The sequence below is a fragment of the Sphingobacterium sp. 2149 genome (genome assembly GCF_031455655.1).
Classification (GTDB): domain Bacteria; phylum Bacteroidota; class Bacteroidia; order Sphingobacteriales; family Sphingobacteriaceae; genus Sphingobacterium.
Map to the genome: position 1 here is coordinate 339,528 of NZ_JAVDTD010000003.1, position 93,532 is coordinate 433,059.

General features: G+C 43.9%; 61 protein-coding genes (1 of these 61 running past the window's edge). 23 read left to right on the top strand and 38 right to left on the bottom strand.

The window, feature by feature from the left end; translation table 11 throughout:
• Nucleotides 1–1,713 carry the start of a response regulator gene (locus J2X77_RS06195; RefSeq protein ID WP_310079682.1) on the bottom strand. Its footprint begins 1,908 nt before the window's first position, so only the first 1,713 of its 3,621 coding nucleotides appear in the window; the start codon lies at nt 1,711–1,713; the stop codon falls past the left edge of the window.
• 138 nt (nt 1,714–1,851) lie between these two features.
• Nucleotides 1,852–3,567 (bottom strand): FAD/NAD(P)-binding protein, encoded by a 1,716-nt coding sequence (locus tag J2X77_RS06200; RefSeq protein WP_209575029.1) that lies wholly within the window; start codon nt 3,565–3,567, stop codon nt 1,852–1,854.
• A gap of 208 nt (nt 3,568–3,775) precedes the next feature.
• Between J2X77_RS06200 and J2X77_RS06205 the strand changes: the two genes are divergently transcribed.
• On the top strand, nt 3,776–4,243 hold the full coding sequence (locus J2X77_RS06205; RefSeq protein ID WP_209575031.1) for a PA2169 family four-helix-bundle protein: 468 nt from the start codon (nt 3,776–3,778) through the stop codon (nt 4,241–4,243).
• Here the strand turns inward: J2X77_RS06205 and J2X77_RS06210 are convergent.
• From J2X77_RS06210 to J2X77_RS06240, 7 genes are read right to left on the bottom strand one after another with little or no spacing between them, the layout of a single operon-like run.
• Nucleotides 4,240–4,557 carry a hypothetical protein gene (locus J2X77_RS06210; RefSeq protein ID WP_209575033.1) on the bottom strand — a complete coding sequence of 106 codons (318 nt, stop codon included), beginning with the start codon at nt 4,555–4,557 and terminating at the stop codon, nt 4,240–4,242. The two genes, J2X77_RS06205 and J2X77_RS06210, sit on opposite strands and share 4 nt — an antisense overlap.
• A 1-nt stretch (nt 4,558) precedes the next feature.
• Complete coding sequence (locus J2X77_RS06215) at nt 4,559–5,635, bottom strand: alpha/beta fold hydrolase (protein ID WP_310079686.1); 1,077 nt, start codon at nt 5,633–5,635, stop codon at nt 4,559–4,561.
• A gap of 4 nt (nt 5,636–5,639) precedes the next feature.
• Nucleotides 5,640–7,595, bottom strand: a complete 1,956-nt coding sequence (locus tag J2X77_RS06220) for a peroxiredoxin (protein ID WP_209575035.1) — start codon at nt 7,593–7,595, stop codon at nt 5,640–5,642.
• 48 nt (nt 7,596–7,643) lie between these two features.
• Complete coding sequence (locus J2X77_RS06225) at nt 7,644–9,080, bottom strand: RagB/SusD family nutrient uptake outer membrane protein (protein ID WP_310079690.1); 1,437 nt, start codon at nt 9,078–9,080, stop codon at nt 7,644–7,646.
• Between the two features lie 8 nt (nt 9,081–9,088).
• The gene (locus J2X77_RS06230) at nt 9,089–11,083 is read right to left on the bottom strand and encodes a TonB-dependent receptor domain-containing protein (protein ID WP_310079692.1); all 1,995 of its coding nucleotides are present in this window, start codon (nt 11,081–11,083) and stop codon (nt 9,089–9,091) included.
• A gap of 38 nt (nt 11,084–11,121) precedes the next feature.
• On the bottom strand, nt 11,122–12,708 hold the full coding sequence (locus J2X77_RS06235; RefSeq protein ID WP_310079694.1) for a TonB-dependent receptor plug domain-containing protein: 1,587 nt from the start codon (nt 12,706–12,708) through the stop codon (nt 11,122–11,124).
• Nucleotides 12,709–12,741: 33 nt separating this feature from the next.
• The gene (locus J2X77_RS06240) at nt 12,742–13,776 is read right to left on the bottom strand and encodes a FecR domain-containing protein (protein WP_209575039.1); all 1,035 of its coding nucleotides are present in this window, start codon (nt 13,774–13,776) and stop codon (nt 12,742–12,744) included.
• A 272-nt stretch (nt 13,777–14,048) separates the two neighbouring features.
• Here J2X77_RS06240 and J2X77_RS06245 point away from each other — a divergent pair, with 272 nt between their 5' ends.
• On the top strand, nt 14,049–14,639 hold the full coding sequence (locus J2X77_RS06245) for an RNA polymerase sigma factor (RefSeq protein ID WP_209575041.1): 591 nt from the start codon (nt 14,049–14,051) through the stop codon (nt 14,637–14,639).
• A 218-nt stretch (nt 14,640–14,857) separates the two neighbouring features.
• On the opposite strand, the gene J2X77_RS06250 is transcribed toward J2X77_RS06245, so the two are convergent.
• The 7 genes from J2X77_RS06250 to J2X77_RS06280 all read right to left on the bottom strand — a co-directional run bounded on the left by J2X77_RS06250 (nt 14,858) and on the right by J2X77_RS06280 (nt 30,934).
• On the bottom strand, nt 14,858–17,323 hold the full coding sequence (locus J2X77_RS06250) for a glycoside hydrolase family 2 TIM barrel-domain containing protein (protein WP_209575043.1): 2,466 nt from the start codon (nt 17,321–17,323) through the stop codon (nt 14,858–14,860).
• A 64-nt stretch (nt 17,324–17,387) separates the two neighbouring features.
• Nucleotides 17,388–18,419 (bottom strand): glycosyl hydrolase 53 family protein, encoded by a 1,032-nt coding sequence (locus tag J2X77_RS06255; protein ID WP_310079698.1) that lies wholly within the window; start codon nt 18,417–18,419, stop codon nt 17,388–17,390.
• A gap of 36 nt (nt 18,420–18,455) precedes the next feature.
• Nucleotides 18,456–19,508: a DUF5111 domain-containing protein gene (locus J2X77_RS06260; RefSeq protein ID WP_310079701.1), complete on the bottom strand. Its 1,053-nt coding sequence runs from the start codon at nt 19,506–19,508 to the stop codon at nt 18,456–18,458.
• Nucleotides 19,509–19,615: 107 nt separating this feature from the next.
• Complete coding sequence (locus tag J2X77_RS06265) at nt 19,616–21,181, bottom strand: RagB/SusD family nutrient uptake outer membrane protein (protein ID WP_209575048.1); 1,566 nt, start codon at nt 21,179–21,181, stop codon at nt 19,616–19,618.
• A gap of 32 nt (nt 21,182–21,213) precedes the next feature.
• Nucleotides 21,214–24,195, bottom strand: coding sequence for a SusC/RagA family TonB-linked outer membrane protein (locus J2X77_RS06270; protein ID WP_310079703.1), 2,982 nt, complete (start codon nt 24,193–24,195; stop codon nt 21,214–21,216).
• Between the two features lie 110 nt (nt 24,196–24,305).
• Nucleotides 24,306–26,882, bottom strand: a complete 2,577-nt coding sequence (locus tag J2X77_RS06275; RefSeq protein ID WP_310079704.1) for a hypothetical protein — start codon at nt 26,880–26,882, stop codon at nt 24,306–24,308.
• 149 nt (nt 26,883–27,031) lie between these two features.
• On the bottom strand, nt 27,032–30,934 hold the full coding sequence (locus J2X77_RS06280; RefSeq protein WP_310079707.1) for a two-component regulator propeller domain-containing protein: 3,903 nt from the start codon (nt 30,932–30,934) through the stop codon (nt 27,032–27,034).
• 704 nt (nt 30,935–31,638) lie between these two features.
• Here J2X77_RS06280 and J2X77_RS06285 point away from each other — a divergent pair.
• The 5 genes from J2X77_RS06285 (at nt 31,639) to J2X77_RS06305 (ending at nt 40,684) form a co-directional block, all read left to right on the top strand.
• Nucleotides 31,639–31,821, top strand: coding sequence for a hypothetical protein (locus J2X77_RS06285; RefSeq protein WP_209575058.1), 183 nt, complete (start codon nt 31,639–31,641; stop codon nt 31,819–31,821).
• A gap of 39 nt (nt 31,822–31,860) precedes the next feature.
• Nucleotides 31,861–32,589, top strand: a complete 729-nt coding sequence (locus tag J2X77_RS06290) for a PRC-barrel domain-containing protein (RefSeq protein ID WP_310079709.1) — start codon at nt 31,861–31,863, stop codon at nt 32,587–32,589.
• 227 nt (nt 32,590–32,816) lie between these two features.
• The gene (locus J2X77_RS06295; RefSeq protein ID WP_209575061.1) at nt 32,817–32,975 is read left to right on the top strand and encodes a hypothetical protein; all 159 of its coding nucleotides are present in this window, start codon (nt 32,817–32,819) and stop codon (nt 32,973–32,975) included.
• A gap of 91 nt (nt 32,976–33,066) precedes the next feature.
• The gene (locus J2X77_RS06300) at nt 33,067–38,388 is read left to right on the top strand and encodes a translocation/assembly module TamB domain-containing protein (RefSeq protein ID WP_310079712.1); all 5,322 of its coding nucleotides are present in this window, start codon (nt 33,067–33,069) and stop codon (nt 38,386–38,388) included.
• Nucleotides 38,354–40,684 carry a BamA/TamA family outer membrane protein gene (locus J2X77_RS06305; protein ID WP_209575063.1) on the top strand — a complete coding sequence of 777 codons (2,331 nt, stop codon included), beginning with the start codon at nt 38,354–38,356 and terminating at the stop codon, nt 40,682–40,684. Before J2X77_RS06300 ends, J2X77_RS06305 begins: the two co-directional genes overlap by 35 nt.
• A 273-nt stretch (nt 40,685–40,957) precedes the next feature.
• On the opposite strand, the gene J2X77_RS06310 is transcribed toward J2X77_RS06305, so the two are convergent.
• Together J2X77_RS06310 and J2X77_RS06315 are read right to left on the bottom strand one after the other, a co-directional pair.
• The gene (locus J2X77_RS06310; protein ID WP_046675215.1) at nt 40,958–41,143 is read right to left on the bottom strand and encodes a CsbD family protein; all 186 of its coding nucleotides are present in this window, start codon (nt 41,141–41,143) and stop codon (nt 40,958–40,960) included.
• A 94-nt stretch (nt 41,144–41,237) separates the two neighbouring features.
• Complete coding sequence (locus J2X77_RS06315; RefSeq protein ID WP_209575065.1) at nt 41,238–42,221, bottom strand: YihY/virulence factor BrkB family protein; 984 nt, start codon at nt 42,219–42,221, stop codon at nt 41,238–41,240.
• Between the two features lie 359 nt (nt 42,222–42,580).
• On the opposite strand from J2X77_RS06315, the gene J2X77_RS06320 reads away from it, so the two are divergent.
• Nucleotides 42,581–43,036 (top strand): PA2169 family four-helix-bundle protein, encoded by a 456-nt coding sequence (locus J2X77_RS06320; RefSeq protein ID WP_209575067.1) that lies wholly within the window; start codon nt 42,581–42,583, stop codon nt 43,034–43,036.
• Nucleotides 43,037–43,191: 155 nt separating this feature from the next.
• Here the strand turns inward: J2X77_RS06320 and J2X77_RS06325 are convergent, their stop codons facing one another.
• From J2X77_RS06325 to J2X77_RS06355, 7 genes are all read right to left on the bottom strand, one after another.
• Nucleotides 43,192–45,072 carry a sialate O-acetylesterase gene (locus J2X77_RS06325; RefSeq protein WP_310079721.1) on the bottom strand — a complete coding sequence of 627 codons (1,881 nt, stop codon included), beginning with the start codon at nt 45,070–45,072 and terminating at the stop codon, nt 43,192–43,194.
• A 71-nt stretch (nt 45,073–45,143) separates the two neighbouring features.
• Nucleotides 45,144–47,105: a RagB/SusD family nutrient uptake outer membrane protein gene (locus J2X77_RS06330; RefSeq protein WP_310079723.1), complete on the bottom strand. Its 1,962-nt coding sequence runs from the start codon at nt 47,103–47,105 to the stop codon at nt 45,144–45,146.
• Between the two features lie 11 nt (nt 47,106–47,116).
• Entirely contained in the window at nt 47,117–50,200 is a 3,084-nt protein-coding gene (locus J2X77_RS06335; protein WP_310079725.1) for a TonB-dependent receptor, read from the bottom strand.
• A gap of 80 nt (nt 50,201–50,280) precedes the next feature.
• Nucleotides 50,281–52,020: a glycoside hydrolase family 43 protein gene (locus J2X77_RS06340; RefSeq protein WP_310079727.1), complete on the bottom strand. Its 1,740-nt coding sequence runs from the start codon at nt 52,018–52,020 to the stop codon at nt 50,281–50,283.
• 182 nt (nt 52,021–52,202) lie between these two features.
• Nucleotides 52,203–54,251 carry an alpha-glucuronidase gene (locus J2X77_RS06345; protein WP_310079729.1) on the bottom strand — a complete coding sequence of 683 codons (2,049 nt, stop codon included), beginning with the start codon at nt 54,249–54,251 and terminating at the stop codon, nt 52,203–52,205.
• Nucleotides 54,251–54,385, bottom strand: a complete 135-nt coding sequence (locus J2X77_RS06350) for a hypothetical protein (RefSeq protein WP_310079730.1) — start codon at nt 54,383–54,385, stop codon at nt 54,251–54,253. The genes J2X77_RS06345 and J2X77_RS06350 overlap by 1 nt, the downstream gene beginning before the upstream one ends.
• 27 nt (nt 54,386–54,412) lie before the next feature.
• On the bottom strand, nt 54,413–56,980 hold the full coding sequence (locus tag J2X77_RS06355) for a glycosyl hydrolase 115 family protein (RefSeq protein ID WP_310079732.1): 2,568 nt from the start codon (nt 56,978–56,980) through the stop codon (nt 54,413–54,415).
• A 313-nt stretch (nt 56,981–57,293) separates the two neighbouring features.
• On the opposite strand from J2X77_RS06355, the gene J2X77_RS06360 reads away from it, so the two are divergent.
• The 7 genes from J2X77_RS06360 (at nt 57,294) to J2X77_RS06390 (ending at nt 71,866) form a co-directional block, all read left to right on the top strand.
• Nucleotides 57,294–61,298: a two-component regulator propeller domain-containing protein gene (locus J2X77_RS06360; protein ID WP_310079734.1), complete on the top strand. Its 4,005-nt coding sequence runs from the start codon at nt 57,294–57,296 to the stop codon at nt 61,296–61,298.
• 127 nt (nt 61,299–61,425) lie between these two features.
• Nucleotides 61,426–62,016 carry an RNA polymerase sigma factor gene (locus J2X77_RS06365; RefSeq protein ID WP_209575077.1) on the top strand — a complete coding sequence of 197 codons (591 nt, stop codon included), beginning with the start codon at nt 61,426–61,428 and terminating at the stop codon, nt 62,014–62,016.
• Between the two features lie 73 nt (nt 62,017–62,089).
• Nucleotides 62,090–63,187 (top strand): FecR family protein, encoded by a 1,098-nt coding sequence (locus J2X77_RS06370; RefSeq protein ID WP_293884928.1) that lies wholly within the window; start codon nt 62,090–62,092, stop codon nt 63,185–63,187.
• Nucleotides 63,188–63,240: 53 nt separating this feature from the next.
• A complete protein-coding gene (locus J2X77_RS06375) occupies nt 63,241–66,450 on the top strand; it encodes a SusC/RagA family TonB-linked outer membrane protein (protein ID WP_310079736.1) in 3,210 nt (1,069 codons plus the stop codon).
• 18 nt (nt 66,451–66,468) lie between these two features.
• A complete protein-coding gene (locus J2X77_RS06380; protein ID WP_310079738.1) occupies nt 66,469–67,848 on the top strand; it encodes a RagB/SusD family nutrient uptake outer membrane protein in 1,380 nt (459 codons plus the stop codon).
• 12 nt (nt 67,849–67,860) lie between these two features.
• Nucleotides 67,861–68,994: a TlpA disulfide reductase family protein gene (locus J2X77_RS06385; protein WP_310079740.1), complete on the top strand. Its 1,134-nt coding sequence runs from the start codon at nt 67,861–67,863 to the stop codon at nt 68,992–68,994.
• A 25-nt stretch (nt 68,995–69,019) separates the two neighbouring features.
• Nucleotides 69,020–71,866, top strand: coding sequence for an insulinase family protein (locus J2X77_RS06390; RefSeq protein ID WP_310079742.1), 2,847 nt, complete (start codon nt 69,020–69,022; stop codon nt 71,864–71,866).
• Nucleotides 71,867–71,877: 11 nt separating this feature from the next.
• On the opposite strand, the gene J2X77_RS06395 is transcribed toward J2X77_RS06390, so the two are convergent.
• Entirely contained in the window at nt 71,878–72,030 is a 153-nt protein-coding gene (locus J2X77_RS06395; RefSeq protein WP_310079744.1) for a hypothetical protein, read from the bottom strand.
• Nucleotides 72,031–72,059: 29 nt separating this feature from the next.
• Nucleotides 72,060–72,863 carry a hypothetical protein gene (locus tag J2X77_RS06400; RefSeq protein ID WP_310079746.1) on the bottom strand — a complete coding sequence of 268 codons (804 nt, stop codon included), beginning with the start codon at nt 72,861–72,863 and terminating at the stop codon, nt 72,060–72,062.
• Between the two features lie 208 nt (nt 72,864–73,071).
• Here J2X77_RS06400 and J2X77_RS06405 point away from each other — a divergent pair, with 208 nt between their 5' ends.
• Nucleotides 73,072–75,519, top strand: a complete 2,448-nt coding sequence (locus tag J2X77_RS06405; protein WP_310079747.1) for a mechanosensitive ion channel domain-containing protein — start codon at nt 73,072–73,074, stop codon at nt 75,517–75,519.
• 80 nt (nt 75,520–75,599) lie between these two features.
• Here J2X77_RS06405 and J2X77_RS06410 read toward each other — a convergent pair whose 3' ends face one another.
• The 6 genes from J2X77_RS06410 to J2X77_RS06435 all read right to left on the bottom strand — a co-directional run bounded on the left by J2X77_RS06410 (nt 75,600) and on the right by J2X77_RS06435 (nt 79,391).
• A complete protein-coding gene (locus tag J2X77_RS06410; protein WP_310079749.1) occupies nt 75,600–76,055 on the bottom strand; it encodes a hypothetical protein in 456 nt (151 codons plus the stop codon).
• Nucleotides 76,056–76,066: 11 nt separating this feature from the next.
• Nucleotides 76,067–76,681, bottom strand: a complete 615-nt coding sequence (locus J2X77_RS06415; RefSeq protein WP_310079751.1) for a CHAP domain-containing protein — start codon at nt 76,679–76,681, stop codon at nt 76,067–76,069.
• Nucleotides 76,600–76,986 (bottom strand): hypothetical protein, encoded by a 387-nt coding sequence (locus J2X77_RS06420; protein ID WP_310079752.1) that lies wholly within the window; start codon nt 76,984–76,986, stop codon nt 76,600–76,602. Before J2X77_RS06420 ends, J2X77_RS06415 begins: the two co-directional genes overlap by 82 nt.
• 91 nt (nt 76,987–77,077) lie before the next feature.
• Nucleotides 77,078–77,719: a DUF6266 family protein gene (locus J2X77_RS06425; protein ID WP_310079754.1), complete on the bottom strand. Its 642-nt coding sequence runs from the start codon at nt 77,717–77,719 to the stop codon at nt 77,078–77,080.
• A 591-nt stretch (nt 77,720–78,310) separates the two neighbouring features.
• Nucleotides 78,311–78,598 (bottom strand): helix-turn-helix domain-containing protein, encoded by a 288-nt coding sequence (locus J2X77_RS06430; RefSeq protein ID WP_310079756.1) that lies wholly within the window; start codon nt 78,596–78,598, stop codon nt 78,311–78,313.
• A gap of 49 nt (nt 78,599–78,647) precedes the next feature.
• Complete coding sequence (locus J2X77_RS06435; RefSeq protein ID WP_310079757.1) at nt 78,648–79,391, bottom strand: LytTR family DNA-binding domain-containing protein; 744 nt, start codon at nt 79,389–79,391, stop codon at nt 78,648–78,650.
• A 428-nt stretch (nt 79,392–79,819) separates the two neighbouring features.
• On the opposite strand from J2X77_RS06435, the gene J2X77_RS06440 reads away from it, so the two are divergent.
• The 5 genes from J2X77_RS06440 (at nt 79,820) to J2X77_RS06460 (ending at nt 83,097) form a co-directional block, all read left to right on the top strand.
• Nucleotides 79,820–80,008 carry a hypothetical protein gene (locus J2X77_RS06440; protein WP_310079759.1) on the top strand — a complete coding sequence of 63 codons (189 nt, stop codon included), beginning with the start codon at nt 79,820–79,822 and terminating at the stop codon, nt 80,006–80,008.
• An 11-nt stretch (nt 80,009–80,019) separates the two neighbouring features.
• Nucleotides 80,020–81,021: a helix-turn-helix domain-containing protein gene (locus J2X77_RS06445; RefSeq protein WP_310079761.1), complete on the top strand. Its 1,002-nt coding sequence runs from the start codon at nt 80,020–80,022 to the stop codon at nt 81,019–81,021.
• A gap of 12 nt (nt 81,022–81,033) precedes the next feature.
• A complete protein-coding gene (locus tag J2X77_RS06450) occupies nt 81,034–81,909 on the top strand; it encodes a hypothetical protein (RefSeq protein ID WP_310079763.1) in 876 nt (291 codons plus the stop codon).
• Between the two features lie 113 nt (nt 81,910–82,022).
• Nucleotides 82,023–82,595 carry a MauE/DoxX family redox-associated membrane protein gene (locus tag J2X77_RS06455; protein WP_310079765.1) on the top strand — a complete coding sequence of 191 codons (573 nt, stop codon included), beginning with the start codon at nt 82,023–82,025 and terminating at the stop codon, nt 82,593–82,595.
• A 160-nt stretch (nt 82,596–82,755) separates the two neighbouring features.
• A complete protein-coding gene (locus J2X77_RS06460; protein ID WP_310079767.1) occupies nt 82,756–83,097 on the top strand; it encodes a hypothetical protein in 342 nt (113 codons plus the stop codon).
• A 68-nt stretch (nt 83,098–83,165) separates the two neighbouring features.
• Here J2X77_RS06460 and J2X77_RS06465 read toward each other — a convergent pair whose 3' ends face one another.
• The 4 genes from J2X77_RS06465 to J2X77_RS06480 are packed head-to-tail and all read right to left on the bottom strand — an operon-like array spanning nt 83,166 to nt 89,541.
• Nucleotides 83,166–84,518, bottom strand: a complete 1,353-nt coding sequence (locus J2X77_RS06465) for a RagB/SusD family nutrient uptake outer membrane protein (protein WP_310079768.1) — start codon at nt 84,516–84,518, stop codon at nt 83,166–83,168.
• 3 nt (nt 84,519–84,521) lie between these two features.
• Nucleotides 84,522–87,698: a SusC/RagA family TonB-linked outer membrane protein gene (locus tag J2X77_RS06470; RefSeq protein WP_310079770.1), complete on the bottom strand. Its 3,177-nt coding sequence runs from the start codon at nt 87,696–87,698 to the stop codon at nt 84,522–84,524.
• A 12-nt stretch (nt 87,699–87,710) separates the two neighbouring features.
• Nucleotides 87,711–89,168 carry a hypothetical protein gene (locus tag J2X77_RS06475; RefSeq protein ID WP_310079772.1) on the bottom strand — a complete coding sequence of 486 codons (1,458 nt, stop codon included), beginning with the start codon at nt 89,166–89,168 and terminating at the stop codon, nt 87,711–87,713.
• Nucleotides 89,169–89,172: 4 nt separating this feature from the next.
• A complete protein-coding gene (locus J2X77_RS06480; RefSeq protein WP_310079774.1) occupies nt 89,173–89,541 on the bottom strand; it encodes a hypothetical protein in 369 nt (122 codons plus the stop codon).
• A 598-nt stretch (nt 89,542–90,139) separates the two neighbouring features.
• Between J2X77_RS06480 and J2X77_RS06485 the strand changes: the two genes are divergently transcribed.
• Nucleotides 90,140–90,502 (top strand): hypothetical protein, encoded by a 363-nt coding sequence (locus tag J2X77_RS06485; protein WP_310079775.1) that lies wholly within the window; start codon nt 90,140–90,142, stop codon nt 90,500–90,502.
• Nucleotides 90,503–90,854: 352 nt separating this feature from the next.
• Nucleotides 90,855–92,933, top strand: a complete 2,079-nt coding sequence (locus J2X77_RS06490; RefSeq protein WP_310079777.1) for an ATP-binding protein — start codon at nt 90,855–90,857, stop codon at nt 92,931–92,933.
• A 129-nt stretch (nt 92,934–93,062) separates the two neighbouring features.
• On the opposite strand, the gene J2X77_RS06495 is transcribed toward J2X77_RS06490, so the two are convergent.
• Nucleotides 93,063–93,323: an NARF domain-containing protein gene (locus J2X77_RS06495; RefSeq protein ID WP_310079782.1), complete on the bottom strand. Its 261-nt coding sequence runs from the start codon at nt 93,321–93,323 to the stop codon at nt 93,063–93,065.
• Nucleotides 93,324–93,532: the final 209 nt, after the last annotated feature.

The following is a 93,532-nucleotide window of genomic DNA, read 5'->3' on the forward strand; positions in this document are numbered from 1 at the left end:
CTGGATCACGGCTGCCGATTCCATCTGTTCGTCATTGAGGTTACCGTCCGTATTTTCGGCCATCAGACGAGAAAGCAGCAAAATTGAATTAAGCGGAGTACGCAGTTCATGCGACATATTAGCTAAAAATTCAGATTTATAGCGTGTACTCTGTGCCAGCTCTGCCGCTTTCTTCTGAATTTCTTGGTTACGTTCAGCTATTTCCAAATTTTTATCTTCCAACAGCCTGGAACGCTCTTCCAGCTCACGGTTAGACTGCACCAACTCTTCCTGCTGAACACGAAGTTCTTCCTCAGAAGCCTGCAATTTATAGGTATGCATTTCTAGACTAGAATTCAGTGATTCCAGCTCAGTATGTTGTGCCTGCAGCTCTTCAGTCTGCGCCTGCGTCTCTTCCAATAAATTCTGTACAACCAATCGAGCTTGCGATGCAGCGAGTGTAGCACCCACTTTTTGAACAGCATCTCTAAAAAACGCCAGCTGTATCGAAGAAAAGGGCTGCAATGAACCAAGTTCCATTACACCGATACATTCACTTCCATCAAAAATAGGAAGGATAAAAAGGTTGTTTACCTGTACTTTTCCAGTAGCGAAGCTGATGACATAATGCGTATCTTCGAGATTTTCAAATAATTTCTCCTGGCCATCTTTAAATACCTGCCCTACCATGCCATCCCCTGCAGCAAAGCGTTTATGCTCCGGATCTTCAAGGCCATAAGATCCTCTTAACATCAACTGATCCTGCTCCATGAGATAAATGGCCCCATTAACACAACTGCCATACGTCGTTAGATGTCGTAACGTGACGGCCGTGAGCTCTTCTTGGAGTTTATTGCCCATTAAAAGATTGCTCAGCTGCGTTAATCCAGCTTGATGCCAATTATTGTTATTGAGTTCATCAAAAGAAATTTTCAGTGACCTAGCCATTTCATTGAGCGATCCCGTCAAGCTTCCCAAGTCGTCCTGTTCAGCATCCTGTATCTGCATATCATAATTTCCCGCTGCGATTTCACGGGCAATGCGCTGGGTAATGCTGAGTCTCCGCTGGATCTCCTCATCTTTACGTTTCAGATCATGTTGTAACTGTTCTCGCTTAAAGAAATCATCCCGCAAACGGAAGTAAAAAAAGACAGTGATCAGCAAAGAAACTACTGCGGCCAGCAAAACGAAAATCGATGTGTAGCCAGAAGATCGTCCAAGTTCATTCGAACGCTTGTTCAACAAAGATTCTTCTTTATCTATAATCTGGCTGATTAAAATTCGACAGCTATCCATATAGGCTTTCCCCTCTTCGAGTTGGGAGACCGTCACCATTCCGCCCCGCCTTTTGATAGTAACCAGATTTTCAAGTTTGGTCAGTCTAGACCTTACCAGCGTGGACAGGGTATCGATTACCCGCTGTTGATCGGGGTTATCAGCTGTCAAATCGTGCGCACGGCTTAGCGATTGAGGCAGCGACTCAAGACCAGTTTGATAAGGATTTAAAAACTTATCCAGCCCAGTCAGTAAATAACCTCGCTGACCCGTCTCGGCATTCTGCAGATCCTGTAGAATTTTATTAACACGGCTCATCACCCGACGGCTATGGTCCACCATCTCACTATTATGAATCTGCTTACGAATACTGACATAAGAAGCCGTTGAACTTGCTAAGAGCAACAGTAGCGATATTCCAAAACCTATCTGCAGGTTTTTTAAAATAGTTTTAGGCATGCTTTTTCATCCATTGAGTTAAGACTATGCCAACTGATGGTCTAGATGGCCGCCAAATATAGCAATAGGGGGCCTAAAATGAATATCGCCTAAGCAAGCACGGAGGATGATACCGTATTTTAACAAAAATTTACGTATTTATCCCCCTTCAGCAATCCTTTGGGCAATAATTTCCGAAGTCGCTGCACAAAAATCAAGCCCTGAATAGTCAGGATTATAACCGCCGATATAAGGTACAGCCATCATAAAAATACGTTGGTTGGAGCGTCCGCTGTGATCAACAAGCTGAAAGCTATCGTCTATCTTTATCCCCGGCACCCGCAAAAAGATAGCCCCATCCGGTGCCACAAACATATGATCATTACCCGCCAATAACTGTTCCTTGGCATGCTCAACAGAGCGGAACCTCAAATAAGCGGGACTAATATTACCGTTGTCGATCAAACTCTTAAAAGGGAAATCTTCAAAATTCAACGGCTGCTGACCTACGCAATCGACAAATGTCTTATAATATGTTTTACTTTCTATACCTTGCTCATTTGTATAAAAGTAATTGGCTCCACAGTCCTTTGCAGGTTCAACACGGCTTTCGGTACCAACGTTTACCACCTCGAGACGACCGGCATCGTGCAATGCGAGCAACTCGCGGCTAGAGCCCTGCGGTACGAAAGCAATCACAATAGAAATCAGGGGCATTAACACCTTCTTTAAACGAAGCATATCTTCTGCAGACATGTATTTTGCTGGATAATTCAATGTAAAGCTCAGCGCAGAAAGCACTTCCTTCCAATAAATTGATTCGTGCCTTTTGATGGACTTTAGCGCTTGGGCGTGTTCCTGACGAAAACCTTCGAAGGCATCTTTCTGCTCCCGCAAGGCAAGTACCGCTTCCACAAAGTCTTCGAGACTGAGCTTTTCTACCATGTCGTAGAAGGCGGGATCTTTCTCCTTAAACTGGGCTTTAAAATTTCGCTCAAATAAAAAATCAAGCGATACAAATCCTTCATTTTCGAGCCTATTAAGCATAAGTTCCTCTTCTGAAATCAAGAGATTGTTGGCTAAGAACGGGTCTTCCTGATGAAAGCGGATCGCAGGGAGAAGCCCACTGCGTGTATGCATCACTATTTTAAAATTTTCGCTTCCCGGATCAATTTGATATTTTATCTCCCCTGTTTCGAGCACGTCAAAAGAGCCATTGTGCCGAGCCAGTGTACGTACGGCATCTATCGCGGTAAGCGAAGCTCCACGTATCCCAACGGCATGATCAGTCTTTAAGGCGAGTTTAGATGGTGGATAAGGCGATTCAAAGTAGTGTTCGACATTACCCTCATGTTTAGTTGGCCATTTGTGTCCAGTGCAAATAATGGCCTTATCAACGATATACGTGTCCGTGCTTCCAACCATTATTTTTACCTGCGCTTGGCTTTCTAGGTCGATGATATCGCTTACCTGGCTAGCTAGGTACACCTGGGTTTCAATACCTTTGGCATCTGCCATACGCTTTAATAGCGTAAACTGTTCCGATAAATAGCGGCCGAACAGCAACCGCGGCACTACTTTATAACGATTAAAATCGTCCACATCAATTCCATAGGTACGAAGTGTAGTTGCCGACAGCGATTTGACATACTCTTCAATGGTGGTCACCAGTGCCGGGATTTCATGATCCGAGACGTTGGTCAAGTGCTCCGGTGTAGCACCTTCATAGCTGTAAGGCATCCCTGCACCTAATTGTTTTCTCGACTCAAAAATAGATATTTTGAGCTCCCCCATATTCTTTTCAATCAATCTTTTGTACATAAACAGGCCACTGGGTCCGCCCCCGATGATGGCTACATGGATGTGTTGTTGCATAGTTTTCATTGCGCTGCCTGAATGGCAGTTTTCGGTGATAAGAACAACAATAAATTACATAAAGTTTTAAATTGCATTTATTACGCTGCAATAAAAAGTGCGATAAATACGGGTTGCGATTTAAATACCTGAATCTGCGATTCTGCAAACGAAGGGTGTGTGGGTGCTGTTTTCCGAATAAACAAAAATGATAACAAATAATAATATTATGGAAAACAACATCAACAATCCAGAGATCATCAACGACATCATTAAAATCAACAATGACCGTATTGAAGGTTATAAAAAAGCAATTGATCTGGCAACAAGTCACGGACTAGATAAACTGATTCCCACCTTTCAAAAATATATCGGACAATCGGAAGAATTTATTGCCGAGTTAACTCCATATGTTGAGCTTGAGGGCAAAGAGGCAACGGATAGCACCATGCTGAGCGGCAAGCTATTCCGCGCCTGGATGGGAATCAAAGTAAATATCACAGGCGACGATGAAAGAAGTTTACTGGAAACCTGCGAACAGGGCGAAGACGCGTTTAAATCGACGTACCAAACAGCGTTGGCAGATGGATCCGATGAACTCTCGCAAAATGTGCATAGTTTGATCAATACCCAACTTAGCAAACAGCTTGAAGCACACAATATTATTAAAATGTTGCGCGATAGCAAAACAATTTAATCTTTTACTATAGATCTTCTTACAAAATAGAAGTCCTTCTCACAAAAAATACCGAAGCCTAAATTGCTTCGGTATTTTTCTTTTAAAAACACGATCTCCAATGTGAAGATTCTTCGTACGGTAGCTTTGTTATGCATTTTGGACAGATTACCGATTGTCGCACTATCTGCCATCATACCTAACAACGCAGTAGCATCTTTCTTATTCATGGCCGCAATAATCCGATCAATCGACTTACTATTATCGGACTGCTGGGCGACTGCTAAATTTCCTGTCACTGACAAAGCCAGTAACATATACAAGATCCTTTTCATTTTACTTTACGTTTTCTTTCAGCCATTTTGCAATTGAGCCTAACGTACTATCGGGTATTTCACCAAGTTTTGCGTATTCCGCAGGGAGGCAGGTTTGACAAGGTTGCAGCAAGTGATTTACATTTGGTAGCAGGATGGTTGTTACTTTTCCGTGCTGGCCGGCACGACTGTACTTTTTCCAGTAGGTCAAATTGATGGGATCCACAAAAACATCCTTACTGCCATTGATCGCCAAGATGGGCACGTCCACTTTGCTTAAGAAGATCTGCGGATCATAGGAGATAAAATAGCGGTACCAAGGTCCGATAGCCTGCCTCACATAGGAATAGATTGGAAAACGAAAATGATCGTATTCAATACCTAGAGATTTGAAATACAGATCATCCTTTTGCTTCCAATAACTATAAACTGTATTAAGCTTACTTTCCATACTATCCGACTTGGCATATTGGAAGGCTGTCGCAAACATCAACCGGTTGATCTCATTGGATCTTTTTTTATCCTCCACAGTTAGCGGAGAAGTGTTGACTAGGTTTTCATTCTGTATTAAAAGTGATTCTAAGCCGTTTGAAGCTAATCCCGACAAGCTGATCAAAAAAGCAACATCTTTGCTTTGCGAAGCTGCTATCGAAATGACTGCCCCTCCTTCGCTATGTCCCAATAGGCCGATATGCCTTAAGTCAACATTTTTTTGAGTCTTCAAAAATTGCAGCGCGCCTAAAACGTCAAGTGCAAAATCAGCTGTTGTCGCATATCGGTATTCGCCTGTTGTTTTACCGACACCCCGATCATCCATACGCAAGACCACATACCCCTTGGGTGTCAATAAATTAGCAATACGCGAAAACATCTTTGTCCCGGCCATTGTACCATCCCGATCCTGTGGTCCGGTACCTGAAACGATAATAACGGCCGGATATTTCCCCGCCTTGACAGGCGAGGAAATGGTGGCACCAATGGTAATACTATCTGCTTTTGATTTAAAGACAACATTTTTTTCGTTGATAGCCTGTGCTGAGGCATTTCCATAAAAAAACAATGAAAGCGCAGCAATGAATATTGATCTGATTGTTTTCATGATCTTATTTCCCAGCTTTTAAAACGTTGACCATTTCGATGATTTCATCTGCCAGCTCCGAAGTGCTTCCCATATAGCCCACTTCAGAAAAGCGAAGTTTGCCATCCGATCCCACGACCATTTTGTGTGGTATCGGCCCCACACCTGCATCCTTCGAAGCTTTGCTATCCACATCCAACAAGACCGTAAATGGATAACTATTTTCTTTCATGTAATTGATCACATAATCTTTCATGTCTGGCTTACGTTCCTGTGTATTGATAAAGTAAAAGACAACATTCGGATCATCTTTGAAATGATCTACCGCCAGTTTCATCCCCGGAAATGCGCCCTTGCAAGGGGCACACCATGACGCCCAGAAATCCAATACAACAATTTTTCCTTTCTGGGAAGAGAGACGTACTTTTTTTCCATGTTGATCCAACAGCTCAAAATCCGGAATACCCTTGTTAATTAAGAGTTTCTGGACCTTTTCTTTTAGCTCCTTTCCCTTGTCGACATTTTTGAGACTAGCCAAATACTGTTCGTAGCCTATGTCTGATTTGTTTTTTGCGCTGTAATTTTTTTTCATCAGCTCAAGCATATAGGTCGAACTCTGATTCATTGCGTAACTTTTCTCCAGTGCCATCTGCAGTTCTTTAGCTTTCCCCTGCCCTTCAAGAACACGCACATAGGTATCATTCAGATTCGCATTTTTATAGCTCGCGGTACTCTGTGCAGCGGCAGCATAGGCAAAAGCTTCGTCGTAAAGTTTATTGTCGACCAATATCTTGGCAAATAAAGGCGCATTTGAATAATACAAAGTCGCATATTTATCCCCCTGAAAGTTATCCTTGTAGTAATTCAAACGTTCCATAATAACACGGGCATAGGGCAATATTTCGGCAGCTCCTATGCTTTTTTGCGAAAGATAAGGCACGTCCAAGGAACGGTAGATCACATTCGAAAGTGCTTCGTAAGGTGCTATCTTGGACATATATTTACTATAGTTGGGCAGATCTTTGTTCATGCTGGTGTACACCGAAATAATCCAGTAAGCGCTGATATAGCTGATTCGATTCGCATCGTTAAAAGCAACTTCAGCTTCCTGGTAAGGATGTTTGTCAATAAAATCCATTGCAGCTTTCAAACGTTCATCGTCCGTCTTCGCTTGTTGAATTAGCTTAAAATCCACCAGACGCTGTTGATCCTTTACATATTGCCCCTTTGGAAACTGGGAAACAATCCTTTGCTGCAATGCCTCCGCTTTAGCAGTATCCTTCAGAATCTCCCGATAGACGCGATGGATTTCTAATAAGTCTTGTTCGCTAATATCGGGTATCTGCTCCAAAGTAATCAGTTCTTTACTTAATTTAGCCAGGGATTCTGGCGTATTCATATGTTTCAAAGCGCTTGCTGCGGCGTAAAGCACCCGAAATCGATTTTCAGGATGATATTTCAATTCATATTTAACCCACATCAGTAAGACCTCATCTGATTTGTAAGCCGCCGAATCAACTACATAGGGTACACCATCAACAATATTTGGTGTTCGCAACAGGCCCCATCCTAACAACCCACCCGACATCTGGCGCCCATCACTGGCCGAAAGGATATAGGAGTAGGTCTTCTCTCCCCCCTTGTCTTCCAAGGTGTCCGATTTAAAGACGAGGTTCATCAATCCCAGATTCGGTGGCAGCATGTATTTTGCCGTCCAAACCGAATCATTTTTTGCAAACTTGATATCCGTGGTGGTCCATTTAAAGTCAGTATACCCCGTTAACTGCGCCGAAATATCGTTGGCGTCCTTCAACACAGTAGTGCGTGCATCATATACGAGCTCAACCGTATCCTGCTCCTTTGGAAACTCCGGTATCACCTTAAAAACCTGCGGTTGTTTCTGTTGTTGCGCTAAAGCAACGGAGCAACTCATCAGTGCCCAGGCCAATACCGATGTAGTTTTTATTACACAATTTTTCATATCTCTCATTCTTCCTTTTTCAAATAAATGTCCATTTCGATCCGTTCTTTATGGATTTTGCGCTATTTCGGGACTCAAATTAATTTCATATTGAGCAATCCGAAACACATAACGGTCGCTATTCGGAGCCAAGGTGAAGGTATTCCCGCCGAATGTACGCGTGTAGGTTTTCTGGAATCGCGTATCGTCTTTGAGACGGCGCATATCCCACCAGCGCAACATGCGGAACATAAACTCGCGACGACGTTCCTGTATAACTTTCTCCAGAGCGTCACTAGCGTCTGACGCAGTCAGATTGACCGTAGATCCGGGTAATATCCTGCTGGCCCGTAAATGATTGACCAGTGTCATGGCTGTAGCCGTCTGATTGTCCCGGGCAGCAGCCTCGGCCTTGATCAATAGCATTTCAGGAACTGAAGGGCCGACATTCCGACCTTCATCTTTTATATAATCAAGATAATAATATCTGCCTTCATATACCTCCCACGCAGATATTTTCGATCCTGGAACCGTAAATAAATTATAGCGCTGGTCGCTCTCATCAAACAACGTCAATAAATCTTTGCTTAGTCGAAATGCTGTTGGCACATAAGCTGTAATCCCATTTACTGGTACTTTAGATAATAAGATCTCCGGATTATTTATACGGCGCGGATAACTAATCATGGTCGTTGTTGTCAGCTTGGTTAAATCATTAAGTTTATCGTTCAAAGCCAACGCTTGATCGGCTGCTTTTGCCGCATCCGCGTAGCGGTTCATATAAAAATACGTACGAGCCAACAAACCATAGGCTGAGACCTTGGAAGGTAAGGTTGTAAACTGCTGCTGTGCAGGCAACCCAGGCAATGCTGCTTCAATATCGGCTAAAATCGCATCATATAACTGTTGTAATGTACCTCTATTGAGCGACTGCTCGGTGGTAGGCTGCAGGATCAACGGGACACCGAGCTCGGTATTGGCACTTTCCCGCAGATAAGGCTTCGCATAGGTATTGGCTAACATCAAGTAAGCCGAAGCGCGGTGGATCTTTGCCTCCGCAACCAATTGGCTAATTTCAGCAGGCGTACCATCAGAAACCTTCGGTACCTCGGCAATGACCGTATTCGCATAGGCTATCGCATTATATAATCTGGACCAGTTGTCATCTTTAAAATTCTGATTACCGATAGGATAAATATCATCTGCCCATTGGTACGACCGACAATAATAGCCATAAGAATCACTACCAGAAAGCGATTTTTGTTGTGCAGAACCATCAATGATTTCAAGGTCATCGGCGGCCATGTCCGACAGTGCGGGCGCAGCTTCAAATGTAGTCGTATTGTTTAAGAGGTAGCGATAGTTTTCTATCGTCCCAGGTGTCAACTGTCCCTGTGTTTTTATATCCACATATTTTTCACAGCCAGCGATGACGCCTCCAAGTGTTAAAACCGCCATTGCAAGACCTATTCTACGGCTGTAATCTTTTATAATTATTTTCATCATTTTAGCAATTAAAAGTTAACGTTGATAGAAAAGTTATACGAAGGAACAGGACGCAGGTTGGTCGTGTTACCCACATAATTGGCAAAATCCGGATCAATACCTTCTTTATTCGCGGTCCAGATCAGTCCAACATTACGGACAGAGCCAGTGAGATTAACCTGTTCGATCTTCATGTTTTTCAGTAGCCTCTTGGGCAGTGCATAACTTAAGGAAATTTCACGCAGTCTAACATAATCCCCTTTTAGCACGTTAATATCCGAGTAAGTATAGCGATATAGACTATATTGCCCATAGATATCTGCTGTTACTGCTGGAACATTGGTTATGGCCTCATCCCCTGCCTGACGCCAGCGATTGGCAATATCTGCGCTGAGATCAAATTTTGGTGAAGTTAATCCACGACTGGGGGTCATGTAAGATTCAATACTAGGTTTTATAAAGACATTTCCAAATTGGTAGGTGACCAACGCAAATAACGACCATTGTCCGTAGCGCAGGTTCGTTTTTAAGCTACCAAAATAAGGTGCTGTTGTGCGCCCCATATATTTAAGATCATCGACTCCCTTCAAGGTCTGTTTAACGGAAACAACCTCTCCCTCTTTGTTGTACACCTGGGTCAATCCATTTGCATCAAGGCCGGCATGTCGAAATGCGAGCAGCTTATCGCTAGCATATCCTTCTAAATAACCAATACCAACAGGTGTATAGGAGTAAGTGAAATTAGCGATATCACTGGCTTTGAAACGATTATCGGTAATTTTATTGGTATTGTAAGAAAAGTTTGCCCCGATATCTAAATGCCAATCCATCTTGTTGAGGAGTATCGCATTTAAACCGAGATCAACACCTTTTCCACTCATACTTGCCGTATTTCTTTTCAAGTTCCCATTGTTTATTGTTCCTACGTAAGGAGCAGCAATTGGAAAACCATACAATAGATCACGACCCTTTTTGACATAATAATCAAAAGTACCCGTCATACGGTTATTGAATAAACCGAAATCGAGCCCAAAGTTTGTGACATATGTTTTCTCCCAACGAAGCTGCGGATTAGCGATTGCAATAATGCTTGCGGAAGGCTCACCAGTAGGATTACGTGCAACATCATCAAGTGATATATAGGTAAACGGACGTACATCTTGCGTGATGTTACCGTTCACCCCATAGGTTGCCCTAACTCCCAATTGACTTAGCCATTGCACCCTGTTCATAAAGGATTCTTTAAGCACATTCCATTTCAGACCGCTTGACCATAACGGCGTCGCCCGAAAACTTCGGTCCAGCCCAAAATTGTTGTAATCATCATACCGCACACTTCCCGAAAGGGTATATTTTCTATCATAGGTATAGGCAGCATTTGAAAAATACGACAGAAAGCGTCTTCTCTTATCGGCCTGCTGAGGTGCTCCAGACAAACTTTCATTAAATCCTTGGATACTAGGGTATGCAGACTGTAGGTAACTTACAGCGGTATTAAATCCAGTCTGCATATTATACCCATATAAGGTACTGCTTCCCTGTCCAGCCTCCGTCTGCCTGATCTCCGAGCCTGCAATAGCAGAAATATCATGTTTCTGCGCGAGTAAAGCATCGTAATTGAGCTGTCCGCGCAAGGTATAATTATTCACTTCGGTATTTCCGATGTTATAGATTCCCCCTTTGTTGATGCCCAGGCTATTTTTCGTCTGGCCTACTGGTGTAAATCTATTCAGCAAGGAACGGTTCGCAAAAGATTCTTCCGCGCTGAACATACGGTTGCTCGCAAATGAACGCTCATTGGCATACATAACCGTTCCTTTGATTCCTTTATAGATCGGAACAGAAAGATTGATCACAGCCGAAAAGCTATTATTCTTGAGCGTACGGTCCAATTGCTCTAATTCCTGCAAGTAGTTGTAGCGCCAATCTTTGTATGCTGCTCCCAGTCCATTAACAAATCCAGGTGTCAATCGGTCGTATGCAATACCCTTTCCATTCGCATCGGCCAGCAATTGATAAGGCAAAAGTGTCGATGCTCCGGTATCGTAAAACTGCGAGATTCCTATCCCATTCTGTTTTTGGTTAAGAAATGTACCCGCAAACTCGTTGATAACGTTGCAATCTTGAAAAGCCTCCAGTTATTATTAACGTTCAAAGTCAGACGTTTACCATTTTCACCTCTAGTATATGGGTTTTCGTTGGCGTATGAGGCCGAATAGAAATAATTGTTATTTTCCGTACCGTTACTGATGGATAGGTTATACTGCTGGCTACTCATAGGTCCCAATAGATACTGTTGAATCTGATCCTTATTATCTATGCCTTTTAGTGGGGTGACTAAAGCATCATAATCAGTCTGCGTGATCTGCCCATTTTTCAGCCTGATCGCTGCCGCTGCAACTTCACCCGGATAGTAGGTCGCATAAGAATAAAGGTTGGTTGCAATATTATTGCCGTTCAATATATTTTTGGCTACCAGTTCCTCTTGATAATCGATCATTTGGCCACTATTCATGGTACGCAAGTATCCTAAATCAGGTTTTCCAGAAAACACAGTATTGGCAGAGACGCTTATTCTTGGCACCCCAGTAACGGACCCTTTTTTTGTTGTGACAACGATAACTCCGTTTGCTGCCCTAACACCATAGATCGAAGCTGCCGCGGCGTCTTTCAATACAGTAATGTTTTCCACATCGTTTGGATTCAGTGTAGCAAGGTCCATCGTGGAAATCGCTCCGTCTACGACAATCAATGGTGATTTTTCGGTTTCAGTATCTATAGAACCTATGCCCCGTACGTTAAAATTATAATCATTCTGACCAATGGTACGTGTGCTTGAATTAATACTCAGTTGATTATTGTTGTAAGTAAAAGTACGATCGCCGGTTCCGATGGAAACCTGGAGTCCGGGTACCTGACCTTCTAAACGCTGAATAATATTGGCCGAAGGAATCTTCTCCAACTCTTTGGCCGTAATGAGCGAGACCGAACCCGTAGCCCTTTCCTTTGAAATTTTTTGATACCCAGTGGAGATCACGGCTTCCTCCAGCACGTTATTTTTTTCCTGCATGTTAAATGTAATCTGATTCCGATTTCCAGGAGTTAGCATACTATTTTCATAACCTACTGCCGTGATTACAATAATATCCGTTGGTTTAATATCATAAATCAGAAAACGGCCGTTTTCGTCGGTTTTCGCACCCTTGCGGGTATCTTTTACCCATACGCTCGCCAGCGGGATAGGTTTTCCACTGGAAGAAAGCACCGTTCCAGCGACCCGATCCATCAATTCTTGACCCGCACTGTTTTTCACCGGGCTTCCCTCACGACCTTCCGCAGAACGGCGCACAATGGAATAGGATCTGTCATCCACATAGAGAAATACCAATTGATTGGGATAAAGTACTTTTTTAAGTACTTCTTCCAGTTTATTTCCCTTGAGCGATTCGGTATCGACAAATTTTCCGTTCAGCAGGTTGTGCTCATAACTCAAATTCGCGTTGAAACGCTGTTCAATCTGTTTTACGGCTTGATTAAGTGGCAACCTTTGCTGCGCATAGGCATGCTGTCCGACGGTAAATAGCAGCGAAGTGACCGGAACCATCAACAAGCAACGTAGTGGTTGCCACCTGTTTTCTGTGATTTTCATTTTTGTTAGGTTAGATGTTACTATTGTATTAGATTAATATTGTTTTTCTTCTTTTGGATCGAGGTAGATGGTATCTTTTTCCATTCGGATATTCGCGTGTAAGATATTCGCGATCGAATAAATGATACTTTCCTGCGAACCTAGCGATATGCGACCGTCGATTTTTCGATTCAAAAGTGTGGGATCGCTTATGATAATTTCTTTGCCATATACATAGCGAAATTCATTCGTTAGATCAGCGACTGTTAAGTTTTCGCCAGTTAGCGTTTTCTGGGTCCATGCTACCGCCTGCTGGGCCGCTTTTTTGCCTGTGCTCAAATGACGGAAGCCGTCAATACCGTCCTCAACGATATCACCGGGTGCGAGGATTTTGGTTTCACCAACATGTTTTTTATTGCGCAGGGCAATACGTCCTTCCAATAGTGATACTGTTATTTTGTTATCCCTATTTTTTAGGTTAAACTTTGTTCCGAGTACCTCCACCGCGACATCGCCGGTATAGGCTGTAAACCGTTCGTCTTCCCGAATAGCTGACATATCTCTGTTAAGATGCTTAACTTCGAGTAGTGTCTCTCCGGTCGTAAATACTTCTCGCTTGGACAGCCAATTCCAGGCGCGGCGGTAGGCGATAGAAGAATTGGCATTGAGTTGTACTGTACTGCTATCGGGCAATAACACAGTCTGAAATTCACCGCTTCCAGTTTCAATAACGATCATCGAGCGGTAATACCAAGATAAAGTTATAAAAATTGCTACAGCTGCTGCTCCTGTGGCTGCTGCCCAAAAACGGATGATTTGATGTCTTCTTTTCTTCCTATTTCCAGTTATACCTCGTTCAATATCCTGAAAAAGATCATCCGCAAATTCCTGATTAGGTCTAATCCGGGCAATGCCATACAAAGCATGCAGATAAGCAAGCGCATCGTCATATGAAGCAGCATTTATAGGATTTCCAGCACGCCATGCCTTCCAATTGATAACATCATCCCTTTCCGGCTGTTTGACGAAGCGAACAAAATCCAGGTCATCCAAAAAATCTTGAGTACGGTAACTCGTATATTTCTCCATTATTACGTCTCTATTAAATTCAAGACAAATAACATTTGGATTTTACCCCATGGAATCTATTTTTTTTTAAAAAATTTTAAAAGCTATGTATTTCACTTACCAAATTCATAATTTAGTCGCCAAATTAATGTGCAAAATCCTATTTTGAGCTATCAAAAAAGCATATATATGATTGAACTGTATTTAAAATAGGTGTTTTATTATTGTTATTAAATCTTTACTATTTTTGGTAAAGCGAATGATCTATTTCATTTAATGCTATAAATTCGGAGATGAACAACCCCATAGATCGGTACTGGAATGATTTTATTGATGGCGACAAATACGCGTTCGAGCAGATCTATCGTGCATTATTACCGACCTTATATGAGTATGGTATGCGTCGTGTAAACGATGAGGATTATGTTAGAGACTCCATTCAAGATGTATTTATTAAGTTTTGGGAAAACCGAAGCAAGCTACAGAGCATTTCCAATCCAAAACATTATTTGCTTGTCGCTTTGAAAAATAGCTTACTGAACACGCAATTGCGAGATGGCAAACTTTCTTCATTTGGTGAAAAAGATGATTTCCAACTCACCTATGATGTTGAATCCACTTATATCGCAATGGAAGAAAAGCAACAAAAAGCGCTAAAGCTCATTCAGGCATTAGAACAATTAACAGCTAAACAAAAAGAGGTAATTTTTCTTCGCTATTTCGAAGAATTAAGTTATGAAGAGATCAGTGTACTGACCAACATATCGGTTAAGAGTCTGTACAAATTAAATAATCGAGCCATGGAAGCCCTAAAAGATATTATGGGTATGCCAAAACAGCCGCTGATCGTGCTGCTTTGTACCATCAAATTTTTATACTTATAAAGCCAATAAAAGGTTTCAGCCTAGTATTTCTAAAGCATCCAACACTCCGTTATTACCAATTGATTACGAAGATCATAAACTACACCAAACAGGAAATTTTTATTCATCAAGATGCTATAGCTGATCCACCAATAAGCAATCAGCTACAGTATCTTCGAATCGGTATGGACAGCACAATTTTTTCAAAACAGCATCTTCACCGTCGATCAGCTAAGAGGTCAATATGACTGCACAATAAATAAATCCTCTTTCAGTCCTGTACTCTTTGCCTTTATCTTGATACTTCCCGATTTTTCGCCTGCCTGAACAATCAGCGTAAGCTGCCCATTGAACAGGTGCATCTGTGGTTTTTCAAAAGACTCCAAGTTCGTAGGATCTCCATTAGCCAAAGCTTTAAACGCACCAGCTCCCCCGACTTCAAATCGCACTAATCCATTGGCATGCGGGCAGAGATTCCCTTGTTTATCCACTGCTTTGACACGGATGTAAGCCAACGAACGTCCATCAGCAGCAATGGAATCATGCACCGTTTCCATTTTAATCCGGAACGGGCTTCCCGCTGTTCGTACGCTCTTTTCAGCTACCGGCTCTCCCGATTCATCATAAGCAACAACCTTGATTTCTCCGGGTTCATATCGTGTTTCCATCCACATCAGGCGATAACGCTCCTGTAAAGAATGCTTATTTTTACTTCGTTTCCCCTGACTCTTGCCGTTGATAAAAAGTTCTGCACTTGGATAGTCCGTATAAACGAACACAGGTGTCTGCTGGCCCACCCGATCTGGCCATGTCCAATGTGGAAGAATGTGCAAGGTATGTTCATTTTTATTCCACAAACTTCTGTAGAGGTAATAACGGTCCTTGGGAATACTTGCCAGGTCAATAATGCCAAACATGGAACTGTGGTTGGGCCATGCATCTGTATCGTATGGAGACGGCTCACCGAGGTAATCGAATCCAGTCCATACGAATTGCCCCATCGTCCAATGATGGTCTTCTGCCAAGGCAAAATCCTCATCCGGTAGATTGGACCAGGAACAATATTCCATATCGTAAGACGATGACTGATGATCAGGATATAGCATGTCGCCCTTTTTGACCACAGGAAATTTATATACTCCTCTGGAGCTTACTGTGGATGCCGTTTCAGAACCCAGTACTATATTTTGTGGCAATTTTGAATAAGCCTCTTCATAACGGTGCGTACGATAGTTGAGTCCCGGAACATCCAGTAAACTGGCAAAACCATTTTCCAGCACACAACTAACCTGGTCCATACCACAGGTCACCGGTCGAGAGGGGTCTTCCCGATGGCAGATAGCCTGTAAAAATGAAGCCACTTTATATCCGTCGGCACTGCATTGTGTCGGCACCTCATTCCCGATACTCCACATCACCACGGAGGGGTTATTTCTAAAATGATGAATCATATTGACCATATCCCGCTCTGCCCAATCCGCAAAAAAACGATGGTATCCATTTTTACATTTGGCAATGTCCCATTCGTCAAAAGGCTCGATCATCATCATCAATCCCAATTCATCGCATAGCGAAACCAGCTCCGGCGCGGGCATATTGTGAGCGGTGCGCACTGCATCACAACCCATATCTTTGAGCAACTGTAATTGATAGCGTAAAGCCGACACATTTATTGCCGCACCCAATGGACCGAGGTCATGATGATTACATACACCTTGAAACTTTCGAATCTTTCCATTTAACATAAATCCCCGATCGGCAATGATACGCACCTCACGAATACCAAAACGAGTCTCAAAACTATCCATTAGCTTACCATCGACATAAACTTGCGTAGAAGCTCGGTATAAATTAGGCTGTTCGGGGCTCCATAGAGCAGGTTTTGGAACTTCAAAATTTTGTACAAAGGCCTTACCATAATTTATTTTTTGCTCATTTTCTTTTTGCGTCACGACACGGCCTTCTGCATTCAAAATTGCAGTTACCATGCGCACCGATTTACCATCAGCATGCTCCAAAGTGGTCTCCAACTTTACTGAAGCCAGGCTGTCTGAGACAAATGGCGTTGTGATATGGGCTCCCCAAACAGGCATGTGAATCTTCTCGGTAACGATTACATGCACATTCCGATAGAGTCCTGCACCGGGATACCAACGCGAAGATTGCGCTTTATTTTCCAGTCGAACGGCAATTGTATTGTTCCTGCCATCCCGATGCAGCAGTTCGGTCACATCAAAGTGAAATGCATTATAACCATACGGCCAGAAGCAAGCTTCCTTCCCATTGACATAGACCCGGGCTTCACTCATTGCACCATCAAATTTAAGCACCACGCGTTTGCTGCTCTGGTCAAACTGAGGCACATCGAACTTGGTACGATACCAGCCTACACCAACATAAGGTAGGCCTCCGGTTCGGCCGGTTTTTACAGTCGCTTTTTTCTCTCCATTTTGTGTCACAGCAACATCTTGTAAGTCGTGTGCACGGTCAAAAGGTCCGGCAATAGCCCAATCGTGCGGTACAGTCACATTCTTCCAATTCTTGTCGTCCAAGGTCGTCCGTTCGCCCTGGGCAACTTCACCCTGAAAAAAGCGCCAGTTTTTCTCCAATAAGAAAGACTGACGTACCGACTGTCCATGCAATGCTATTGGCACGACTAAAAACAAAAAGAATAATACGAAAGCGATATGCAATAATCTCATCATCAAATTATGGGTTTAGGGTCTAAAGTTGAATTTCATTAGCATCATTCAGCGTTGTAAATATAGTCTATTTAAAAGCGTTCAAGGCCTTTGTGGGACGTCCATTGTTATCAAATGCGCCTAACGTGTAGCCATTCCAACCGCCATAAGCCAAAGGTTCCCAATAAAATATTCCCAAAACCTTGTGATCTGGCACGGTATTAACCGAGCTAAAAAGATCTTTGAGCCATATTTCTGCAGTATCCGCGGCATCCCAGCTCATGCCCACTTCGCAGATCATCACCTCTGAATTGTATCGCGCAATCATATCTTTAATGTTACTGACGCAGGCTGTATTCCGTTCCTTCCAATTTTCTGGGGTCGGGTAAAGTGACATGCCGATTACATCCCATTTTCCACCGTTTTTCTTCAGACCATCGAACATCCAACGGAACAAATTATTATCAAATCCATTGTGGAGATGGATGATCACTTTTGCTGCCGGAAAAATCGCTTTTACCGCATCATAGCCTGCGTTATTCAATACGGCATAATTAGCCATGCTCTCCGAGGCCTTACCCTCATTCCACAGCATGCCATTCCCGGTTTCATTCCCTACCTGCACCCATTCCGGTGTAATATCGTTCTCTTTCAGTAATTGTAGCACCTCATTTGTATGGTCACTTACAGCTTTCTTTAAGTCATCAAATGCCAAACTCTTCCATGCTGCCGGCTTTGTCTGCTGTCCAGGATCTGCCCAGGTATCACTATAATGAAAATCCACCATGATGCGCATTCCCAAATGATGTGCGCGACGTGCTTTAACCAACACGTCGTTCTTATTGCACCAACCGCGTTCGGGATCTACCCAAACGCGTAGGCGTACAGCATCCATCCCCAATCCACGCAATAATTTCAGTCCATCTACTGCATTTCCTCCAGCATTGAAAAATTGTACACCCGAAGCCTCCATTTCCGTAATCCAGCTGACATCAGCCCCTTTTGCCAAATGCGATGCGGTTGCAGCGGGCTCGAAGCTATCTTTTTTGCTGCAGCTAGACAGCACCAAACAAAAGCCTATCGCTGCGGCAAATACCTTTCCTATTGTTAATTTTTTCATTCGATTCAATTATTTAAGGAGTTATCTTATTGATGTTTACTCCACATGATACTTAAACTGTTTTGGATCGCTCAGGTCGAGGATCAAGGTATGTGTGCCCACCTTGTCATAAGCAAATCCACTGCCATCTGCTGTATACAGTGCACAGTTGCCATCCCCTTCCGCAGCTCCAAAAAACCAAGTCCAACTGCCATTGATCAACACTTTTATGCCCCACTGTTCAGCTGCTGTTGTCGTGATTGTTGCCTTCCAAACTTTCGCCGTTTGGTCATAGATCATCGGCGTGGCCGTTGCGCTCCAACCGTTAAAATCGCCCGTTACCGTCATCGATTCCACAGCAGTTTCTTTCCAGGCCAACTTATTAACATCGGCGGTCAGGTACAGATATCCGCCTTTGCTTGTCCAGCAGTTCCAGCGATCTGCCCCGCTATATAAAATATATTGGCTACCATCCAATGGATAAGAACCATAGATCAGTGATGCACTGGCACTTTCTGCATTGGCTAAATAAAAGTTGTACCATTGGTCGAGACGGACAAAACCATCGTAGAAACCATCTTCTTTTCTCGAACACAGTTTCCATGGGAATTGTGTCATCTCTTTGTTCGAAAGATAAAGGTATGCCGCCTCATCGACCGGTTGGTAAGACGTGATAGTCAAGGCGATCACGTTACTATAGAGCCATTCTGTATTAGCACCCAATCGAGAAGCAATACGGACATAGCATGTTTTCTTTTGATCGGGTACAAATCCCATACCCGTGACGAGATTATTCAATTGTTCATGCGTATAACTGATGGAACTTGCCACCTGCTCGACGCTTTTGGCAATGACAGTAAAAGCGGGATCTGCCGCTATTTCTATCTTATTTTTTAAGGCCGACTGCGCCATCGGTTCTTCGCTGGTCAAGATCGCCTCGTCCCAAACAAGCTGCAGTGCCACAGCTTTGCGATCTGTAGATTTTAAAACCAATTCCGATGTACTGCTATGCAACACTGCAGGTTTTATTCCCCCGACAGCTGGTGTCCCGCCCTCCTTTTTGCAGGCAGCGAAAAGCAATACCAAAATATAAAGTGTTAATTGTTTCATAAGTCATCATTATCTTTAAAAACCCCTATGGAAATACCCGATTATGCGCTTCAGCTCCACTGCATGGTCGCAAAACTATCCCATCGGTTTATCAATACCATACTAGGCTAATAGCCTGCATTTTGAATTAAATTTGGATTAGCGCTCATATCTGTAGTTGGAATCGGATAAAGATTGAACTTTGCATCCACAGAACGGCCATTCATATCCCCTCCTTTCCATTGCCAGAGGTAAGCGCTTCCGGTAAATTTCCCAAATCGAATGAGGTCTGTGCGGCGCGTACATTCCCAAAACAGTTCACGTCCGCGCTCCGCAAGGATAAAATCCAGCGTGAGCTGCGCCTGCTCGATTGTGCCAGCGGAACTTCCATATCCCCTTTGTCTGATCGCGTTGACCAGAGTAAGGGCTTCCTGTACACTACCGCCGCCACCGCGCAGTACGGCCTCGGCATACATGAGATACACATCGGCCAGGCGGATCATCGGAAAATCCGTGCTTACCAAACCTTCGTCTGTCGTATAGCTGCCATCATCTTTCAAATTTGTAAACTTCACCAATCCATAACCCTGGCTTGATGCGGCTGGATCTTCTACGTCCAAAGACTGCCCATTTTTCCAAAAATCACCTCTCTTATCTTCCGCTTGAAAAATGCCGACAAATTCGCGAAGTGTACGAAAACTATTCCAGCCAGAAAGTACACCATAGTCTGACGATTTCATGCTCCCCACAATAGGGCCATTCACCAGATAAGTTGTCGCACCCCAGGTCGTCGTGTGTGCCACATCGGCTTCTATCGGGAAGATAATTTCATTGGTACGCTTATCGTTATCGGCATTAAATACCTGCTTATAATTCGCATTTAAAGTATATCCGGCATCAATCACTTTTTTTGCATAGTTCAGACAGTCTGTGTTCCTTGCTGTACCCGTATACACCTGAGCATTCAGATAATTCTTGGCCAATAACGACCATGCGGCAGCACGGCTCACTCGTCCATATTCATTTCGACGCGCTTCTGGCAAGATTGCTGCGACCTCAAGAAGTTCCTTTTCAATGAATTTGAAAAGATCCCCCCTCGTCATCCGTGGTGGAAAAAATGCAGCTACAGGATCGTTCTCAGTCACAAACGGGACGTTTCCGTACAAGTCCATCGCATGACTATAGGCTAGTGCACGCAGAAAACGAGCTTCAGCCGCAAATGTCAGAATCTGCGTCTGCTCGGTCGAACTAAATGTTGCCAGTTTCTCTGTAGTGGCGTTCCGTAGAAATTCGTTGCAGATAGCGACCGTATAATAAATCCGGTAATACATGGCATTGACCCATGTATCGGAAGCTCCCCAGGTCATATACTGAATATCGGTCATGTTATCACCACCCGCCCAGGTATAGATCACCTCATCTGTAGGTACTTCCTGCAGATTAAAATACACCCGAAGGTAGCCCCAAGAGGCTGTGCTACCCGCCATGTCCGAATCGGCATCACCACGGCCATTGCCTGCAACGGCAAATGAGGCATACAGTTTAGCAAGGACCGAACGGTACCCCTCTACCGAAGTATAGACCGACTCCGATGTAGTTTCCACAGTTGGATATTGGTTTAAGTCCTTGGTGCAGGCGTGTAGCAACAAGATTATACTAAACAATCCAAAACAAAATCTTTTTATATTTTTCATCGTTATATAAGTTTTCTTTTTTGAGGTAGCCATTAAAAATCCATATTGAGACTTAAGGAGAACGTTCTGGAGCGCGGGTAGAACGAACTGTCAAACCCACTCGGCACCTCGGGGTCCATCCCACTATATTGGCTCACAATAAAAACATTCTGTGCTACTGCACCCACGCGTAAATTGGAAATCTTGCCCAATTTGCCAAAATTATAGTTCACGGAAAGATTTTCCATTCGAAGGAAGGAAGCATTTTCAACGTAGTAATCTGAATAATACTGTCTAGTTTGAAATCCCGTATGCAAGTAATCCCGATGAAGGTTATTGATTGACGGATCCACATATTGAACGGTTTCCCACGCACTGAGGTTCATTTTTGTATTATTGAAGACGTAGTTCCCCAAATTTGCGCGTAACGTAGTAGCTGCTGTCCATTTTTTGTACGTTAGCTGTGTATTGAAACCGAACAGCCATTTTGCGGCCGGGGATTGATAGCGATACAGGTCTTTTTCATTGATCGCACCATCACCATTCAGATCAGCGTACACGCCTTCCAACGGTTTTCCTGCCTCGTTGTACAATTGCTTGTACACATAAAACATGTAAGGTTGATATCCTGTTGTCAGGATCTGTATGCCACGGCCACTGACATTCGGGCCGACGTACGTTCCAACAGCATTCGCATCCTGTACCAAGGCTATATTGGTTACTTTCGTGTGTTGATTGGTTGCATTGATATTAACTTCCCAGCGCAGGTTATCTTTTTGAATAGGGACGGTATTCAATTGAAATTCGAAACCACTACTTTCAACATTTCCGACGTTAATGGTTGCGTTCTGGTCAAAGTTTGTTCCTGCAGCCACCGGCACATTGGCCAGTAGATCATGTGTTTTTCTTGTATAATATTCAATTGCACCAGATACCCTATTCTTCCATAGTCCAAAATCCAGACCATAGTTAAATGCTTTGGTTGTCTCCCAGCGTAAATCCCTGTTGTAGACCGATGGCCGATACACCAGATGATACTGATCGCCAAACTGATATTGGGCATAAGCGGTTCCCAAATTATAAACCGGCAAATACTCATAATTGCCGATACCTTCCTGCTGTCCTGTTATTCCATAACTTGCACGGAGCTTCAAATCGTCCAAAAACGAGATGCCTTTCATGAAAGATTCCTGTGAAAGGCGCCATGCCAAGGCGACAGAAGGAAATGTTCCCCAGCGATTTTCTGGACTGAATCGTGATGTACCGTCCTTCCGGACCGTTGCTGTCAGTAAATAACGGCTGTCGTAATTGTAGTTGATGCGACCATACCAAGAGATCAGCGTATGGCGCTCGTCTGATGCGATAGCGGTAGAACGTATATCGCCTGCTTCATTATAGTACACGATCGGTGGGCGCCCTGCACTCCAATATTGATAATCGTGGCCAGCAGTAATGTCAACCGTGCTTTTTAAGTCTGCAAAAAACTTGTTATAGTTTAGATAACCTGTGAATAGTTTATTTTTAAGGGTCTGTTCATAACGGTCAAAAGCGCCTCCAATCGTAAAATTATTGGCTGCACTTGCAGGAATTAGATTTGACCCATTCCCTTTCGCATAGTCGTATCCGACCGTTACGTGAGCTTTTAATTCGGGTAGCATATAAAACTTATAATCAAGATCAAGATTACCTACAGCTCGATTGACTGTACTAAGGTGCTTCTCCTGACGAAGCAGGCCCAGTGGATTGAGATTTGCACCTGTTGCTGGGAGACCGGCATTGTCGAGACTCTCATAATAACCCCCATAAGCAGCTACCCCAGAGTAAACGGGCTGCGTGGGATTGAACGCCACAGCAGACCATATCGCTTCGGTATTGGCAAAACTGTTGTTATTTCGGGCTCCTTTAACATTCAGGTTTACCGCGAGGTGTTTGTTAAAAAATGTCGGATTTAGCACAAACGCCCCCGTCATACGTTCCGTCTTGTCGGTGCGCAAGGTTCCCTGCTGATTGTAATAGCCAGCAGAAGCTCGAAAGGGCAACGTCTTACCGATCTTTCCCTGCAAACTTAAATTATTGTCCGTTCCTATGGCATCCTGAAAAACCTCAGAAAGCCAATCTGTCGAGGCATTACCCAATAGCGCTTTTTGCGCAGAAGTTCCCTTGCTATTGATCAGGTTAGCAAATTCATCGCGCGACATCATATCAGCCACACCCATCGCCTGTTGCATGGACACAATGGAGGAAAAAGAAAGCCGTAATGTATCCCCTTTTCCTTTCTTAGTCGTAATCAACAATACCCCATTTGATGCACGAGATCCATAAATCGCTGTGGAGGATGCATCTTTGAGCACGGTCATGCTTTCAATATCATTGGGATTGATCAGACTGAGAAAATTGCCACTGTTGCCGCTGATGCCGCCAGTTTCCAAAGGTACCCCATCCAACACGATCAGTGGATCGTTGCTGGCACTCAAAGAAGCCCCACCACGAATACGAATGGTACTTCCCGAGGAAGGCGAACCACTGTTGGACATCACCTGTACGCCAGCCGTTTTCCCATTGATCAGCTGTTCGGGAGAACCGACCAATCCCGTATTAAAATCTTTGCTACCTACCGTGTTGACGGCACCCGTTAGATCCTTTTTTGTACTACTGCCATAACCTACGATGACCAGCTCTTCCAAAACATTTCCCGCCGATACCATCTTAATATCTAAAGATGTTCCCGATACCGATAATGTTTGACTGGTATACCCCACTATCGAGAATGATAGTTGCGATTTGCCCTTCGGCAATGAAATACGATAGGTACCATCGTTGGCCGTAGAAGTCCCCACGGTGGTTCCAGTCACCAACACCGTAACACCGGCCATCGGTTGCCCCTGTTCATTGCGGACTACCCCCCGGACATCCTGTTGTTGCATCAACCTGATCCATTTACTCTCCCCTTTTGTTGCCGCATAGAGCTGCGTTTCCCCAAGGCAGGATAGCAATGACAAGCCTAATAAACTTGTTTTAAATGCAAAACCTTTCATTTTTTTTAATTTATGTGTTTATAATTGTTTCTTTCCTTTGCTGCAATTCCTTCGCTACACTCACCTTAGCGCTCGATACGGCCAATTTGCCAAACTACTGTTTTTATACACTACTCCAGCCAGACCGCGGCTACAGACAGCACAACGCCCGCCATATTTTCGCCTGAGATAATGAGCTTTTCGATCGCTTTTTTATCAAAGTGATCAGAAACTACCGGTTTAAAAAACCGTTCAAGAAAAACGGGATAAGGGGCAGGCAGCAAAGCCGTTGGTACCAGCTGTAAATCTGTTAAATCCAGGCAAACCAACGTTTCAGTAGCTGAAACTGCATCTATTTTTTTGACGTAGGTGTACCCTTTCTTTGTGACAAAACCTGCTTTTAGCGTCGGATTGCCACCGGTATGTTTTAAAAGTATACAAAGTTTTTTAACATGTTCGAGCCCCACCGGCCGATCAAGAATTTTTGTTCTTATATCTTTAAGCCAGAAATACTGGGCACTCGAATCCTTTCCGTGAAAGCTATACGCCCAGAAAGGCAGCTTCCCTAAATGTTGCTGTTGCCATTCTGCAGTCATATAAGCGGTTTCCGGAATGGCGAAGGTCTCGAAAGTAGCGACCTTGGACAATGATTCAAACAGCGAAATTGGTGCATGCTGGTCATATAATCCGACCGTCCAATAGCTATTGACGCGATAGTCCCAGTCGAGCGGAGCTCCGGCCTGACTGTCAGGATAAGTAAACTGCTTACCACCAACGAACACTGTGGCCGTATATTTTAACGCATTGCCCTTTAGCAATGCTGCCGGAATATCCGCCTCATACTTATAACTATCTTTCGGAATCAGCTTGATGTAAGGATTATGGTCGTTCCAAAATGAGACCTGATCCGTCTGTAAAATAATCGAATCGGGCTGCTGTTCAAAGATGTAGCGGAACTCCAATTTGGCGCTGCGCCCTTTCTCCAGTGCCTCGGGCTGCTGGTGTATTAACAAAGCTTGTTTCAGCGGCGCAGCTGCTGGCGCATAATATTCACCCAAACTACCATTTTTCCAGGATGAAGACGCTGTCCAGCTATTTTTTAGCTGCACATGCTTTCGCTTAAGCAGGTAAACTCCTGGTTCAACGCTGAAGCTGGTTTTTGGTACTATAAGATCTCCAACCACCCCAGTTTTATGTGAAAGTTGTTGCACGGTGAACATCTCGCCAAGGTCAGGAATTTGAATATCGATCGCCTGAGATCGGTACAAGATATGTACCACCTCGCGGCTTGGCGACGGCTTGGCAAAAGGATCGGCGATTTTTTCTGCATCCGGCATCACTTCCAAACGCCATAAGCCTTCTTCCAAACGATCCAAAAAATACGCACCAGATCCGCCATAATCCACCACAGGCGAAGAACCATGGCCGGCAATATGCATCAATTTCTCTGGCTTTACAGGTTTGACTGCTGTATTATTCGTATAAAAATATTTATCCGGCGCATTCATCATGGCGAGATCCTGATCATAGCTCACCTCAAAATCACCAAAAGAAGTATTCTGCGGGTATGGATTAAATTTTTTATTCCTGGGGATCGTATAGGCCACCTCGGCAGCAATTAACGTACTCAATGCTTTCGCCGGTGTGTAGGCTAAATTGAGATAATGGGTCTGATATTCGGTATTGTAGGCGGCGATATCCATCGGATCGTAAGCAAATTGCGTGATCCACTGAAATCCAGCCGAACGAAATGTACGACTCATCGCGGGATGCAGGTAGCTGTAGAGATTGTCTGCAGGATCATACTCGTATACTGCCTTTGCTTTATTGGCAAACCCTTTCAAGTTTGCAAAGGGAATGTGGTATTGATCGATGTAAGGAAGAAAATTCCCCAGACGTTCTCTTCCTGCAACCAGTCCCACAGGATACCATTGATAGGTGGTTCCTTGGATATCAGCGTTGAAATAAGCCTGCACATGATCCATATTATGGCTGACATTATAGAAAACCGGCTTTTTATTACCACTTTTTTTCATGGCCTTAACCATCCGTGCAATATAGTCCGAAGTCGTTTGAACTGCACCCGTATGGCACGGCTCGTTATTAATTTCAAATCCAATAACGTAAGGATCTTCCTGATAAGCGTAGCCTGTATAAGGATTGACATGGCGAAGCAACTGGCTGATATACTTTTCCTGTGCTGCGATTGCTTGTGGATTGGCATGGATCTGACACTTATCATAATGGTAGGTAAAGGCACCCGTATTTTCATTTTTTTCGGGATAGCCATTTCCAAAATTCGTCATGCCGGTAATTAAAATCCGGATGCCACGCTCCTGCAGTTTGAAAAAGAGGTAGTCCAATAGATCCAGGTGTTCATTGCTCATCAAGTTTCCATTTCGGTCCGAGATCTCCACATCCCAGATATGGATACGATAAGCATTATACCCCAAACGGGCAAAGTGGTAAACGTCCCGATCAATGGCCTGCTTACGGTCGATTCCTCTAGCCTGAAGTGCCCGAAAGGCATGGGCAAAAGGAACGGTATAGTTGACCCCATAAAATGAAGCCTCAGCTCTGGTGTCGGACCAGCGCATCACACCTTCGTGATCAACAAAGACCGTAGGAACATCTGTATTGGCCTTAACCTGTGCATAGGTATTGGCGTACCCCAAAAGAGCAAGGCAGCATAAAATAATTACACGCATGGATTGTATCGATTTATAATTTTTTGGTTATTACGATTACAAACCTATCAAACCGCATTATTTTTTAAGGCCACATATCGGACAAAGAACAACACAAATTGGACATCTCCACATCTCCCAACCATTAGACAATACTGACGAACAACACTTTACGAATAAGACTCCATATAAACCTTTGGTGACATACCAAATTCCGACTGAAAACATTTTGAGAAATACGACGAATTGGAGAATCCGACCATATACATCACTTCGGCTACAGTAAACTTCTTTTGCTGTAGCAACAGTGCGGCTTTTTTGATGCGGATACTGCGAATATATTCCACAGGAGTATACCCCGTGAGCTGCTTCATTTTTCGGTAGAGTTGCCTTGCCGCTACATCAGTGAGTTCGCTGAGCCGCTGTACGGAAAATTCCGAATCGTCCATATTTTCTTCAATCAACTGCGTTACTTTTGCTAGGAATTTTTCATCTGGCGAATGTACCGCAACCGGTTCTGCTGGTTGACTGATTTGATCGATACGCACTTGAGCGACAATCTTATTTTTCCTTTCCAGGAGCTGCTGTAGCTGCATTTGCAGCAAATCCAGATCGAAAGGCTTAGCCATATAAGCATCTATGCCAACAGCTACCCACTCACGTCTGATGAGCTCATCGCTTTGCGCAGTTAACAAAATGATGGGTATTATCGCTGTCAATGTATTTTGGCGCAGCTTTTTGACCATTTCAATGCCTCCCATATTGGGCATCATGGCATCTGTAATGATAATATCCGGCACAAAGCTATGCCCATCGATCAAACGTAATGCCTCACTTCCGTCACCAACGATACTGCAATCGTAATTTGTTTGAAGGGTATTTCTTAAAAAATCAGCAAGCTCGGCATTATCTTCGACGATCAACAGTTTTTTTTTGCTTGAGGTGTTGGTGTCAGCGGCAGGATTCTTGCTGTTTATACGATCCTGCTTCCAGTAAAGCGTTGCAGTTGTGCCATTTTGATCGCTCGTTATCGCAATGTCCCACCCTAATTGTTCACAATAACTTTTGACTAAGTAAAGGCCTACTCCCGTTCCCTGTACCTCATTGACCTCTCTTAAAGAAGAGCGATAAAATTTACTGAATATATAAGGGAAATCGTCGGAAGCTATGCCAATTCCGGTATCCCGAACGATCAGCTTAACGTCGTCACCATTTACTTCCAGCCGCAGGTTCACGCTACCCTCCGGTCGATTATACTTACAGGCGTTGGAGATAAGGTTGTTGACGATTGATCCTAATTTGGCAACATCCGTCTGTATAAAGACGCTCTCTACAGTCGTGGAAAATCCAATATGGATATTGCTGTATTCAGGCACTTGCTGCCATTCAGCTATAAGCTGTGCGCAATAATCGACCAGATCAATTTGAGAATTCAGCAATCCCTGTAAAGGCATTTGCTGCTGCTCCACCTGGTCAAAAGTCATCAATTCCTGAATAAGCTGACTGATTTTTAAGGCATTTCGATGTACGCCATCCAACTGCTTCTTTTTATCGCTGTTCTTGGTCTGCCGCATCATTTGGCTCACGGGAGCCAAGATCAGACTCAAGGGTGTTTTCAGCTCATGCGATACAGCAGTTAGAAAATCCATTTTCATCTTTGTGAGCTCCTGAACCTTACGGCGCTCACGTCTCTCCCATTTCAGCGTACTGCGTACCCTGAAAAAGTTGACTATCCAGAGGATCAGGAAACCAGCAATGAGTATATAAAGACTTTTGGCCCAATAGGTCGCATACCAAGGGTAGCGTATTGTAATTGAATAGGTATAGATTTCAGAAACTACATGTCCAGCAATATCCACCCGCGCCAACTGAAGATCATAGCTTCCGGAATTTAAGTTGGACAGTAACACCTTATTATCCCCACGTTCCATTGGAATCCAGGTTTCATTTTTGCCTTTAAACGAATAGGCAAGTCGATAGCCGAGATGATTTCCATAATCCAGGTCGGAAAACTCCAGCCGAAGGTTGTTCTGATCATGCGCTAAGGTGATCTCGTTTCGGTAGCGCAAACCATAATCATAACTACCAAACCTTTCATTATTGACATACATTGCGGTGAGTACAATCTTTTTCGAGCGGTCTACATCCGCTTCCTCCTTTTGTGCAGGCAACAAAACTACTTCATCAACCCCTCCCAGGATTACTTCCTCTCGCTCCGTATCGTAGTACATAGAAGATACACGCTGTCCATACCGCAATAATTCAGCTTTTAGACTTTGCTTATTAATCTGCCAGACTCCAGCACTCGTTGCTACCCAGATATAGGCATTGACTTCGGCCATAGCGGTCACTTCACCCTTGCCAACAGGATCAAAACGAATCAACGTGTTTTTTCCATCCGCTGCAATTCGTCGCAACTCGCCGTGTTCCCCTACCCACACCGTGTGCTGTTTATCCTTGAGCATAAAGGTCGCGCGATCTAACGGGTGCCCCGCACTATCCGTCAGATCCCTGATCTTCCCAGTAGCCACATCAATGCTGCTGATTCCTTTGTTAAAGAAAAGTGCCAAGATCTCTCCCCTTCCATTGTCGACAATCTGATTGGCAAAATCTTCTAAGAGGCCATCCTCTTTGCTGAAATTTCGGTTTGCAACGACCGGCCCCGTAGCTTCCAAGAGTCTATTTCTGTTGACCACAAATATGCCCCCCATATAGGTGGCTATCCACAGATTACCTTGTCCATCTTCCAGCATATTATAGGACCATTTCGCATTCCGTTTGCCGGTAGCATCAATAATCGTCAGGTTTTTAAACTGCTTGGTCTGCGCGTCGAACACATCGACTCCACCATCGGAAGCAATCCAGACCAATCCCGCACGATCCTGATAGATATCGCGGATACGGTTATGGGTCAGCCGATAGGTTCCAGCATCCATCCGATACCAATTGCTTTCAGCATTTCTATCGCCCAGTCCATGTACCCGAATCAAACCATTGTCGCCACCCAGCCAATACCAACCGTTACGGTCCTTCGCAATTTTGTAAAAACGGTTACCGTCGTTACTTGCTGTCAATTGGTATATTGGAAGTGTTTTTTCTACCTTGCGATTAGACCACAATGAAAAGCCAAAATCCGTACCTAACCAGATATTTCCCGCTCGGTCTTTAAATATACTCCATATAATATTATTGGCCAGCGAGTTTCTATTACGGGAATCATGTTTGATCCGCTTCACGAGCTGCTGATTCAGCTGATAAGTAAAAAGACCGTCATCTGTTCCGACCAATAAAGTGTTGGAATCTTTCGACGCCATCGCCTTGATCGGATGGTTCTGTAGCACAGGAGTCTTACGAAGCATATGTTTTTTAGCATCATACAAGTATAGCCCATATTCTGTCCCGATAAATGTTTTGCTTAACTCCGGAATAGAAAATATGGAATTTACAAATTGGTTGCTCCCTTTTTTATAATCGGGCAATGTTAAGGCAACAATCTCTTTATGAGCTGCATCTAACTCAAAAAGTCCATTGTACGTGCCTATTAAGATGCTATCGTCGATCTTATCAAGTGCATAAACGGCAGGTCTGCCTTTATTAGTGGGAAATGACTTGGTGTAGTCGATAAGTTTATGCGTCTTTATATCATAGCAGTACAAACCAGCAATGGAGCCTATCCATAATGTATTGCCCACGACCAGTAGTGACCTGACATCAGAAGGGCCTCCTGAAGGGAAAGAATCGAAACGGTCTAACTGGTAATTATAGAGTAGCACGCCTTGTCCGGTACCCAACGCAAAATGCTTATCATCGACCATTTCAATACAATATACAAAGGTCTGAAAAGGATATTTAGTTCCCGTAAGCGGCTGCAGCGCATAGCCATCATAATTAAATAGGCCATTGTTACTTCCTAGCCATAGCATTCCCAAACTATCCTGCGCAAATGAGTGTACGGTATTTGCGTTCGTACCCAAAGAAATATTCCGGAAAGACGGATAATCCAGCGATTGTCCAACAACCGAAGTACTGATTAAGGAACAAAAAAATAAACAATAGAAATAAAAAGATTGCATTTCTCAAAAGCGCTATGCTACAAACTTAGTTAATTCTTATGGAATACATCATATGCCTAATGGAATACATTATAAGCGATTTGGCACTGATATACGCCCCTTTTAATGACAAAGCCTGCCCGATGATAAATAATTAAATCAAACATTAAAACTTATACAACTTAACATCAATTTATGGCTAACACCAATTTTTAATCAATTTTTAGACAGTAATTCGTCATTGATTATTCAGTCCACATTAAGCAACCACTGAACAAGCACTGAACGAGCACTGAACAAGCACTGAACAAGCAGTGCAAAATAGGGCAATTTGGTTACCAGTTGATTCTCATTTGCTGCCCCTAAAAAATAAGAGAGAAAAAAAAGTTAGCAATCGTTTGTACAAAAAAAGGCTAGGTCAACCACGAACCTAGCCTCTACAAAAAACAATCCTTTAACCTGCGTTTATTTAACTAATTAATACATTTCCGATCAAATAACAGTGTCCACGGCAAATCGTTTAAATTATTTTTATTTTTTTGATAGTGTCCCATCAAAAGCTATACAACACGCAAACTTCAAAGTTAGGGTCATATGTGATCAGCCAGCTATATCGTTCATACCAATCTTGCGGTATAGCTAACAAAATATAATAGCCAGACCTATACATAAAAAATTTTTTCAAACGAAGCCTGTGAAGTGTTGTTCTTTTAAAAAAAGTATATATGGCACATTTAGAAGTAAAACCTAAAAATGGAGCTCCTTGGTGGCTATGGCTCCTGCTATCACTCCTTGCATTGGGATTGGTCCTTTATTTTGTAAACCGCTACAACAGCGGCGGAAGGATAAATGAAGCTGCTCCAGATACAAGTGTAAATACCACAGCGCCACTAACGGATACCCTTTAGAACCTCGTAAAAAAATTGAATAACTCAAAAACTAAAGACATGGCATTAGAAGACAAAAACTATAATCATTTAATTGAACTCGGGGGAAGCGATTATGAAATAGTCGATGGAGAACCTGATATCCGCGGATGGAAAGTAAAAAATGAGGCTGGTCAATTGATCGGACAGGTAACCGATCTGCTGTTTGATCCGCAGAGCCAACAGGTTCGCTATCTCATCATCGACCTGAATGATGCTGAATTTGTTGTGGAGGAAGATAAGAAAATACTCGTACCCATAGGTCTTGCCTCGCTTTATGACGGCACGAAAATTCAGGCGAGTAATGATACCACCTACCCAACTCCTCCCGTTGAGCCGGTTAATCCTAGCGTGATCTTTACTGTCGACGAGATTCCGACAGAAGAGCCTGCAACGGATTATCTATACAATCCTGCTGATGACGGAGAGGTGGTCGTCCTATCCATCACGGAAGATAAGGTCATTCGGCTGCCTGCTTACCAAGAGCATCATGTCGATCCGGAAACGGAATTATCCACCCGTCACATCTTTGAAGGCACCGGCGATGTTGGATTTGTCGTAAGCAACAATAGTTATGATCCATCCACATTCTATACGCATTATCACTTTAGTGAAGACACTTTTTATAGCGACGGAAAACAGATGGATACACTTCCTTCTGATCAAGCTCAACGGACTAGAAGAGTGGCTGCTCGACACGACTATGGGACAGCACATGAGCCTGGTACACGCAACAACAACGAACTATAAACAAACTATATTACGCTAATTACAGCTTCGATATGCTATTCGCGAAGCCGTAATTAGCGTATAGAGGCATCATTACCTTTGGTGTAAACTCAAGTACAGCGTTTAAATACGCCTTTACAGTGTATTTTATAACCTAAACCACCACATCAACTACCTAAATTCCCTGCTAATTCGCCAAAATTGCATCATAATTGCATACTGTTAAAAGACATCAATATAAATCGGTTATGAAAACATATTATAAAATTGTCAGCGAGAAAAACAGGAAAACGATTAGCAGATATTACGAAAAATATAGCTGGTATAAGTTGGATCGTGAGGAACTTGCGCAAGAATTGCTTATCCGGGGCGGCTTTTTGATCATACTGACGTATATGCTATGGTAAAAAAATGACGTTATAGCGATATCTATTTATAAAATCCAAACCATTTGCATGGTTGTGTTGTCTTATGTGTAAACTTAAATCAGACAACACATTGAACAGATTTACCCGAATTGCTTTAAAAACGCTATTGTGGATTATTGGCGGAATCATTGGACTCTTCATTCTAATTATCTTTTTGCTGCGCCTTCCCTCGATACAGAATTATATTGCCGGAAAAGTAACCCATTATGTTGAAGGCAAAATTGGCACCCCCGTTAGAATTGGCTATATCAATATTGATTTTCCCAAAAAACTGGTCTTGGAAAACATCTATCTCGAAGATCAGAGTAAGGACACTTTAGTTGCTGGAAAGAGCATTTCGGTGGATATCAATATGCTAAAACTACTGAAAAATACGGTAGAAATCCAAAGTCTAGAAGCTAAGGGTATTACGGCCAAAATCCAACGTACTTTACCCGACAGCGCCTTTAATTTCGATTATATCGTTAAGGCTTTTGCGTCTGAAAAAGAAAGTCAACCAACTGCTGATACCACGTCTGCCCTGTTGTTTAACCTCGATAAAATTAAATTTTCAAAAATACATGTGGTCTATACCGACGAAGTAATCGGTACCGGAGCTGACGTCTATCTAGGCAGTTTAAACACCAATATAAAGAAGTTTGACCTCACGAACAACATGGCCTTTGAGCTGCCAAAAATTCATATCGACGGATTAAATGCCACTGTTAGGCAATGGAAACCCGCCGTAGATGGCTCGGGCCCTTCTGTTGAAGACTTTGGGATCAGCGATAAAACTGCGCAGACGACGTCCCTCCTCCCCGATGTCGGCATCCAAGTGGCAGACCTCAAAAATATTCTGGTCCGATATGAAGATCAGGCCAGCGCACTTAAATCCGAATTTAAGATAAAAAGCTTCCATGCCGACCTCAATAAAATTGATCTGAACAAACAGTTTGTGGATATTCAAAAGCTTGATCTAGACGGGTCGGACAACAATGTCCTGCTGGGAAAAATTCAAAAAGCGTTGTCCGAAGAAGGAAAAGCTAATCCGACAAAAGCCGATGCTGCGCAAACAGATTCAAGTGCGGCTGGAAAAATGAATTGGGTAGTCTCGGCCAAAGACATCCGCATCAATAACACCAATATTCGTTTCAAAGATGACAACCAGCCCCGCATGAAGGGTTTCGATTATTTTAACATCCACATGCCGGGTCTTAAAACGCAACTGACTGATCTATACTATAGCGCCGATTCAATCAGCGGATCATTGAAAGAGCTCGTGGCTTCTGACCATTCTGGCTTCGTTATCAAGCAGCTGAAAGCCGATTTCAACTATACCAATACCGGTGCCGAAATCAAAAACCTATATGCAGAAACGCCGCGGACACTCATACGGGACTACCTCAAACTCAGTTACCCTTCACTAGATCTGATTGCCAAAAAACCAGAACTGATCACGGTGAATGCCAATATCAGCAAAAGCCATATCGATATGCGGGATATCCGGTTTTTCGCACCCTTTCTCGATACCATGCAGGTGATGAAGCCGCTGCTCGACAAGAAATTTTATATCGACACCCGCGTTATTGGCCGTGTAGATGATCTTCATATCCCTACAATCGATTTTCAAACGTTATCAAATACGCGTCTGATCGCCAGCCTCCATCTAAAGGGGCTACCCGACATGAACAAATTGTCGGTAGACCTCAATTTGAAAAAACTGACGACAGGCCGTTCGGATATTGAAAAACTGGTTGCTAAGTCCATGCTGCCGAGTGGTATCGAACTACCCAACACCATCGGCCTAAACGGCACATTTAAGGGCGGAATGAATGCCTTTAACACCAAACTTTCATTGGTAACCGAAAAAGGAACTGCCAAACTCGATGGAAAGGTCCATATGGCTAAACAAGATACCAGCTACGATGCAGCAATCAGCGTCCGCGACTTCAACATCGGTCAGATCATGCAGATGGACAGTACCTTGGGCATTCTCTCGTTTGAAGGAAAAATCAAAGGAAGGGGAACCGACCCCAAAAGACTTATGGCAAACTTTGACGGTAAAGTAAACCGGCTCGATGCCATGGGTTACCGCTATCACGATATCGGCATGAATCTTTCCGCAGATAAAGGTGCTATCAAAGCATCCGTTTTAAGTCCCGACCCAAATATCAAACTGAAACTGAATGCTACGGCGAATACAAGGGCTAAGTATCCCAAAGTGGCCTTTGAACTACTGGTCGATAGCATCAATCTGCAAAAGTTAAATTTAATGCCGGATGCTATCAGCTACCGGGGTAAGCTAAGCGGTAATTTTGCCACTGCTGATCCAAACTTCCTCAACGGTGAAGCACATATTACCAATTCGCTGATCCGATACAACAACGATCGTTATGCGCTGGACTCTGTATCGTTACTCGCCAAGGCCGATACGAGCCGCAACCAGCTGATCTTAAAATCTGATTTTTTGAATGCCCACCTGGTTGGCAAATACAAAATTCTGGAACTGCAAAGTGCCGTACAGGATCTTCTGCAGGTCTATTATAAACCAGAAAAACCCGTTTCGATTCCCCCCTACTCGCCGCAGCTCATCGAATTTTCGGCGCAGCTGACCCGAAATAGACTGATTCAGGATTTTCTTCCAGAACTCACTGAAATGAAAGCTATCAGTTTGGACGGCCTGTTTAACAGTGCGTCTAAAAACCTGTCAGCCAAGTTGGATGCACCGCGCATCGTTTATGGCGGTACAGAAATAAACAATGTAACCCTGGATATCAATAGTCTCGATAGTGCACTCTATTATTCGGCACTCATCAACAAGGTTAAAGTCAGTAGTATTGAGCTGACTAACACTGTTTTCAGCGGAAAGGTAGCTCAAAACATGATTAATATGGGGCTGTGGATCAAGGATAAACAAGATAAAGAGCAATATCACGTTGGGGCAGACATGCAGGCGCGAAATGGACTATTTGAATTCAGTCTGCTGCAGGACGGCTTGATGCTCAACTACGATAAGTGGGATGTAGCCCCCAACAATACGCTGAAATTTGGTAGCGCCGGCCTATTGGCCAACAATTTTGTACTGCGTAACAAGGGCCAAGAATTGCGCATTGCTTCCCAAGATAGCCTATTCAATTCACCGCTAAATGTAGCGTTCAACAATTTCCGTATCGAGACGCTGACCAAAATGGTGATGAGCGACAGTATCGATGTGGGCGGTGGTATTAACGGACAAACCACACTATCACGACTGGAAAGTAGTCCTGTGTTTGTTGCAGATCTTGTGGTAGATAAGTTTTACTTCGGAAAAGATACCGTTGGCAATATCAATATCAAAGTCAATAATGCACGTGAAAACACCTACAATGCCAATGTGAGCATTACCGAAAACGGAAATAATCTCGTTCTGAGTGGAGACTTTATCAATCCACCACAGGGTGATGCCACGCTTGACTTTACTCTGGATGTCGCACCACTAACCATGAAGACCGTACAGGCCTTTAGTATGGGTAACCTGAAAGACGCCAAGGGTAATCTCAAAGGTCAGCTAAAAATAACGGGCTCGCCTTCAAAACCACAGATCAGGGGCGACCTTAATTTTAGGGAAGCCGAGTTCAATGTTGCGATGCTCAATTCACTTTTTAAAGCAAAAGATGAACAGATCCGTTTTGACCAAAACGGTATATCCTTCCCAAATTTCCAGCTGGAAGATAGCAAAGGGAATATGGCTCAAGTTAGCGGTTCGATCCGTACACAGACCTACACCGATTTTGACTTTGACCTCAACATCGCTATGGACAACTTTGAAGTACTAAATTCCACGCAAGCGGACAACGATATGTTTTATGGAAAAATGTATCTTGGCACCAATCTGCAAATCGGCGGAAATCTGGACAAACCAATTGTGGATGGCACCATCAAGGTGCTCGATAGCACCGATTTTACGCTGGTCATGCCCAACAATGAGCCTGGGATGGCCGACCGGAAAGGGGTGGTTGAATTTGTGGACAAACGCGATACCGCAACGGCGAATGCACTTGCCCGACTAGATTCCATGACTGTCACGAAACTCACCGGAATAGACGTCGACCTCAATCTACAGACCGATAAGGATGCCAAGTTTAAGATTTTGCTCGACGCAGGTTCTCAGGATGCCCTCAACATTCAAGGGGAAGCCGAACTGAATGCCGGCGTGGATGCAAGCGGTAAAATTACGATGTCAGGGACATTTACCGTGGAGAAAGGAAGTTATTCATTCAGCTTTGGACCTGTCAGCAGAGACTTTACCTTTCAAAAAGGAAGCACAATAACCTGGAATGGCGATCCTTTGGACGCACAGCTGAACATAACGGCCGTATACACTTTGAAGGCGCCAACGTTAGAATTGGTTGCGCCACAGCTAGGTACCCAAAATGCTAACTTATATAAACAAAAGATTCCATTCGACGTGCTGTTGAAGATCTCGGATCAATTGTTTCAACCACAGCTCAACTTTGATATCGATCTAAATGCCAATAATGCCATTGTATCGCAGGATGTTATCAGTAAGGTGGACAACGCTCTGACGACATTGCGCGATAACCCATCTGATCTTAACAAACAAGTATTCTCGCTGATTGTACTGGGTAGGTTTATGTCAGCCAATCCATTTGAAAGCCTTTCTGGCGGTGGTGGTACAGAAGCACTGGTACGGAATAGCGTCAGTTCGTTTTTGAGTGCTCAGCTAAACCGACTCGCTTCGGATCTGATTACTGGAGTGGAGCTCGATTTCAACCTTACGTCGGAAGACGATTACAGCACGGGCGCGGCACAGACACGTACCGACCTAAACATTGGCGTCTCCAAGATGTTACTCAACGACCGCCTGAAAGTCAGCATCGGATCTAATTTTGAGGTAGAAGGAAATTCCCGTCCCGGGGAGGCTTCCAATAACATCGCAGGTGATATTCAACTGGATTACCAACTCTCTCAAGATGGACGCTACTTTGCGCGCTTCTACCGTAAAAATCAGTATCAGGTTACCCTACAGGGGCAATTTGTTGAAACCGGAATCGGATTCATTATCAACATGGACTACAATAGATTTAAGGAGATCTTTATGCGCTCCAAAAAATTGAAGGAATTTTACGATACTGGTAGCAAGAAGTTTAGGAAACGCTTTGATGTGGACCGTATGGAGCAGGATTCGGCGTATCGCGACAGCGTTAGAACAGTGATACGCGACAGTCTAATGCTTCATAGCCCAGAATACCGCAAACGGATTGAAGAGCAGAAAAAAGAACAGCAACGCCGCCAGGAGGTGGATAGCACAACAAATAGGACGCAAAAAAATAATGCGCCGAAACATTTAGATACGATTAAAACTACAGCGATTAAAAATGAAGATGAGGAAAGGGCTTACCATGCAAATTAAATTACAATGGCTTATGGCCTTAGTGACAATAGGGGGACTAATTGCTGCTTGTTCTTCGACTAAGAACCTGCCTGAAGGTGAGAGTTTATATGTCAAGGGGAATGTCAAGATAGCATCGGATACCATTTCAAAGAAAAACAAAGAAAAGCTGGCGACCTATTTGGCAGAGTCGCTTCGCCCCAAGCCCAATAAGCGGGTATTGGGAATGCCCTACAAGCTTTATTTCAATAACATGGCCGGTGATACCGCCCAAAGCAATTTTATCAAACGATTTCTCAAAAAGATCGGCGAAGAACCGGTGCTGCTAAGCGATGTAAACCGAGAATACAATGAGAATCTTCTCCGCAATAGACTGGAGAATATTGGTTTTTTCAATGCAGAAGTCACCTCAGACACCATCGTCGAAAATAAAAAAGCTACGGTAGACTATACTGCCACCCCTAACTTGATTTACCGCATAAAATCCGTCACTTTCGACGTCGACAGCACAAGCCAACTCGGCCGCGATATTCGGGAGACCTCAAGCGCGAGCCTCTTGCGGGTCAATAACAACTATAGTCTTGACGTGGTGCTCAATGAAAGGGACCGCATCGACAATGTATTGAAAAACAAAGGCTATTATTACTTTAGTCCAGACTACATCCTCGTGCAGGTAGACAGTACAATCGGCGACCACAAGGTCAACCTCTATGTGACGGTCAAAAAAGAAACGCCTGAGCAGGCGCGGGTCCCTTCCAAGATTAACAAGATTTATATCTACCCCAACTATAACGAGACCGGGACGGGATACCAACGTTCGGCCAGAAATGCTGAATTATTCGACAGCAGTTATTATTTTATCGATCCAAATCATACCTTTCGCAAACCCGTTATTGCGAACCACATCTTTTTCAAAGAGGGCGATCTGTATAACCGGGATAACCACAACAGGACCATCAGCCATCTCGTGAACCTGAATAGCTGGAAATTTGTTAAAAACAACTTTGTAGATAGCAAAGAGGTGCCCAATGCGCTGGATGTTTACTATTACCTTACACCGTTGCCCAAGAAGTCCATCCGGGTAGAGCTACTGGGCAAAATGGCCAGCGTGTACAACGGGACCGAAGTCAATGTCAACTGGACCTTGCGCAACGCCTTTAAAGGTGCCGAAAAGCTTAATATTAATGTATTCGGAGGTTACGAATTACAGACGGGTGGCAATGCTGATCTCAACTCCAGCTATTTCCGCTACGGTACCGAGGCTACTTTGACTTTCCCCCGCATACTAACGCCATTTGGCACCATCAATCCGTCGCGCCAATTTATTCCGAATACCTATATCAAAGCACGTTACGAATTTTTAAATCGGAGAAAAGCCTATACCCTCAATTCCATTGCTTTGGACTATGGATATACCTGGCAGGAGAACGAAGAGAAACAGCATGATCTGGCATTGATGGAAATTACCTATGTGCAACCGCGGGGTATTTCAGAAAGTTACAAAAATCAGATGGATACCATTCCCGCGCTACGCCATGTGATAGACCCACAATTTACCATTGGTCCCAACTATAATTTCACCTTTCAGAATACCATGAAAAAACATCTACAGAACACCTTTTATTTTAAGGGAAATCTGGACTTTTCCGGCAATATTCTGGGGCTGATCAAAGGCGCGGACTTTAATAAGGGCAAAACCTTTAAACTCTTCGACGCGTACTTTTCGCAATATATCAAAGCAAGTGTTGACGGCAGGCATTATTTCAAGCTTAGCGAAAATTCACAGCTTGCCTCGCGGGTAAGTATCGGGATGAGTTACTCGTATGGCAATTCGCGTTCCCTCCCTTATTTGAAACAATATTATGTGGGCGGACCAAATAGCATCCGTGCCTTTGGTGCGCGTGCAATCGGACCGGGTACCGTGGCACCAGAACGTCTTGGTAATGGCCTTTTTTACGCCGATCAGACGGGTGATATCAAACTGGAGCTCAATACCGAATACCGCGCAAAAATTACTGGCCCAATACATTGGGCAGCCTTTATTGACGCTGGGAATGTATGGCTTCAGCGTGAAGATGAGACCAAACCGGGAGGAAAATTTAGTAAAGATTTTCTCCAGGAGCTTGCTGTGGGCGGTGGACTAGGATTACGTTTCGACTTTACCTTCCTGATCCTGCGTACCGACTTTTCTATTCCACTCCGCGTTCCTTACTTACCGAAGGGTGAGCGCTGGGTGTTAAAGGATATCGATTTTGGAAGTTCCAGATGGCGTAAAGATAATTTGATGTTTAACCTTGCGATCGGTTACCCATTCTAAGGGATGGGGATTGTTTCAAGCAGCTGAGCGCTATAAAGCCTAATTTCTATGCTAAAGCAGCTAATTAAGGCGTCGAAGGAAAAGAATGCGGACGATCTTTCGCCCTTGATGCTGCCGACGCTTATTGTAGGACTTTAGCACTACGATCTATTCCAACAGTTTCGCAGTTCTCGTGAACTGAAGTCTTTAAAGCAGTTATGCTTTTTAAAAAAAGTGTCCATAAAAAAGGCGGATAACATTGCTGTTATCCGCCTTTACCATAAAAACACTATTCTACAAACCGTTCAACCAGCTATTAACCTCATCTTGTGTTTTTCCTGTTTTCTTTTGAAGTTTACCTACCAATTCATCTTCTTTACCCTCTGCGTATAGTAAATCATCATCTGTAAGATCTGCATATTGCTGTTTTACCTTACCTTTAATTTCGTTCCAACGACCTTTCCATGTTAATTCACTCATAATATTTTCCTTTCGTTTTTTATAGATATAACAGCCTACAGCTACAATCGTTTTAAAAAAAATGTTATCAAATGTTAAAAATATTCCCGCTCTTTTACTCCGTTGTATCGATTGTCGTTTCCTCTGCATCCAGCGGTGCTGGTGGGATCTCATCGACATTGCGTTCAATCTCCTGTGTCTCGACATGTACCGCAAATTCAGAAGGTTCTATGGGGATAGCCATCTCTGTCGCATATTCCCGCGTAAAGATCGCCCCAAAATAAAGAATTGCCGCCGTATAATACACCCAAAGCAGAATAAGCACAAATGAACCAGCCGCGCCATAGGTATCCTGAGTCGCTGATCGTTCCAAATAGATTCCGATCAGGTAGCGACCGATGACAAATAAAATGGCCGTAAACAAAGCCCCTGCGCGCACGGTCTTCCATTGGATCTTTACATCCGGCAAGGTTTTAAAAATAACGCTAAAGAGCACTACAATGACGATAAAGGAAATGGCAAAATTGATTACATTCATCAACACAACAGTGATATCTGGAAAATAGCGTTGCAACTGCCCTGTCAAGGCCAAAATTATTCCATTGATAATCAATGTGACGACTAATAAAAAGCCCAGTCCGATCACAAGCGACGATGACAGCAATCGATCCTGAATCATTTTTAACCATCCTTTCTTGGGTTTTGGCCGCACGTGCCATATTTTATTAATGGAATTTTGCATATCGCCAAAAACAGTCGTTGCACCGATAATTAAGGTCACAATACTAATGACCAGTGCCATGTTTGACTTGCCCGATAATTGGAGGTTTTGGATGACCTCTTCGATCTGTTTAGCGGCATTGTTGCCTACCAATCCATTTAGTTCGTCAAAGACTTTTCCCTGAATTGCTTCGGCTCCATAGAATATTCCTGCCAATGAAATCATCAAAACCAAGATTGGGCCGATGGAAAAAACGGTGTAGTACGATAGAGACGCACTATATTTCATCGAGTCTTCATTCGTAAATCCGGATACGGTATTTTTTAATATCGTCCAATAGGTCTGTAGCTTGCTTTTCTTTTCCTTTTTTACATCCATTGTATTTAGTGTTTTTAAGAAATAAACCCTTTAACGAAGCAGAACGTTTGTTTTTATGAGAAAATTTTGCATATCCTACGCCTTTATACAGGGTTAGCATACGGAGCGACGACTATCATTCGAATTAAAACCACTCAAAATCAAGTACTAACACTTTTTTTATTATCATTAAAGAAATAAAGAAAAACTAATGATTAATCTTTCGTGTTCCTCTTTACAAATAGCACAGGAAGGGCGATAGCACAAGAAGGAAGACTGCATGGTAAGGAAGACTGCACAGGAAGGATGATAGCAACAGGAAGGATGATAGCATGGGAAGAAAAACAGTATAACGGAAAACAAAAAGCATAAAGGAAAAAATGAAAAGTAATCAGAACGACCCTAATATTTTAAATGACCTTATTAAAATCAACAATGACCGCATCGAAGGTTACGAGCTTGCCATTGACTTAGCCAATGAGCAGGGTGAAGGTGCCCATGAGGCTGTGTTCAAAGAACGTATTGCGCAGTCCGAAAAGTTTATCGCTGAACTCACTCCTTTGGTTGAGCTTGCCGGTCAATATGCGACGGACCGCACCAAATTGAGCGGCGAACTTTTTCGGCTATGGATGGTGATTAAATCAAAACTGTCGCGCGGTGATTTACAGGATTTATTGCAGCAATGCGAGCGTGGGGAAGCTGCTTTCAGCGAGGTCTATACCAAAGCGCTCGAGGAAGCGGATAAGTTATCTGTGGGTGCTAAAAATCTGATTCAGATTCAACTCAGCCAGCAGCGGGAAGCGCATGAAAATATTAGAATTATGCGTGATATCTAAATCCAACGTTATTAAAAAGTTATTAAAGAGAAAGACTGGCCCATACACGGGTCAGTCTTCCTTTTTAATGTACCATGCGCTGCACAACGAATCAACTCCTTCTGTATAACGTCATCCGGGCTTAGGTACGGCTTACCCGTTAGCTCAGGTATGGCTCACCAATTATCTGTTCTAAATGGGGAAGCCAACAAATCTTCTTTGTTTACGAGGTTTGCATCGGCTGGATTATCAGCCCATGCATAACGTACGGCTACGGGATGGGATATATCCGGATGGCTAACAACGACTGTATTGCCGCTAATAACCGCATTTGCCCATCTAAATTGGCGGTTCTGTCCCGCAAGAGCAAAATGTTTTAGCACCTTGCCATCTCGGATCGCTAAACCACTTCCGACGTTGGTAAAAAAGATTAGGATTTTGTCCCCTTTGACTTCCATACGCTGATAAGATGGTCCTGCGCTGACCAATTTTTCACCATACACCAACTTGCGGGCAGCTAGCAGTAGCCGTGCAGCAAGGTCGTTTTTATTTAAAGGATGGATATCATTCCATTCACCAATATCGTAGTTGACTGTTAGCGCCGTATAGGGAACCTCTTTCGCTACTTTAAACTGTGCCTCCCGTATGCTCGCCCATCCCGATTCAGATGGACGTTCTTGCTGACGCATGTAGTTGGGCAACTGTACGAGCAAAAAGGGCAGCTGAGGCCGATTTAGTATGAGCCGCCAGTCTTTGATCAGCAGCTTAAGGTACTGTTCGTAGTCCTGGGGCGCATCTGAATTGGCTTCGCCCTGATACCAGATCACACCAGTCACTTCCACATCCTTCAATGGGTAGATCATACCCTGATAGAGCGTTGACCCGACTTCATTTTTATTTTTAAGTCGCGCGCGATAACTTTTGGATAACTCCAAATCCACTCCGACCCGGTATTTCCATTGCCCTGCCAAATTGATTTCCTTATCATTTACAACCAGTTTATAGGACTTGCCCGCTACAAATCCGCCATTCCCACTATTTGACCGAAGGCGTATTGTAACCAGATTTGAACCTTCACGTAAAATGCCCGCTGGCACAGCATACTTACGCGGTGGATACATATAGCCTGTGGCCCCCACAAAATGTCCGTTTACAAATACCGAATCGCTGTCGATCATGGTGCCTAGATAGAGCATTCCGTATCGACCTGATAGGTCGGCGGGCAACTCAAACGACTTTCTGAAATATAGTACGCCCTTGCTATCCACTTGCTGCTCGCGCCACAAGCCCGGCACCGTAAAGGTGGGCCAATTGCTATCGTCCCATTCGGGTTTTATCCAATCGTTGATACCTTGGTCACGTTCGGCGAAGCGCATACTGTCCAGCGCTGGACGGTCGAGCAGCAGCTTCGGAAATTCCTTTAACTGCTCTTGGCTGATCCAGCTTTCGATGGTAGATCCGCCGAGGCTGGAGACAAGCATCCCGACGGGTACGCCATTATGTGCATAGCTCTGCTGCGCATAGAAATAAGCCAGTGCGGTCCAATTCATGACTTCCGAAGCTACCGCGGAGCACCACCGCCCACCACTGGCAATTTCGCTTCGGTTTTCTAGCGCGTGCTGTGTTGGCACCTTAAAATAACGGATCATATGGTTGTTGGATGCGTTAATCTCCGGAAACCGTTCGACCAGCCGAGCGATCGGCGTCTCCATATTGGATTGTCCCGAGCAGAGCCATACGTCGCCAATCAAGATATCCCGGACGGTAATTTCATTAACCTGTAGCATATAAGGACCACCCGCCTTTTGTGCGGGTAGCCTAACAGCCCAGTTGCCTGTAGCATCCGTCTCCGTCAGATAGTTTTTATCCCGGAAACGTACTGTTATTTTTTCACCAGGGTCTGCCCATCCCCAAATTTTCAGTTCCGTATCACGCTGCAATACCATGCGATCCGCAATCAGTGCGGGAAGCCGTATCGCTGCGAAAGAAACTCCGGCACAGAAGAGTAATGCTAACGATAGCAGAACAACACAAAATCGTCCTCTTTTTATTTTCATGCGATGGAATAGTATAGCGACAGAGGCATTGCGCCTGCCATCCTACGCGGATGGCAGGCGCAGCACGCCCATTAATTATAACCGGGATTTTGATAAGCTGCTTTTTCAGCTGCCGACATATCCATAGCATCCAGCTGTCCCTGCGGAATAGGTCGCAGATAATGAAAAGGCTGTATGGATCGGGTAAAGGTCGCCGCTGTGTGGTCGCCAACATTAGAACCTGCAATGCGGTAAGTTTTGGCCATATCAGACCAGGTTTGCGTACGCACCAGATCATACCAGCGATAGCCCTCGCCATAATACTCACGAGAACGTTCTGCCAGGATGTAGCTGAGTGTGATCTGCGCCGGTGTTGCTGCGATCATGTCGTCACGATGGTTGGCTTCCTTGGCCATGTTTCCATTGTTGTCCCAACGCCATACCCCCGCACGACCGCGAATGACATTGACCAGATCCCGAGCACTTTTGCCGGCTTTGGAAGTAGCTCCTTTTACCGCTGCTTCGGCAGCGATAAAATATAACTCCGAGAACTTGGCAATATTGAACGGCCGGGTGCTGCCCGCGTTAGGCTGACCCAGACCATTCCCGTTGTCAGTACGGTAAGGTCCCAACTTCCAAAGCCCCGGATAAACGCGGCGGCTGATGCCCTCTGGAGAGATCACATAATCCGCACGACCCGGCAATACCCCAGCGCCGATACTACTCTTATAGGTTTTATTGTCGTAGTTGATAGGCGTCTGCGGTTCTTCATTCAAGAAAGTCAAGATCGCTTCCTTTGGTTTGACGGGCATATTGTTGGCATTGAACAACGAAGGATTGCTAATATTGGCCTTATCCCAGTTGCCCCGGTATACTGTTGTAAAGGTGCCGTCGTAACGCGAGTCGTTGGTTTTATCGGCAAAGGTTTCGGTGACCACATTGATGGTCGGTGCCATCCGTGTCCAAGGACGTCCCAGTGCTTGTGCTGCCTCCCGTTGTACCGAATTGACGAGGTCGGCTGTAGCCCAGGCCGTTGTTTTCGAACTCGTCAGCGAAGGGTAGTTCCAGGTCATCATCCAGCCCGCAAAGTTATCCGGTGCACCTCCGCTTCCATAGCTGAGACTTCCGCCATTGTACAGTTCACTGCTCTCGGTATGATCGGCAAAGAGCAAGATTTCGTTGTTCCGGTCATTGGTTCCGACATTCACATCATAAAACGTGGGCTGCAAAGCAAATGGCCCTGGATTTTCTATTGCGTCAACCGCTATGTCGTAAGCCTGCTGGAAATACCATGCACTGGTTTTACCATCAGGATCCGTGCGCGCGGTTTCGGGATAAGTAGGTATATTTTTAGGATTTTCCAGCCACCAAGCATAGGTCAGATAGGCCTTTGCGAGATACAAGCGGGCAACAGTTTTGGTCGCAGCGCCTTTTAAGCGCGGTGATTCTGGCAAATCGTCAATCGCCTGTAGCAGATCGGGAAAGATGGCGCGGGTATACACCTCAGCGACAGTATTGCGTGTTGATTTGCGCTCTACAGACGTACTATATTTTAGTTCGCCCCCACCCAGGTCGAGCGGCACACCACCAAAGGTCTGCACGAGCAGGAAATAGTCAAATGCGCGAAAAAAATGTGCTTCGGCAATGATAGCCGGCGAAGTACCTACTGCTGGTGCATTTTCGATGATGCCCGAAGCCATGTTGATGTTGGGCAGGGCGGCCTGCCACGCCACATCCGCCCGGCTATTTACAGCCGTCATGGTACTGAGACCTGAAAAGTCCATCACCTGAAAATTTTCGTCGGCGCTTTGGGCATATGTCACTTCATCTGTCCCTGTTAGACAGGCATTGTAATAATACGCCTGTCCATATATGTTGCGCAGGTGGGCATAAAGTCCCACGATACTGTTATTGATACCATTTGCTGTCTTAAAATCACCCGGTGTAAAGATTCCCCTGGGCTGTTCATCCAAAAATTTGGAGCAGCTGTTCATGCCGAGCATGAGTGAACCGACGCATAGTCCTATAATAAGTTTTGAATTGAAAGTTTTCATGCCTGAATGTTTTAAAATGAAAGATTTAACCCCAAAATATAACTTCTCATTGCTGGCGTATTGGTACCCACCACAAGGATTCTTCTCAGGCCACCCACGGCCACATTTTCGTCTCCATAAGAATTGGGTTCTGGATCGCCCCCCGACTCCTTATTGTAGGGCGAGAAGAGGACAAATGGGTTTTCCACCGTCGCATATACCCGCAGACGGCCGATCCCCATGCGTTCTACCCATTTCTGTTTAAAATTGTAGCCCATGCTGATTGTGCGCACCTTTAAATAAGAGGCATCAAAATAGCCCAGGGTACTGCCATATTTGGGATTGTCACCACTTTGTATGCCTCCTGGCTTAGGATATTTGGCATCCGTACGGTCTTCACGCCAGTACTCGACACTCACATTGTTGCCAGAGCGGGTATTCAGCTGGTTTAGATAACCGGTGCTACCATAGAGGGAACTGATTAGTGTACCGCCGTTCTGGAAAGTGCCCACCACATTCAAGTCGACATTTTTATAAGCCAGACGCGTGTTGAAGCCTCCCAGAAAATTGGGTTGAATATTAATGATCTGGCGGTCTGCTGCACCGATGGCACGTGTTGGCGCCCCCTTCTCGTCGTACTCACCGGTATATTCCACTTTGATCATCCCTACATTACCTCCTGGTTCAAGAATATCCCTGTATGGATCGTCCTGTTGCCATAGTCCAATCTTTTTATAGTCAAAGATGACGTCTATTGGATGGCCTACAAACCACTGGTTGCCTTCATCACGCTGACTTCCAGAGGTCAATTCAACGAGTTTATTGCGATTGGCATACAAGTTGACCCCCACATCCCATTTCCAGCCACTTTCGTTGTCGATCACCGCCCCATTGAGGGAAAGCTCAAAGCCTTTGTTCTGCGTTTTTCCGATGTTGGCCATATAACTTCCACCGCCGTTGGTCGGTGGCAGCCCTACACGCAACAGAATATTGTCTGTATTCTGAACATAGTACTCGAAGGTACCGCTTACCCTGTTCTTGAAAAGTCCGAAATCCAAACCATAGTTATAGGTTTTGGAAAACTCCCATCCCAAGATCGGGTTAGGCAATTCAGACATGTAATAACCCGTCAGGAATTGCGTATCAAAATTATACGGTCTTGTGCTCAGGAGCCCAAGCGTTTTGTACGGATCGACAGCCTGGTTGGAGGTCTCGCCATAGCCTAGTCGCAGCTTAAGCTGATTTACCCAGGATACTGACGACATAAACTTTTCGTTGTGAACGTTCCAACCTGCTGAAATAGCCGGATAAGTATGCCATTTGTGCCCTGGCGCCAGGCGCGAAGAACCGTCGCGGCGCATGGTCATCGTTAGCATATAGCGGTTGTCGTAAGTATACATGGCGCGGCCCATTAAAGACATCAGGCTACTTTTGGCATAGCCCTGCTGATTGGGATCTACGATAATCTCCCCCTGAGCACGGCCTAGGTTATAGAACTGGAAGGCATCGATTGGAATATCGCGTGCCGATATGAGCGTACTGTTGCCTGTATTCTGTTCGGCAGAATACAATGCCACAAGGTTTAGATTATGTTTTTGCGCAAAGGTGCGGTCGTAGGTCAGGAGGTTTTCCATGACCCACTGTACGGTTCTGCCGTTTGCGACCGAAGCAGTGGACACATTGTCCGGCGTACCGCTAAAGACTCCCTGCCCTGTGTAACTTCCGTCATTGTTCTGGCGGAAATTAAGTCCAAGATTGGTGCGGTAAGTAAGTCCTTCTACGCCAGGAATGTGGATTTCGCCGTACATATTATTGTACGAACCAAACACACGCTGCTGGTTGATGTAACTATCCCCCAGTGCTTCATAGGACTGGCGGGTATGTACCCATTGTTGTCCAGAAATCTGCTGTTGGATTCGCGGCTTCAAGCTGCCGTCCGCATTAAAAGGATTAGCAATCGGTGTCGCGCTGAGCACACCAAAAAGCCCCAGATTATTGCCGTTGGTGATACTATAGCTCTGGTTGAGGTTAAACCCAAATTTGAATATTTTACCTACCTGCTGGTCCAGCGCTGCACGTAAATTGTATCGGGTATAGTTCTGCAAGGGTACCACGCCTTCGTCGCGAAAGTAACCCGCTCCGAAATTGTAGTTGCCCTTCTCTGCTCCGCCGTTGACACTGATATCGTGGCTATTGACCATTCCATTTTTGTAAAAGAGATCTTGCCAATCGGTATTGGTATCGTCCGACTCATCGAGTGTATTCTGAAATTGTCCTACATAGCGGCGCATTTCGGCAAATTCCGGACCAGACATCATCGGATATTTGGAAAACACGGTGCGCAGTCCCGTGAAACCGTTATAGGCCAATTGTGCCGCCTGTCCCATACGACCTTTATTGGTCGTTACCAGGATGACACCATTTGCACCACGCGAGCCGTAGATGGCTGTTGCCGAAGCATCTTTCAAAACATCGACACTTTTAATGTCTGCCGGATTAATGTCGGAGATGGAGCCTGCAAATGGAATTCCATCGAGTACGATAAGTGGATTGTTATCTGCGGTCAACGAGCGTGTACCACGGATGCGAATCTGCATTGGCGAGCCCGGTTTTGACGAGTTCTGCTGCATATTGACTCCGGCAATACGTCCCTGTAGGGCACGGCTAATATTGGCGGCAGGCACTTCGTTCATGGTGGCGCCACTTACCGAAGCCACCGATCCAGTGACGGCCTCTTTACGCTGGGTACCATAACCGATGACCACTACCTCCTCCATGGCAATATCATCAGCCTGCAGGGTCACCTTCACCATTCCGCTGCCAGGTACTTTGACTTCGGTCGTTTTGTAACCTACATTGGTAAAAACCAGTGTGGCACCACTGCCCGCCTCGATGGCGAATGCACCACTTCTGTCGGTAATGGAACTTTTGGTGCCGCCCTTAACAGATACGGTCACCCCTTCAATGGGCTGTCTCTTCGGATCCGAAACCAGGCCCTTTACCAATTTATCTTGTGCAAAAGCCAACTGCAGGGCTGCCAGCAAAAAGAGCAAGGGCAGAATACATTGTAATGCTTTTTTTCGTTGCACAGAAATAGTAAATCTCGTCATTCTCATAATTTAGGGATTTAAGAAAATTTTGTTTTCACTTCTGTTTATAATCGTTATTTCAATACTTCTTTTTTAGGTCAATGCAGCTACCTGATTTTATTGGCTGAAGTACTGTAAAGACCAATCAGCGCACCTGTAAAACCGCCAGCGACGTCTGTCGACAGGATATCGCCCAATACCGTATTGCCGATATGCTTAAACTGGCCGGGTGCCAGGGCATAGGCAAATTGATAGGCATCGCCAATCGCCTTGACCTTTAATTGCACTGCCCCTTTTAGATTGATCTTCTCCTTCGCGAGGATCTTGGTGCTACCGTTCTCATTTCTAGCCAGCACCATATAGTTTTCTTTGCCCAGTTTTGTCAGGCCCAGCACATAATGGTATTTTTCACTCTGCAGACAGGTGATGCCTGCGAGATCCGAGGGCGCAGATGGCACATAGTTTAGCGATACTGTGCTCTCAAAGTTTTTATGCTGTTGTCTGTAAAATAGGGCGGATAATGGCTTTTGCTCACTGATATCGACGGCATATGGCTTTAGTATTGTCCCTTTATCGGACTGCTGTACAAATTTTTCGCGGGCTCCGCGCAGAGCAACCCAACTGTGGTCGAGCTTCGCGGCAGTCAGCGGGTCGGCGAACGTAAAATTCCCATTGGGAAAATAACCGGGAGCATTCCCTTTGTTTTCCACACCGGCAGGCATTGGAACACTAGGTTTGAGTGGCTCCATGCCGCCTTGAAAGATAGGCCATTCGCCAGACCAATCTACGGGGAGGATAAATGTTTCCCGTCCCGTGTTGACCCGGTTAACTTCATTGGGTCTGACGCCAAGAAATATACCATACCACGATCCACCCGGACCTTCCACTAAGTCGGCGTGGCCCGCCCATTCCACCGGATTGAGCCTAGTTTTATCGAGATGTCGCTGTGAGAGTATCGGATTTTTGGGTGCCGGGGTATAAGGCCCTGCAATCTGTTCGCTCGAAAAGATGACTTCGCTGTGATCGCTACCCGTCCCTCCTTCTGCACACATCAGGTAATACTTTCCTGCTTTTTTGTAAATATGTGGGCCTTCGATCCAGATGGGATTTTCCGCGGGATGCACGCCGCCATCCACCAATATGCGTTCACTCCCTTTAATGACCTGATCCTTCTCTGTGTCGTATTCCCAGAGTTTGATGACACGATGCCCCTCATAGCGCAGCTTACCATTATCTGGCGCATCGTTGTGCACCACATAGGCTTTGCCATCATCATCAAAGAATAGTGCCGGATCAATGCCATCAAAATCAAGCTTGATTGGATCGGACCAGTTTCCAGCTTTGGGGTCTTTGGTTTTGACGACCATATTTCCGATGCCCGAAGCAATTTGGGTCGTAATCATGTAGAATGTGTCGTTGTGCCGATTGTACACGATATCCGGGGCATATATTCCCTCGCTAATTCCTGATGTCCCCACTTTTAGCTGCGATTCGCGATCGAGAACATGCCCCAGCTGTTTCCAGTTGACCAGATCAACCGAGTGGAAGATCGGAACACCGGGGAACATCGAAAAGGAGGAATTCACCAGGTAGTAATCATCGCCTTTACGCGTAATACTCGGATCGGGATAACACCCCTGAAGAATAGGCGAATAAAACTGTCCCAGCTTTAACGGGTTTTCCTTATAAACTGCATCTTCACCTTTGTAGACAAAATCCGAAAATACAGGTCCAGAAAGACGATCTTTCTGCGGTTTTCTTTTATACTCTTTTGTACTGAATGCCGTTAATGTCGCCAATATAACGACGGACATGCCCAGCATGATTTTCCCTTTCCGCTTTAACATGATTGGTTTATTTATAATTTGGTTTATCTGAATACAAACATACTTTTAAGTGTATTTACAACAATTAAAATATGTAACAAAAGCATTTCAATTTGTTACGTTCTTCCGTTCGCCAAGGGCCAATACTGGTTTTCTGGCGGTTTTATTTCTATGAATAGCGTTAATAATTTAATCTAGCGGAGCTAATTATGGTGTTTAAGATTTAGTTTAATTTTTTTCAATTCGTCCAGCCTATGCACCGGTTGCTCCAGGGTGGGCGGAATGGGCATTCTGGAGTAAGTCTGAAAATACAACAGGCAGGCATCGCGCCACCATACGGCATCCGTTGCCTGGATTTTTAATTTTGCCTGCACGTCCTTAAAGCGTTCCGCATCCACCTTGTGTTCAAGACCATCCCATACACGCTGAACATACCGTACCTGATTCACACCCTCCTGATAGGCATAGCACAGGTTATCCCATAAGGAGCGACCATTTTTCATGCTGTAGCTCCAGGGTACATGGTGAAACCAGAGCAAATATTTTTCAGGGCAGCTGCTCACCGCTGCAAACTGCTCCTGGAGTGGGCTATGGTACTGTGCAACGGCATTGCTGCCCGATGCTGTCCGGTCAAATCCGATCCCCAGCGAATCTGCATTATGGTAATACCAAGGCATCCAATCGGGTCTTCCACCGGGAATATCGCCCCAGGGTTCGGGACCATAGTGGTGTTCGAAAGCGAATATATGGTGCAGGCCCAGCGGCATCATGTAGTTGACTGCTGCCTCACGCGATTCCAGCATCACCTTCGACAGTGGAGCTATGAGGGTCGGATCTGGCGAAAAGGTTGAAGCGAGCCACTCCCGCGCCACGCTATCGCTGGATAAGCCGCTGTTCCAAGCTAACCTTCCAAAGGCGTACCAGTTGGCTTGGGCAAAGTGGTGACCACACCAATTGCGGTCCTCGCCGATGTTGGCAACGCCCGCAATCGCCGATAGCCGTGGATTCGGCCCTTTTTGCGTCAGACCCGCCACCGTACTCGCTTCCTTTCGTGTATAGGTTTCGGCATCGAGCGTCTCCTTAAACAGCGGAGCGAGGTATACCAGGTGATTAGAAAACCCAAGGTACTCCTGAGTGATCTGAAATTCGACCATCTGGCTTGTCTTGGGCATCGCTCCAAACAGTGGATTAAACGGTTCACGCGGTTGGAAATCGATGGGCCCATTTTTGATTTGTAGGATCACATTGTCGTCAAACTTGCCGTCTAGTGGCACAAACTCTTGATAAGCCTGTTTGGCACGATCCTCGGCCGAGGGATTATACACAAAAGCACGCCACAAAACCAACCCCTTGTGTGGTCTCAGCGCAGTGGCCAGCATATTAGCGCCATCGGCATGCGTCCGGCCATAATCCTGTGGTCCAGGCTGTCCCTCTGAATTGGCCTTCACTAAAAAGCCACCAAAATCAGGTATGATGCTATAAATCGCATCTGCCTTGTCTTTCCACCAACGTGCCACAGCGGGATTCAGCGGATCCGAATCCTGCAGATTGCCCAGAATCGCCGGTGCCGAAAAATTAATGGACAGAAACACGCGGATACCATAAGGACGGAAGCTATCCGCCAACGCCTTTACCTTCTCTATATAATCTTCGCGCAGGATCAGGGGCGACGCATTGACGTTATTGAGCACAACCGCATTGATACCAATAGAAGCATTTGCACGCGCATATTCGACGTAGCGAGGCGACTTCACCGCAGGTAATTCGTCCCACTTCCAAAGCGAGTATCCGGCATAGCCCCGTTCAACTGTACCGTCCAGATTATCCCAATGGTTGAGCATGCGTAAGTGGTAACTCGGCGTTTCAACGATATCTAGCGGTGTAAGCTCACTCCCGATCTGCTGTAACCGCAGCAAGTGATAAGCTCCGTAGAGCAGGCCGGTACTGCTGCCTGCACGAATAATCGTCTTACCCGCTACTGACCAGATACGATATCCGTCAGGCTGGTACTTTGGCCATTTTTTATCCAGCACGAGCGCTACATCACCTCTGCGCCAGTAGTGCTGTAACTCCTGGACTGCGGTATTGGCTACAGGATCACGGAGTGAGCAGTGAATTTTGCGCAGTGCAGCTTCCCTATCGGCGACCTTGGTGTAGCGCAACCACAGTCGGCTGCCATCTTCCGCCTGGCCTACCAGATAGCACAACACGGCTAACAATAGGCAGACCCCATATCGGATCACATGTCCCATCAGCTTCCCTCCACCGCTAGCATACCAACCGTACTAGGGTATGTAATTTCAATTATTTGTACGTTACGTCCACCTCTTGATCCATCCAGATTACGCCTGAAGTTAGGTATTAAGTAATGTGCGTTGTTTTCCATGACTACAATTATTTTTTTTATTAATATTTATTTACTATCCGTGTCGATCAACTGCGCTGTTGCGCTCTGCCGCGGACCGAGATAAGAGGGTTTCAGCCCCCCAAAATCGATGAGTATGCGCTGCAACACGATTCCCTGATCCAAGAAGCGGATTCGAAGGGTATGTTCTCCCGGCAGCAAGCTGTGTACCGACACACTTTCGATGATACGGCGTGCCTGCCACTGTCCCAGTTCGCCCTTGTAATGTCCATTAAAATTGACCAGTTTTTCGGGACCCCCGTCGATGGAAATCGCATAGCGCAGCCCACGGTTTCCATTGAAATTGAGCGTGGGCGACAACAGTGCTATGATCTTTGCTTCTCGCTTTTCTTTTACGCGAATCTTGTATTCTAGGGCGGTGTTATTTCCGAGGCTAGCTGTAACAGGTTGTGTTGTCATGGCCGACACGGTCTTTCCCAGGTCTGGAATCTCAACCCATTCTACCCCCGGTGCACTGCTTGCTACAGCATAGCTTGCGGCCTCCATTGCAATATAGCCATCGGTCTCGCTAAATACCTTCGGCGAACGGTGAACGGCAGTATCCGCCAAATAGTGAACAACAGGCATAATAGCCTTAGGCGGTTCATTCCAGCTGCTGTAGCCGATGCGCACCTGATCCATCATGTGGATCCATTTCCCTTTGGCAATGGAATGGTTGTAATGATGGGTAAAAAGTGAATCGCGCAGAAAGCAAGCCTTTACCTTATCGGCCCAGTCATTTGCCCTGCGATCGTTTCTCGCGTAATAGTAGTCGTTCATCGCTTTAGCATGGTACATCTCATAGAGGTTCGCGCAGGCGTTGATTGGAAAAGCCACAAGCTGATCGAAGGCATCCTTTAGGGAATCTGGCAGCAAGTAATGGAGTCGAGAGGCTTCCATGGCCAACCTGTTGTAATCGTTGACAACACTGTCAAATTCGTTATAATGTGTGAGGCTAAACGTGCGTTCGTTCAGCAGTTCGGGGGTAACCCGATGGTTATATTTGGTATAGCGGTTGATCATGCTGGCCGCTTCCGTGGCATACGCTTCGCCAAACTGCTGCCTACACCATTCGCGGGTGTAGTCCATCAGGTTATTGGCGTTAAACCTGTCGGGATCCCAGGCCATATCCAGAAAAAATGAAATGGGAAATTCCATGGGCTTGAGGTCGCCGACATTAACGATCCAGATTCTGTCTACGCCATGTCTATAGGTGAGGTTCATCTGCTCCCATATCCGCTGTATCTGGGACACATTGATCCATTTCGTATTGCGGGGGGCACCCACATAATCAAAATGGTAATACATGCCATAACCGCCCTTTCGTGGCGTGGCATTCGGATCGGGCAGCTTGCGTACGTTGCCCCAATTGTCATCACAAAGCAGTAGCGTTACATCGTCCGGCACCCGCATGCCTTTATCATAATAGTCCTGTACTTCTTTGTATAAAGCCCACAGCTGTGGTGTCTCTGCTGCCGGCCGCCCTGTGGCTTCCGCAATCAAGCGTCGCTGATCGCGGACGATCTGCTCCAGCAGACTGACATTTTGCTTTTCACTCATGGGTTCATCGCCGTCACCGCGCATGGCAATGGTCAGGATAGATTCCCAGTTTCGTGCACGTTCTATACCACTACGCCAAAACTTCTGCAACCCGGCTTTATTTTTAGCATAGTCCCAGGCTCCACCATTGCCGTAGCGTTTCCATTCCGCTTGCGCCCTAGCCATCGGCTCGTGGTGCGAAGTCCCCATGATAATACCCATTTCATCCGCCAGTGATCCATTTTTTGGATCATCATCATAAAAAGCACTCCCCCACATTGCAGGCCAGAGGTAATTGGCTTTCAGCCGTAATAGCAGTTCGAATACCTTTTCATAAAAATCTGCATTAAATCCACCGAACGTCGCCTTGGACCAACCACTTAATGCCGGTGCTTCATCATTCAGGAAAATACCGCGGTAGTTCACCTTTGGTTCCCCCTGCGTGTAGAGACCTGGCTTGGCGTACAATGCGGTTGCTCTGCGGATTGGCACATCTGCCCAGTAATACCAGGGTGAAACACCAATTTGGGCCGACAGCTCATAAATGCCGTAGATCGTACCACGTTTGTCGCTGCCGGCGATAACCAGCGCTGAATCAATGCCCCATAAGGGCTCATTGACCACCGTCATTACAAACTTTTCTCGCTTTCCGGCAAGCGCACTGCTGTCCAAAAGACCTTTATGCATGAGACTGTCAATCAGGCTCGAGTTGCCATAGGTACCTATAATGATGTTGGAGCGCCCGTTTTTTTGCTGGTCGGGACGATGACCCGTAACCTGCGTAAAATCTTTTTTTAGATTTTCGAAAGCCCGCAATACGCCCTTGTGATCCTGCGGATCGACAAGCATGGACAAAGGCACCCCATTATTGACTAAGGCCAGGAAACCGGGTCCTGCCTCGCGGACTATAAAATCCCGAGCCACAGTATCTTTGGTACTAGGCAACACAGCGTGGGCAGTGCCGCCACAGCAGTAAATCAGCACAGCGACCAAAAACGCTCGCCAATAGCAAGGATGAGTAAACATGATGATTTCCATTATAATTGGTTTTTTCCTTTCCTGAATTCAGCACATATAGCACCCCACTCCCAATGCTAAGTACTAGCACAGCAAGGGATGTTGCATGATGATCATTTTCAGCAACCTAAAAGTAGTACTCTTAATGAGCCGCCGCATTTTTAACTGTTACATTCCCTTTGTCCATTGTTGCAACGCCTTGCATTGACGTTTCATATTTATTTCAATTTGTTACATCGGCATGTAAAACAGGGTTTATTGGGCCATAAGCTTTTTTTTCTTTTTAGGGTTGCGCAATAATATGTATCTTCAAAAGCATAAACCAATCATACCAATGCGGAGGGATCTTTTTTCGACAGTCTTACTACTATTTGCTTTTATCGGGTATGCCCATGGACAGGCTACGCGCATCTATGACAATAGGGACTATGGCTTTGGCGAACTTTCATCCAATCTGACCAACAGTATCAGTCAGGACAAACACGGCTATATCTGGACAGGTACCGAGTATGGGCTCAACAAGTTTGACGGCACCCGTTTTGTACAATATCTCCACGATGTGCAGGATAGCACGTCCATATCGAGCAATAATGTCATCATCCTTTATCTTGACCGCGACAAAAAGCTCTGGGTGGGCTGCAATAATGGACTGCAGTATTACGATGAAAATAGCGACCAATTTGTGCGCATCCATTTTCCCGATCAGATTGCACCTCACATTACAGATATCATCCATAAAAAAGATGGTCACATTTGGGTAGCCACATCAGGCTGGGGTATCTTCGATATTCAGGTTAGCCGTAGACAGGCGCTATCGCTACCGCGACTCAATACGCTGGTTGGCGGCATGTTTGCCCGCAGTCTATTTGAAGACCGGATGAACAGGATTTGGATCGCCATTGACCGTGTAGGCGTCTCGCAGGTTTCTGCCGACCAGAAGCGGGCTAGACAGATCGTTTCAGATCTGCTTCCCATGCCCAAGGGCGGCAATTATGACATCGCGCAGCAGCATGACGGCAAACTGCTATTTGCCTCGCCTTCAAAGATCAGCCGCTATGATCCGCAAAACAACACATTCGAAGCCGTTGAATACAAGTCGAAACTGCAGTCTACCGTAACGGAGATCCAATTATCAAAAGGCCAGAAAAACCATCTGCTGATCAGTACCGAGGGTGATGGGCTATGGTATCTGGATCTGGAAAAAAAGCCACTGGTTGCTGCACAAGCTGAACTGCCTAATTTGGACAATGACTACCGACATGCACGGATACGTGCGCTGCTGCAGGACCGCGAAAATAATCTTTGGCTTGGCTGGTTTCAACGGGGCCTGGTTTTTATCCCCGTGCAAAGCAAACAGTTTGAATTTTGGCGTATTTCAGGCCGGGAAAAAACAGATCAAAACATCATCAGTGCCATCACGCGTGACCGCCAAGGTAATATTTGGTATGCCGTGGAGCGAGAAGGCGTTTTTAAAACTGACCGTCAAGGCATTTCACATCAACAAATAAATACCATAGCGGATATCAATAAACTGGAAGCGGCTTCGGACGGTACGATCTGGTTCAGTTCATATGAGAAAGGCCTTGGACAAATTGATCCAATAACAGGACAATCCACCCTCAGGGATATCTGCCCATCCAGACAGGTCAAATCTTTCGCCTTGGGCAAAAACAATACGCTTTATATTGCTACATTTGGATCGGGCTTTGTGGAATATGATCTCGATACGAAAATTGCTCAAAGTTATAGTATGAATACCAGCAATTCGACAAAGGGCGCCTTAGCCAATGATTGGATTGCTACCGTTTTATGCGCCGATGATGGTCTTATCTGGCTTGGGCATCATAAGGGCGTGAGCTGTTTTGATCCCACTACAAAGAGCTTCTCTCAACAGTATACAGGCCATCGATTATCCGAACAGATCACCATCTCCCTATTGGACGATCATTTAGGTCACATCTGGGCCGGCACCTACAACGGCCTATATCAGATCGATAAGAAATCAGGGTCGGTCAGCATTTACACCACTAATAACGGACTATCCAGCAATGTGATCACTGGCTTAGGCGGTGACAAGAAAGGAAATATTTGGTGCAGCACATTCAAGGGTATCAACTGTCTGAATCCCGGTTCAGGCAAAATTGTCAACTACTATACCGGAGACGGCCTGGTCGATCGGTCCTACAACCGCAGCGTTCACTTTCAGGATACCCAAGGAAAAATATATTACGGCGGACGGCAGGGGATTACTTCATTTTTTCCTGAAAAGATACAGCTGCAGACCTATCCACATCCGGTACTCATTACCAATCTGTATGTCAAGCACCAGCCCATTAAGCCTGGCATGGCACCCAGCGGAAGCGTAATCTATAAGGATGACTTGATCGCTGCAAGCGAATTTTACTTCCATAGCAACGACGACAGTTTCACTTTTGAATTGTCCACAATGGATTTTAACAGTCCAGAAAATGTACATTATGAATACCGCATTAAAGGCATCAACAAGAGCTGGAATGCGACGCTTCCGGGAGTGAACCTGATCACGTACAACAACCTTTCTTCCGGGGAGCATGAATTGGAAATACGCGCCTGTAAATTTGGCATCTATTCACCAAGCTTAATGGTAACGCTGCATATCCAGCCGCCCTGGTATTTAAGTGGAATGGCTTACTTCGTTTATATCCTACTTGCGACCGGTATTCTATTCCTAATCAGTAAGTATATGCATGAGCGTCGGCTCGAGCGTCTGCATGCTTTCCGGTTACAGCTTTTTACGGATGTATCGCACGAGATCCGATCGCCGCTGACGCTAGTCATGAGTCCGATTGATAAGCTCATGAAAAATACAGCAGATCCGCAAACCCGATCCACGCTGCAGAACATGAATCGCAATGCACAGCGCATCCTTAGTCTAGTCAATCAGTTGCTTGATATCCGAAAGCTGGAAAGCGGGCACATGAATCTCAAATTTTGCGAAATCAATGCGGTAGATTATGTCAAGCAGATGATCGGCATTTTTGAGGATCAAGCCCTTAGTCATCAGATCCAGCTATCCGTACACAGCGATGCCGACGATATTCCAATTTGGATAGACGTCAACAGCTTTGAAAAAATACTGCATAATGTGATCTCCAACGCGTTTAAATTTACTCCGAGTGATGGTAAAATTGCGGTTTCCTTAGCCGTTCAACAACGGGAAAAGGGAAATGAAATCTTAGAGCTTGTTGTCAGTGATACGGGTAGCGGCATCGCCAAAAGCGATCTTCGCCATGTTTTTAAGCGGTACTACCAGTCTGCTGCGCATAGCACTTATCAGCGGCAGGGTTCGGGCATTGGTCTACATCTCACCAAAGTGCTGGTTGAACTGCACGGTGGACAGATACATGCCGAAAATAGAATTGACTGCAGCGGCAGCCTTTTTGTGATCCGTCTTCCGATGGGCAAAAAGCATCTGCGGCAGGAAGATCTTGCTCCTGTGAGACCAACTGATGCGTTGACGATAAAACACGAGAGCCTCCCAGTTTCAACAACTAACCTACATCCAAAGAACGATTATCAAAAAACAGGCTATAAAGTTCTTGTCATTGACGACGACCGCGATATTCTCCACTATCTGCATCAGGAACTTTCTTCATCCTATAAAGTGCTGCTTGCCGAAAATGGTGGCGAGGGGTTTCAGCTCGCCCTTGCTGAGGAGCCCGACCTGATTATTTCCGACGTGGCCATGCCGTTAATGGATGGCTATACGTTGGTCAAAAAGCTCAAGGGGAATAGCACGACCAACCATATTCCCGTGGTGCTACTAACGGCCAAAACCAATCAGGAAGACCGTTTGGAAGGCATTGGTCGCGGCGCAGATGCCTACCTGACAAAGCCTTTTATGGTGGATGAGCTTCACCTTGTTGTACACAATCTCATCAAAAACCGCATGAAGGTTAAAGGAAAGTTTTCGGGCGCGCAGCAGCAGGAAGGTAAGGTAAAAACCATCAGCTTTAAGTCTAGCGATGAGCAGCTGATGGAACGTATTGTTAAAACGGTAAACCAATACCTGGAGAATTCGGAGTTCAATGTGCAGTTTCTAGCCGATGAAGTAGGGTTGAGCCGTGTACAGCTGCACCGTAAGGTGAAATCGCTGACGGGTATTTCGACCGGTGAATTTATTCGTAATATCCGGTTACAGCAAGCTGAAAAGCTGCTGCTGGAGAAAAAAATGAATATCTCTCAGGTAGCTTATTCGCTCGGATTTACCAATCAGACGCATTTCACTACGCTATTCAAAAAGATGTATGGGTTGAGCCCCACCGAATACATTCAGCGGCACAGCTATAAGGAAAATTAAAAATGGAATGAAACCGCCAAAACAAAAATGTTTGCATAAAACAGTTGGGCATTAAAAATCGAGCGGGACCTTTTATTGCAAATAATCACAAATTTATCTAAGTTTGTCGTCACCTACTACGACTAACGTGAATCTTAAAAATGAGATCGAATCTAAATATATCCTTCAGCGCCTACAGCAGGGTGACAGGCAGGTGTTCGACCTTGTTTTTAAATCTTATTGGGATCCCCTATTAATTTACTTGTCCAAACTGGTGAAAGACCAGACCGATGCTGAGGATCTTTTACAGAATATTTTCGTCAACCTCTGGAATAAGACACAATCGTCCGAAATACAGGATATTCACGGCTGGTTATATGGTGCTGCCCGCAAGAGCGCTCTTTTCTATCACCGAACCCAAGGCAATCAAAAAAAGCTGATTGCGTCTATTTTGGAATATATTGAAGTAACCGGATTTTCGTTGAGCGAACAGCAGCAAGGTAAGGAGCTTCAGCAGATTATTGATCGTGAAATTGAACGGCTCCCAGCAAAAATGAAAGAGGTATTTCTATTGAGCCGACAGGAACAACTTAGTTATAAGGAAATTGCAGAACGTCTGGACATCTCTGACCAAACGGTCAAAAAACAGATCAGCAACGCACTGAACATTCTGAGAAACAACCTCAAGAAACAAGGTCTCTATTCGCTTCTTCTCCTCCTTCTCATCGACTTAAAATAAATTTCATCATTTTTTAATATTTATCTACCACCAAATACGTTTTGGTGCAACTATACTATAAACAATGGCGCTCATGGAACAGAAAAACATTGCAGAAATCTTATTGAAATACGAACTCGGCATCAGTTCAGCGGCGGAAAACCAGCTGATAGAATCGTGGTACGAATCGCAGCAAGCTGTGGAATGGGAATTGGATGGCGCCGCACAGGAAGACCGCAAAAATGCCATACTCCTACAAATCCAGGAGCAGCTTGATGCAAAACCAGCTTCGCGTAGGCCATTGTACCGGAGAGCCGCTTGGATCAGCGCTGCAGCTGCCGTCCTGCTGATTGCTTTTGCTTTACTCTTTATCCCGCGTGGACAGTCGCATCGCGATACCCTAGCCGCGATAGATCAATTCAAACCCGGACAAGAAAAGGCCATCCTGAAATTGGAAGACGGATCAAGCATCGCACTCAACGGAGGCAAATCGGGTGTTAAGATCGTCAACGGTACGGCTGTCTATTTGGATGGATCGCCTGTGAGCGACACGGAATTGCAATCGCGCGAACTGATTGTTGAAGTTCCCAAAGGTGGTCAATATCAGGTCAACCTGCCCGATGGGAGTAAAGTATGGCTGAACGCTGCTTCGACACTCACCTATCCAATGCAATTTTCTGCCGCCAAGCGGGAAGTCTCGTTAACAGGAGAAGCCTATTTTGAAGTAAGCAAAAATCCACATCAACCCTTTATCGTAAAATCCAGAAATCAAGAAGTCAAGGTATTAGGCACCATTTTTAACATCAACAGTTATGACAACCGCGAGTTTGTGGAAACTACGCTGCTTGAAGGTTCGGTCGATGTAAATCAACGCCTGCTTGTACCCGGACAGCGATCGCTCATCTCCAAGACATCGATCCAGATTCTACCGGCCAATATCGAAGCAGCGACGGCCTGGAAGAAAGGATATTTCCTATTTGACAACGAACGGCTCGATGCCATTTTGGCTACACTTTCGAGATGGTACAATGTAGATTTTGAATACGAAGACTCTGCTACGAAACAGCTTGTCTTTTGGGGATCTATCGACAAAAATCAATCATTGACCAAAACGCTTACCTTTTTGGAAAGCACCGGTCAATTAAACTTTAACTATCGTGACGGCAAAATAGTTGTCCACAAAAATAAATAACGAAGCCTTTTTAATACAGAGATATAAACACATTAACCTAAATCACAGACCCGATGAATCGTCTAAAAAACTTGCTCTTGGTCACGTCGCTTCTTGCTGGTAGCACAGTCGTTGGTCAACAGCTCAATTATCAGGGCAAACCAACACTCAAAGAACTTTTTTCAACCATCCGACAACAGACAGGCTATAACATCATTGCTTCTGGCAATCAGATAGACCTTAATACCGTCGTTAAAGTTCAGGCAAAGGATAAAGCCTTGCGTGATGTTCTTGAAGAAGCCTTTAAGGATTTACCGTTCACTTTTAAGATCGTTGGAAAAGAGATCACCATTCTTCCGCGGGAGAAAAGCGGCCAACAGCATCAAAAACAACAGCAACCTGCCAAACAGCTTTTTGTGGACGGCACTGTACGGGACAAATCCGGTCCCGTAGAATTGGTAACCGTTTACAACAAAAGCAACGACAAAGTCACTTTCACCAATGATAAAGGCGCTTTTAAAATCGAGCGGACCAGCCATACGGATACCTTAGTATTCAGTTCCGTTGGTTACGAAGAAAGGCAGCTTGCTGTGTCAACTAGCCAAAACACCGTTACCATGCAACTGTTGCAGACGCAGAACCTGCTCGATGAAGTCAGCGTACTGTCTTATGGACAAGAGGTATCCAAACGGCTCAATACGGGCTCTACTTCTAGTGTCACTGCAGCCACCATTGAGAAAACACCGACAGCAGATCCACTCATTGCGCTCCAAAATCGGGTTCCCGGTATGATGATCAATACCCTCAACGGGTTACCGGGCATACAGACCCAAGTGCAGATACGGGGTATTAATACCGTCAATCAGGATGGTGAAGCGCGACAACCCTTGTACATTGTTGATGGTATTCCTTTTAATAGCAATTCACTCGCCTATATCGGTGCGAATGGCCTTACCTCCTCCTATTTGGGTGAAAGCCCTTTTAAAAGTATCGACCCAAGCACGATTGCCAGCATTGAAGTACTTAAAGATGCAGATGCTACCGCCATCTATGGCGCCCGGGGTGCCAATGGTGTGATCCTGATCACGACCAAACGCGGTAAGGCAGGTCGCCCCACCATCAGTGCTGATTATTACCATAGTTTTGGTTCTATTGCTAACTATGTAAAAATGCTCAATACCGCCCAATATCTGGAGATGCGGCGTGAAGCTGCAAAAAACGATGGTGTCGAATTTACGCCCAATGACTACCCTGACCTGCTGAAATGGAGCCAAACTGAAGATCACAACTGGCAAAAAGAATATTTTGGCAATGTCGCCCATACATCCAATGCTGAATTATCGCTATCGGGTGGATCATCGGGTTTCAACTACCTCCTTGGCGGTGGATTTAGGCGTGAAAACACTGTATATCAAAAGAAAAATGGTCTTTCCGTCGGTAACTTCCGAAGTAACCTCGACTACAACAGTAACGACGGCAAATTTAAAGCTTCCCTTTCGGCGAGCTATGCAACGGATAAAAACGAAGTCATTCCACTATCGTTTACCAACTTTCAGACCCTGCCTCCAAATTTCTCCCTTTATGATGCTGATGGAGAATTGAATTGGACTATAGATAACCCCATTGCTGCGCTGGAGCGTACGCTTGAAAATAAAACTAAAAATTTAATCAGCAATATTGCGCTGAGTTATGAGTTGTTACCTAATCTCGTGGCCAAAATCAATACCGGTTATACGCGCATGAAAATGGACCAGCTCGCCATCAATCCACGGAGATCATTCAGGCCGTCCGAAAATATCTTGGGCAACAACAGTTTTACTAAGGCCAGCGCCGCTACCTTCAATTTTGAGCCTCAGCTGAATTATGATCTGATCGTGGGGCGCAGTTCATTTCGTGCCCTTCTCGGGGGTACTTATATCCATCGCGGTAATTCAGCAATTACCACAAGTGGGAACGGCTATACAGACGACAGTCAGATTAGGGACATCTCTGCCGCACCAATTATCAACATCGAGCCCAAGGACACTCAGTATCGTTTTCTTTCGGGATTTGCTCGTATGGGATGGACATTTGACCAAAAATATGTCATCAATGCAACCGTCAGACGTGACGGCTCTTCCCGTTTTGGTCCAGGGAAAAAATATGGTAACTTTTGGTCTGTCGGTGCAGCCTGGATCCTCAGCGAAGAGAGCTGGCTAAAGGATAATCAGTTTGGCTTGAGTTTTGCCAAATTGCGCGGCAGCTATGGTCTGACGGGTAATGATAATATTGGCGACTACTCCTATTTCGTCAATTACGAACGTATATTCGACAATTACCAAGGGCAGGGCTATCTTCCCAAGAACCCATTCAATGCAAATTATCAGTGGGAAGTCAACAAAAAACTTGACCTTGCTGCTGAAATGGGCTTCTTGAAAGACCGCATCATCTTTGAAGCAAACTATTACCGCAATCGGTCTGGCAATCAATTAGTTGGCTATGGATTACCTACACAGGTGGGTTTTAGTTCGGTCAATCAAAACCTGGATGCCAATGTACAGAATAGCGGCTGGGAATTTAGCCTCCAGACCACGCCGATCAATACATTGGCTTTCACCTGGAAAACAAACTTTACCATGAGTATCAACCGCAACAAGCTCTTGTCTTATCCCAATCTTGCAAGTTCTTCCAATAGCCTCACTTATCAGATCGGTAAACCATTAAATCTGATCTGGGGGTATGAATATCTGGGAATCAATGCTGCAGATGGGCAACCGCAATTCCGCGATGTGAATGGCGACGGTTTTATCAGTTTTCCAGATGACTATGTCCCTTTGGCGAACAATATTCCGACATTCTTTGGTGGTCTGGGCAACTCGTTCAATTATAAAAACTTTGATCTAGACGTGTTTTTCAGTTTTAAAAAGAACACACATATTTATAATTATCCCTTTACGAGTGCCGGAAGCGTAATCAATGCCCCCGCAATTGTCTTGGACAGATGGCAGCATCCGGGTGAGGAAGCTAAATTTCCGGCCTATACCACCAACTCCAGCACCATGTCCAATTACAATTCATCCGGTGCCAATTTTGTGGACGGGTCGTACATCCGTTTAAGCAATATTACTTTGAGCTATTCGGTACCCGGCAAGATTCTCGAGAAGCTAAAACTTAAAAACCTGCGCGCTTATGCGACTGGGGCCAATCTACTGACGATCACCAGTTACAAGGGTACAGATCCAGAGACCGGCGTGGATATGCCGATGCTGCGCACATTTACGCTAGGGATACGGACTTCATTTTAAACCATTTAGACCACGGATATGAAAACCAACTATATCAAATTATTCAGCCTCCTTTTACCTGTTGCTGTCGTTGCAAGCAGTTGCAACAAGCTGCTGGAGGTGACACCAAAATATATCTACACGACGGACCAAATTTATGCGAATGACACCATGGCCGACAGTGTGGTGGTCGGGATGTATGGCCGATTTGCTGCTTATCAAAATGATCTTTCACTGAACACGGGATTATCTTCTGACGAGTTGATACCCGGTGTCAATAGCTTCAACCCAGGCTATAGTTTTATGTACAGCTACAACCTCAATCCCTTTTCGGCGCAGACGAATGACTTTTGGGGAAATCTATATTCCATCATTGGGGTTAGTAATGCAATCATTGAAGGCGTTGGACAATCCAAGGGCATGACGCAAGCGGGCAAGGATGAAGCCATCGGTCAGGCCAAATTTATGCGTGCACTCAATTACTATTTTTTGGTCAACCTCTATGGGGATGTTCCATTGGTACTCACGACCAATTATCAGGAAGAGCGCCTCAAACCACGCGTGGCGGCAGCGGCAGTGTATACGCAGGTCATTCAAGATCTGCAAGATGCCAGCCAGCTTTTGGCATCAGATTATCCGGGCGAACGCGTGAAGGCCAATAAGTGGGCAGCACTGGCTCTGCTCTCGCGTATATACCTATTCACCAAAGAGTGGACCAAAGCCGAGCAGGCCGCCAGTCAGGTGATTGCACAGTCGCAGTTGTTCCAACTGGGCCAATTTGACCGTGCGGATGGGGCTGAGCCAATGGATATCTTCACCAAAAATAATCCCGAGCAGATATTGCAGTTATGGAACAGTATGGGCGCCTCCATTGGTATCGGTATAAAAGGAGAATTTGCCAGCTTTGGTGTGACTGAAGATCCAACGGGTCTTTTGCAAGCCTTTGAGGAGAACGATAAACGGAAAGAAAACTTTGTCCGTTTTGAAGAAACGGTAAACGGCTATCAGATCAACAAATACCGTTCGGAAGGCGAAGCCGGATCTGCAAACAATGAGTATACGTCGGTGTTGCGCCTAGGAGAACAATACCTCAACCGCGCCGAGGCACGTCTGGAACTTGGTCTGCCAACAGCGGTTGAAGACCTCAATACCATACGCCGGCGTGCGGGACTTTCGAATTTATCCGATGGTTTAACCAAATCTCAGGTCAGTGCAGCAATCGTGCAAGAACGCCGTGTCGAACTCTGTTTCGAATGGGGCGACCGTTGGTTTACCCTCAAACGTTTGGGATTAGCCGATAATGTGATGAAAAAAGCAAAACCGACCACCTGGAAGACGTTTGCCCAGCTCTACCCTTTACCGACCGTTGAGCTTCAAAATAACAGGCAATTAACGCAAAATCCGGGATATAACAACTAAACACGATATACAATGAGAGTTACGCTATTAGCTTTTGCCTTTCTTTATTCCATATGCTTCGTTAAGGCGCAGGAAAAAGCAACCTACCACCTTCAGGGAACGCTTGCTGGCGTACCAAAAAATCAACGGGGAAAACTGTTTCTGCAACGTTTTGGTTCCGATCTCCTGCTTGATTCTGCCCGGCTGGAACAAGGTCATTTTCACTTTACAGGTACTTCCGAAGGACCCGAAATCGCGAACCTATTTTACATGGATGCTGCGGGGGAACGATCTGAAACATTGGATTTTTATCTTCACCCGGGCAAGATTAACATTCGGGCCCGGTTTGGTCAGCTCAACCAAGCGGACATTGCTGGCTCAGCACTCAATACCGAAGCCAGAAGTTTTGACAAAGCAAACGAAATCATACTCGACAGCATCAATACGCTAATGGCTGCCTATTTCGAGGCAGAGAATGCCTTTTCCCAGGATAGTTTTCGCATGGATTCGCCGGCACGGACCACCATAAATACAATTGACGCGAGCCTCAACAAGTGGTCTGCCGCACTACAGACAGCGCAGATCAATTATGTGCAGCAGCATAGCGATCGTGTACTGAGCCTTTTTAAACTACAAGCGCTGCTGAAAGATTCCAGCAATCAAAAAATTGTATCCGAGTTATTCAACAAACTGACGCCTTCACTGCAGGAATCTCCGCTGGGACAGGAGGTAAAAAATCAGCTCGCCAACCTCCAAAATCTAAAAATCGACGATATTGCACCAGAATTTTCATTAGCTGACACTACAGGCCAGCAGGTGAAGCTGACCGATTTTCGGGGCAAATATGTGCTCGTTGATTTCTGGGCCAGCTGGTGTGTACCCTGCCGCGTGGAAAACGAGCATGTGCAAAAAGCCTATAATGCTTTTAAGGCAAAGGGATTTGAAGTATTGGGTGTCTCCACAGATTTCGCACTCAACAACTGGAAAAAAGCCGTCTCGGACGACGGTATGACCTGGACCAATGTGGTTGATCCAGAGAGTCAGGTAAGCCTCCAGTATCATATCAAAAGTATTCCCTCCAATTATTTATTGGATCCCACAGGTAAAATCATCGGCATCAACCTTCGTGGCGATGCCCTTTATGAAACGCTAAAAAATATATTCTAATTCGCTATTTTATACACTCAATTATATGCATTTAAAAAGATTGCTCTACCTGTCGTTGTTAGGTTTTAGTCCGGTGCTTGCTTATAGCAATGCGTCCTCCGGAGCGATTGAAATCGCGTGGGCACACCACGAAGCTGACACCAGCATTTTACCTTTTGACAAAAGCGTCCGTTATGGTAAACTGGCCAATGGACTTACCTATTATATCCGCAAGAATACCGAACCCCAAGAACGTGTTTATATGTATCTGGTCAACAAGGTAGGATCTATCCTGGAGAACGAAAAGCAACGTGGGCTGGCGCATTTTCTGGAGCATATGGCCTTCAACGGCACAACGCATTATCCCGACAACAGCCTGGTTGACTACCTGCAAAAAAATGGAATCAGCTTTGGAGCCGATATCAATGCGTATACCAGCTTCAACGAAACCGTGTACCAACTGCAGCTGCCCTCCAATGATGGCAAACTTGTTGGCAATGGCTTTCAGATTCTTCAGGACTGGGCACAGGGCATCAGTTTAACACATCGAGAAATCGACAAAGAGCGCGGCGTGATTTTGGAAGAAAAACGTGCCGGCAAGAGCTTGGGCGAGCGCATTCAGGACAAGACCTTGCCCGTAGCGCTTAATCAGTCTCTATATGCCCAGCGTATTCCCATCGGTACAGAAGAAGTCATTCAACATTTTCCCTACCGGGAAATTGAAAGTTTCTACAAAAACTGGTACCGCCCCAACCTGCAAGCCGTTATTGTCGTCGGCGACATCGATGTTGATCAGACCGAGCAACTTCTCAAAAAGCAGTTTTCGGCGCTTAAAAACCCTGTTAAGCCAACACCCCGCCAAACGTATACCATTCCGTTGCAGGGCAAGAACCAATTTATGGTGGTGACGGATCCTGAAATTACCGCAACGTCCATCGATATCAGCATCAAACACCCCGAGCGGAAATTACAGAACCTGTCGGACTATAAGCACAACCTGATCAAGACCTTGTTTAACACCATGATGGCAGGACGATATAGTCCGCTATTTCGGCTATCCAATCCGCCATTCTTGAGCGGCGGGGCATCACTAAATGGCTTTATGGGCGGACTGGATGTATTCCAGATTCAGCTCACAGCCAAACCCGGCCGTCTGAAAGAAGGATTTGATGCAGTATGGCGCGAGCTGCTGCGGGCCAAAGAATATGGATTTACAGCCACGGAGCTGCAGCGTGCTAAAGATACCTATATGAGCGGAATGGAAAACATGCTCCAAGAAAAAGACAAAATTGCATCCGAACAGTACGTGCAGGAATATATTCAGCATTTTCTGAACGATGTAGCATCTCCGGGCATCGATCATGAAATGAAATTGACGCGCGAAATGCTTCCGGCGGTCAGCCTTTCGGATATCCAGCAGCTCTTGCAACAGTATCTAACCGATAGCAACCGCGACATCATTATTTCAGCTCCTGAAGCCGATCAGGCAAATCTGCCGAAAGAGGCCGATATCAACAGTTGGATCGCTACGTTGTCCAAAGAGAAGCAGACTGCATTCTCGGAGGAAGCCAACGACCTGCCACTGCTCAAACAGGAAGTACAGCCCGGTACAATTGTTAAAGAAGAAAAAGACAGCAGGTTAGGAACCACGACTTTGACGTTGAGCAACGACGTCCGGGTAGTCTTAAAACCGACCAACTACCAAAACAATCAGATCACCTTTCAGGGATATTCCTACGGTGGAACATCGCTTTACGATGACAAAGATTTTCAGAGCGCGACGAATGCCGTTGGCCTCATTGCTGCGAGCGGACTGGGCAACTATACTGCCGACCAATTTGAAAAATCATTAGCCGGACGAACGGCCTCGGCATCCCCCTTTATCAGTGAGACTGCCCAGGGCGTGAGCGGCTACGCCAACAACAAAGATCTGGAACTTGCCCTGCAGATGATGTATGGATACTTTACAGAACCGCGTCTAGACACGACCATTGTTGCCGGTATCCTGGCCAATGCCAAAGACGGACTGAAAGACCGCGATAAAAATGGCGACGCTGTATTCCAAGACTCGGTGATGGCCATCCTTTCGGGCAATAACATCCGACGGACAGGCCTAACACTGGCTAAAATCAATCAGATCAATCCTCAGCGTGCTTTGGACATCTACAAAGAACGTTTTGCTAATGCTTCGGGATACAATTTTAGTTTTGTGGGCAGCTTTGATATTGAAAAAATAAAGCCCTTGCTTGCCAAGTATATTGGTGGACTACCGAGCATCTCGTCGAAAGCACCCGCTTACCGTAATTTAAACATCCAAATACCTGACGGGAAGATCGAGAAAAAGCTGGCGCTGAGCAAAGAAGACAAAGCGATGGTCTATCTTGTTCTTTCGGGCCCATATGACTATAGTGAGGCTAATAACATGGCTTTGCAGGCCTTTCGGGAAGTCTTGGATATCCGTTTGTTGGAACGACTACGTGAAGAAGAAGGTGGTGTGTATTCGCCATCGATCCAGATGGATTATAGCAAGCTGCCTGATGCCCGTTACACCCTTACGGTAGCTTTCAGCTGTTCGGTGGCCAATGCGGACAAACTGGCGAAGTATTCACTTGAGGAAATTGAGAAATTAAAAGCAGCAGGACCTTCTGTTGTCAATCTCGACAAATTCAAAGCGAACGATAGGCTGAGCTATGAGTCGGCCCTCAAAACAAATGATTTCTGGTCAAACTACCTGTACAGCAACTTGTACAATGGAGATGATATGTACCGTATTTTTGAACGCGCATCGTTACGCGACAAGCTGACCCCAGTGCTGGTTAAAGCTGTTGCTCAACGCTATATCAGTGACCAGAACATCATCAAGATCGTTCAGCTTCCGGAAGTGAAAAAATAAATACAGCCGGGCTATTGACCTTTCATTATCGTCATAAGCACTAAAAAATGAAAGCCGTAAAGAACTACATTCTTTGCGGCTTTCTTGTGTACTGATATATTTACTTCCTCTTCAAAATCCTTTACTTCCCCTTCAAAATCCAACGCTGCCTGGCCTATGTGCATCTTTTTGAGCTAAATAAAGCGAAATGATATTATTTTAACGATATACGTTTTGCTAAAGTTTTCAACGCCCCTTTGTAGGAGTCCAAACCACCCATAAATGGTCTTCTGGTATCGGAAAAAAGCTGTCTTCCGTTGGAATCGTAGATGGATAATTGCACTTTAGTATCATAATTTGTGGAGGTATAGGAATTATTGGACTGCACCGCCGTACCTTTCGATTTATTGTCCTGCTTTTTATCGTTATAGGTAACTACGCCAGATCCGTAACTCATACTACCTTTATTCTGTATGTCATAAACTCCCAAGACCACATAGTCGACATTTAGAAGTCTGGCCAGATCATCTGGGGTGTGGTTTGCAATATCTGCAAAGGCTATTCCCGACTTGGACAAAGCCGCATTTGTGGTACGTGCATCTTGTATCTGGAAAGACATTCCCCTCGATTTGAGCGCATCAATACAGGACTGTTGAATTTCCCGACGCATGGCATCCGTGGTTAAGCCAGATTCGTTACTGACCACCTCAAAAGGGATTACAGCAAGTAAATTTCCTGTCGATGTGGAGACTCGGGAAGTGCTGGCAGTATTCTCAAATACCTCTTCACGACCGTTTGCAAATACAATTTTTGATAACGTTTGTTTCTTCAATTCATACTGCACATCTTCTCCGGTGTAGGAAAATTTTATACCATCATCCGTTATTGATATGACCTTCCCCTTTTTTTGTGTTCCATCAGCAAGATAGATAACGTCCTCTTTGTTCTGGGCTAGGCTCAGAGAAATACTCGCAAACATGATTACGAAGAAAGTCGAAAGTTTAAGAATTGCTTTCATGATGTGTTTTAATTTAGATCTATCTATTTTAATGATAACACTTTAAGCCATAAATCGTTTGTTTTTTTCTTCGCTATGTATAGACGAATAAAAGCTGCAAAAATGGAGCTGCGTAACATGCTATATATCTATAATTTTTTTAATATATTTAGTTCCAGATACTAATCCATTGTCGACTTAATACACTTAAAACGCCCAGCCCGTTGCTATGAGATCACTATATTTTGCCCTTATTTCATTTTATCTTGTCTGCCAACCTTTAATAACCGTTGGGGGACAGAACAATTCTGCTGATTCAACAGGTGGTGGTTTTGTTGCTAAGATGGAATCTTTTTTTAAAAAATCTGCCAAAATAAGTCAAGAGGATGTGCGTGAAGATCGAGCTTTGATACGCCAGAGTTATGTCATAGAAGAGATTAAGACTATGGGGCAGCAGGCCCATACCTTTTTAAAGAAAGGCTTTGACACTGTACAGATCAACAACAGTTTAGATCGGATTCTAATACGTCATAAAATTGCTAAGGATGGTGTATTTGAAAATTCGGGTACGGCGCAGTCGTCCAGAAATCTTACCGTTTCATACAATATTTTAAGCGCACTATCCATACAGGTAAAGAGCTACAAAAAGGAAGTTGATCGGTATCAGGCAAAGCTAAATGCTTTTCGTCTCGGTCTGGATTCACTGAGCAGTGATCAAGCATTATTTATATTTCCGAAAGACTCCGCTGAGCTGCTGGGTTATGTTGGCCGCCTACGCATTCTCGCGATGGATGTATCGCCTGTTATTAATCAGCTGAAACAACGGACAGCAATGATCCATAAGCATCAGATGCGTATCAATCTTGAATTGATGAAACTGGAATCCGATATGGAAGAGATACAGTTTTTTCAAACGTCGATTTCGCAAAAGACTTTCGACAGAGAGTTTGTTAATATTTGGGAGCCCAGTAGATTTGACCGCCCCTTCAACGAGATTAGTTACTATTCTTACACGAAAGCCAAAATTCTTTCCTATTATTATCTGCGCTCGTATTGGGGCAGATTCATTCTCTTTTTTCTCAGCACGCTACTTGTCACTATTTACATTTATTCCCTGCGGAAAAAGGTAGCGGATACCAATGCCATAACCTCTAGTATGCTTCTCAGTAATCCGATAAGCTGCGGCATATTAATCGGTTTTGGAGTAGCACAGTTTATTTTTCCATCACCTCCCTTTATATTAACTTTCTTTATTCTTAGCATTAGTACATTTATGCTATGCCTTATTTTAAAAAACTTTATTACCAAATACTGGCTGACAGTTGTCTACCTATTCCTTGGCATCTTTATTTTGGCGGGCTTAGACAATCTGATCCTACAGCCGTCACGGATAGAAAGATGGGTGATCTTTAGCCTCGCACTAAGTTCTTCTTTACTTGGACTACGCATATTGCTCCATAAAAAGCATCATAAAGAGCTGAGAGAGGAATGGATTTTATTTCCGATTGGTTTGATGGCTGGGATAACCTTTACTTCAGCCTTATTAACTCTTTTTGGGCGCTTTAACTTGGCTAAAGCCATGCTAAATGCTGGTATCACAAACGTGATTGTCTGCATTCTATTTTTGTGGATTGTGCGGCTGGTCAACGAAGGATTGGAAAAAGCTTCTTCTGTGTACCAAAATCAAGAGCGACGGTTGTTTTATATCAATTATAACCGGCTTGGCAAAAGGGCACCAACCTTTTTCTACGGCCTGTTGATAGTAGGGTGGTTTATTATTTTTGGAAGAAATTTTTACGAGTTTAAATTTATCACCGATCCATTGCGGGATGTATTGCAGTCCGATCATCAGATTGGCAGTTACCATTTTTCCTTTTACAATCTGACCATATTTTTAGTCATTATCATTATATCCACAGTTCTCTCCAAGATCGTTTCTTTTTTTGCTTCAGACACCCCTTGGAATTCGCGCGAAGAACAGCATCAAAGCAATCGCTTCAAACTGGGCAGCTGGATATTATTGATACGCATCGCTATTATTGTGACAGGCTTCTTTTTGGCGTTCTCCATTTTGGGCATTCCAATTCAGCAAATCGGTATTATCATAGGAGCCTTGGGCGTTGGCATAGGCTTTGGTCTGCAGACACTCGTCAATAATCTGGTCAGTGGACTGATTATCGCTTTTGAGAAGCCAGTCAATGTAGATGACCAGATCGAAATAGGCGCTGTGTCTGGGAAGGTCAAATCCATCGGTTTTCGCAGCAGTGTGATATCTACTTATGGCGGCGCAGATTTAATTTTACCCAATGGCGATCTGCTCAATGCCCATGTGCTCAACTGGACATTATCTGGAGGAAAAAAACGAAGCAGCATAACACTGGAAGTAAAATATGGCGCAGATCTCGAACGCACAAAACTCTTGTTGGAAAATATCATTAAAGCAGAAGGCGAAATCCTACATGCGATGGGTTCGGGAATACAATTTACACAGGTAAGTGCGCAAGCAGTGGGTATCTTGGTCTATTTTTGGATTAGATCTTCTAAAAATGAAGGGACTATTAAGAGCAATATTTTTACTGCCATATATAGAAGCTTTGATGCCGAAAATATCGAACTTGCTGTTCCAAAACAGGAATTTATTCTTGACCGAAAGGATGCGAGTGAAAAAAAATCTTAGGAAAAAAAAGGCTAGGAAACCACCCCTAGCCTATAAAAATACAATGATCTAAGCTGCTTAAAGCATCCAAAAAACCACAGTCAGCGCAAGAAAGTTTTAAAAAAGTTTCGAAATTTCCAAGCCAGTGCAAATGCCACCAACAGCAATCCGATGATCCGAAGATTAAGGGCTGCCCATGCACTCCATTTTTCTGTGCTTTGCTGCTTCAGCATTTGTATGCGGCTAGCGCTACTTTTTGTAGAAGCCTCCTGTTTGGCACTTATCCTTACCTGAGATTCCAGCATGGCCAACTGGCCCTTTTGTCCGATTAGACCACTATCCGGGTGAAAGCGAAAACTGCTATCCGTCCAAAACAACCAATACCGCGATTGGCTGTCGCTCAGTCCCCTGTACCAAATATCCAGTTGCTGCTTGTAATTGGACTGCGTTTGTTCTTCCCGCTGAGCTTCCTTCAGCTCGCTTTGATAAAGTTTACAGGAATAGAGTAATGGGAAGATCATGAGAAAGCGCCCACGCTTGAATAAATACTTTAGCATAGCCCCTCCTTTCAGTCCAGCCAATTTGAAAACACATGAATAGTGGATGCAGGACGCCGCTTTGAAAGGACCTGATTACCTACATTTCCTTCCACAGTCACGATCCAATTGTCCTCTTTTTTGCGCACAATCCCCACATGGTTGATACGTTGGAGACTGGAGCTATAGATAGCGAAAAGATCTGCCTGGCGAACACTCCCCTGCCCGATCTGCTGGGCTGTATAACGCCGGGCCACCGGAAAAAGTGCCGGGCTCCAGGCATTCCGCGGAGCTGCTAATCCAGCATTGCCGTAACACCAGGAGGCAAAAGCCGCACACCAGGCATGCCCCTTTCCCAGTCCGACATACGCGAGGTATTCCTCTACCCTGCTGCCATCGTTGTTGCCTGTGGCCTCGCGCACGCCAATCTCCTTTACAGCAAAATCGACAATACGTGCGCGTACACCCGAACTGGAGTATAGTTTCACTGATGGGTTATTCCCCCGCTCCAGACCAGAATTGGTACTTCGGAGCTCAGCATAACTGCCTGACCGCTTCCTGTCAGCTACAGTAGTATTGCCAAAACGGCTAAGAACGAGAATAGCGACAGAAAGAATACCGAAAAATAAATAATGCATTGTTGCCATGATGTCAATTGATTAAAGTGAAAATTAAATTCCTGACGGAAAAACTTAAAAGGCTGCCACAGGATTTCCTGGAGCCAGCAGCAGCAATAAATAGCCGCCGCGCCAGCCAATACGGCAAAGAGCAGCACGGAGAGGATACCTAGATCCAATACCCCGGCTGTAGGATCGATCGCCTGTAGCAAAAGCCCTGCTGAGATAAAAAATATGAGGAGACCTACCAGTACAATGCCAAGCACCTGTCTTCCTGTTAGCGGCCAATAGATATCCTCGATATCCGAGACCAGTTGTTTTTGTATGGATTCCATTTATTTTATTTTTAATTTGTTAATAGTAAACGGGGTTCAGGATGAAAGGGAGGTGCTCCTGACCGAGCAGCCTCCCTTTATGCAGATGCAGCTAGTTCAACACAAACTCCCCTAAGTATTGGCTCGTTGAGGTGATTAGCCCATCCCGATGGATATTAAAAGACCAGCCCACTATTTTCTTTCCTGTATAGCTGTCGGGTAGCACGATATCTATCGCTGCGTCCGATCTTGTCGCACCTTCGTACGCAAAAAAGAGGTTGTCCGCTTCATCGTACAGGATGACCAGCACCTGATCGTCGTCAAAGGCATTAAAACGATTGATGATCGGATCCCAAGTCAGATTGAGCACCCTGGGCGCCACCTCACCTACAACCAAGCCAACCAAAGCTGCCAGACTACCACTGGCAATTTTGACTGCCGCGAAGTCTATCGCAAAATCTGGGTAGTTACCCCGAAAAGCGTGATTGATCAGCTGTTGAAAGGCCCCATTATAGCCCGTTTTGTTCCTTAGCTTGCTGTCTGAAAACCCGAGCATCAGGATATCTTTAATGGATTTGAGAAAACTGGTCGTCATCCCAAACTTCATCCGCTGCGCCAGCTGCGCTTCTGACGAAGCCTTGCTGCTCTTTTTTGGTAAAGAGCGTACATAATCTATTCCTCGCCATGAACTTCCGACGACATTCCCTACTTTTCCGCTATAGGATCCGTGAATCCCTTTTAAAAATCTTGCCATGTTATTATTTTTTAAATTGTTAAACCCTAAAGTGGCGCTGCAGGCAGCCACGATATCGATATCATGGTACTAAGGTAAAGCGGTGTATGAAAGGGATTTGCTCAATGGCGCCATTTGACGTCACTTGGCTGAATATGCCATTTCCGACGGCATCAAATCCAGCATTTTGATAGAAAACGTTGTGCTTTTCGAGCGCTCTTCATATAGACTCACCTGCTTTTGGATTAATCCTTAATTGCCTGCTTTAGGCTAATTTGACACTATTCATAGGCTACTCAGTTAGCGTTAAGGCTAGGTAATGGCTTGTAAGTTGCCGTGGAAAAGCTACCTATCGGCGAGCAATAGGCAAAGAAACAGCAACCAAACAGCAAAGAAAGACCAATGAATAAGCAAACAAATGGCAAAGAATAAGCAAGGAAATGGTATAGGATAAGCAAACAGATAACATAGAAATACCATAGAATAGGCAAGCGAGGGGCGAGCTAATCCCAACGTATTCCCAAAGAGGAAGCAGCAAATAGGTTAGTTCACTTAGCGTCATCCAAATAAAAAGGCCGATCTTTTCCCAAAGATCAGCCTTAAAAAACAATGTTAGATCATACCCCGGTCTATACTGCGCTTAATCGCATCCTGGAGGTCCTGTTCGCGGTAATAATGCTTGTTGCCCAAGCAAATGGGTTTGAGCACTCCCGATTTTACCCAGCGGTTGTACGTGCGTTCGGAGATACCCAGGCGTGATACCACAGCCATACGAGTCATCAGTTCGTCCACACTCCATTCTATCTGCGTACCTTCTTTTGGCATAATTTGGTAGGCTTTGCAGGACAGCTTGTCGTTAATTTCTCGCAGCAATTGTACGATTTCATTCAATTGTAACATAAATTATTGCATTGATTGATGCCATGAAATGGCGCAGCCCTACCGGTTTTTATTTATTATTCTGTCTATAGACTTCGTATTGATGCCGAAAATTATCTTTATAAGATCGAGTAACTGTAATAGGGAAACCATTTCTTGGTTTGACAAAATGAAGTTCACCTGAACGCAAGAGATCAATTTTGGAAAGATTGACCAAGGTATTTATCCGAGGGCGGGCAAACATGGCTGCTGGAAGGTTAGCCTGCAGCCCTCCTAGGCTTCCTTTAACTTGATACTTATCTTTTTCCAAATAGATATCGATAATATCGTTGTCTACTTGCGCATAAAAAATCTGGTCAACTTCTATTTGAATCCTATCGTTATTGAGATCTTTTATCGTTAAACTTTTCACTTCTCTGCCTTGGTCCTGCAATTTCTTATCTACCTTTTCGACCACATCTTCCATTTTGGCCTTCAATACATTGAAACTGATCTTTTTACTAAAATAGGTGTAAAAACCGGCCTCATTTGCCTTAAACACATAATCTGTATGTGCTGAACAAGCAATCATGACGGGCGGATTGGGAATCAAACTGGCCAATTTGATCCCATCAATCTCCTTATCTCCAAGATCCATACCCAGTATCAACACATCGACCTCATTTTCTTTTAGATAGTTGAGGGCTTCTATGGGCTTTCGAACAATTTTGATGTCGTCATTGATAAAAGGAAGTTCCTTCAATGACATTAAAATATACACCAACGAGTCTGGATTATCGTCAACGATCAATAGTCTATAATTTAACTTATCCATGCTATTTCATTAAAACAAGGGTTTATAATTAAAAAAAGTTTAGAAAGATAAATTTACCTAAAATATTTATTTAATTTCAATATAAACAAAAATATTATTAATTGAGACTCAAATCAGGCAGCTGAAATTACGACAAACAGAAAACTACAGGATTGCCGCTGAAAATACCATGGTTTTGTCGGTTACGTATGCCCTTCACATAGCCGACATCAATTGGTTCATTAAGGGAGTGATTTCCTTCGCAAAGGCACACTCCCTCTTGGGTATAGGGCTGCATATCTATACCTCTTCACATTTAATCACATGTTGACTCCATTTCATACTATCATTTGTTGAACCATTTTCCGGCCTTGGGCTGTACCTTCCCTCGCCAAAAATTTAAAACTCCTTATTGGATCCAATGGCAACAAAGATGTCGGCAAAGAAAAATGATTTCAAAAAAAAATGTACATACAGCACAAATGGACGCCTGCAGGACAACGACAGCACAAACCGATCAGGTGCAATCTGAAAATGTCATCTACCCTACACTTTGGTTATTCGCACGAAAAATACTGTTATGTACCATTTTATTTGGTCTTTACGGTGAATTCTTCCTAAAATCATCTCATAACTAATTGTAAAGAATATGAAAAGATCTTATAAAATCGTATTTGGTACGGAATACGAGAGCATTGACGATCCTCCCCATCCATTAAGTTACCCCATTCGCCATGCGAAGGAGAGGCATTGGCAATCTTCGCACAATCAGATCAGCGAACAAATCTTTGACGGCCGATATGCTTATCTCTACGCTTACGAGTATTGGATCAGCAAGTCGACCGATGTAACGATTGAGGTGTATATGAACGACCTGCATGTCATCTATCCGCTATTGAATGAAGTTGAGATTTGGGGAGAAAGGCTGGATGAGGCATTCCGTTTTGAGCTATGTCCCTCTGAGGGCGCTTATTTTTACGTTGCATCGGGCCATTATCGTTTACATTTACCTATAGGCCATCATATACTGGTTGGCTTTGTCGTGGATGCCGGTATGTTCAGGCCGCCGGCCATTCAACAATTTTCATTTCTCAAACACTTGGTTCAGGCAAAAAAAGAGGCGTCAACAACTTCGCTCAAAAGTGTGGGTTTTCGTGTGGGTCCCATTACTGTCAAATACCTTTGTATCCTATTCAGCATACTCAACCCCAATACGCTCAACAACGAGCATATCCTGCTCAAACATCTGATTTTTCTGATCGATCTAAGCCGTTTCAAGCTTCTGGGTGACACTGACATAAACAATCACCTTGCAGTGCGTTGCCGACAGCTACTGGATATTATGATCCTGCAGCGCGGTGCTCGAGCGCTGATCAAAGAAGTAGCTGCAGTGTTTCTGACAGACGCGCAACAGCTCAGCCGCGAATTCCACAAATTTTACGGTATCCGTATGAAGGACTACCGCAACCTGCTGCTTCTCGATTATATTGAGCAGCTTATTGTGGAGCACGATAAGCTGGGCACTACTGCTCATGAAGTCGGATTTAGTGGCCCGAGCGAAATGAACCGATTTATTAAAAAGATGACCGGTTTGACGAGCGCTCTGTTTAAACAACAACTCGAACAAAGACGCGATAAAAAATCAAACTAAATCGACTTTCTTATGAATTTTATAGAAAGAAAAACACTGGATGTTAATACTACCCATGCCATCCTTCAAGATGCATACGATGCTTTGCCGCAGCTGATGAGCCGGTTGGCGCCTGGCGGTTGGGAGGAAAGCAGCTTTCATCAGGAACTCATGGACAGCCGGCAGCTATTTTATGACTGTTACCTGGAAAGTGATAGCGCAAGTGTATGGGAGACAGACTCCTCCTCTGATGTTAGCGCGCATGTGGATCAGCCCGAAGAAAAATTAAGCCTTGATGATTATTTATACATCTGCTTTCCACCGATTGGCTACGATTACTTAGAGCTATTTTACTTAATTTCCTGCATGCTCACTGAAATCACTTTTGTCAGTAACCTCTATCAGAATCATGACGGCGACATGTATTATTTCGATGAAATGACAATGGAAGATCTGGTGACCCAATTGGCGCATGAGAATGGAGAAATTGATAAAAACTGGGCGGATTTGATGGTATTTACCTTTTCGCCGCCCTACATGGAGGCGATGGAACTGCACTATTGTCTGGAAGTATTATTTCGGATTTTGCTAAAACATGGCTTTCAGCTCGATTATTGGCACAATGAGATTTTACAAGTTGTCGATCTTCAAAACGTATATCAAGAACTATTATTCAGTAACCTCGACGCCCATGAAAAAGAGCAGCGGCGTGAATCGGTTAAAGCAGATATCACTGCTATACTCCGTACCTACGATAGCTCGGCGATTGATCCGCTCGACCTACCGGCCATCATCGAAATGTTTAACCTGCGCGAAGTGTGCCCCATCGTGCTCGCCTACCTCCATACCTATGGTGAATTTCCAAAGGGATATCCTTATTTATTGACCGAATATCAAGGCTATCTATAAATTGCCCTTATCAAACTTGGCCTATCGATCAATCAAGTTTGGCCTAACGCGAGGGGTCTTTATGATTGTAATTTAGTCTTACTAATGTAAGTAAGCGATTAACAAAATAGATTATGGCACTAGGCGGAAGATATTTACAGCATGATGGAGGCACAGCAGCGGATACAGTTCAAAACGTAGGGTCACGTAGTTGGTTTGGGCGCAAATTAACTGGGGTGCTTTCGTACATCAGGAAGCATCCCCAGGAATTTGTGTTGCAGGTATTGACTTACGCTTTGCTGTGTCTATGGATCTATGTGGGATCGAAAAAGGTATTTACCTATACCGAATTCCGTGCTTCGATGATCAAACAACCTTTTGCCAATGGGTATGGCATTATGCTATCGTATATCCTACCCGCCGTACAGTTAGCTACAGGCACCCTCTTTATTTTTGAAGGAACTAAAAGATTGGGCTTTTGGTTTACGCTCGTCCTGATGTTTGTTTTTTCAAGCTATGTGATCTTGGCCTTACCAGATACCTGGGGAAGTATTCCGTGCGATTGTGTCCTCGAATTTCCGATCAGTTGGAAGGCACATCTTTGGGTCAATGGCCTGATCGCGATTGCATGTATTGCAGGCTTACTGCTTGATAGAAAGATAAGGATTTCACATCAGAGGAAATTGATGACGAAGTTAGGTTCATAAAGAAATTAGCAATAGCTGTTACAGCGGAAGCTGAGCCCAAGGCTGGTTCGGCAGAAGGGCGCGTCTGCCAAAAGACTAAGGGCTTCTCGTCCTAGATCGGTCGTAATAGTCTATCGAAAGGGGAAAACACAATTATAAAAAACAGAAATACACTAAATGTATGAAAATATTAAAATTTAATGCAAAAGCCGCAGTAGCTGTGGTCGTTGCAATGGCATCCTTTATCGGATTTAACAGTTTTAAAAATGCTGAGAAAAAAGTGTCATCGTCTTGGTATCAGATTACAACAAATGCATCCAATCCAAGTGATGATGTATTAGGAAGTGCAATTACAGATCCAACCTTGTCGGGTCAATGTAACGCAACTCCCGATGACATGCGCTGTGCACGCTTTATTGAAAACCCCGATAATCACGACCTATCAGGGGTAACAGTTGATGAGGCATCACAATTGTCGAACGTTCAGATCACAAGTGATCTGACCTACAAACCAGAACAATAGATACATCATAATTTTGTTTTTCATGTCTTGATTATTGGCTCCATCAAATTTATGATGGAGCCTATTTTTTACCGTTTAAACTGCAGCACATCAGATTTTATAATGACTTCCTCAGGAACTGGAAAAGTGTACCTCCTATCCCTTGCTGGAAGACTATACGCTGTCCCATTCACCGTCCGCTTTAGGTCTATCTTAAGATTATCTTCCCGATTGAGCCTCCTTAGATCATACCAGCGATGTCCTCTTAGATACAATTCTTTCCGCCGTTCCAACAGCACTAGTGCCAATGCTTGAGCCTGCGTCATATCTTTATACTCGGGTGCTGCCCCTGGTTTGTACCTATATTTTAGGAGCTCATTAACGGCCTGCAATCCATCATTGACTTTTCCTAAACGCACTAAGCATTCTGCTTTGATCAGATAAGCTTCGTCAAGCGCTATTCCTGTAAAGAGTGAAGCAGAACCAAGATACGATCCCCTATATTGATACAGGTTTCCAACCTTAGTAAAGAAATAGCTTTTGCGCAGATCATTACTATCGAACAAATCCACAAACGAGGTCGGAACGATCAATTTTGTTTTGGAAAAATATTCAACTTGATTAACATTTTCAAAAAGTAAAAACTCCTTATTGCCTATTCCACTGGCCGGAAAAGTATAACTAGTACCAGGCGTAATAGCGTTATAATCCAATAGTGAATACCCTTCGTTTAAAGCCATATTGGCATAAGTCAATGCTTTTTCATAATCACTTTTGACAAGATATAGCCTGGCAAGCATAATCATAGCACACGCCCGATCAGGAAGATACAACACAGGCACCTGTTTGGGCAATTGATCCAACGCTTGCAGCAAATCACGTTCAATCTGTGCATAAGTCTGCGTTACGGTCGCCCTTTTAGAAATTAACGTCGGATCATAATCCAGCCGCAATGGGATTCCAAATATTTCGTTGTCAGTATCTCCCCAAGGAGCAGCAAAATGCATTGCCAAAGTAAAAAATGATTTCGCCCTAAAAAATAGGGCGTAGCCTTCCAGTTTAAGTCGCGTGCTTTCATCCTGCTCTTTGCCTTTCAATTTTTGCAATCCATCGAGTACAAGGTTAGCATATAAAACCGTCTGATATGGATTGTTCCAATCGGGCACATCCTCACCTTCAAAAAGATCTTTGCTCCAGATATAGGCATTTTTATCCTGTAGCTTTTTCAATGCCAGCCAGATATTATCATCCACAGCGATTTCATCACCACTGGCAATACCGAGACCATTCCCTGTATTCATGACTGGATATTTATTGAGCAGCATTTCTAGATCGGTCAAAGTCGATGGGACAAACTGCGATTTGTTGTTCTTTAAATCCAAAAAACTGGGGTTGCAGCCCCATAAAAATAATAGACAAAGTAAACTCAAAAGTCTTTTCATGATTTAATAATTTAAGTGAATACCTATCGAATATGCATTGGGAATCGGATAACTTGAATTGACCGCATCCGGATCAATGCCAAATTTATTGGAACGATATAGGATCAACCCACCATTGTACTGTGCAAATAAACCAATACTAGCACCCCTAGGACTTTTGAATGCGAAGTTATAGTCCAACCGAATATCAGAGAGCTTGATAAAGTCTCCTTTGACCACCAATGGACTTACATTTGCATAATAACTATCCCGATTTGCGTTTACATCGCTCGGTAAAGCGGGTACTATCGTTATGTTTTCGTCCCCCGGTTTTTGCCAACGATCGAGGTAGTCGATATTCCCAATGCTATTCTGAAACAGCTTCGCATAGTCAATGGATTTCCTTCTAAAATAGAAGCCATTTTTCCATTGGATCAAAAAGCTCAGACCAAAGTTTTTATAAGTAAATGTATTGCGTATACTTCCCTGATATGGCGGAAAACTTCGCCCTACTAAAATGAGGTCGTCTATCGAGATGCTATTAAAATAACCTGTATAATCCCTGTTTCCAGGCGGGGTTAGTACCATTCCAGTAGCCGGATCCAGTCCACCAAAAGGGTACGCGTATATTTCGTCCAACGAATGCCCCTCCCGAGGTCTTGGAGACGATACAAAGCTGCTCGTTTTGACCGCAGTGTTTGCCATGTAGTTGGTCACCTTATTAGTCGTATAGCTCCACAATAGGTTAGCATCCCATCTAAAATTGCCCTGTAGAATGTTTGCGCTCAGATTTAGATCTAACCCCTTGGTAATCATATTGGCATAGTTGATCCTATTGTCAACATTTGACACACCATTTGACGTAAAGATTCCGGTCGTTGGGTCCAAAAAAGATTCGCCGATCAGATCGTTTCCATCTTTTGAATAATAATCAATCGTTCCGCGAATTCTTCCGTTCAGCACAGCAAAGTCGAGTCCCAGATTAATGATATTTATCCGTTCCCACTTTAAACTGGGGTTTCCTGCACTGGATAAAGTAGCGCTCGGCAATGAATTTGGGAAGACGAAAGTTGCCACATAAGCCGTGGGCAAAGCACTGATTTTGTTGACCACATTTCCTGTCACCCCATAACTAGCCCGCAGGTTGAGCCTAGAGATCCAGTTTGGCGTTAACTTTAGGGAATTCTTGAGGTCCTCATTGACGCCGATGGACCATAACGGCACACCTTTTTGATTTGTTTTAACTCCAAATAAATTGGAGGCATCCCATCGGGTACTCAGGCTAACGGTGTGCATCTTATCAAATACATAATTCAGATTGCCGTAGTAAGAGATATAGCGGTTTGTCAATTCCATTGTTGTTGCCGTATTGGTTGGAATCAAGCCGCTGCCCTCTGGGCGGACAGGATAGTATTTTGTATAATCGAAGCTTGTCTGATAGCTCAGGTTGTCGCTGTTATAACCATAGAGACGGCTTCCAGCTTCAGCAATGGTTTTGTTCTCGGACAGCTCTGCTCCTGCCAATGCGTTGATCTGATGTCTTTTCAGAAAATTACGGCTGTAATTTAGCTGGCCACGCCAGTTGTACGACTGGTCGCTCCCATTGTTCTGATCCAGTATGGCACCCAAAGGAATGATATAAGTACCGTCCGCTTGTGTGAATCTGTTTACCAGATCGTGTACCAAGTAACTATCCTTTTTGTATAGGTTACGAGTTGTGTTAATTCCTTGCTGAAATTGATATTTGAGCGATAAGTTCAATCCCGAGATAATCTCATACGAAAGGCCTGTCCCTAACAATAGATTCCGGTTTGTCGCATTCAGATCCTGTTGGTTTCGATCTTCTATAGGACTAAAAGACCAGTCGAGCAAGCCATTCTTCTCAGCATTTTCAATATAGGAAGAGAAGTAGCGGTAATTAATGGGAAGCGCCGCTCCATCACAATCCACAAAGGCCGTATAACCATCCAAATTGCGCGTATAGTTCAGGTCGCTGAGCGAGTAACCATTATGGATGGACTGGTTCATATTTAACCGTATATTGGTATTGAGCATCAGTTTTTTGAGCAGGTTATATTCCGTATTCAATGAAAAGGTATAGCGTCTATCCCGATCCCCTACGATATTGAGGTTATTTTGATCGAAGCCTGCAGAAAGCAAATAATTGAAATTTGATCCACCAGCCTTGAGTTGGAGGTTATAGCGCTGCAGCCAGGACATCCGGTAAAGGTGTTCTTGAGCTTGCTCGCGTACATCTCTATTCCGCAGGATCTCTTTCTGTTGTTCCAGTGTGGACAGATCAATCAGACCATCCTTATATTTAAAATTGAGCGCGGCTACACCAGGCAGTAAAGTCGGATTAGCCCGGTTGTAAAAACCCCGATCAAAGAGCGTTTGTTCAAGATCGACACGATCCGCGGAGGGGATATAGTTTCTATTGTAAAATAAATCAGGCCTCTCCTTTAAGGTACTGCTTGCTGAAAAGGTTAGCTTCAAAGGTGTATTATTAATCCCCTTTTTGGATGTCAGTACGATCACCCCATTTCCAGCTTTAGCTCCCCAGATTGCTGCTGCAGAAGCATCTTTGAGCACCGTTATACTTTCGATATCATCGGGGTTGATCTGGTTTAGATCCCCTGTATAGGGAAAATTATCCAAAATAATCAAGGGCTCCGAATTGGATTCAATTGAGACTACCCCCCGCAGTCGCAGTGAAGGCTTGATGGTGTTTTCATTAAAATTTGTTCTTCGGTCAAATTGAAGCCCACTGGTAATACCCTCCATCCGCTCTATAATGTTTGGAGAAGGATTGCGCTGCAGCAACTTCTGATCAATCTGTACAAAGGAGCCCGGCAAATTCCGCTTATCCGAACGATAATATCCTGTGTTGACGATGGCTTCATCTAGCTGCACCGACGTGGCTTTCAAGCGTATCACGGTAATTGCCGGATCTGACAGCAGGGAGACTATTTGCCTACTATATCCGATTGCAGAGGCTTCAATCTGCTTTTGTCCATCCTGTACAAAAGAAAAATAACCAAGGTCATCAGTCTTTAACACCTTATTTTGTGGCATCAACCGAATATTAACATTTGGAATAGGCCTATCGTTGCTGTCAAGCACCCTAATTTTTCGGGTTTGCTGTGCACTCGTTAGCAATGGAAGCGATAGCAGTATAAAAAAATAGAAAAAAGTTTTCATTTGTTTTAAAGGTTAATTGGTATGTTTTTTAACTTCCTTGAGCAGGAGGATCGGGACTTTTTCAAAACCGACTTCAAGTTTTAGGTTGTACCGTTTCAGTTCGCTTTGTACATATTCCATCGATCCTTTACCGATAAGATTAGTAGGGAATTGCATATGGACCAGCAGCTCTTTGGGCAAATTAGTTTGATCGACTATGCGATTATCATCAAACAGTCCATTGGGGAGCCTTGGCAAACCCGTTCTGATATAGTCTAACCATTTAAGCTCTCCATATTGGCCATTGAAATAACGATAAGCAGGGTCAGAAGGCTTAGCTTTCTTTGTTAGCAGTGCAATTGTCCCCTTCGGTTTACCGATACATTTTAACACTGGGACTCTATATTGTTTTGATTGATCAATACTGATCTCAAGCTGATATTCAGCTAGCGCATAATTAGCTAGGTACTGCCGGAACAGATTTAAACCTTCCTTCGCCTGTATTCCCTGTGGTGCGCGAAATTCAACGGTTCTACTGTTTTTCCTAAGCCAGTCGCCATAGATCGAATCTTTAGCAAAGTCATTATTATACATTTTGGGGCGTCCGATTTTAAGCTTACTTTTCAGATCAGGTCCAACCTCATATTTTATTGCTTTTAATAGATCCATTCTGTCAGTCAACAGATCCTGATAGGCAAATACAAGCAATTGATCGATGGGAATATTGATACCATAGTAGAGCCAACCATTAGGCGTTTTTACTGTTTTAAAAGTTACCTGCGCATAGCCCTCGGCATAGCCACCAACTTTAAAGCTATCCTTTTGATAGTGTACAGCTGTTGGAGCATTATGCTTCTGAAAGAGAGGCTGATTAGGATCTATTATCTTGATATCAGTCTCGTTATAGACGGAAGGCATTTTTCCAGCAAGCAGCATATTGATATTTTCCAACGTGGCGTAATTAGCTCGCGGCATTGCTATTACCTTTCCCTTATAGATCCAGACCATATGTGGGATAGCTTGGTGTGGAAAGTAGCGGAACAAGATCGAATCGTTGATCACAGACTGATGTTTCCAAGCAAAACGGTTCAGAACAGCTTGAATTTCGGCAGTACCCTCATACGTGACGGGTATGATGGCTACCTTCGTAGTATCTATTTCACTGAGCAGCTCCTCATTCATATTTTTTAGGGAACCAAGGCATGGCATACACCAGTGTGCCCAGAAATCCAGTATAATAAGTTTGTTTCTATCTTTATCTAAGGACTTGTTATAGATCTTTCCGGTAGACCAGTCGATCATCCGATGCGCCTCATTATAGAAGGCTTCGGGAACCTGGTCATTGATATAAAGCCCATCGGCCCCGCTGTCCTTGCGGGGCGTCTGAGCTGATAAACTAAACATATGAAATACAGCAATGCTTGTCAGAAGCATTGTTGTATTCTTCAATGGCTTTAAAAGCAGAATTAAATGCAATGTTAATTTTTTCATTATTTTAGGAATTGGTATCGGATTCGGATACGCGCTGGAAAAAATCGAAGATTTCCTTTGTTGCCTGTAATTCTTCTTCGTTCACAGAAGTGGAAATTTGGACTTTACCCAAGTCGGCTTTATCCATATGCAGCATGAAATAGGCTATCGTTGTTCGCAGAAGATCAACAGAAAATGTGGACAATTGATTAATACTATAGTTCCCTTCTGTGTTGTCGACATCAGGTTGCAATGCGACCATATGTTCGTGGATCGTGTTCAAAGAATATTTCTCCCAGAAATTCTGTACATTCTGAATGGGGTCGTATTCTTCCCTGTGCGTCTCATAGATGACCATATCCAATAGGATTAGGTGAGCATAATTGGATTTCATTCTCAAGATTTTTAATGGTGAGCTTAAGGCATAGCTATTCCAGTCCGACTGAATCAGCTACTTTTTCAGGCCATAAGCCATGTGTAATAAAATTGATTAATTGGAGGAGCTAGAATTCTTTTGAATGAGTATCACTAGGTAAATAATTGGGCGTCTCGAATTCCATAGCTGATGTGACCAGATCATCTCTGGCTGAATCGTACCGAGCTACTCGGGGGACTTAAAGATGTTTTTTGTAGTTTGTTTTTTTTGATTCATAGCTCACTTAATTTAAGTTTTATAAAGTGAGTCTCTCGAGGTTATTAAGAACTATAGCGGGCTCCTATCAACCGTATAGCAGGCTTCCGACGGCCTAGTGAAACGGAATTACGATAGTCGCCCACGAGCTATAGCTTGCACAAAAGTACAAAAATATCTACATGGGCATTAGACTACCGTCTCGTTCACTAGTAATTTGTCGGAATTCACTATCGAGACTCTTTTAGTCAAATGCCATTCTATCCAAGATTTGAATGAATATTTAACAAATATATATATTTAATTTAATCAATACAAATATGTATCGAATAAAGCTCTCGATTATGTCAACATTTGGTTTATGACCAACTATTCAAACATCGAAATAGAAATTATTAATATCTCACTAGGACTAACTGTCAAACTAAGGAGACTAGAATACAAGTATTCTCAGCTTGATTTAGGTATTATTAGTGAGACCGACAACACCTTAATAGGCAGGATTGAAAGAGCGGAACATATTGTTGGTTGGAATGTCATCATGTTGGTGAGCCAAAAATTAAATATTAACTTCTCATCACTATTTGTGCTTAAGACCAAGGCAGAAGTTTTAGAATTAATCGAGAATTGTTTAGCCTTAGAAACAAAGTTAACACAACAGAAAAGAGCATTTTATGACAAATTGAAAGGGAGGGTAAGTGATTTGTATGATAAAATAAGTTAAAAAATTACAATAATGTCTTTATCAAATAATCAAGTGAATAAATATAGAAAGTAAATTAGGAAAAATTATCCAGCTAATGCAATTTCCTTTTATAAAACAAGAAGTAGCTTAATCGATATTAGTCCCATTAAAGACTGAATATCACCAAAAAGGATTTAACAGATATTTTTTGGACTTTTGTTAAAAAAATACCTTTAGAGGTGTGAGGCTTTTAACAAGAAACTATTATTGTGGATTTTATTCTTTAATGTGATATAAATTGCAATAGCCTTATAATTTATATAATTATTTTCTTCCTCATTCAATATTCCCTATATTTGAAAATACAATCAAATATTTTGTAATTGACCTTATGATTTCATCTATTTCAATTCCTAAAATTTCAAATATAACAAATTTAAGAAATAGGGTTAATAAGCTTTATATTCCCAAGACTAAGCCGCTAATTCCGTTATTTGAGGTGATTAGCAATAGTATACATGCGATTTTTGAAAGAAATGAATCAGATAAAATTGATGGAAAAATTATTATTAATTTAATAAGAAATGGCTCTGTCGATCTTTTAAAAGAATCAAATAACATAGATAGTTATCCTATTAAGTCCTTCGAGGTAATTGACAATGGAATTGGTTTAAATTCAGAAAATTTTGTATCATTTCAAGAGTTCGATTCAGAAAAAAAATCTAAAATTGGAGGAAAAGGAGTTGGTCGACTTGTGTGTCTTAAATTATTTAATAAACTTCGAATTGAAAGCTTTTATATTGAAAATTCTCAAAGGTACCTAAGATGTTTTGATTACAAAAAAACATCAAAAGAAGGATTTGACAATTATATAAATGAGGCGTCCGATACCTCTAAAGCAGTAGGTACTAAAGTTACTCTAGAAGATTTCGAAGAAGAATATCAAAAAAAATCTCCCTCTCACATACTTGATCTAGCAAGAGAGATAATAAATCATTTTCAACTTTACTTTATTGAGAAAGTGATTCCTGAAATAATATTAAAAAATCAAGATGGAAATGAGGTAAATCTTAATAATTTATTTCAACAGGAATTTGAATCTAAAATTTTAGAAGATACTTTTATTCTTAAAGAGTTCGAATTTAAAGTTTATATTACGAAATCATTTAATGCATATAGTCATAAATTATTTTATTGTGCACACGATAGAATAGTTAAAGATGAGGGACTGTCTAAATATATTGAGGATCTAAGGAATATTGTTCTTGATGACACTCAACCAAAAGGCTATTTTTATCAAGTATTTGTTTTAAGTAAGTTTTTAAATGAAAGAGTTAATGAAGAAAGAACGAGCTTTCATTTTAATGACGAAGAAACTGATGAATATGATGATGAAATAACTTTTGCAAAAATTAGAAGAAATACATTAGAAAAAATCGAATTTCTTCTACAGGCTTTTTTGAGCAAGACCAGAAAAGAAAAAATTGAAAGTTATATTCCTATTATTCAAAAGGAGTTTCCAAATTATTCCAGTGTTATTCAATATAATAGGGAAAAGGTAGAAAAAATACCATCAGGCTTATCCCCAAATGAACTAGACGTCAAACTGTACGAGATAGAAAGCGAATGGAAAATTCATGTAAAAAAAGAAGGCATTAAGCTTTTAGATGAAAAGAAAGATATAACCGAGTCAGAAGAATATAAAAAGCTTTATGATAAGTTCTGGTCTGAATTTAATGATGTTGGTAAAACTGATTTAGCTCGATATATTATTCATAGACGTTCAGTTATTGATCTTCTAGATAAACTGATTGAGTGGGATACGGATCAAAAATTCTATAATGAAGATATCCTACATAGTCTATTTTTTCCAATTAGGGAAGATAAGAACTCTGTAACGTCTGATAAGCAGAATCTATGGTTATTAGATGAACGTCTAACATTTAATAATTTATTGGCTTCTGATAAAACTTTTAAACAACTCAATTCATTAAACTCAAATTCATCTGACAGAATTGACTTAATAATAGGTCAAGAGGAAGTTTTTGATAAGGCAACTCTGTTTTCCGAAGATAAGTATCCTTTTGAATCATTTACAATTGTTGAATTTAAAAAGCCTTACAGAAATGACTACGTATTTGGAGATCCAAAAAAAGATCCTGTTAGACAGGTAAGAAAATATATTAATGAAATTATTGATAAAAAAGTAAAAAAAGAAGGTAGAAGTATTGAGGCTGACAAAAGCACTCCGTTTTATTGTTATATCGTCGCAGATATAACTCCTACTTTAGAATATATTTTACGAGAGGAAATTTTCACAAAAATGCCTGATGGAATTGGCTATTTTAGGTTTTATAATTCAGATGAACTACCCTATAAAGCTTATATTGAAGTTATTCCATTCAAAAAAGTGATTAAAAATGCCAAGCAGAGAAACAAAGTTCTTTTCGATAAATTAAATGTTTCATAGCAACAATATTTTACACGTATTGCATTTATTTACTACCTTATAAAAAAAATGCGAAGTCCTTTCGAATTCCGCATTTATATAACTTACACAATTTGTGAAACTATGTCCACTAAGTGATAGGCACCATCATTAAACATTTTCCTGTTCAATTAACTTCACAACCTCAGCATATTTTAATGTAGAAAGTATATTGTGGTATAGAGTAAATGGAGAATTTGAAAAGTTTAATCTATCGTTAGGCTCAAGTCTCCCTTTTAAATAGGCAACATAATGAGTATCCTCATCATTATTCATAGCCATTAGTTGATCAACCTGTTGTTGACTCAACTCTCCATTCGGCATATTGAAAACCATTAAATCATGATCAGGAAGTTCAGTAAAACCTCCAATAGTTCTGCAAAGTGGATATTACGGTTTGATTTGTGCCAGTCATTTCGGTCGGATGGTGCCAGCTATTACGGTTCAAATGATGCCACTTTAGTGGTATAGTTTTAGTCCGTCCATCGTATCCGGCCTATGAACTACAGGTCTGCTGATTTTTTGAAGTTCTGAGGATATAGATCCTTTAAGTTTTTATGGTTTATTGACATGATGTTTTC

Coding starts and splice junctions, on each gene's coding strand:
- J2X77_RS06200 (WP_209575029.1), bottom strand. CDS start 3,567: ATGCAACAACACATCCATGTAGCCATCATCGGGGGCGGACCCAGTGGC.
- J2X77_RS06205 (WP_209575031.1), top strand. CDS start 3,776: ATGGAAAACAACATCAACAATCCAGAGATCATCAACGACATCATTAAA.
- J2X77_RS06210 (WP_209575033.1), bottom strand. CDS start 4,557: ATGAAAAGGATCTTGTATATGTTACTGGCTTTGTCAGTGACAGGAAAT.
- J2X77_RS06215 (WP_310079686.1), bottom strand. CDS start 5,635: ATGAAAACAATCAGATCAATATTCATTGCTGCGCTTTCATTGTTTTTT.
- J2X77_RS06220 (WP_209575035.1), bottom strand. CDS start 7,595: ATGAAAAATTGTGTAATAAAAACTACATCGGTATTGGCCTGGGCACTG.
- J2X77_RS06225 (WP_310079690.1), bottom strand. CDS start 9,080: ATGATGAAAATAATTATAAAAGATTACAGCCGTAGAATAGGTCTTGCA.
- J2X77_RS06235 (WP_310079694.1), bottom strand. CDS start 12,708: ATGAAAATCACAGAAAACAGGTGGCAACCACTACGTTGCTTGTTGATG.
- J2X77_RS06240 (WP_209575039.1), bottom strand. CDS start 13,776: ATGGAGAAATATACGAGTTACCGTACTCAAGATTTTTTGGATGACCTG.
- J2X77_RS06245 (WP_209575041.1), top strand. CDS start 14,049: ATGAACAACCCCATAGATCGGTACTGGAATGATTTTATTGATGGCGAC.
- J2X77_RS06250 (WP_209575043.1), bottom strand. CDS start 17,323: ATGATGAGATTATTGCATATCGCTTTCGTATTATTCTTTTTGTTTTTA.
- J2X77_RS06255 (WP_310079698.1), bottom strand. CDS start 18,419: ATGAAAAAATTAACAATAGGAAAGGTATTTGCCGCAGCGATAGGCTTT.
- J2X77_RS06260 (WP_310079701.1), bottom strand. CDS start 19,508: ATGAAACAATTAACACTTTATATTTTGGTATTGCTTTTCGCTGCCTGC.
- J2X77_RS06265 (WP_209575048.1), bottom strand. CDS start 21,181: ATGAAAAATATAAAAAGATTTTGTTTTGGATTGTTTAGTATAATCTTG.
- J2X77_RS06270 (WP_310079703.1), bottom strand. CDS start 24,195: ATGAAAGGTTTTGCATTTAAAACAAGTTTATTAGGCTTGTCATTGCTA.
- J2X77_RS06275 (WP_310079704.1), bottom strand. CDS start 26,882: ATGCGTGTAATTATTTTATGCTGCCTTGCTCTTTTGGGGTACGCCAAT.
- J2X77_RS06280 (WP_310079707.1), bottom strand. CDS start 30,934: ATGCAATCTTTTTATTTCTATTGTTTATTTTTTTGTTCCTTAATCAGT.
- J2X77_RS06285 (WP_209575058.1), top strand. CDS start 31,639: ATGGCACATTTAGAAGTAAAACCTAAAAATGGAGCTCCTTGGTGGCTA.
- J2X77_RS06290 (WP_310079709.1), top strand. CDS start 31,861: ATGGCATTAGAAGACAAAAACTATAATCATTTAATTGAACTCGGGGGA.
- J2X77_RS06295 (WP_209575061.1), top strand. CDS start 32,817: ATGAAAACATATTATAAAATTGTCAGCGAGAAAAACAGGAAAACGATT.
- J2X77_RS06305 (WP_209575063.1), top strand. CDS start 38,354: ATGAAGATGAGGAAAGGGCTTACCATGCAAATTAAATTACAATGGCTT.
- J2X77_RS06310 (WP_046675215.1), bottom strand. CDS start 41,143: ATGAGTGAATTAACATGGAAAGGTCGTTGGAACGAAATTAAAGGTAAG.
- J2X77_RS06315 (WP_209575065.1), bottom strand. CDS start 42,221: ATGGATGTAAAAAAGGAAAAGAAAAGCAAGCTACAGACCTATTGGACG.
- J2X77_RS06320 (WP_209575067.1), top strand. CDS start 42,581: ATGAAAAGTAATCAGAACGACCCTAATATTTTAAATGACCTTATTAAA.
- J2X77_RS06325 (WP_310079721.1), bottom strand. CDS start 45,072: ATGAAAATAAAAAGAGGACGATTTTGTGTTGTTCTGCTATCGTTAGCA.
- J2X77_RS06330 (WP_310079723.1), bottom strand. CDS start 47,105: ATGAAAACTTTCAATTCAAAACTTATTATAGGACTATGCGTCGGTTCA.
- J2X77_RS06335 (WP_310079725.1), bottom strand. CDS start 50,200: ATGAGAATGACGAGATTTACTATTTCTGTGCAACGAAAAAAAGCATTA.
- J2X77_RS06340 (WP_310079727.1), bottom strand. CDS start 52,020: ATGTTAAAGCGGAAAGGGAAAATCATGCTGGGCATGTCCGTCGTTATA.
- J2X77_RS06345 (WP_310079729.1), bottom strand. CDS start 54,251: ATGGGACATGTGATCCGATATGGGGTCTGCCTATTGTTAGCCGTGTTG.
- J2X77_RS06350 (WP_310079730.1), bottom strand. CDS start 54,385: ATGGAAAACAACGCACATTACTTAATACCTAACTTCAGGCGTAATCTG.
- J2X77_RS06355 (WP_310079732.1), bottom strand. CDS start 56,980: ATGGAAATCATCATGTTTACTCATCCTTGCTATTGGCGAGCGTTTTTG.
- J2X77_RS06360 (WP_310079734.1), top strand. CDS start 57,294: ATGCGGAGGGATCTTTTTTCGACAGTCTTACTACTATTTGCTTTTATC.
- J2X77_RS06370 (WP_293884928.1), top strand. CDS start 62,090: ATGGAACAGAAAAACATTGCAGAAATCTTATTGAAATACGAACTCGGC.
- J2X77_RS06375 (WP_310079736.1), top strand. CDS start 63,241: ATGAATCGTCTAAAAAACTTGCTCTTGGTCACGTCGCTTCTTGCTGGT.
- J2X77_RS06380 (WP_310079738.1), top strand. CDS start 66,469: ATGAAAACCAACTATATCAAATTATTCAGCCTCCTTTTACCTGTTGCT.
- J2X77_RS06385 (WP_310079740.1), top strand. CDS start 67,861: ATGAGAGTTACGCTATTAGCTTTTGCCTTTCTTTATTCCATATGCTTC.
- J2X77_RS06390 (WP_310079742.1), top strand. CDS start 69,020: ATGCATTTAAAAAGATTGCTCTACCTGTCGTTGTTAGGTTTTAGTCCG.
- J2X77_RS06395 (WP_310079744.1), bottom strand. CDS start 72,030: ATGCACATAGGCCAGGCAGCGTTGGATTTTGAAGGGGAAGTAAAGGAT.
- J2X77_RS06400 (WP_310079746.1), bottom strand. CDS start 72,863: ATGAAAGCAATTCTTAAACTTTCGACTTTCTTCGTAATCATGTTTGCG.
- J2X77_RS06405 (WP_310079747.1), top strand. CDS start 73,072: ATGAGATCACTATATTTTGCCCTTATTTCATTTTATCTTGTCTGCCAA.
- J2X77_RS06410 (WP_310079749.1), bottom strand. CDS start 76,055: ATGCTAAAGTATTTATTCAAGCGTGGGCGCTTTCTCATGATCTTCCCA.
- J2X77_RS06415 (WP_310079751.1), bottom strand. CDS start 76,681: ATGGCAACAATGCATTATTTATTTTTCGGTATTCTTTCTGTCGCTATT.
- J2X77_RS06420 (WP_310079752.1), bottom strand. CDS start 76,986: ATGGAATCCATACAAAAACAACTGGTCTCGGATATCGAGGATATCTAT.
- J2X77_RS06425 (WP_310079754.1), bottom strand. CDS start 77,719: ATGGCAAGATTTTTAAAAGGGATTCACGGATCCTATAGCGGAAAAGTA.
- J2X77_RS06430 (WP_310079756.1), bottom strand. CDS start 78,598: ATGTTACAATTGAATGAAATCGTACAATTGCTGCGAGAAATTAACGAC.
- J2X77_RS06435 (WP_310079757.1), bottom strand. CDS start 79,391: ATGGATAAGTTAAATTATAGACTATTGATCGTTGACGATAATCCAGAC.
- J2X77_RS06440 (WP_310079759.1), top strand. CDS start 79,820: ATGATTTCAAAAAAAAATGTACATACAGCACAAATGGACGCCTGCAGG.
- J2X77_RS06445 (WP_310079761.1), top strand. CDS start 80,020: ATGAAAAGATCTTATAAAATCGTATTTGGTACGGAATACGAGAGCATT.
- J2X77_RS06450 (WP_310079763.1), top strand. CDS start 81,034: ATGAATTTTATAGAAAGAAAAACACTGGATGTTAATACTACCCATGCC.
- J2X77_RS06455 (WP_310079765.1), top strand. CDS start 82,023: ATGGCACTAGGCGGAAGATATTTACAGCATGATGGAGGCACAGCAGCG.
- J2X77_RS06460 (WP_310079767.1), top strand. CDS start 82,756: ATGAAAATATTAAAATTTAATGCAAAAGCCGCAGTAGCTGTGGTCGTT.
- J2X77_RS06465 (WP_310079768.1), bottom strand. CDS start 84,518: ATGAAAAGACTTTTGAGTTTACTTTGTCTATTATTTTTATGGGGCTGC.
- J2X77_RS06470 (WP_310079770.1), bottom strand. CDS start 87,698: ATGAAAACTTTTTTCTATTTTTTTATACTGCTATCGCTTCCATTGCTA.
- J2X77_RS06475 (WP_310079772.1), bottom strand. CDS start 89,168: ATGAAAAAATTAACATTGCATTTAATTCTGCTTTTAAAGCCATTGAAG.
- J2X77_RS06480 (WP_310079774.1), bottom strand. CDS start 89,541: ATGAAATCCAATTATGCTCACCTAATCCTATTGGATATGGTCATCTAT.
- J2X77_RS06485 (WP_310079775.1), top strand. CDS start 90,140: ATGACCAACTATTCAAACATCGAAATAGAAATTATTAATATCTCACTA.
- J2X77_RS06490 (WP_310079777.1), top strand. CDS start 90,855: ATGATTTCATCTATTTCAATTCCTAAAATTTCAAATATAACAAATTTA.